The following is a 115,343-nucleotide window of genomic DNA, read 5'->3' as shown; positions in this document are numbered from 1 at the left end:
AGATATCGCTGGGACGCGAGGTGAACCTGCAGTAACCTTGGGGGAAGTTGCAAAATCCTTGCAGCGCCCGCTCTCGGATATTGAGGAAGAGTTCTCTTCCAGCTCAGAGATCCTTGATGCGATGCCCAATTTTCTGGATTGGCGTTTAACCAATTACATGGAAAAAGTGGTGGACCACCTTCCCGAAGGTGCGGGTGCCGCAGAGATTTTGAAGGCCTTGGGTGAAGGGTATTTCTTCTATTGCCAGGAACAGCCAGAGCTTTATGGCTATCTCTTTGAGAGATACCCGGCCTTGGACGATGTTCAGGTATGCAATATGGCCAAAGGTACGCATACTGGAAACTCGGGCGCAGATTTCGTAGTAAACGTGCTGAAGCAACTGGCTCAAGAACAGGGCGCCGTTGTGGGTGAAGATATTGCCCTTGGCGATATTGGTCGCATTGCTCTTGCAATCTGGTCAATTATTCATGGCCTAAGCCATCTCAGTACCAAGGGCGTAGTCCGTTTCCAGCATTCGGTCATTCGCATTGCCAACCTGAGGCAGACTGTCCAGTTGGTATTGGAAGCGATTATTGATTGGTTTGCCACCAAAGATATTCCAGAGCGTCGGCCAATTATGTATTCCGCGCGCGAAATTGTAGAGCAGGCAATGGGGCAGTGGGAAGCTCGTCCACTCGTTGCCCCTCAGAGCGTTGAGTCCTTGGAGTTTGAAAAGGCCAAGGATCTAATTATTGAAACGGCGCTCCACGTGGCGGCTCGAGAAGGCGTTAGTCGTTCCTTCTTCAAACAGGTGGCTCAAGAGCTGAATACCACTACGGATTTTCTCAACTCTGTGATAGACAATGACTTCGCGCTGCGGGAGTATGCCGAAGAGCGAGTGACCTTGGAAATGGCCGAGATGTTTGAAAAGGCAATCGGTTCTTTGCCGGCGGATACCGCCATTGTGGATCGCCTTCATATCGTGGCCTCTGTATATTTCAATTTTTCGATTCGCCATACTGAACGGTTCTGCGCGGTTATCGGCCTGGCTAATGGGTCGATCGTTCCGCATAGCGGTGACGGCAGCCCGCATGAAGGTATGACGGAAAATTTTGCCATCATGATGAAGCTTTTGCGCGAATTCATTATGGAGGCAGGAATTCAGCCGACAGATCAGCTGGTTTACTTGAGTGCCTTGGCCATGTGGGCGGGTGCTGACGGCGTATCCCATCTGTGCGCTTTGGGAGACTTCAGGGAGTACGAGGATGACCTGAAGTGGGGTCTCTTCTCCCAGGCGTTGACCTCTTCCTTCTTTGCGGTGGCGCATGGTCTGCAGTTGGTGGACAAAAACCTCCCATAGGTTGAGTGGAATAGACTCAACTTTGGGTGCGTTGTGCTAAGTGAAGCCCTACAGTGGGGTGAATAAAACTTAGAAGGAGCAACGCACACATGAACTCATTTAACCCGACCACTAAAACACAGGAAGCCCTGCAAGAGGCCCTGCAAACCGCCTCGTCTAATGGCAATCCGGATATCCGCCCCGCCCACCTGTTGGCGGCCATTCTTAGCCAAGAAGGCGGCATCGCCGCGCCAGTACTTAAAGCCACTGGCGTAGATCCGGATACCGTGCTCAAAGAAGCCCGCGAGCTCGTTGACTCGTATCCGCAGGCGGAGGGCGCCAATATGGCCAATCCGCAATTTAACCGCGATGGACTTAATGTCTTGACCAAGTCGCAGGAGTTGGCCGGTGAACTGGGCGATGAATTCGTCTCCACCGAGGTCCTGCTCGCCGCTATTGCTGGCTCCAAGACCGACGCCGCCGAGCTGCTTACCGGCCGCGGTGCTACTTATGACGCCATCAAGGGCGCCTTCCCCTCCGTCCGCGGTGCCGCCAAGGTGACCTCTGAGAACCCAGAGGACCAGTTCCAGGCGTTAGAAAAGTACGCCACGGACCTCACCGCGCGTGCCCGCGAGGGAAAGATTGACCCGGTCATCGGCCGTGATCAGGAAATTCGCCGCGTAGTCCAGGTGCTCAGCCGTCGCACGAAGAATAACCCGGTGCTCATTGGCGAGCCCGGCGTGGGCAAAACCGCCATCGTGGAGGGTCTAGCCCGCCGCATCGTGGCTGGCGACGTCCCCGAGTCCCTCAAGGGCAAGACCCTCATCAGCCTTGATCTAGGTTCCATGGTCGCCGGCGCGAAGTACCGCGGCGAATTCGAGGAGCGCTTGAAGGCCGTGCTTGATGAGATTAAGTCCTCCGAGGGCGAGATCATCACCTTCATCGATGAGCTGCACACCATCGTCGGCGCCGGCGCTACTGGCGACGGTTCCATGGACGCCGGCAACATGATCAAGCCCATGCTGGCCCGCGGCGAGCTGCGCCTGGTTGGCGCCACCACCTTGGACGAATATCGCAAGTACATCGAAAAGGACGCCGCCCTCGAGCGCCGCTTCCAGCAGGTTTACGCCGCCGAGCCTTCCGTGGAAGACACCATCGGCATCCTGCGTGGCTTGAAGGAGCGCTACGAGGTCCACCACGGCGTGCGCATCATGGACTCCGCGCTGGTCTCGGCCGCCGAGCTATCCAACCGCTACATCACCAACCGCTTCCTGCCGGATAAGGCCATCGACCTCGTCGATGAGGCAGGCTCCCGCCTGCGCATGGAGATCGATTCCTCCCCACAGGAAATCGACGAACTCGAGCGCATCGTTCGCCGCATGGAGATCGAAGAGCTGGCGCTGAAGAAGGAATCTGACGCCGCCTCCCAGGATCGCCTGGCCACCCTGCAGGGCGAGCTCGCGGACCAACGCGAGAAGCTCGGCGAGCTCAAGGCCCGCTGGGCTAACGAGAAGAAGGCCATCGACGATGTCCAAAACATCAAGGAAGAACTCGATGACCTGCGCCGCCAAGCTGAAATCGCCGAGCGCGACGGCGACCTCGCACTGGCCTCTGAGATCAACTACGGCAAGATCCCACCGCTGGAAAAGGATCTCGCGGCCGCGGAGGTCAAGGCCGCCGAGCAACGCAATACGATGCTCGATGAGGAGGTAAGCCCGGACACCATCGCGGAGGTCGTTTCCGCCTGGACCGGCATCCCAGCCGGCAAGATGCTACAGGGCGAGACCGAGAAGCTGCTCAACATGGAATCCGTGCTGGGCAACCGCGTGGTCGGCCAGAAGGAAGCCGTCACCGCGGTTTCGGACGCCGTGCGCCGCTCCCGCGCGGGCGTGGCCGACCCCAACCGCCCGACCGGTTCCTTCCTCTTCCTCGGCCCCACCGGTGTGGGCAAGACCGAGCTGGCGAAGGCATTGGCGGACTTCCTCTTCGACGATGAATCCGCCATGGTGCGCATCGATATGTCCGAGTACGGCGAGAAGCACTCCGTTTCCCGCCTCGTCGGTGCCCCTCCGGGATACGTCGGCCACGAAGCCGGCGGCCAACTCACCGAGGCCGTGCGCCGCCGCCCCTATACGCTCGTGCTTTTCGACGAGGTAGAAAAGGCCCACCCCGACGTCTTCGACGTCCTCCTGCAGGTCCTGGATGAAGGCCGGCTTACCGACGGCCAAGGACGCACCGTCGACTTCCGCAATACCGTCATCATCCTGACCTCCAACCTGGGCGCCGGCGGCACCCGCGAGGAGACCATGGACGCGGTGAAGAAGGCCTTCAAGCCCGAATTCATCAACCGCCTCGATGACGTAGTTATGTTCGAGCCCCTTTCTGAGGAGCTCCTGCGCGGCATCGTCGACATCCAACTGCGCGGCCTGTCCGAGCGCCTCGAAGCCCGCCGCCTGACCCTGCAGGTCTCGGATTCCGCCAAGTCCTGGCTGGCTGAGCGCGGCTACGACCCGGCCTATGGCGCCCGCCCGTTGCGCCGCACCATCCAGCAGGCCATTGGTGACAAGCTCGCCAAGAAGCTGCTGGCCGGCGATATCGTTGATGGCGACACCGTCCACGTGGACGTCGCCGATGGCGGCGCCGAACTAGACATCGCCGCCCGCTAGTCGTCCGCGCAGCGCCCGCCGCGCCAAATCCTGCTCATGCCCTTAGACTCGGGGGCATGAGCATTTTGGTCTCCCCGCAAGAACTCCGCGAATCCATTTATCACGGCGAGCGTTTCACCCTCTTGGCCACCCACTGGCAGCCGCAGCTGCGCCAGAGCTACAACGAATTTACCTCCCTGCACATCCCGACGGCGCTGTTTAGCGATACCGCCAATTCCTTCGCCGGCCTGCCCGGCTCCCAGGTAGGCCGCAACCCGCTGCCGGATCCGGATAAGCTGCAGGAGCACTTCCGCCAGTGGGGAATCCGTAAGGACCGCCCCGTCGTGGTCTATGACGAAGGCCGTGGCCTTTTCGCCGGCCGCGCGTGGTGGACCTTGCGCTGGGCCGGCCTAGAAAACGTCCGCATCCTCGACGGCGGCTTGGCCAATTGGCGACACCTGGGCTATACCACGCTGACCGGCCCCGGCAACTTCGCCGTCGGTGCCACCGCCGAGGTTAACCCGGGCCAGATGCCCGTGGCCACCATCGATGACGTGCGCAATCACGATGGCCTGCTCATCGATACCCGCACCCGCAACCGCTTCGCCGGCCGCCGCGAGAACCTCGACCTCAAGGCCGGCCACATCCCCGGCGCCGTCAACGTGCCAGAGCGCCTGTTCCACAACGATGGCCTGCGCACCTGGAAGTCCGCGGGCGAAATCCGCGAAGTGCTTTTCGACGCCGGCCTCACCCCCGACAACGTCCAAGGCGCCATCATCTACTCCGGTTCCGGCAACCACTCCGCCCTCGCCCTTGCCGCCATGGAAGACGCCGGCTTCACGGGCCTGCGCCACTATGTCGGCGGTTGGTCCCAGTGGTCCGCCAACCCCCACAACCCCGTAGAGCGCGGCGACCGCCTCACCGTCAACGGCTAATCGCCCCAGCCCGCCCCTCGCCTTCGCCCTCAGCCTCGCGCGTCCGCGCGCCGAGCGCTGAGGGCTTGCTCGTTCCTACTACTATCGTGGGGTGATGGCTTTTCTAATCCTTGCTCTCGCGGTTCTTCTCGGCATTGCCGGCGGTGCCTTGCTGCTTTACGACGGCAAACAGCGCACCTCCACCCCTACACCCTCCGCCGACGCAGACTCCAGCTCTGAGGACCCCAGCTCTGCGGATCCCACCCCCGCAGACCCCACTCCGACGGACTCTGCATCCTCCGACGCCGCACCCGAAAACACTGCCCCGGTCGAGCCTGCCGATTCGGCCTCGAGCGTGGCCCCCGAGCGCGCCCCTGCCGCTGACCCGGCCACCCCAGCCACCGAAGCAGCTGCGCCAGCTCCCGCGCCGGAACCCACACCCGAGCCCACGTCCGAGACCCCGCCCCAGCAAGAACCTGAGCCAACCGACGAACCCGAGCCGACCACCGAGCGTGAACTGGCCCCCGAACCGGATCACCAGCCGAGCCACGAGACCGCGAGCAAGCACCCCGCGCCTTCCAAGCCGCACGCCCGCCATCGGCCGGTTCTGCCAGGAACGATGCGCCGTGAGCGCCGCAATTGGGCGGAAGCCAAGGGCTTTGAATTCATGAAGGCCGACCCTTACCTCGTAGACGAATGGACCAGAGGAGTGGCCTCCACGGGCGCGGCGCCCAAAGACATTGTCGCCGGCAACGTCTACGGCCACGAGATGCTGTTGATGGATATCGATGGCGTCAACGTCATGGCCATGCGTACCGGAGCGGCCTCCGACATGGTCGTGGATTTCCGTCGCTTCGACCGCGACGACGCGAAGGCCTCCGAGGACCTGCTGTTGGCGATGACCATCGAGGGTTTCGATGTGTATTCCTCGGATAGCGCCGTGACCGAGCGCATGGTCGACGAGCGTGTGCATGTTGCCCTGCAGCAAATGCCAGAATCCGTTACCGCACTGTGGATGGAAACCGAGTGGGTCCTGGCGCAGACAACAAAGCAGGCGCGCTCCGCGGAATGGGACGCGATGCTGCCGCCTCTTGCCCTGCTTGCCGACGCCGCCCGCGTCCTCCCACCGCGTTCCTCGGCCACCCACGTGGTGCGCCTCGAGGAATTGGACCCAGCCCGCGAGATTCCCGCCCAGCCCATCGTCGAGGCCGTCGGCGGCACGCCGACCGCCGGCGCGCCCGAATTCGAACGACCCGTCATTCAACGGCCGGAGGAGCCGTTGCAGATGCCGTCTCGGGCCTACTCTGAAACCCGCGGTCCGGTCGAGCACAGCGCCCTCGGCGGCGACGAAGTAGACGCGATTGCCGACGGCCGCGAGCGCCCCACCCCCGATTCCCACACCGCCCGCCTGCCGCGCCAGCAGTTCCGCGCCGCCTCCATCTTCGACAGCCCCTCCGCCGACTCCACCACCGACGGCCCCCGCGCGGCCGACCCCAACCCAGTCGACCCCAACCCAGTCGACCCCAACCCGGCAAGCGAGTCCGCGGCCGAGGAATCGGACCCGCGCCGGGGAGAGTAGCCTAGAGTCCGATACGGGCGGCCGGCCGCCGCCCACGAATCACGACAAGGAGCAAATGACTGTGGATTCTCACACCACCAACGCCCAGAACACGCACGCCCAGAACCTGGACGCTGAGAAGAAGGCCCGCCTCGCTGAACTGGTCAAGGAACTGGCCGTCGTCCACGGCAAGGTGACCCTGTCCTCGGGCAAGGAAGCTGATTACTACGTGGATCTCCGCCGCGCTACCTTGCACCACGAGGCCTCCCGCCTCATCGGCGCCCTGCTGCGCGAGCTGACCGCAGATTGGGATTTCGCGGCCGTCGGTGGCCTGACTCTCGGCGCCGACCCGGTTGCTACCTCGATCATGCATGCCGAGGGCCGCGATATCGACGCCTTCGTCGTGCGCAAAGAAGCCAAGAAGCACGGCATGCAGCGCCGCATCGAGGGCGCCGACGTAGAAGGCAAGAAGGTCCTCGTCGTAGAGGACACCACGACCACCGGCAACTCCCCGATGACCGCCGTGGCCGCGCTGCGCGAGGCCGGCGCCGAGGTCGTGGGCGTGGCGACCGTCGTGGACCGCGAGACCGGTGCCGGCGACGTCATCGCCGCAGAAGGCCTCGAGTACCGCTCCCTGCTGGGCTTGGGCGACCTTGACCTCGCCTAACCCAGACCGCGCGGCCGACCAGGCCAAGCCGGACGAGGCCAAACCGGACGAGGCCAAGGGGCCGACCGAGTGGAACGAGGGTCGCCATGGCGTAGGCCCCTGGGAAGGTCCGCTGCCGCAAGGGCCGGAGGCCGCGAAATACGACCCAGAGCTGCTCGCCGAAGGCGACCGCCGCAACGTCGTCGACGCCTACCGTTACTGGAGTAGGGAAGCTATCAAAGAGGACATCGATAAGCGCCGGCATAGCCTGCACATCGCCATCGAGAACTTCGAAAACGATGCCAATATCGGCACCGTCGTGCGCACCGCCAACGCTTTCGCCGTCGATACCGTGCACATCGTCGGCCGCCGCCGGTGGAATCGCCGCGGGGCAATGGTCACGGATAGGTACCAGCACTTGATGCACCACGAGAGCGTCGAAAAGCTTATTGCGTGGGCGGCCGAGGAGGGCCTTACCGTCGTTGCCATCGACAACACCCCCGGTTGCGTGCCCCTGGAAACGGCCGAGCTGCCGGAGCGCAGCCTGCTGCTCTTCGGCCAGGAAGGCCCCGGCGTGACGCAAGCGGCCCAAGACGCCGCGGTGATGACCTGCTCCATCGCCCAATTTGGCTCCACCCGCTCCATCAACGCGGGTGTCGCGGCCGGCATTGCCATGCACGCCTGGATCCGCCAACACGCCGATCTGGCAAATTCCTGGTAGGAAGATCGTTACACTAGCTATATCTACCCGTGCGACTGAAGTGATTGAGGAACCGTGGAAGAAAAGTGGGCCCACCGCGCCGAACTCGCAGAGGCCGCCATCAACGAGCGCCACGCGCACTCCGTATGGGGCCTGCCGCGCACCAATCTTGCCGTGGTTAGCTGGCCGCCCACGACGAAGGAAAAGCTCTTTGTCCACTGGCACTACTGGTGGCAGGCCCACTACCTGGACTGCCTCGTTGATGCGGCGCTGCGCAATAACACCAAGGTGCGCCGCCACCGCATCTATGACACCTTGCGCGGCATTCGCATCCGCAACCTCGCGCAGCTGACCAAGAATAAGTACTACGACGACAAGGCCTGGCTCGCGCTGGCTTTCGGCCGCGTGGAGGGCCTGAAGAAGGCAAAGACGCCCAAGCGTCTCGCGGCCCTGCAGCGCAATATCCACGAAGGCCTCGATGAAACGCTTGGCGTGCTGCCGTGGCGCCTGGGCGAGAACTTCATGAACGTGCCCTCCAACGGCCCGGGCGCCATCATGCTCGCGCGGATGGGGCGCATTGAGGAAGCGCGCCGCATCGTTGACTGGATCTATGACCACCTGCTTGACGACGACGGCTACATCATGGACGGCGTCCGCATGCGCATGGACGGCCCTGAGGTGGTAAAAAACATTCACCCCTACTGCCAGGGCGTAGTGCTCGGCGCGTGCCTGGAAATCGTGCTAGCGCTGCGGGAAAAGGCTGGCGTGGGCGATTTGGAGCAGATCGACAGCGTGTACGAGGCCGAGATGGCTTCCGAGATGATGGATTACATCATCCGCATCCGGGGCTTGGTGCAGACCGTGGCTTCGGGCATGGCTACGCCTTCGGGCGTGGTGGACTGGGAGACCGGCGATGGTGACGGTGGCCTGTTTAAAGGTATTTTGATGCGCTATCTTGCCGACGTCGCGGTGCGCCTGCCCGGCGATTCCCCCGCCAACCGTGCGACGAAGAAGCTGGCCGCACGCATGGTGGTGGCCTCGGCCGAGTCGGTGTGGGAACACCGCCTCGAAGTCGACGGCCTGCCGATTTTCGGATCCGACTGGCTGTCCGATGCGCGCCTGCCGCATAACTACGGCTTCGGCCGGCGCACCATGAGTGAGAAGGTCGGCATCATTCGCGTAGATGAGCGCGATTTGTCCGTGCAGCTTTCCGGCTGGATGCTGATGGAGGCCTGCGCCCGCGTGGTGCGAAATATGGCTAAATAGCCCACGCTTGTCGGAGTGGATTGGTCCCGGAAATGACTGGGTTGAAAATGTCACATGGTTTTTGCGGCAGAAATTCCGTGAAACGGGCATACTTGGCTGTTAGAACGTGTTTGACCACAAACCCACTTTTTAAGGATGGAAACTCATGCCAATTGCAACCCCTGAGGTCTATAACGAGATGCTGGATACCGCGAAGAAGAACGGCTTCGCGTTCCCAGCAATCAACTGCACCTCATCTGAGACCATTAACGCAGCTCTGAAGGGCTTTGCTGAGGCCGAGTCCGACGGCATCATCCAGTTCTCCACCGGCGGTGCCGCTTTCGGTTCCGGCCTGGCACTGAAGGATAAGGTCAAGGGTGCTCAGGCACTGGCCGCATTCGCTCATGAGGCCGCCAAGCACTACGGCGTGAATATCGCGCTGCACACCGACCACTGCCAGAAGGAAGTACTCGATGAGTTCGTCCGCCCGCTGCTGGCCATCTCCCAGGAGCGCGTCGACCGCGGCGAGAACCCACTGTTCCAGTCCCACATGTGGGACGGCTCCGCTATTCCTATCGACGAGAACCTGGTCATCGCCCAGGAGCTGCTGGAAAAGGCTAAGAACGCGCACGTCATCCTCGAAGCCGAGATCGGCGTCGTCGGCGGCGAAGAGGACGGCGTCCAGGCCAAGGCGGGCGCTAACCTTTACACCTCCCCAGAGGACTTTGAAAAGACCATCGATGCCCTGGGCACCGGCGAGAAGGGCCGCTACCTGCTGGCCGCAACCTTCGGCAACGTTCACGGCGTCTACAAGCCAGGCAATGTGAAGCTGCGCCCAGAGGTCCTGCTCGAGGGCCAGAAGGTGGCACAGAAGAAGCTCGGCCTGGGTGAGGATGAGTACGCCTTCGACTTCGTCTTCCACGGTGGCTCCGGTTCCGAGAAGGAAAAGATCGAAGAGGCGCTGGGCTACGGCGTCATCAAGATGAACGTGGATACCGATACTCAGTACGCCTTCACCAACCCGATTGCTCGCCACATGATGACGAATTACGATGGCGTCTTCAAGATTGACGGCGAGGTTGGCAACAAGAAGGCCTACGACCCACGCTCCTACCTGAAGAAGGCAGAGCAGAGCATGTCCGAGCGCGTCATCGAGTCCTGCCAGGACCTGCACTCTGTGGGCAAGTCCATTTCCAAGTAATTGCCCTTAGCTGCTCCACACTGCTTTGAGTTGAGGCAGCCTCGTATATAGGCATGCCGAATGAGCCGCTTCCCCCGCGTGGGAGGCGGCTTTTTCGTACTTTCGGCCGGGGTGGTTCCGGGCGGGGGCTCGATGATCAGCCGGTGCAGTTAGGGGTTTTGTGTGGGGCTAGGGCTGGGGTTGTGGTTGGGGTTTGGCGGTCTAGCGGGGCTGGGGACGAAGCGTGGGGTGTTGCTCCACGGCGGTACCCAGGCGACGCGGCCATCGATGCGCACCATGCGGCCGCGCTCGGTGGGGCGGGAGGGGTCGTCTTGGTTGACGGCATTGTGGTGCGCGCACAAGGTGATCAGATTTTCTTGGTTGGTAGGCCCACCGGCGGACCAAGCAGTGAGGTGGTGGACTTGGGCGTCGTCGGCAGGCGTATTGCAGCCCGGCCACGCGCACACGGGGTGCTCGGCTGCGGCGAGCATGCGCTGTTTCCACGTGGCCATGCGCTCGGTGCGGTACAGGTTGACCGGGCCGTGCTCCGGGTGTACCAGGCTGACGTAGCCGCGCTGGGCTAAAGCGCGGGCGACGAGCTGCGCGCCGGTTATGCGGGCACCGTTGGTGAGCTGGAGGGTGATATCGGCGGCGTCGGCAGGCGCGGCGACGATGCGGTCGAGCTGGTCTAGGGTGAGGATGACGTTGGTATGCACGGCCGACAGCGCGCCGGGGTTGCCCTCGAGGAGGACCTTCTTGGCGGCGGCGAGGGGATCATCTTTGTTGACCGAGGAGAGCACGCCCTTGATATCGGCGATATCGGTGGGATCGGCCGTAATTGAGATGGTGTGGGGGCCGTCGGGGCGGCGGGTATAGCGCACGCCGGGCTCGGGGCGACGGGGCGGATTGAGCTGCTTGAGGAGCTTCTTGGCTACAGAAGGGATGAGGCGGGCCTCGGTGCGACACAGTTCTAGGCGCAAGTCCCAGGCACGGTTGGTATCGCGCACGCGGCGGGTATAGGACTCGATGCTATCGAGTGTGGCGAGGTCGTGAGCGCGGGTTCGGGCGGCGTCGCGGGCGAGGCGCTGCTTGCGGCTATTGGACGTGCGGCCGAAGTAGACGTGTTGCAGGTGGGCGAGCTGGGCAGCCAGAAGGGGGCTGGCTCCGGCCTCGAGGAGCGAGTCTTCGGAGCAGCCCTGAAATTCGGCGACGAGATCGACGCCGCGGCGGCATAACAAGAGAAATTCGGTGTTCACACGGCCGAAGCTAAAGGGGACTCGAGGGCCGAACAAGCGGTGCGCGGCCGGGGAGGGGAAAATTGTGGATAGGTGGGGGATAAGGGGGCGTCGGCAAGAGCTATCCACAAGCCAGCCGACGGCCGAGATGCGCGGGGCCGGCGGCGATGGTAAGGGCGGTCTTCTATGCTGGAGGGCATGTCGGAAGCGAAGGAAAGAGTCTCAACGCGGCAAAAGCTGCGGGTGATTGACCGCTCGGTGCTCTCGCGGGTCAACCGCATCCGCTCGCGGTTTGTCTACATCATCCAGGCGACCATTGGCGCGGCGCTCGCGTACTGGGTGGCCGGCGATGTGGTGGGGCACCCGCAGCCGTTCTTTGCGCCGATTTCTGCGGTCATCATTCTGGGGATGTCCGGTGGGGACAGGATGAAAAAGGCGCTGGAGATGTCGATTGGCGGCATCATTGGCGTGGCCGTGGGCGACCTGCTGTTCCAGATAGTGGGGCAGGGGCCGTTCCAGATTTTCTTCATTGTGGGCGCGGGCCTGGTGGTGGGCTCGTTTTTGACCAAGTCGCCGCTGGTGACCAACCAGATTGTCTTTGGCGCGATTTTGATCGCCACGATTTTCCCACCCACGGAGGGCCCGGGCGGCCTGCACCGCGCGATTGACGCGATGATTGGCTCGGGCATTGGCCTGATAACCATTGCGTTGATTCCCAATTCCCCGTTGGTGGAAGCGCGGCGCGAGGTGTCGAAGGTGCTTAAGGTTGCCTCGAGCATTCTTGCCGACGTCACTTATGGCATCCGCCACCAAGACCCCGCCGTTATCCGCGACGCACGCGAGGCGGTGCGCGGTACGCAAAATAGCGTCAATACCCTGCTGAGCGCAGCGCAATCGGGCAAGGAGGCCTCGGAGGTTTCGCCGCTGTTGTGGGCCTCACGGCGCAGCATTCGCTCGCTGGAGCGCATCCTGTTACCGGTGGATAACGCGGTCCGCGGCGTGCGCGTGCTCTCCCGCCAGGCGCTGGGCCTGACAGAGGACCGCGACAAGGTTTCGGACGAGCAGGTGGAGTTGCTCGATGAGCTTTCTGAAATCATGCTCGCGATTAGTGAGCTCTACGGCCAGGGCAAGAAGCATGGGCACGATGAGGCGATTGAAATTCCGGAACTTGTGCAGCGCCTGCGCATCGTGGGCGGGCGCGCCGGGCTGGACATCATTGACAGGGAAGGCACGCTATCGGCCTATATGATTCTGGGCCAGACGCGCTCCATCGTGGTGGACATGCTGATGGTGTGCGGGCTTTCGCGCGAGTCGGCCGTGGCGCACCTCGTGCCGACCTCGCAGCACCCGGCCTACCCGCCGGAGGTGTGGGGGCGCGAGGGCTAACGTCCTCGCGCGGAGGCAAGGGCGTCGCTTGGGGCTAAGGGCGGACGATCTGGAGATCGCGCAGGTGGCGGTAGAACGTTACGCGGGTTACCGGGCGCTTGTGGGGGACGGAATCGACGATGACGCGCAGCTGTGGGCCGCCGGCCTGGACTGCGCGGCCGGTGCTGACGGATTCGGGGTCGAGCTGGCCTGGCTTGCGCAGGAGCGAGCGCAGGCGGCCCTGCGACTCGACGGGGGAGGTGGCGCGGGCGGCGAGGATGCCGGGGGCGTCGGTCATCGGGACGAGGCGCGCGCCGAAGGTTTTGGGGGAAGTGGCGGCTAGGGTGTGGTCGTCGATGATGACTTCGCCGGTGAATGAGCCATTGGAGGCGTCGGAGATGGTGGCGGAGCCGGCGACGGCGAGGCCGGAGTCATTGCGAATGAGCGGGGCAGGGCGAACCGGAGCTGTGCGGGCGAAGTCGAGGGCCTCGGCCGAGTCGGTTGGAATCCCCCAGTTCTGCGCGGCCGCGGACGGGGCGGAGGCTGCGGCCGAGGGGACGGGGATGAAAGCGACCTCGGCCCAGAGGCGGTCGGAGCGCATGAGGCGGGTCAGCACGGCCGAAAGGGCGGCGTCGGAGCCGGCGACGACGATGCGGGCGGGCTCTACTAGGTGCGGGGCCTGTGGGGCGGGCTCGGGGGCGCCGAGGTGACGGACGTCGGGTTGCGCGGCAATGTCAACGAGCGAGGGAGTGGGGTCTGTGGGGAGGAGGGGGTTGAGGAAGGCGTCGATAAGCGCGAGCTCTTTGCGGGTAGGAATGGGGGAGAGGTCGTGGGCGTCGGCAGGCATGGCCACGCCCGGGGCGCCGCAACGGAGGAACAAAAAACGCATGCGGACAATGCTACGCGGGCTTTTTGCGGCGGGAAAGTGTAAAGTTGGAGAGTATTTTGGCTTCAATTATGAGGAAGTGACTAAACAATGGCAGCGATCGTCATTGTCGGCGCCCAGTGGGGCGACGAAGGCAAGGGCAAAGCGACCGACATCCTCGGCGGCAAGGTTGACTACGTGGTCAAGCCGAACGGCGGTAATAACGCCGGCCATACCGTCGTGGTAGGCGGCGAAAAATACGAGCTGAAGCTCCTGCCGGCCGGCATTTTGTCCGAGAACGCCACCCCGGTGCTGGGCAATGGCGTAGTGATTAACCTTGAGGCGCTCTTTGATGAGATTGATGGCCTTGAGGCCCGCGGTGCGAACGCCTCGCGCCTGAAGATTTCCGCCAATGCGCACCTGGTGGCGCCGTACCACCAGACCCTGGACCGCGTGCAGGAGCGCTTCCTGGGCAAGCGCGCTATCGGCACCACCGGCCGCGGCATTGGCCCGACCTACGCCGATAAGGTTGCGCGCATTGGCATCCGCGTGCAGGACATCTTTGATGAGTCCATCCTGCGCCAGAAGGTGGAATCCGCGCTGGATATTAAGAACCAGATGCTGGTGAAGATGTACAACCGCAAGGCCATCGAGGCGGACCAGATTGTGGAGTACTTCCTGAGCTACCGCGACCGCCTGCGCCCGATGGTTATCGACGCCGAGCTGGAGCTCAACCAGGCCCTCGAGGCCGGCAAGCACGTGCTCATGGAGGGCGGCCAGGCCACCATGCTCGACGTCGACCACGGCACCTACCCGTTCGTGACCTCGTCTAACCCGACGGCCGGTGGTGCTTCCGTGGGCTCCGGCATTGGCCCAACGCGCATCAAGACCTCGCTGGGCATCATCAAGGCTTATACCACCCGCGTGGGTGCCGGCCCGTTCCCCACCGAGCTCTTTGATAAGTGGGGCGAGTACCTGCAGACCACCGGTGGCGAGATTGGTGTGAACACCGGCCGCAAGCGCCGTTGTGGTTGGTACGACTCCGTTGTTGCGCGCTATGCCACCCGCGTTAACGGCTTTACCGATTACTTCTTGACCAAGCTGGACGTTCTTACCGGCATCGGCGAGATCCCGATCTGCGTGGCTTACGACGTCGACGGCAAGCGCTACGACGAGCTGCCGCTTACCCAGTCCGAATTCCACCACGCCGAACCCATCTTCGAGACCATGCCGGCCTGGGATGAGGACATCACGGAGTGCTCCACCTTTGAGGAGCTGCCGCAGAAGGCGCAGGATTACGTCCTGCGCTTGGAAGAGCTGTCTGGCTGCCGAATCTCCTATATCGGCGTTGGTCCGGGCCGCGACCAGACCATCATTCGTCATGATGTGATGGAAGACCAGTAAGGCCGTAGTCCTTATTAGTGTGGTGTGAGAGCCCCACTCTCTAGCACAGCTGAACTGGCTCTCTGAACGATGCTTCTTCTAGCCCTCCAAGCAGAAAACAAAGGTTGCTAACCCTATCCAGCTCTTGGTCCCTTTAAGGGCTTTAGCCCTAATTGAGCGAAAGCGCCCGTGACCCGTCATTGAGACGGAGCACGGGCGCTGCGGTGTTTCAGCGTACCTTAACCGCACACAAGGCCATGGCATGGTGAATTAAGGTGTTCTCTGTTGAATGTAACTAGACCCTAAGCTAAAGTTAAGATTGCTTTAAGTACAGAGAGTTTTCAGTTTTCGCGGGCCCTATTCCCGCGTATCACTACACAGGGAGTTACTTCAAGGATTATCAAGCTTTTGAGCGGCCTGCTAGCTACGATTATGGGCTTCTTCGGCCTGGGCGCCCCGGCGCAGGAGGCTGCGCCGGCACCTGAGCAGGAGCAGGTTGCTGTTGCTGAGCAGGGTAACAACGACGATGTGCAGGCTCTTATCGACGCCGCCCATGCCGAAGTCGGCTACGACTTCATCAGCGTCCGCTATGAAGGCGACACCGCCCATATTGCCCTGAACCCGGAGACCTACAACCCGGACAAGGATGGCGATACTTTTGAGGCAGTTTCCCAGCTTCTGCAGGAGAAGGGCTACGAGGTTACTGCCGTTCTCTAAGGCCTAATCTATTCCAGGATCCGCACTGCGGCCTCGGTAAAGCATCCGCTTGCCGACGCCCGTGCGGATTTTTCTTTGCTTAATTCTCCCTCAGTCCCTATTCGGGGCTCTAAGTGTGATTGTGGCCACCCTGGGTAGAGTTTTCGCTCACATATACCTTTTTGAAGGTGAATGGCAACAGCGTTAAGGATTGCGGCAGCTCCATCGAGTCGAATGTATGTGTATCCTGTCGAACTCTCTCCAGCCACTCCTGTAACACCATCTTTCTGTGGGTAATTCTGGAGTAATGCGATGAAATTGCATGCAAGCCGCCCTCTTAAATTTGCGTAAGATTAGATAAAACGCAGCGTACGGAAGTGTTTACATGAGTTTCGTTAAAACCAATCTTAGTATTGATTAAGCCATTGACGCAGCGCTCCGGCCTTAAGGGGTGCTTAGAATACATCGAACATATGTATTTAACACTGGCTTGTCCGTAAAAATAAGTACGTCTACCTGCGGTTAAAGAATTGGAAATTCTGCATAACGTGGGTTTTTATAAAGCTTTCTGGCTGGCGCCTTAAATTTTCCCGTGATATTATCCTGAGAGCACAATAAGAGTTAATCCTAATTCGGGTTCAAAACCCTGATTAACCGCAGTGTGTTCAAGTCTCAATTTCAGGTTCTGTTCAGTGAAAACACTCGCTGTACAGGAAAACGAATGTAAGTATTTGTACCGCTCGAAGAGGAAAGAATGAGTAGATTAAGAAATATATCCCGAGAGGGGTGGATGGTCTTTACCGCAGTGCTTGCTGCAATTGCGGTAATTGCGGCCATGGTCACCGTTCCGGGCGGCAAGGCGGAGGCCGCTGAGCCTACCGATTTCAAGCCGAACTATAATATCGGAGCCGAATCCCAAAAGGCTGCCGGCGATAATAGTTGGGGGCCACTTGTTTGGGCTGGTGTGCCGCCTAAAGGCGTAAATAACAAGCACGACGACAATGACGTTGGATGGGCTTGGTGTATCGACTTTAATATTGGCGACCCAATGTTGAAGGGTGGTAGCTACAAGAAGTCAACGGCCGGTTCGGTACAGTTCGATGATCCGAAATATCAGGATGCTGCCATTGGCTTGGCTATTAAGCTCCGTGATGCTACAGAGGCTGGCCAGCGAGATCTAACTGTTAAATACGCGGTGTACCTGAGCGCCATCCTCTCGGACAATACGGGCAGGGAAGCTGCAATCGAGATTATTCAGGGTCAGGGCCGATATGGTGATGCAAATACGGGCGACCGATTTGCAAACTTTTCGGGAAATCCGCAAGAGTTTACTGAGCTTACGGGCCTTCGTATCGTAAAGGCGAGTGGTACCAAGCTGGAAGACCAGTTTGAAGTAGACCCCACGGTCGAAATTCCGTCCCAGCCGAAGGATGCCTTTATCACCATTGTGGGTCCTAACGGTATTTATGACGTTCGTTCTGACGGTGGTCAGCGTGTAATCCCGGTTGACCAGCCTGGTTTGCCGGATACTCCGAACAACGGCGGAGGCTCTGAAGAGCCGACTACTTCTCCAGAGAATCCAGATACTGAGGAGAACACGACCGAAGAGACTACCTCTGAGAATCCGGGGGAAGAGACTTCTTCTACCGAGACGACTACGGATTCTGAGCCGTCTAACACTGATGAGACTACTCCGAAGGAGTCCACTACTGAACCGACCTCTCCCGACGAGACTACCAAGGTGACCGAGCCGACCGCTCCGGTTCCTGGTACTGAAGAGCAGGAGAAGGATCTTAATCCGGAGATTAAGACGGAGGCCAAGATCAAGGATGGCAACCGTGTAGAGAAGGGCGCCACGGTTATTGACACTGTGACGTATGAGGACCTTGTTCCGGGTAAGAAGTACACCCTGAAGGCAAAGCTGATCTCCAAGAAGGATGGCGAAACCGTACTGGGTGAAGGCTCTGCGGAACTGACTCCGAAGGAGCCCACCGGTGAACAGCAGGTTGAGATCACCGTCAACGAGAAGGCAGATCCTGCTGTTGACGCTGCGGTTGCCTTCGAGAAGCTTGTATCTACCGAGGTAGACAAGGATGGCAACGAGACCCCTGGCTCCACCGATGAGAACGAGATTGCTACTCACGAAGACATCAACGATGAGAAGCAGACCGTTAAGACCACTGACTGGAATCCGTCTATCCACACCAACGCTAAGTTTGACAACGCTAAGCAGGTAAAGGCTGGCGTTACCGTCAAGGACACCGTTACCTACACCGACTTGGTGCCGGGTAAGGAATACACCCTGAAGGCTGAGCTGCATAACAAGGCTCAGAATGACAAGGGTGAGCACGAGGTCGTCGGCAAGGGCGATGTAACCTTCACCCCGGAGAAGTCTGCCGGTGAGCAGGTCGTTGACATCAAGGTCAACGACGATGTTAAGGGCGTCATCAAGGCAGCCGTCGCATTCGAGGACCTCTACTCCAAGGAGGTCGATGAGAACGGTAAGGAAACTCCGAACTCTGATGAAGAGAAGAAGATTACCGATCACCGCGACATCGATGATGAGGATCAGACTGTAACCTCCGAGATGGAGCCATCCATCGGCACCAAGGCTGAGAAGGCTAAGGGCGATGAGATCAAGGCTGGCACCGTCATTACCGATAAGGTTAAGTACAACGACCTGGTTGCTGGCAAGAAATACACTCTGAATGCAGAGCTGCGTTCCAAGGTCAAGGACGAGACCACTGGTGACTACCCGGTAATCGGCCACGGTGAAAAGACCTTCGTACCTTCTGCTTCTAAGGGCGAGGTAGAGGTTGAGATCACCGTTGATGAGGGTGTTACCGAGGCCGTTGATGAGGCAGTTGCTTTCGAGTACCTGACCTCCACTGCTGTTAACAAGGACGGCGAGGATTCCACCACTGGTAAGAAGAATGACATCGCTGAGCACACCAATATCGAGGACAAGGCTCAGACTGTAAAGTCTGACAAGCCTTCCGAGACCACCACTCCGTCTACGACTACGACTGACGTCGTGCCGGGTGAGCCTGGTGACGGTGGCGAGGGCGAAACCTCTACGCCTTCTTCCTCTGAGGACTCTTCTACCCCGAAGACTAGCGAGACCTGCGAGTCTGAGGAGCCGGGTGACTCTGAGAGCGAGCAGCCTTCCGAGTCTGAGGAACCGTCTGAGTCTGAGTCCAGCGAGCCTTCTGAGTCCGAGTCTGTAGAGACCGAGTCTTCTGAGGCTTCCGAGACCTCTGAGTCTGACGAGCCTTCGGATTGTGGTTCGACTACTCCGGAGAAGCCGACCGAGCCTTCTGAGTCGACCGAGCCTAATGAGCCGGGTACCCCTGACACCCCTGGTGGCGACGACGAGAAGGACACTCCGAAGATCTCCACCAACGCTGACTTTGATAATGGTTCCAACGAGGTAATCGCTGGCGCTAAGGTCAACGACACTGTTGAGTTCCACAACTTGGTTCCGAATAAGGAATACACCCTGAATGCCGAGCTCATCTCCAAGGTGGATGGCAAGTCCGTCCTGGGCTCCGGTGAAAAGACTTTCACTGCGGAGACTGCTGACGGCGAGGTAGTTGTTGAGATCACCGTTTCTAATGACGTGAAGGAGCCGGTTCAGGCTGCGGTTGCGTTCGAGGAACTGACCTCTACCGATGTCAATGACAAGGGTGAGGACACTCCGGATGCAACTCCGGAGGAGCCGAACCACATTGCTGAGCACAAGCAAATCGAAGACAAGGACCAGACCGTAACCTCCAAGCCGCGCATTTCTACCAATGCGGACTTTGCAAACGGCTCCAAGGAAGTTGTTGCTGGTGCTACGGTCATCGACACTGTCGATTACTTCAACCTGATTCCGGGTAAGCAGTACAAGCTCAATGCTGAACTGATTTCCAAGGAAGACGGCAAGACCGTTCTGGGCAAGGGCGAGGCTACTGTTAAGCCTGAGTCCGCTAATGGTCAGGCCGAGGTTGAGATCACTGTTTCTGACGACGTGAAGGAGCCGGTTGAGGCTGCGGTTGCGTTCGAGGAACTGACCTCTACCGATGTCAATGACAAGGGTGAGGACACCCCTGACAATGACAAGCCGAACGACATCGCTGAGCACAAGGACATCAACGACAAGAACCAGACCGTAACCTCCCACAAGAACGCGATTGTTTCTACCAACGCGGACTTCGAGGGCGATCTGCGTGAGGTTGTTGCAGGTGCCGAGATTGTGGACCAGGTTTCCTACGAGGGTCTGGTTCCGGGTAAGGAATACTCCCTGGATGCCCAGCTGATTTCCAAGGAGGACGGCAAGACCGTTCTGGGTGAGACCAAGGGTCATACCTTCACCCCGGATGAGGCTGACGGTACCGAGGCTGTCACCATCACCGTCAACGATGATGTGACCGAGCCGGTTGAGGCTGCGGTTGCCTTCGAGACGCTGACTTCCAAGGTTGTCAACGACAAGGGTGAGGACACCCCTGACAATGACAAGCCGAACGATATCGGTGAGCACAAGGACATCGAAGACGAGGATCAGACCGTAACCTCCGAGGATGAGTCGGAGACCTCTACTCCGGAGACCACCACCACCCCGAAGGACGACGTCCCAGGTACGCCTGATGACGGCGACAAGACTTGTGAGTCTGAGGAGCCGGGTGACTCTGAGAGCGAGCAGCCTTCCGAGTCTGAGGAACCGTCTGAGTCTGAGTCCAGCGAGCCTTCTGAGTCCGAGTCTGTAGAGACCACGTCTTCTGAAGCTTCCGAGACCTCTGAGTCTGACGAGCCTTCGGATTGTGGTTCGACTACTCCGGAGAAGCCGACCGAGCCTTCTAAGTCGACTGAGCCTAACGAGCCGGGTACCCCGGGCACCCCTGGTGACAACAACGAGAAGGACACCCCGAAGGTTTCCACTAACGCGGACTTCGAGGGCGGCCTGCGTGAGGTTGTTGCTGGTGCCAAGGTTGTGGACCAGGTTTCCTACGAGGGTCTGGTTCCGGGCAAGGAATACACTCTGGATGCCCAGCTGATTTCCAAGGAGGACGGCAAGACCGTTCTTGGCGAGACCAAGGGTCACAAGTTCACCCCGGATGAGGCTGACGGTACTGAGGCTGTCACCATCGTTGTCGATGACAGCGTGACTGAGCCGGTTGAGGCTGCGGTTGCCTTCGAGACGCTGACTTCCACCCAGGTGGATAAGCATGGTGAGGACAACCCGACCGATGAGGACAACCCGAACCCGGTTGGTGAGCACAAGGACATCAATGACGATGACCAGACTGTGACCTCCGAGGATTCTGAGAAGACTCCGAAGATCACCACTAACGCGGACTTCGAGGGCGGCCTGCGTGAGGTTGTTGCTGGTGCCAAGGTTGTGGACCAGGTTTCCTACGAGGGTCTGGTTCCGGGCAAGGAATACACTCTGGATGCTCAGCTGATTTCCAAGGAGGACGGCAAGACCGTTCTTGGCGAGACCAAGGGTCACAAGTTCACCCCGGAGAGCGCTAATGGCACTGAGGCTGTCACCATCGTTGTCGATGACAGCGTGACTGAGCCGGTTGAGGCTGCGGTTGCCTTCGAGACGCTGACTTCCACCCAGGTGGATAAGCATGGTGAGGACAACCCGACCGATGAGGACAACCCGAACCCGGTTGGTGAGCACAAGGACATCAATGACGATGACCAGACTGTGACCACCGAGGATTCTGAGAAGACTCCGAAGATCACCACCAACGCTGACTTCGAGAAGGGTTCCCACGCTGTTGTTGCTGGTGCCAAGATTGTTGATGAGGTTTCCTACGAGGGTCTGGTTCCGGGTAAGGAATACACCCTGAAGGCTGAACTCATTAACAAGAAGGACGGCAAGTCTGTTCTGGGTACCGGTGAAGCTACCTTCACCCCGAAGAAGTCCAAGGGCATGGAGCCTGTCACCATCACCGTTAACGATGATGTGAAGGAGCCTGTCCAGGCTGCGGTTGCCTTCGAGGAGCTCACCTCCACTGAGGTCAACGACAAGGGTGAGGACACCCCGGATGTAACTCCGGAGAAGCCGAACCACATTGCTGAGCACAAGGACATCAACGATGAGGATCAGACCGTAATCTCCCACGAGGTTCACGATCAGGACACCCCAGGCGGTTCTTCGGATGGTTCCTCTAACGGTTCTTCCCATGGTTCCTCCAAGGGCAAGACTCCGTGGTGGCTCATCCTGATTCCGGGTATCGGCCTGGGCAAGATCATCAAGGATCACCACGACCACAATGACCACGGCAGCCACAACGGTGGCCACGGTGACAACACCGGTAACCACGATGGTGGCAACGGTAAGCACACCGACGGCCACAATGGCGGCAATGGTCACGAGGACAAGGGTCAGGATGTTCCTCAGGGCGGCAACTCTGACAATGGCCACGGCCGCAGCGTCGAGGTTCAGGGTCAGCAACCTGAAGAGACTGGCAACGCACTGCCATCCAACGCCGACCGCGTTGAGATTAAGTCCGTACCGTCCGGCGCAACCGAGCTTGAGCCGGGTATGCAGGATTACATCAAGTAGTCCATAAGCATCGGTGAGGCGGCCCGCGGGTCGCCCCACCGGGGTTGAGACTTAAACACCAAAAATCCCCTCCAGGGTGTGACTGCACACGCTGGAGGGGATTTGCATATAACCTGCACAAGGTAGACAAAACGAGGAAGTAGAGGAAGCTAGCTATGGGAAAGCACGCGCAACCACAGCAGCCGGAAGACAATGGAATGTCGCAGTATCCGGCGAGTGGGGAAGAAGGGGGCGTCGGCAAGCGGGGCATGGGCCGTGGCAAGCTGATCGCTATTATCGCGGCCATCATTGCGGTGGCGTTGGTCTTGCTGCAGGTAGTGCTGTACCTGGCGCGCGATGATGAGGATGAGGCGGGTTCGGCGCCGGAGACGGTGGCCAGCGAGAGCGCGCCGGAGGAATCCGGGCCGAAGTCCGATGCCTTCGTGGATGATTCGGGCCAGCAGGAACACGAGTATGAGGCCGCGCCTGGTGAGTTCAAGGGCTTTGAGGGCATGTCCGTGGGCATCGATGGCGAGTACGCGGCCGTGGACCCCGTGCAGGTCACGGACCAGGGCGTGCTGTTGCCGCCACACGACGTCACTCGCGTGGGGTGGTACTCCGCCTCCGCAGTGCCGGGTGAGCCGGGCAATGTGGGCTCGAGTGTGATTACCGGCCACATTAACTACCAGGGCCAGGGCACTGGTTATGCGGAGAAGTTCACGAAGCTGAAGAAGGACCAGGAATTTACCGTGGTCATCGACGGCCAGGAGCGCACCTTCCGCGTGACCGAGGCGCCGTACCGCCTGCCTAAGGGGTCCGGATTCCCGGATGTGGTCAACGATAAGGAAGGCGAGAACCGTCTGGTTCTCATTACCTGTGGCGGCCAGTTCGTTGGTGGCGCGCTGGGTTATGAGGACAACATCATTACCGTGGCGGAGCCGGTAGGCGAGCCAGAGCAGCCCGCCGAGCAGCCGGCAGGGGAGGCTCCGGCCGAAGCCCCAGCCGAGGCACCGGCTGAGGCACCTGCAGCCTAGGCTGAACCTTTTAAGGCGCCCTGTGGAATTGCCCACAGGGCGCCTTCGCCTATCCGGCTCACCTGGCATGTAGGTGGTGGGGTTGGGGCCTAAATATGAAATAATTTAAGGCAGTAAACGCCGCTGCCTGCGGCTTAGAAGGAGCATTTTCATGGATAATCCAGGCGAGATCGCCGGTCATATTGGCACGCCGCTGACCAGCAATGCCACCAAGGTATTGCTGCTGGGCTCGGGCGAGCTGGGCAAGCAGCTGGCCATGTCCTTCCAGAACCTGGGCTTGGAGGTCCACGCGGTGGACTCGTATGCGGGCGCGCCGGCGCACCAGGTGGCGCAGTATAGCTACGTCGCCGATATTAAGGACACCGGGCGCATCCTCCAGCTGGCACAGGAGATTCAGCCGCACTTTGTGGTTCCAGAGGTAGAAACCGTTGCGGTAGAAGCGCTGGAGGAGATGGAAGCGCATAGCGACGCCATCGTGGTCCCCTCCGCCCGCGCCTGCGCCATGACGCAGGACCGTCAGTGCGTGCGCGAGGTGGCGGAGAATATCGGGCTGCCGGTTTCCGCGTATCGCTTTGCTAGCTCCGTGGAGGAGCTGGAAGAAGCGGTGGGGGAGCTGGGCTTTCCGTGCATTATTAAGCCGGACGTGTCCACCTCCGGCAAGGGCCACATGATTGCCCGTGATGAAGAGGATGTGCGCACCGCATGGGAGACCGTGCGGCGCGTGTCCTCGGATTCGCAGCGCGTGGTGGCCGAGCGTTTCGTGGACTTCGACCTCGAGGTCACCCTGCTGGCCATCCGCTCCATCGATCCGGCCACGGGCAAGTTGGCTACGTGGTTTAGCGAGCCTATCGGTCACCGCCATGAGCGCGGTGACCTCGTGGAGGAGTGGCAGCCTACCGGCATGAGCGAGATCGCGCTGGAAAACGCACGCTCGGTGGCCGCGCGCATTTCTAATGAGTTGGGCGGGCGCGGCGTGTACTGCGTGGAGCTCTTCGTTGCGGGCGATGATGTGTACTTTTCCTCCGTCTCCCCGCGGCCCTCGGATACGGCGATGCTGACCTGCTACACGCAGCGTTTTTCCGCCTTTGACCTGCATGCGCGCGCGATTTTGGGCTACCCCATCGACGCCACCCTGGTCACCCCGGGTGCCAGCGTGGTCATTCACGCGGATGAGGAGCTAAATGAGGTGGCCTATACCGGCGTCGCCGCGGCCCTCAATTACGCAGAGACGGACGTGAAGCTCTTTGGCAAGCCCGGGGCCTACAAGGGCCGTCGCATGGGCTTGGTGTCTGCCACCGCGGAAAGCGCGGAGGAGGCACGCGACCGCGCAGCACTAGCTGCGCACAAGATCGAGGTGACCTCCACGCCGGGCCTTTTGGCCCAGGGTGGTGCGCGCGGCATCGAGCCGGAGGCGGATAACGTCCCCGATATCGAGGTCGTGGAATACGAGGGCGGCGTGGAGCTCGACCCGAAGCTCGCCTCCGGTGTGGACGACGCCGACTAGGAAGCGGGGCGCAGCATCGGCTGGTGAGGGACTCCCTCGTCGTCGAGTAGCTCGCCTACCGGAGTAAAGCCAAAGCCGGCGTAATAGTCCACGAGGCCGGCCTGCGCCTCCAAGTAGAGCGGCTGGCCCGGGTGCATGCGCTCGCCTAGGTCGACGGCCGCCTGGAAGAGTTCCCGGCCGAGGCCCGTGCCGCGCGCGGCGGGCGCGAGTGCGAAGCGGCCGATTTGGGCGCCGGCGGCGTCGGCAAGCGCGGCGTCAGTAGGCGCGGCCGGAAAGACGCGGGCCGTGCCCAGCAGCTCGTGGGTGTCCGCGTCCCAGGCCAGCAGGTGCACGGTCCGGGGATCGGCGTCGGTGGCGTCAATCTCGGCGTACGGGCAGCGCTGCTCGTGCACAAAGACGTCCACCCGCAGTTTGTAGAGCTGGTGGACGTCCAAGGCCGCCAGCTGCCCCAGGGGCGCGGCGGAAATGATATGCGGCACGGACTAGGCCTGCGGGCCGGCGTGCTTGACCATCTCGTCCCACTCGACGATCTTGATGCGCTCGCGGCCGTGGGCCTCGCCGGCGGCACGCTCAGCGGCATCCAGGCGGTGCCAGCCTTCCCAGGTGGTCACGGCGATATCGCGGGAAGCCAGGAAGTCCAGGATATCCTGCGGATCGCGCTTGGTGGCCGGCTCCAAGTCGCCGGCCTTGTAATCGGCGATGAGCATGGTGGTGGTGTCCTTGGCATCGGACTTGGTATTGCCAATCAGGCCCACCGGGCCGCGCTTAATCCAGCCGGTGGTGTAGAGGCCGGGGAGCTTTTCGCCGTCGACATTGGCCAGCACGTGGCCGCCGTCGTTAGGCATGGTGGCCTGGGTCTCGTCGAAAGGTACGCCGTCGACGGACTGCGGGTGGTAGCCCACCGCGCGGTAGACGGCCTGCACCGGCCACTCGGTGAACTTGCCGGTGCCGTGGACGGAGCCATCGCCATTGAGCTCGGTGCGCTCGGTCTTGATGGCGGTGACGTGGCCGTCCTCGCCCAATACCTCCACCGGGGACTCAAAGAAGTGGATGTAGAGCTTGTGCGGGGCATCGCCTGGCTCGCGCATGGCGTAGGACTCGAGGGTCTGGCACACCAGGTCGGTGGACTTGGCCGCGCGGCGGGCCTCTTCGGAGGCGGCGTCATACTCGATGTCCTCGGGGTTGACGATGACCTCGATGGTCGGGGACTCGTCCAGCTCCTTGAGCTCCTTCGGCGTGTACTTAGCCTGCGCCGGGCCGCGGCGGCCGAAGACGTGGACCTCCTTGGCGCGGTTCTTCTTCAGTGCCTCATAAACGTTATCCGGGATCTCCGTCACGAGCAGCTCGTCCGCGGTCTTAGCCAGGATGCGGGAGACGTCGAGGGAGACATTGCCCACACCAACCACGGCGACGGACTCTGCGGAGAGATCCCAATCGCGCTCGAAGTTGGGGTTGCCATCATAAAAGCCCACGAATTCGCCGGCGCCATGGTTGCCCTTGAGATCCTCGCCCGGGATGCCCATGCGCTTATCGGCGGTGGCGCCGGTGGCGAAGATGATGGCGTCATAATACTCGCGCATCTCCTCGACGGTGATGTCCTTGCCCACCTCGATATTGCCCAGGAAGCGGATCTCTTCCTTTTCCATAACGTTGTGCAGGGACTGCACGATGCCCTTAATACGCGGGTGATCCGGTGCCACGCCGTAGCGGATCAAACCGAACGGCGTCGGCATCTTTTCAAAAAGATCGATCTGCACATCGAGGTCGGATTTCACTAGAAGGTCAGAGGCGTAAATGCCTGCCGGGCCGGAGCCGACCACGGCGACGCGCACTGGGGTAGTCATGTGCTTAGGGTGTCCTTTCTTTCGTTGTGCTGCATATTCTACGCGGTCACTATGCGATAAAAACCACAGCATTACTAACCCCAGTTTAGGGAGGTCACGATGGGGCATAGGAGGGGGTAAATCGCGTACAGTGGAGTAGTCACCGCGCGCTGATAACTGTGATGACTGACATGAAGTTATGAAGCGCGTTAATTGTGTTCAAGTGACCGTGAATGAAAGGTAAATTGCATGTCTGCATCGCATTCCGCAGTTATTAGCGCTATCGGCCGTGGCTTCGATGGCCTCGATGTGCCCGCCTTGGCTAAAGACCTAGGCGCGGAGCTCATCCGCCTCGAAGACTTCGATGCCACCGTCGCCGCCGTACTGGCTGAGGCTCCCGCCGCTGAGAACATCGTGGCGCAGGGCACCGGCGATATCGCCTTCGATGCTGAGGTAGCCGCCGCCCTTGGCCTGCCGCTGGCCATCATTTCCGGCGCTCCGCAGCGCACCGGCGAGCTTGCCCAGCACAATGCGGAATCCCTGGGGGCTACCGTCGCTGGCATCTTCACCGATCTGGAAGCGGTTCCGGGCGCACTTGCTGCGCTTGGCGACGTCTCCCCGGTCATGTCTGCAGACCTCTTCCAGAAGCAGCTCATTGACCAGGCCCGCGCCGCCGGTTCGCACATCGTTCTGCCAGAGGGCGACGATGACCGCATCCTCGAGGCCGCCCACGTGGTACTGCGCGATAAGGTTGCCAAGCTGACCATCCTGGGCAACGAGGACGATATCAAGGCCCGCGCCGAAGAGCTCAAGCTCGACCTGGCTGGTGCCGAGATCATCAACCACCTCGAGTCCCCACTGGCAGAGGAATTCGCGGCCGACTTTGCCGAGCTGCGCAAGAAGAAGGGCGTTACCCTCGAGCAGGCTCGCGAGACGATGAAGGACATCTCCTACTTCGCCACCATGATGGTGCACAAGGGCTTGGCCGATGGCATGGTCTCCGGTGCTGCTCACACCACCGCCCACACCATCAAGCCTTCCTTCCAGATCATCAAGACCAAGCCGAACGCTTCCGTTGTCTCCTCCATCTTCCTGATGGTTATGCGCGGCCGCCTGTGGGCCTTCGGTGACTGCGCCGTCAACCCGAACCCTACTGCCGAGCAGCTGGGCGAGATCGCTATCGTTTCCGCACAGACCGCCTCCCAGTTCGGCATCGACCCACGCGTGGCCATGCTGTCCTACTCCTCCGGCACCTCCGGCTCCGGCCCGGACGTCGACCGTGCAGTGGCCGCCGTTGAAGCAGCCAAGAAGCTGGATTCCTCCGTCAAGGTGGATGGCCCGCTGCAGTTCGACGCCGCCTGCGACCCGGGAGTAGCGGCTAAGAAGATGCCGAATTCCGAGGTGGCCGGTCAGGCAAACGTCTTCGTCTTCCCGGACTTGGAGGCCGGCAATATTGGCTACAAGACGGCACAGCGTACCGGCGGCGCGCTCGCCGTGGGCCCGATCCTGCAGGGCCTGAACAAGCCGGTTAACGATCTGTCGCGTGGCGCGACCGTTCCGGACATCATCAACACCGTTGCAATCACCGCTATTCAGGCTGGAGAGAAATAAATGTCATACGTTCTGGTCCTTAACTCAGGTTCTTCCTCCGTTAAATTCCAGCTGGTCGATCCCGAGTCCAGCGCCACGGATACCCCGCTGGTTTCTGGCCTGGTCGAGCAGGTTGGCGAGCCCCTCGGCGCCGTCACCGTCAAGACCGGTGGCGAGAAGTACAAGGAAGAGCTGGAAATCCCTACTCACTCCTTCGGCCTTGAGCGCGCTTTTGCCATCATGAGCGAGCACAACGTTGGCCCAACCGACGTGGATGTCATCGCCGTTGGTCACCGTGTTGTTCACGGCGGCCGCCTCTTCTCCGAGCCACAGCTCATCGTGGACCAGATTGAGTCCATGATTGAAGACCTCATCCCGCTGGCTCCGCTGCACAACCCGGCCAACCTGGACGGCATCCGCGTGGCCCGCAAGATGCTGCCGGATATTCCGCACGTTGCCGTCTTCGATACCGCGTTCTTCAACACCCTGCCGCCGGCAGCTGCGCTTTATGCCATCAACAATGAGGTGGCATCCAAGTACGATATCCGCCGCTACGGCTTCCACGGCACCTCTCACGAGTTCGTCTCCCAGCAGGTGCCGGCCCTTTTGGGCCGCGACCCGATGCACACCCACCAAATCACCCTCCACCTGGGCAACGGTGCGTCCGCTGCAGCCATCCGCAATGGCCGCGCCATCGATACCTCGATGGGCCTGACCCCGCTGGCTGGTCTGGCTATGGGTACCCGTTCCGGTGACATTGACCCGGGCATCATCTTCCACCTCGTCCGCCAGGCGGGCATGAGCGTGGATGAGATTGATAACCTGCTCAACAAGCAGTCCGGTGTCAAGGGCATCTCTGGCGTTAACGACTTCCGTACGCTGCGCGAGCGCATCGACAACGAGGACCAGGACGCTTGGCTGGCTTATAACATCTACATCCACCAGCTGCGCCGCTTCATCGGTTCCTACATGATTGCCTTGGGCCGCGTGGACGCCATCACCTTTACCGCCGGTGTGGGCGAGAACGATACCGAGGTTCGTCAGGACTCCCTGTACAACCTGGATATGTACGGCATCCACTTTGATAAGGAGCGCAACCTGGTCCGTTCTGACCAGCCGCGCATGATCTCCACCGAGGATTCCCCGGTCAAGGTCTTTGTCGTACCGACCAACGAGGAGCTGGCTATCGCTCAGAAGTCCGCCGAAATCGCCGCAATGGCGCGTGAGGCTGGCCTCTACAAGTAAAGACTCTCACGGCCAGTTAGAAGCTGGAATGTGAACGAGAGGCGTGCGATCCATAAGGGATCGCGCGTCTCTTTTTATCTCTGAACCTAGTACAGCAAGCGTTTCGTTTATTTCGTTTATTCTGTAGGGTGAGGGTATGAAGGACTTACAAAATGGCGGGACAACTCGGGATACCAGCCCAGCGGAAGAAGCTTTATTAAGGCTCAATTCTGTGTTGGAGGCAAAAGATTCACCGGCACCAGTGGATATATTCGTGCAAGGAACCGAGCAAATAATCGCAATTCCGCGAGAGATCGCCGAAACCCTGCAGAAAGTTCTCGCCATCGAAGCGGCTGGGAAATCGGTCCGCGTAGTGCCCGAGGACTCCGAATTCACCACGCAACAGGCAGCAGACTTTCTCAATGTTTCGCGGCCACACGTTGTAAAGCTTATTGATGAAGGGAGCCTTCCCGGCTACAAAGTAGGTTCCCATCGCCGCGTGAGTCTTGCGAATCTGCAGAAATACAAGAATGAAAGAGATGCCAGTCAGCGCCGTGCCGTAGCTGAATTCACAGCCTTATCGGAGGACCTGGAGCTCTATTAGTGGGGCGGCTGTACGAGCCTGTGTAGCGATTAGAAGGTAGTGACGGGGCGGACCTGGTTGGCTAGGTCAACGAGCGCGTAGCGGTGGCGGCTAAACGGTGCTTGGCGCGCGAGGGCGCGGAGTGTCTCGGAGAGACCGGTGCGCAGGCCACGTTGGGTAAAGGCGTATTCGAAGAGGTCGTTGGGGGAGGCGGCGCGCGAGAGATCAGCATTGCGCAGGAAATTCAGGCCGGCGGAGATGACGGCGATCTTGATCTGGAGAAAGCGCGGTTCGTTGGTGGGGACCTCTTCGAGGCGGCGGGCGGCGCGGCGGATGCGGGACTCGGAGAGGTCGTGGACGATGAGCTGGAGGATCGTCGTCAAGCGGGCCATGCGGTAGTGGCGCGAGGCATTGGGGACCTTGTCGAGGACCACGACGGCTACCTCCACCTGGCCCTCGGAGCGCAGCTGGCGGGCGAGGCCAAAGGAAGAGGAAACGGTGGTGGGGTTGGTGGACCACACAATGCCGTAAAGGCGCATGGAGTTAAAGCGCAGCGCGGCCGGATCCTGGGTGACGTGGTTCCAGATTTCCGGCTGGCCCTCAAAGGCGGAGTTGGGGAGATCGGCCAGCGTGGAATGCATATTGGAGCAGGCGCGGGCCACGGTGGGGTCAATAAGCGCGGTATCGCTATAGTCCAGCTGCTGCAGGATGAGCTCGTTGATGGCGGCGATGGCAAGCTTGGGCGCCGCCTCGCCCGGCAGGAGATCGAGGACGGTGGAGAAGTATTTCTGGGCGTCGCGGTAGTCGTCGTGAAGCAGCTCGGTGATGCCGGCGTACCACTGGAAGCGCCAGTCGCGGCCGAGGCGGTCCTCGATGGAGCTTAGCCACTGGCGGGCTTGGCCGGTATAGCCCAGGTCGATCATGGAACGCACCACGCCCAAGGGAATTTCGGCCGAGTGCTCGTACTCGGGGGTCTGCATGGCCTGGCGGAGGGTCTCCAGGGCTTCCTGTGGCTCCGCATAGGATGCACCCTGCAGCAGGCCGGCGCCTACGTCATCGCGGTCCAGCAGCGGGGTAGGTAGGGCGGAGACGACCTCGGGGGCGGTGATTTGGACGGTGCGATCGATGCCGTCGATAAGCTGGTCCGTGCGGAAAACCAGGTGCTTGGTGCCAAAGGTGGTACGTTGCGGCGAGAAAAGCGAATGCTGGGAGGGGTACTGCAGGCCGTCGCGGATGGCAATGACCTCGCGCAGCACGCCGTAGAGCTGGGTGCGCAGCTCCTTGATGGAGGTAAAGCGGCGCTCCGGATCCGGGTCGGTGGCGCGCTGCAACAGGCGGTAGAGCGACAAGAAGCGGCGCAGCTCCGGCTCCTCGGTCGGGGTGGGAATGCCCGGCAGGTAGACGCCGTCCTCGGTAGGCAGCTTGAGGCAGAGCGAAGCCAGGGTGCGGCCGATGGTGTAAATATCGCTGGCGATGGAAGGGCCCTCGGTGGCCACTTCCGGGGCTTGGTAGCCCTTGGTGCCGTAGATATAGCCAAACGCGCCAATGCCGGAGACCGCGCCCAGGTCAATGAGCTTGACCTGGTCCTCGGTGACGATGATGTTATCCGGCTTTAAGTCGTTGTAGACCACCCCGCGCGAATGCAGGTACTCCAGGGCCGGCAGGACTTCTAGGATATAGGCGATGGCGATATCAACCGGCAGGAGCTTATCCGGTTGCTTTTTGCGCCTGCTTCTTAGCGACGGCCCGCCGACATACTCCATGACAATAAAGCCGCCGGGCACTCGGGCGTCATCGATGAAGTTGAAAATCTTGACGATGCCAGGGTGGGTAATGTCGGCGAGAAATTCGCGTTCTGCCACCGCAGCGGCGGTTTCATCGGCCGATTTTTGGGCCTGCATACCTTTGAGGACCACCACTCTTCCGGAGACAAAGTGATCATTGGCCAGGTAAATCCAGCCCATGCCGCCGTGGGCGATAACGCCCAGGATTTCGTACTGGCCGGCCACCATGTCACCGGGCTGTAGCTGTGGTGGCGGAATCTTCTTGCCGGAGGATTCCTCGGTGGGGTCAATGAGGGCATCGGTCGGCTCGGCCGGGGTGATAAACGGCAGGCGCACCATGCCATCGGCCACGCGGCGCTCGGAGCGGTGGGTGCCGCGGCGCTCGCGGAAGGTATCGAGCGCGCGGCGGCGCGAGCGTTGCGAGGAGTCCTCCTGGGCCTTTTGGGCGCGCTGTTGTTCGCGCTGGGCGCGGATATTGTCTAGGTCTGCTAACAGGGTGGAAATGTGGTCTGGGTCGATGGAACCATCGGCGTCCTCGTCTTCGTCCGCGAAGGGATCGAAGGCAACCGCGGAGGTCCCAGCGTCATCACCGGGCTCATCCTCATCGGCGAAGGGGTCAAAGGCCACGGCCGCAGTGCCCTCCTCGTCCTCGTCTGCAAAGGGGTCGAAAGCAACGGCGGCGGTGGCGGGGCCGTCGTCCACGGGGGCATCGTCTAGCGCATCCGGCTCCTGCGCGGAATTGGCGGCATTGGTGGGCTGGCGGAAGGCGCGCTGGGTATCGAGGTTCTCCGGCTCGATGTATTCGAGCTCGTCATCGCTGAAATTCGGGTTATGGCTCATGGCTTAGCGTCCTCCTCGATGTACGTACCGGCCGGCAGGGTGGGCTCTTCCAGGTAGGCGCCGAGCCACTCCTCAAAGATTGTGGACCAAGTGCCGTCGCGGCGGATGCGTTCGAGCGTGGAATTTATTTGGCGCAGCAGCGGGCGGGTGTCATGCTGCTTGCTGGGGCGGCGCACGGCCACGCCGTAGTTTTCGGTCTCGAGCGGTTCGCCCACGATGGAGGTATAGGAGTCTTGGGCGGCCATGCCGGAGAGCAGGGCATCATCGACGACGATGCCATCGGCCTGGTTAAGCTGCAGGGCCATTAGGCAATCGCCCCAGGAACGGGTGACCAAGATATCGGACTTGGGGGCGTGCTCGCGGATGGTTTCCAGCGCGGTGGACGCGCCCACACCGCATAGGGTCTTGCCGGCGGCGTCCTTGACGGACTTAATGCCGGAATTGGTAAGCACCAGCATGCGGGTTTGGGTGCTCATATAGGGAATGGAAAAGGCCACGTCGCGCTCGCGTTCCGGGCTAATGGTCATGGTGCGCACAATCATGTCCACCGCGCCGGAATTGAGGGCATCGACGCGGTCGGAGGATTCCACGAAGCGGAAGTCCACCTTATTGGGATCGCCAAAGATATCGCGGGCAATCTCGCGGGCGATATCCACCTCGAAGCCGCGCACGTCGCCGGAGGCGGCATCGCGGTAGCTCATCAAGTTATTGGAACGGTCCACGCCGACGATGAGACGGCCGCGCTTGACGATGTCCGGCACCCGCTCCTTCGCCTTCTTATCATCCGGGCGGTAGCTGCCCTTGATTTCCTCATCAGAGGCGCGCTGCGCGGCGGTGGAGCCGGCCTTTTCAACCTTCGCTCCTTCCGGCAGTGGCGGGCCCGGTTTTGAATCGAGGGCGTGCTTGGCGGGCGCCTCCAGCGGCGGGGTGGAGCGAACATCGCAGGAGGCGAGCGGCAGCGTGGCGCAGGCGCAGGTGAGCGCGGCGAGGACGAGGCGTGAGCGGCGCATTAGAGGTACTCCTGCAGTCGGGGACGGATGCCCAGCCACACGGCAATAATGGCGCACAAGGTCAGCAGGAACACGGCCGAGGACACCGCAGTCATGGCGGTCAGGCCGCGCTCCAAGTAGCTGCGCATGGCGATGCGCGCCTGGCCGATGAGATCCGAAAGCTCCGCGTCGAGCTCGTCATAGGAACGCGCCGCGGTCATCTCTCCGTTCTTGGGCTCGGTGGCCGTGGCCTGGTAGATGGCCTCGTCATAGTCGCCGTCCTTGAGCGCACCCATGAGTTTGTCGTGGGTGCCTCGCCACTGCTCGGCGGCCGCGCGGGCGCTGTGGATGAGTTCTGGGTCGGTGACCTCCACGTCCTCATCATTGAGCGCTTCCTCATAATCCTCCAGGGCCCCTTCGATGGAGTTGATGGAGCTGGAAAAGCGCACCATCGAATCCTCCTCGGAGGAGCGCAGCACCAGCGCCAGGGTCTCAGAGGTGCGCGCCTGCTGCGCCTCAATCCGCGAGGCCGTGAGCGAATCCCACGGGCGCGAGGCCGTCTCAAAGCCCTGGTGGCCGGTGGACCATGTAGCCAGGTTGGATAGCGCTACCCAGGAGATAGCCAAGAAAAGCAGCACGCTGGCCGTTAAGAAGCCGCGGTTAAAACGCCGGCGGGTCTGGCGCCACAGCCACCATTGGGCCACGGCGAGGAAGAAGAGCGCCGCCAAGAGGCCGGAGAGCGGCACCCACTGCGGTGAGGTGAGCTTTTGTTGTTGCTGATTCACCTTGGCGGTGGTCAGCTGGAATAGCTCGGAGGCAGCCGGCAGAATACGCTCGCGCATGAGCGCCGAGGCATTGGACATATAGGAATTGGCCACCGCATTGCCCGCCCGGTGATTGGCGCGGGCCTTTTCCACCATTGCGGTATAAACGGGCAGCTCCCGTTGGATAAAGGTCACCAGCTCGCGCACGCGACCATCCTCTTGGGTGGTGCCCAGCACGGATTCGGTGGCCGCTACGGAAGCGGCATCGATGGCCTCGTTATAGCTATCGCGGTTGCGCTCCGATTCCACGCCGGCCTGCACGAAGCCCGTGGTGGCCACGGTATCGGCCACCGAGAGCGAACTATAAAGGTGGTGCGCTGCGTTCGACATCGGCTCGGTGGTGCTCAGTAGCTCGTCTAGGTCGGAGTGGCGGGCGGCGGAAGACTGGGACATCGATAAGCCGGCGGCGCCTAGGGCAACGGTGAGAATGAGGGTGACCGTAAAAAGCTTGCCTGGGGTGGTGGAGGCGAAGTAGTAGAAGCGGCGGAGCAGGCGCGCCGGGCCCGCGAACCATTCCATGGCGCGGCTACTGAGCCCGTTGAAGGCCGGGCCGGTGGGTGCGGTGACCTCATCGAGCCAGTGATCGCTCGGGTGAGCGTGCTCGTCATGCACGCTTTCTGCCCGGACTGCCTGCTCGGTCATTCACTCAGAATAGCGCCCGCAGTGTGCTGGGCGCCACCATATACCCGCGTGTGTGGCTAGGATAGGCAGCATGCATAACCCTCACAGTGGAGACGGCTGGGCGGCAGGCCCCGGCGGCATTCGCGTCTGGGGAAAATTTGGTGCCGCCGGCCTCTTCCTCGTCGCCGGGCGCAAGGTGCTTCTCCAGCACCGCGCCGCGTGGACCAATCACGGCGATACCTGGGGGATCCCGGGTGGCGCCCGCGATTTTACGGAGACGCCCACCCAGGCCGCGCTGCGTGAAACCCATGAAGAATGCGCGATTGCACCCCGGGACGTGGAGGTGCTCGACGCGCGAGTAACGGCCGGGCCCTATCCCGCGGCGGGGGATCTGCCGGGGGAGTGGACCTACACCACCGTCCTAGCACGCACGCGCACCGGCGCACCCCTTCCTACTACAGCTAATGAAGAGTCCTATGAGCTGCGCTGGGTGCCTTTTGAAGAGGTAGAAAGCCTCCCCCTTCTGGCCGCCTTCCGCCACGCCTTTCCCACCCTGCGGGAGAGCGTGGAGGCATTGAACAGGTAAAGTTGCCGGATTTATGGCACGCTAGTGCCATGATCGAAGTAGAAGGACTGACTAAACAATATAAGTCTGTCCGCGCCGTTGACGATCTCACCTTTCAGGTAAAACCCGGCATGGTCACCGGGTTCCTGGGCCCCAATGGCGCGGGCAAATCCACCACCATGCGCATGATCCTGGGCTTGGACACGCCGACGGCCGGCAGGGCGCGCATCAACGGCAAGCACTACCACGAGTTGAAGCAGCCCCTGCGTGAGGTCGGCGCCTTGCTCGATGCCAAGGCGGTGCACCGCAACCGCAGCGCCGCCAACCACCTGAAATGGATTGCGCAGTCCAACGGCATTTCTACTTCCCGCGTTGATGAGGTCTTGGGGCTGGTAGGGCTTTCCGACGTCGCCGGTAAGAAGGTCGGCGGCTTCTCCCTCGGCATGGGCCAGCGCCTAGGCCTAGCCGGCGCGCTGCTCGGTGACCCGGGCATCCTCATCTTGGACGAGCCGGTCAACGGCCTCGACCCGGAGGGCATTCGCTGGGTCCGCCAGCTCGTGCGCGCCCTAGCCGATGAGGGCCGCACCATTTTGATTTCTTCCCACCTGCTCTCGGAGATGTCTCAGACCGCCGATCACCTGGTGGTCATTGGTAAGGGCCGCCTGGTGGCGGACCAGCCCACCTATGACTTTGTGAAGGACCACTCGCAGTCCTCCGTGCTGGTGCGCTCCGACCATCTCGATGCCTTTAGCTCCGCGCTGCGCGCCGAGGGAATCGCCTTTACCGAGTCCACCGACGAGGAAGGCCGCCCCCGCCTGGTGATTTCCAACCAGACCACGGACTTCGTGGGCCAGCTGGCCTACTCCACTGGGGTGCCGCTTAATGAACTCAGCCTCAAGCGCGCCTCCTTGGAGGACGCTTTTATGGAGCTTACTGGCGACGCCGTCCAGTACCACGGCTCCACCGGCGCCCCCAACCCGGGCATCGCTGGCACCGCTGGCGCCGCTGGCGCCGCCACTCCGTTCGCTCGACCCACCCAGCAGGAGGTTTAATTCGCCATGCTGAATACCTTGAAGTCCGAATGGACCAAGCTGCACACCACCCGCTCCTTCTGGTGGACCACCTTCATATTCCTCTTCTTTGTGTGGGGCTGGGCTATCTTGAATGCTCGCCTTACCCAACCGGCAGAAAACCCCGAGGATGCAGCGTTGGGCATGGATGTTATCACCCCGGATGGCGCGGTGTCTGTTCTTTTCGGCCTCGGCCTGCCCGTGCTCATGATCCAAGCCATCATGATCGTCACCACCGAGTACCGCTATGGCACGCAGACCATCACGTTTATGGCTACCCCGCGCCGCTGGTCGGTGGCCTTGGTTAAGCTGCTCATGTACGCCGTTATCGCGGCCGCGCTGACCTTTATCGCTGTGGCGGGCGCCTACCTACTTACCGAGCTTTTTGCCCACGATGAGGTAGCCGCGCAATTCCACCCTTGGGACGATGAGATGGGCCAAAAGCAGCTGTGGAAGTACCCGCTGGCTGCCGCGCTGCTCGTCCTTTTCTCGCAAGGCTTAGGGTTGCTGCTGCGTTCGACGGCTGGTGCCGTAGCTATCGGCCTCATCCTCTTCCTCGGCGTGGATAATCTTGTGGCCAGCATCCCCAAGGTTGGCAGCAAGCTGGTTAACTTCATGCCGTTCAAGTCTTTCCAGTCTTGGCTTTGGGAGATAGATCCGGTGGATGCTCCGTGGAAGGAATCCTGGGGATTCTGCCTGGTATTTATTGCCTGGGCCGTAATCCTCTGGGTTCTCGGTGTCCTCTTGTTGCAAAAGCGCGACGCTTAGGCAGCTCACCGCTTAAGCTCTTTACCGCCCCGGCGGGCAGTTCATGGGCTGCCTACCGGGGCGGTTTCTCGTCTCCGCAACAGCTTTCCTTTGAGGCTGGTGGCTAAGCCTAGAAATTTGTCTGGGTTATCTGCGGGACGTTGTTAAGAAAGTGCCCTCTGTGCTGCGCGCACGAGTCGGGCGAGCGTGGCGGCGTCTAGCGCGTACTCGTAGTCTCCACCGCCCCGTGGGCTTTGATAAACAGCGCGCAGGTGCGTGTCCTGGGCTTCATGAACAATGTCAGTCATTCCAACCCTTCTTATTCAATCCACCTTTGATTTGGCCCTTTGAGGCTTTCCGAGGCCCACCACGCAAGCAATAAGGTAGAAATCTGGAAGAAAATAATCCATCCAGTCGCTGCCCCTTGGAGGCTCGAAACGATTCCGGAAACGGTTAGGCCTAGTAGACATACGCCCGTTATAACGCCCCCAGCTGGGCTGATCGTCGTAGCCAAGAAAAAAATAACAAACCCCACTAGCGCTATTAGGAGACAAAGCCATATAACCCATTCCTTGCCCTCCAAGCGCTCATTAGTAGCAACTATTTGAAACAGAGAGAATAGCGCCCCTTGAATTAGCACTAGCGAGAAATTTCCCCAGGTCTGCGGATTCCATTTACCCCGAACTTGTCCATTGTCAGAAGCGCTTGGTTCACCCTGCCCCCTTTTTGCTTGTTTGTCCTGAAGTCCCGTTGGGGTCGTGGAGGGGTGCGGCTTTCGCCTATCGAAAATGGTGGTGATGGTGCACAGAATTATGAAAGCAAGGGCCCACCAACCACTTGTTCGCGAAGACTGTTCTTCTGTGTCCAGAACCGTCCTACCTTCTTTCCCCTGTTGGGGGCTGTTTTCACTTCGACTCATGGACCCAAGGCTACGGTACCCCTAGAACAAGATTCACCTCCCACATAGCAGTGTGGCATTAGGCGCTTTCGCCTTCGCCATTGCGAGGGTTGCGTAGCCGCGCCGACGCCCACCACCCACAAAGAAGCGACATGGCTTGAAACGTAATCGAAAGGGAAAACTCCCACCATCCGCTTAAGGAACTTACGGATAAAGTGGGCAAAGCGAACGCCGCTACTACTAGCCCCATAAGTGGACAAAAGTCCCGCTTATTTTTATTTCGCGCCCTCATTAGGAGAAGCCCACGTACGTAACCAGCGCCTCCCAAAAATAATGTCGCAACAAGCACCACCTGAGCTTTCCCCTCACCGTCACCTAGGTCATATGACGATGTACTAAGGAAGGCGAAAAGGGAAGTTTGAAAAAATACAAGCCCTAGGTTTCCTATTACATTCGGCCGCTTAATGAAGTCGATAATGCGTGTCATACTGTCAATCTAACTAAAGGGACACTTCCAAGGCCTTTTGTTTGCAGGCGGTTATCTTTCCTTCAGCGCTAAGTCCAACATTCGGGCTGTAGAGGATAATTCGCTTCCAGAAAATGGGGACACTTTCTGCCTCTTCTTGCTATCCATATTTGATTTGACAGCAATCTCGATCCCCAGTTCCTTCGCTGAGTTTTTGAAAAAATTCAACTTTCGCGGAGAGCGGCCATATTGGTCATTTACCAACTGTCGAAGGTCTCGATCACTCAGTTCTATCGAGTCTGGCTCTTTTCCCTTTATCTCAAGGACTCCTTCTTTAAGTTCATCTCCCTTTAGGGAAAGGATTTCTACAGGCAGCTCTTTCCATTGTGTGTCTTTTTTCGTTGCCCCTTCTGCCATAGCCCGAATGATTAGTTCTATCGAGGAAACGCGAGCTAGCGATCGTCCGTGGTTCTCCAAGACGATAGTTAGAGAAACGGACTCCTTTTCTCCAATATCCTCAACCATTTCCCCTCTATGAGAAAAGGAGAGCCGGGGAACCAGATCCACCCAGTCTTCTTTCCGATCCTTGCGCTCTATTAAGCGCTTTATTAGTTCAATAAGAATATTCATGTCACCCTTTTTACCCTTAATGACAGAAAGTGATACCAGAAACATTACGGTACCTCCATGTTTTCCGGCATTTGCTGGCGCGCAAGCTTTCGGCGCGTGATATTGGTGATTGCGCGCAGTCTCCCGATCTCAGCAGAGAGTGGGGAAGTATTCGGGATAGCTTTAGCAAGTTGGGCCAGATGCTGCATTGCGCGTTCGACAGCGTCTTTAGTCTCCGTTATATCTCTCGTCTTGGCGTGCGCGATTATAAAAGCAAAGCACAGGTTGGTATTGTCTGCCGATTGGCTTGCAGACTGTTCAAGTGTTGGCATTTAATTAGCATCCCTGGAGATAGGTGACACCTTGGGTAATGAATGCAGGACAATAAAAGAGGCCACCATTCCCCAAAATGGGTGACGGTGGACTCAATAACCTGCTCGATGTCAGGAATTTGATTAATGGACAGCCAATACTGCTATGCAACCTCAACAGATGGATCGTCTACATCTATAAAGATTTTGGTCATTATATCCATACGAGCATTGGCATCATCTGTCGCGAGAATTTCAGCTATTTTCTCATTGAACTGTATGGAATCTTTCTCAAAGTCCATTGACTCACACATTACATAGAAGGCTGTCAACAAACGAGGATCGGATTTAACAGTTTCAGCAACTTGCTCTACCTGATCGTTAGTAGCACGGCTGGCATGAATGCCGCATGCGCCCAGTGCTGACGAGAATGGAATCCAGTCTTGCATCTCGGATATTTCATCTTTGATGATATCGAATATGTCTTTATTGAACATGGACCTTAGAGTTCTTTAAGCGTGTGGCTGCGTCGATGTCAATTGTATATCCACCAGACCTGCTCTCAGAGGGCTGATCCCGTGTCGACCTTCCATGATGCTGCCCCTGCCTGCGTTATCACTGATCTGATGATGCCCGCATTCCGGCGAGATTGTCTTGGGAAAACCGATGCTTAAGAAGGGGTGGCTGCGTCGATTCCTGCAGGGGCATCTTACATTGCTGCGTTCAATGCTCTCATCGCAATCGGCTCGATTTCCGGGTCTGGCCAGGGGCTCACCACCGAGATAAACGCCCCTTGGCGGTTTTCTCGGTCCAGCACCATATGCGCGCCGAAGCCTGAGGCGTAACCGTTATGCCACACCAGATGCCGATCACGCTCGTCTTCAACAAACCATCCTGCCGCGATAGATTCAGTGTCATCGGTGAAGCGAACACGGAATGCATCAGAGTAAGGATCCTCATTGGAGAGAAGGGCTGACAAGATCGTGGCAAAGTCCCGGGCACTTCCCCGGATCGCTCCAGCAGGTCCGTAGCCTTGTCCAGTCCAAGGCCGCTGTTCGGTGCCCCACACTGTAAAAGCTTTAACGTCATACGGAAGGTTACGCTGTCCCGGTTGCTGAGCTCGTAGGCGTGGACATCCCAGCGGTATCGCCAGCCTGTTGCGCACAAGGTTGAAATAGTCTGTGCCGTTGGCGGCTGCCAAAGCATGCCCTAACGCCGAGGCTGCGAGGTTGGAATAGCTGAAACGGCCAGGATTACTAACACGCGATTTTCGAAGCTGATTTATCAATGCCTCGACGCTCTCCGGTTGCGGGTCACCACCTATCAGTACAGCGACTAAAGCCCTGGCTGCTGCACGAGTTGCCCCACCTGTGGCCGGCAGACCCGAGGTATGAGTCAGACAGGACTCCAAAGTTGCTTCACCGGCGGCTGTTCCTGCCAGTGGGAGGTAGTCAGCAAGCCGGTTATGCGGTGATATGAGCCCGGCATGGACCATCTCGGTGTAAATCAGGCCGTTGAGAGCTTTGCTGATTGAACCTATGTGGAACGTATCGTTCAGATCACATCCAATGGTAGCGATGCGAGCACCTTGCGGACCGACTGCCGCGAGACAAGCTGCATACACGGGGCGGTTTAGCGGCAAGGCTTCCAACAATAAAGCGGCGAGAGAAGTGTCACCATTTGACGCTGACACGTTTGTAAGACGGGCGGGCCTCTTCATACCTGGTCAGCATACCAGCGCCGAATCTCGCAACCGCCCACTCTCGTATGAGGGTAAAAATGCAAAGAAAAGCCCCCGGCTACAACCAGGAGCTTTCAAGTAACGTTTACATTCTTACCACTAGAATGGGGCAGCTCTTTTCTCGTTGAACCGATCAAGCAGGTAGTGGCACCAAAGAAGTGCAGACGATAGTGCTAAATTAGCCTGACTGTCGCTGGCAGCACGCAGCCCGGCCATGCCGTGTCCTTCATCTGTGTCCTCTCGTCGCATTTCTGAAGTGCCCTCAACGATTTTGTTCATGGCTTTGCGGATTCCTGTGAGTCCTTGGGAAATTTTTCCCGCACCGTTGTCAACAACGATTCCTACCTCGGACATTGCATTACTGCATCGTTCGGCAGCTTGCATCTTCCGCACTAATTCTTCCGGGTGTCCTAGTTCCTGCAGCACGGCATCGGCAGTTGCCTCCATCAAATCTTTAGAGAATCCGATTACCTCGAGGTTATCTCTGTCCCGGACCAGCGCCCTGTTGAGTTGCTTTATTTTACGATAAATTCCTTCCGTTGTTGATAGCCCATCAAGCTTCAGCTCATCCAGAGGAATGGCATCGCCGTGGGTTATTGTGTAGGGATCTTCTATGAACTCAAACCCGTCTTCTTGGCAGGCAGTGCGAATATCAGCAATTGTCAGATTGAATTCATACTCATCGGAAAAGCTATCAACGCTAGCCATTCGAATTATCTGAGATAGGGATCGCAGCCCCCTAGACGCCTGTTCCTGATCGCTCCAGTCAACCCGCTGAGACAGGCTAGAGAATATGCCCATTGAATCGTAAAGTCCTGGATTGCTTTTAATATCAGATGGATTCCTGTACTCAGGGTGAAAGAATCCATGACGGGCCCAGCTCATATACATATCGACTGGGGACACATACGGCGAGAGACTCAGAACAGCGCCTCGAATATTTGGGTTTACTAGATCCACTTTCCCTCTGACATCATTTTCCTCGATGCTTTGCTTCCTAGTAAGAGTTTATCTGGTTGCATTTTACAAACATTAATCTTGGATACATTCGACATTATTTTTTTGACCACTAGCCTTGCGATGGCTTATTCCGATGGGACAAACAGAAGGGCAAACCAGGGGTGCTTACATATGATGTTGATCACATATTGATAAAATGCATTGTTTATTCAATTCCTTGGTGGTATGATTTTTTTAAACAAAAATCATACCACCAAGGAATTGAAGATATTTCATAAGGGTTTCCGCCAGTCGAAACATTCTTGTCGGGGGGAATTTTATACCTTACCCTTTAGGTATTAGAAACCGATACCTAAAGGAGAATTGACATGAAGGTTTATTCGAACGAGATCACGAGCAATGAGGCGTCAGCGATTATGGCGGCACTTCCCGACGGTAGGAGAAATACCTACCTGGGGATTGCCCAGAAGAACTCTTCCTCAGACCTAACCATTGCAGCCGCTCGATTATATATTTGGAATGGCTATCTTGCTTCCGTTGTGGATAGGGTAACTGGCGAGGTTGAAGTTTTACTCAGAAACTGCATTGATGCAGGATTTTCCGAATGGAATTGCGCTCCGAAGCAAAAGGGCTCTCGCGAGTGGTTACTCTTTCCAGAAGGAGTGCTTTCGGAAATCGTAGCCCCAGTTGGAAATAAGCCGTTAACTGAATATGCCCACCTCGACACCGTACGGGGAGTTCCGGTGCACGATGATTATGTTGCTGGCCTAACTTTCGGCAATTGGGTCCACCTTTTGCCCAAGCCACACGCTCAGGGAAATAATTCCCGTGTCATTCTTTGGAACGAAGCATTAGAACCGAGGGTTCGGGGGCTGAACCGCGTAATTTTTCAGAAGCGCGCAATGTTTGTGAAAGATATGCGAAACCGCGCTACGCACCGACGCCCCTTGGTTAAAGATATTAGTGCGATCGAAAAAGTGCATCAGAGTTGCGTTGAACTTTCTAGAGCTATGAATCCTGAACTGGGCGAATGGATTCGTAACGAGCGATGGATTCCTGAAGCACTTGAGCAATCGCCGTTAAAATGAAGATGGCCCCATAAAATGGGGCCAGAGCTTAATTGCCTTTCGGCTTGATAACCCTAAGAATACGACTTTTTCTAGAAAAGTCAATTCCAACCCTCCGCGACGAAAGTCACCGTAAGCTTCCGTTTCGTAAAGTACACCCTATTGTTATGTGAGTTTATGCCGGTAAGTTACGTGTAAATAAGATAGATTCGGCCATTGTTTTACACCTGCATAGTGGGGTTTAGGCCTTAGTTATGCGGAAAGGGGCCTTACCTCTCTTTGGTGGACACCTGATATCCATCCCAGTCGGGCTGGGGGAAGGTAATCTACCAAACAGGGGCCAGGTCCCCCGCTTTGTGGCGCATAGCCTAACCCAAGAATCAGACAACGGTAGAAGCACTTTCGAACGAACGATCTAGAAGGACAGAAAAGGAACGAAAGTACCCACCTGTTTGAGGTCAATCATTAGGTGCCAGAATTTTACATTAGAGTCGACAACTCTATCGTTTCTGCGGCTGTTTTTTGAGTATTGAAAATTTTCCGGACATGAGATCTATTATCCCTGAGAATATTGCGATGATGCCTATCCAAGAACCTGTTACATAGATGAAAAGTGTGCCGAGGAGTATGGCTGAGCAGCTAACTACCTTCAACTGTTTAGCTCTTCTGTCATTGGATTCGTCAGGCTGATAGATCACGGCAATTATGAGATCAACAGCGGCAAAGGCTAGAAAAATATACGAGATGTTTGTGTAACCGAGTAAAGCAAAGACTCCCGAAATCACCAGCACGGCAATCCCAGCAAAGCCAATCAAACGGCTCATCAAAAAGCGCTCCAAAACATTGTTTGATAGTAAACGTCTCCTTAACTCTATTCGAAAGGCGAGGTCAATCCAATGAAAAAGAAGGTAACGGGATTTGTGCTCGCTCTGAGCATTGCGCTCGGAGGGGCTCATTCGGCTGGGGCTGCCGAATCGACAACGGGAACTACCGAAAAAGTCGGTGCGAATGTCGAAGAAACCACTATCACTACAGAGGGAGCGTGACAACAATCAGTGGCCCTGATGGTGTTACGACATTGGTAGAAGATGCTGTGGCGAACACGATCACCATTGATAGCCCAAATGGAGTGACTGTTTTGAATCGTAATGAGGTGCTCGGTTTTGAAGAACGGGGTGAATACGGGCCGGTTACGGCAGCCCGAGCACGTGGAATCGTTACCGACTGGAGAGTCTACCTGTGCAACGCTGCGACTGCGGCTGTTGTAAGCGGACATGAAGCCACTTGGGTAAAAGCACTGAAGGTGGCGATAAATGTGGCTAAGCTTCATCCAACAACCCGTGCTGCTCTTACTGTGGGGCATTTGGGGCAGGCGTGTTCGTCTCAACACAGTGCTTGTAACCGTAGGATTTAAACTCAGGGATGGCCCCCTGCATTTGTCTTGCAAAGGGTCATCCCTGAGTTTTTGTATTAGAGATGGTTATATAGTGTGGCCTTACCAACGCTGAGCCTGCGCGCCACCTCAGACATCGAAACGCCGGCATCCACCCACTCCGCGCTTGGACAAGCTTCTCATCTGTGAGTGATTTTGCCCGGCCTTTATAAACCCCGCGAGCTTTTCCTGAGCAATCCTTTCCGCCTGGCGCTCGCGAATAGTCGAGCGCTTAAACTCCACCACGCTGCCGAGGAAATTGGCATGGAACTCAAAGAATAGGTTTGCCCCTCTTTCAGAAACTTCACCGAAATATCCCGATTGGTCAGGGCATCGATCAATCGGTGCAAATCAATTAACGAATGAGCCAGCCGATCCATGCTAGTCACCACAAGTTGGCCACCAGGGCGCACATAATTCAACGCCCCATCAAGTCCCGGACGTTCGGTAGATGAACGGCCAACAGTATCGGTGAAGATGCGAAGGCACTTCTCTTTCTTCATTGCTGCGGTTTGTCGTTCAAAGTTCTGTGTCGTGGACTGGGCTGACCCCATACGTCTCATCAATACTTAACTAAGTAGAAACAATATGAGTTCATATAAAGACATCACGACCTTCTCTACCTCCATGCTCGTCAAGTCTCTGGATACGTTGGAGATTTCTGCGGGAGAGGACAACGGTGACTGGGGTGCCCAATTTCCGCAAGGTGTTGCCATCTTCGTTCCCGAGGGTGAGTATTTCACTGTTCGCATTGAGTCTTTTTGAACAATCCCGTCGGATAAGAAACTGGTGGCAATGAACGCTATTAATGCGACGAATGACAACCTGGCTTTCAGCAAGGGTGCCTGGCCCCGAGAGTACAAACCATAACCCACAAGATGACGGTTTTGCTGGTTGATCGGCTCGGGGTATAGATCTACAGCGATATAGTTATATGCCACCTGGGAAAATCGATAAACCCGCAGGTTGAAGTGACTTCGGATGGGTAAATATGCGCAGTATTCGCTGAAACCGTTGCAGCCAGTACCCGCTTTACTGCAGCGCAGAAGTTAGGCGCATGACATTATCCACGTAGCGGCGGATGAAGCCGCGCTCATTCCACTCCTCCAAAGTCAGCTCGTGGCATATGGCGCGGTAATTGGCCACGAGCTGGTTGAACTGGTCAATGAGGTCGCCCTTGGCCACCAACATGGTGGATTCGTAATTTAGGCCGAACGAGCGCGGGTCCATATTGGAGGAGCCGAACATGCACAGGGGATCGCGGCCGGGGTCATCCGGGTCGGTGATGATGAACTTGGAGTGCAGCACAAAGGGGTAGGGGAATTGGTAGATGTGCACGCCCGCCTCCAGCAGCGCCTGGTAGTAGGAGGATTGAGCGTGGTTGACCATAAACTGGTCCGCCTTTGCCGATACATAAAGCTCCACGTCCACGCCGCGGTAGCAGGCGGTGGTCACGGCCTCCAGTAGGGATTCATCCGGGACGAAGTAGGGCGAGCACAGCACCAGCCGGTCCTTGGCGTGGTGCACCAAGGAGTTGAACATGCGCAGGTTTGGCTCCGTGGTGTAACCAGGGCCGGAAGGGATTATCTGGAGGTGGTTGGCGTCGGCAGTCTGGGCGTCGTCATATGGCAGCTCATCCAGTGGCAGGTTCTCTTCTGCCTCGAGGTACCAATCCACGGCGAAGATTGCGGACATGGAGGTCACAATCGGGCCGGAAAGCTCCACCATGTAGTCAATCCAGTAGCGGTCCTTGGTCTTGTACTGGCGCTTAATCATATTCAGCGAGCCAATAAAGCCCACCTTGCCATCGATAATCACCAGCTTGCGGTGATTGCGCAGGTCAGGGCGGCGGAAGCGGCCCTTGTGCAGCTGGATGGGCAGCATGAGATGCCAGTCGACGCCAATCTCCGTTAGCCGCTTGCCCAGCTTGAAGTAGCCCTTGTACTTGAAGCTGCCGATCTGATCCAAGAGCAAGCGCACCTTTACACCTCGGGCGGTAGCCCTGCGCAGCGACTCAAAGAAGACGTCTGTGGTCTCATCCCAGGACTGGATGTAGATCTCGATGGATACATACTTCTCGGCGCGGTCAATAGCGGCGGCAATGGCGCGAATGGACTCGTCATAATCCGCGTGCAGGCCAAGGTTATGGCCCACCAATGCTGGGAACCCAGTCAGCTCGCGGTTAAGCCGAATAACCGACTCTACTTCCGCCGAAAGGAGGCCCTGCGGATGATCCGGGGTGCGGGCTGTGACGTTTTCAATCTTCTCATTGGCTTCTTGCTGGATGCGGTGGCGACGCCGGTTGATATACGGCGAGCCCATGAGCAAAAACAGCGGCAGGCCGATAAACGGCAGCACCAGAATTGCCAGCAGCCACGCGGTTGAACTGGAAGGTCGGCGGCCTTCGGGCACGAAGCCAACGGCAATGATCTTGATGCCGTAATCAAGGATCAGGAATACGAGCTGCCAGAAGCTGAGATCAAGAGACCAAGACATTTATCGCACGGAATTGAAATCGGGCAGATTGTAATCTGCGAGAAGCGGACAGTGATCGGAGGTTTTATCGCCGGCGCGCTCGACCATGTCTACTTGCGCGCCGGTCACGTGCTGGGCAAGCGGGGCTGAAGCCAACTGGAAGTCGATGCGCATGCCTTCGTTCTTTTGGAAGCGCATGCCCTTGTAATCGAAGTAGGTATAGCGCTGGTCCTCCGTGAACCGGCGAGTAACTTCCTCGAGGCCTGCTTCTTCCAGCATCTGGAACGCGGCGCGCTCTGGCTCGGTGACATGCGTCTTGCCACGGAAGGCCTCTATATCCCACACGTCCTCATCGCGCGGGGCAATATTGAAATCACCGCTCATAAGCAATTTGGACTGCGCATGATTTTCCGCATAGCGCGCCAAGTGATAGAGAAAGTCCAGCTTGTAGTCATAATGGCGATCCGTGATCTCGCGGCCGTTGGGCACGTAGAGTGACCAGATTTCTACGCCACGGATGCGAGCCCCTAGTGCTCGGGCCTCACGGTCTTGCGGCTTTTCTGGATCTTTGGCAAAGCCTGGCTGGCCCGGAAAGCCGATAAAGACGTCCTCGGGCTCTTCCTTGGACACAATGGCCACGCCGTTCCACTGGTTGAGCCCGTGGCAGGTGACATGGAGACCCGCATCCTCGAAGACCTCGCGTGGAAACTTATCGTCTTTCACCTTAGTTTCTTGCAGGCACAAAACGTCGATGTCGTGCTTGGAGATAAGGTTCAGCGCCCGCTGTGTGCGGGTACGGACGGAGTTAATATTCCACGTGGCGATGCGCATGCCACATAGGTTACCTGGGTAGTGAGTCAAGCTCACTACCCAGCCCACAAGGAGTCCCATAACGTTCACCGCCCAGACCGGAAGTCCGCAGCGCGGAGAGCTAGTCGCGCAGGCGGGCGTAGATGCGCCGGTGCTGCTCGATGAAGCCGAGCTTCTCCGCCAGCCGCACGCCGGCGATATTCGAGGTCGGCGCGGTGAGGTACGCGTGCTCAGCGCCGTTGTTGTGGCCCCAGTGCAGCAAATGTTGGAGCGCGAGCGCTCCGTATCCGCGGCGGCGGAAGTCCTCGGCCACTTCGATGGAAGAAAGACCCAGCCACGTGGTGCCATCGCCGGATTCGCTCAGGGTGCCGCGGGCGATGGCGACGGTCTCGCCATCGAGGACCAGGCGGCCAAAGCCGAGCGGTCCCTCGATGTGAGCGCCAAGGCTCTGCAACGCGTTGGCAGGAAGGGCATCGGTGCGGGATTGATACATCGCCAGCCACTCGTCGTCGGGCTGGGCGGTGAGGTGGAAGGTGGGGGAGGTAGAGGGGGCGTCGGCAAGCGTGGGCAGATCCCTCAGGACCATGGCGAGGATTTCTGGCTCGGTCTCCCAAGCTGGGTCGGCGAGCAGGCGCTCGGCCGGTTTGCCAATGCGCTCCGGAACCAATAGGCGCACCGGCAGATTGTGGCGGGCGTAGAAGGCCTTAATCTCCTCCAGTGGCACCGGAGTGAAGCCGGCCGAAGGTCCCACGGGCACGGCCGAGTTGGAGTGGCCGGAAACCCCGTCGCTCGCGCGCAACAGCCAGGAACCATCGCTGGTCCAGGCGTGGTCTGTGTCGGGGAAAGCCGCGGCCGCGGCAACCTCCACGGCGCGGATATCGGAATTGCGGACCATGCGCGGGGAGAGGCGCTTAATGATCTTCAGCTGCTCCGGCGGGATCTCCACCGCCTCCAGGTCGGAAGGGTAGCCGCCGACCTCTTGTGGGCGAATGACCAGCGGGTCGAGGCTCAGCACATGTCCAATGACATCGCTATGCACATCGCCGAAGTCGCGCCGGGCCACCACGCGCTCGCCTACCTGGACGGCATCGGAGCGGAAAATGCGTGACATTAGTCGTCGTGGCCGAAGGGATCGGCGTCCTCACCCGGTACCCAGGAATAGCCCGGCTCAGTCCAACCATTGCGCTTGATGGCTTTTTTGGCCTGGCGCTTATAGCGGCCGATGAGGGTATCGGTGTAGAGGAAGCCATCGAGGTGGCCGGTCTCGTGCTGCAGGCAGCGGGCGAAAAAGCCATAGCCCTCGACGGAAATGTCATTACCGTTCTCGTCCTTGCCGGTCACGCGCGCCCAGTCGGCGCGGCCGGTGGGAAAGCCCTCCCCCGGCACGGAGAGGCAGCCCTCGTCATCGGAGCCGTCATCGGCCGGCATGGTCTCTGGAATCTCGGAGGTCTCCAGCACGGGGTTAATAACGCAGCCCTTGCGCATGCCCGCCTCCTCGGACGGCAGCTCGGTGCCATTGGGGCCGTCCGTATCGGGGCAGTGGTAGACAAAGAGGCGCTTGCCAATTCCTACCTGGTTAGCGGCTAAACCTACGCCATTGGCGGCGTCCATGGTTTCATACATGTCTGCAATGAGCTGCTGCATTTCCGGGGTGGAAATCTCGGATTCTTCCACCGGTTGGGTGGGTTCATGAAGCACGGTCTCGCCGTGGATAACGATGGGGCGAATAGTCATGTCTTACAGTTTAGGCATGAACCCCTTGTCTGACCTAGACGCCGCCATTTTGGACTTCGAGGAAACCGCGCCGCGCAGCATCGGCCGCAAGGAAGAGGCTATCCGCGCGCAGCTGGACATCTCCCCGGTGCGCTACCACCAGCGCCTTAACCTGCTTCTCGACGCCCCCGCGGCCGCCCAATCACATCCCCTCCTGGTTGCACGGCTGCGTCGGCTGCGCGAAGAGCGGGAAAACACGCGGCGCGCCGCGCGGGGAAATCCCCCATCTAGTTAATGCTGGGTACTAGTGTTGCGTATGTGACTAATGTGAATCCGGAAAATTCAACCGACAAGGTATCCGACGAAACCCGCGCCGGCTCCGCTGCCGGTGCGTCTGCTTCCCGCGCAGCTAAGCGCCCCGCTGGTGGCGGCGCGCACGCCAAGAAGGGCGGGCTGCCGCTGCGTGGCCTGGCTATGGTCCTCATCGCCGTGGCCGTCATGCTTGGCCTTTGGGCTTTGTACTCCATGACCTCGGGAGACGATGACTCCACCGTTGCCTCCGAGAGCAAGCAGGAAAACTCCGCAGGTTCTACCATCGGTGCCGCGCCCGAAGGTTCTGCTGGCCCCGACGCCGCAGGCTCCCGTGCCCCTGGCGCGCCAGGCGCTTCCGAGGGCGCGAGCGCGCCGGCCCCCGCACCGGCGCCAGGTGAGGGCGAAGGCGACGGCGCAGGCGACCGAGCTGCCTCCGGCGCTGCCGATGAGCGAGCCGCGGCCGAGGGAGATGCCGCCGCAGGCGAGGAAAACGCCCACTCCGCCGCGCGCGACCGCAACGATATTAAGGTCAGCGTCCTCAATAACTCCGGCGAGGTAGACAAGGCCAAGAAGGAAGCCGATGCCCTCAAGGGCGGCGGCTTCAAGGTTGGTTACGTGGGCAACCTGCCGGGCGATGTCCTCACCGTTCCAAAGACCACCGTCTTCTTCCCCGAGGGTGACGCCTCTGCTGAGGCTCTGGCCAAGGAGGTCGCCGCCCGCTACCAGGCCGATATCGCTCCGATGAACCGCGACCTGCCTAAGGAAGCAACCGATGACGGCGCCGTCGTCGTCGCCCTGGCGGTACCGCAGGCCTAAGCAAGCCGCGCACCTAATTTAAAGTCCAAGGCCCTCCGGCCGAAGAGCAAGCACCATAGTTCCTCGGCCGGATGGCCTTGGACTTTTTGTGATCTGAACTTTTCCGCGCCCGCCCGTCCGCCGGTGCGAACAGGTTAAATAAAATTCACGTCTTAATACCTGTCACCCGTTAAGCTGAATGGGTGAAGATCCCGGCAGAACAATTCGCCCGCTCTCCCGAACCAACGCTCGGCGTGGAATGGGAGGTGGCGCTCGTGGACCGCGACACGCGCGACCTTGTCCCGCGCGGCGCAGAACTCATTGACCTCGCCACTGCAGCCCACCCCGAGATTCATCTGGAAAAGGAATTCCTCCAGAACACGGTGGAGCTGGTCACCGGCGTATGCCATACCGTGCCGGAAGCCATCGCTGACCTGAACACTTCCCTGAAAGCAGTGGAAGAAGCTGCCGATAAGCTGGGCGTAGATGTCTGGGCCTCTGGCGGCCACCCGTTTACGGACTTTCGGGAGAACCCGCTTTCGGATAAGCCCAGCTATCAAGAAATCATCGCGCGCACCCAGTACTGGGGCAAGCAGATGCTGCTTTGGGGCACGCACGTGCACGTGGGCGTTAGCCACGAGGACCGCGTATGGCCCATCATCAATGCGCTGATGACCAAGTACCCCCACCTGCTGGCCATTTCTGCGTGCTCGCCTGGGTGGGAGGGCCTAGATACCGGCTATGCCTCCAACCGCACCATGCTGTACCAGCAGCTGCCCACCGCAGGCATGCCGTATCAATTCCGCGATTGGGCCGAGTGGCAGTCCTATATGCGCGACCAAGCGATTTCCGGCGTTATTAACCACACCGGTTCCATGCACTTTGATATTCGGCCGGCGTCCAAGTGGGGCACGGTGGAGGTGCGCGTCTCTGATGCGACGTCCAACCTGCGCGAGCTCTCCGCCATCGTGGCGCTGACCCACTGCTTGGTGGTGTACTACGACCGGCTTATCGACGCCGCGGAGCCCCTTCCCACCCTGCAGCCCTGGCACGTCGCAGAAAATAAGTGGCGCGGTGCCCGCTATGGCATGGATGCGCTGGTGATTACCTCCCGCGAGACCGATGAGGCCTGGGTCAAGGATGAGCTAGCACAAATGGTAGAAGAGCTCGCCCCCATCGCCCGCGAGCTGGGATGCTTTAATGATCTGCAGCTTATCCACGAAATTATTGATGGCGGCGCCGGCTATGAGCGGCAGCGCCGTCTCTTCAAAGAGACCGGCAGCTGGCGCGAGGTGGTCGAGGAGACCTGCCGCGAGTTGCATACCTTCCGCCCGCTCTAAAGCGACAGGAAGGTTGGCCCGGGGCTAGTCCTCGGAGCGCGAGTGGCGACCGTAGGCCGGGGTATCGGGGATATCGGTGATGTCCTGAGCCGCCGGGAAGGCGCGCGTTTCCGGCCCTACCGCGGGCATTTCTGCCGTTTCATCGCTGACGGGTTGCGCTGCCCGTGGATGGCCCTGGCTCCTCCGGCTCGTAGCTGCCGTATTAAACGAGCGCGCCGGGAGTGCCTCGGCCTCCGCGGAAGCAGGTTGCGCGCCAGCGGTCTGCGCGGCATCGAGCTGCGCGCTAGCGGGCTGCGCAGGCAGGTGGTGGCGGCCTGGGGCGGGCGCTTCCTCTTCCGGCTGGGTGCCAGGGATAAAACCCCACACCGCGTAGAAGGCGATAAAGAGGACGCCGGCGCCGGTGAAGGCCAACATTCCCCACGGCTGCAGATCCCAGTGGTTGAGCGAGCGGCTAGCAGCAGACAGCCACACGGGGGCGGAGATGAACGGCAGGGTCACCGCACACATCGCCAGCACCGATACGAGGCCAGCGACCTGCGCGCCAAGGATGCCGGGCAGGCGCTTGCCCAGACCCTGGTTGACGGCAACCAGCACGACGATGGCCAGCGGCACCGTCCACACCCAATGGTGATACCAAGAGAAGGGGGAGACCAAGCAGGAGCTGATGCCAGCAAGCGCAAGTGCGGCGGAATTATTGCGGTGCTTCATCGCGGTGCGCAGCGCCAGGCAGGTCAAAATGAAGACCACGACCACGGCGGCGAGCCAGATCCAGCCGCCATCGATGCCCCACGCGCGGACCATCACCGAGCGAATGGACTGCGCACCTGGGTTGGTGTGCTCGCCCACGCGGGAGGACTTAAAGATAGCGTCGGTCCAGAAATCGGCGGCATCCGGAATGGTGACGAAACCAATGGCAACGGTCACTGCGAAGGTAAGGATGGCGATGATCGCTTGCCACCAGCGCTTCTGGAAGAGCAAGACCAGACCCATATAGGCCGGGGTGAGCTTCATACCCGCGGCCAAACCAATTCCGATGCCCGGCAAAGCGCGCTTGCGCGGGAGGATGTCCAAGGCCACCAGCAGCATCAAAAAGATGTTGATCTGGCCAAAGAATAAGGTGCCGTGCACCGGCTCATTCGCCGGGGTGCAGCACAGCAGCAAAAGGCCCAGCAGCCACATTGCCGGGGAGAGCTTGAGACCGCGCTCGCGCAGGACCAGCATAATAACCGTGAACAAGGCGAGGGCGGTGCCGCCCTGCCAGAGAAGGATCAAGGGGGCGTCGGCAAGCCTGGAAAGCCACGTGAAAAGAGTTCCGGAAAAGGGTGGATAGGTAAAAGGCAGGTCGCCTATGTAAGCGTTATCGTAGAGATCCGCGCCTTGGGCCACCTCTCCGCCGGCGAGCCAATAAATCTTCAGATCCAGGGGAACGCGCCACACAAAGGCGCTATTGCCGTCGAAGATACTGAAGCGGTAGACGATGACGCCGATAAGAGCGGCGAGCACAGTCACCACAGTGGGAAGCCCATAAAGCTTTTTCACGGTGAAAAGCGTCTCCTACTTGCGGCGCAGCGACTTCGCGGCGGGTCGGTCGTTGCGGGACATGGTTTCCTCGGTGCCGTACAGACCCTCGCGGCGTGCAATACGCGAGGTGCGCTGCGCGGTTACCGGGCTAGTGAACATGGCAAACAGTACCAGCAAAACGAGCATTCCTAAATCCCCCCGCTCGGCAACGCTGAAGGATTCCGCGCCCGTGATGCGGATGATTGCGCCAAGAATGGTGAGGATAAGACCGGTGGTCTGTGGTTTGCTCACCGCGTGTACGCGCGACATCGTGTCCTTGAACCGGGCGACGCCGATGGCTGCGGCCAAGGTGAGGACGCTGCCGCCAATAATGAGGATGAGCGAGAGTACATCTGCAATAAAGGACCAGCTCATTGGCTATCCCTCTTCCTAAACCTGGTGACGGATACGGTGGAGATGAATCCCAGCAGCGCAATGACCAGCATGGCTGAGACCACGGTCGTGTTAAGCGACCAGCACATATAGGTAGCCAGCGCGCACTGGAACATCGCGGTAAAACCATCCATACCCACTAAGCGGTCCAGCGAATTGGGGCCGGTGACAATGCGCCAGACGGTGATGAGGAAGGAGACCACCAGCAGCGCGGCGGCCACCAGCAAAATTGCGTTATAGATCTGGGGATCCATTAGGGGTGGCTCCTTTCAAAGATTTCGATGAATGAGGCCTCCAAACGGGCCACAGCATTGATTTCACGCTGGATTTGTTCCTCATCGTGGGCATCCAAGATATGGACGGTAATCATGCGGTTTGCAATATCGATATCGGTCACCGTGCCGCCTGGCTGCAGGTTATACAGCGTTACCGCCAAAGAGATAGCAAACTCATTATCCAAGCGCATGGGCAGCTCCAAGATGGCGGTCTTGGGCACCGGCTGCGGGCGCACGGCCAACCATCCCACCTTGAGCGAGGCGTAGAACAACTCCCAGAACCAGCGGATCATGAAGGCAATGAGCTTGCCCCAAGAGACGTCAATGCCGGCGATAGGCATGGCCGGCAGCGGCAGGGCAAAGACAATGACGACGCCGATGATCAGCCCGGCCACGAGGTTGCCCACGGTGACCTCGCCCATGAGCATGCACCACATGACTACCAGCCAGACGATGAACCACGGGCGGAAGCGGTGGCGCAGGCCGGAAAAGCGCGTGTTAGTCATCGCTAATATCCTTCCTCTTGGCGGCATCCGGGGACTTTACGTCGGTGGAATGCGCATCGCGCCCACCGGCTTCCGGGTCGGTGCGGGCATCCAAACCCGCTGAATCCGGCGGCTCCACCTCCGGGGAAGGGTTGCGGCGATTCTTATAGGAATCAGCGCCGCCGGTGTAGCGCTCCTTCTGGTTGAGGTGGCGGGTGGGGTCATCCGCGCGGTCGCCCAGTACCGCGTACTGGTAAATGGACGTATCCTGCGCGGATTCGGCCGCGCGTGAGGTGATACCGGAAATCGGTCCGGCCAAGAAGGTAATCGAGGTAGACGCTGCCACCAGCAGGGTCGTAGAGGCGATCATGCCAAAGGGCACCCTGCCTACATCCTGGCGAGAAGAAAATTCCACCTCATCGGTGATATCGGAAAGCGGGGCCGGGCGGGCGAGCGCCACGTTGCCTTCCGGGGCATCGGCGCGGTCGCGTTGAAAGCCCTTGGCCCACACCAACATCATGACGTAGAGGGTGAGCAGCGAGGTAACCACCGCACCGACGATGAGCACCCATGCCATCCAGGAGCCTTCATTCGCACCGGCTTGCAGCAGGATGACCTTGCCCAGGAAACCGGAGAACGGCGGGATGCCGCCCAGGTTAATGGCAGGGATGAAATACAAGATTCCGATGAGCGGGGCAGAATACATTAGCGAGCCCAAACGGCGCAGCGAAGACGTTCCGGCCTGGCGCTCGACCAGTCCGACCACGAGGAACAGCGCAGTCTGGACCAGAATGTGGTGTACGGCGTAGAAGATGGCGCCGGAAAGCCCTTGCGCGGTACCGAGCGAAACGCCGAAGATCATGTATCCAATGTGGCTGACCAGGGTAAAAGACAAAAGACGCTTAATATCGGATTGCGCGATGGCGCCCAAAATACCCACCAGCATCGTGGCGAGGGCTACCCACATGAGCACGGTATCGAGTCCCCCGGCAGTGAAAATGGAAGTGCGGGCGCGGATGATGGCGTAGACACCCACCTTGGTTAGCAGGCCGGCGAAGACGGCCGTGACTAGTGAAGGCGCCGTGGGATACGAGTCCGGCAGCCAAGCGTCCAGCGGAACGACGGCCGCCTTAATGCCAAAGGCAACGAGCAGCGTGGCAAAGATCGCGGTGCGGGTGCCTTCCGGGAGATCCTGCATGCGCTGGCCGATCTGGGCCATGTTCATCGTGCCCACGGAGGAATACACATAACCCAACGCGAGCAAGAAGATCATTGACGAAGCCATGGACACCATCACGTAGCCCACGCCGGCGCGAACTCGACCGGCCGAGGCACCTAGGGTCAACAGCACATAGGACGCCACGAGGAAGACCTCGAATCCCACGTAGAGGTTGAAGAGATCGCCGGCCAAAAAGGAGATATTAACGCCCATGGTCAGCAGCATGTAGGTGGGCAGGAATACGGCCACCGGCTCGTCCTTGGTGCCATCGCGCACGCCCTGGGAAATGGCGTACCAAATGACAGAAAACAGCACTACGGAGGAAGTAAAGAGCATGACCGCAGATAGGCGATCCGCCACGAGCGTGATGCCCACCGGGGCGTCCCAACCTCCTATCTGCAGGGTTTGGATGCCTTCAAAATCCGCGATGAGGATGAGGACGGCATTGACTACTGCGGTAAGGAGCAGCGAGAAAAACACGATCTGGCGCTGCGCATTGGGAATGCGGCCAAAAATCAATGCGAGGGCCGCGGCCATTGCAGGGATGATAATCGGCAGCGGAATGAGGTAGCCGATGTAGGGAAAGAGGACATCGACAAGCGGCTGTACGGTCTCACTCATCGTGGGCTCCCTTTACTGGTTCCTCGAAAGATGCGGGGCCGAAATTATCACCTTGCTTGGTGGCGCGGCCCGTAGTCGGATCATTGGACGCATCGTGGTCCGGGCTGGCGGCCGCATTGCCGGGGCGTGCGGCCTTGGCTGCAATTGCGGTATCTTCCGCGTCATCTTCAATGACATCGTCTGTACGGTAGCGGTACTGCCGGTATGCCAAGGTGAGGATGAAAGCCGTCAACGCCATGGAAATGACGATGGCGGTCAGAATCATTGCCTGCGCCAGTGGATCCGCAATCTCGGCGCCGTAAGGCTCCGACTCGCGGCCATCGATAGGCGGGGAACCGGCCGAACCGCCGGACTGCAGCAAGAAGAGGTTGGCGCCATTGCCCAAAAGCAACAGTCCAAGCAGCATTTTGGTCATGGCACGGTCCAGGAGTAGGTAGACGCCCGCGGCTACAAGCACACCGGCGGCCAAGAGGAGGAAGAGGTTGGCTTCCATTTATTTCTCCTTCCCTGTGGTGGCGGTTGTGCTTGCTGTAGCGGCTCGTTTCTTTTCCTTGCGCTGGGCCCGTTGCGCCTTTTGCTTGGCGGTGCGTTGGCGTTGCTGCCGGGCCAGCGAGCGGGCGCGATCGCGGGCACGTTGCTTACGCATATCCTCTTCCTCATCCAGCTTGGCGCCCAAGGAATTCAGGATGTAGAGCGTGAGCCCCACGACGATGAGGTAGACACCTGCGTCAAAGACCAACGCTGAAGGCAGTGAAACCTTGCCGATGAGCGGAATCTCCGGCGAGGTGTATCCGCTGGTAAGTGGCGGGTGTCCAAAGAACATCGGGGTCACCGTGGCCAGTGCGGACAGCAAGAGACCGGTGCCCATGGTGCGGCCGGCATCAATAGGCAGGGTTTCTTCCAGCTCTGCGCGCCCACCAGCCAGGTAGCGCAAGATGAGCGCTAGCGCTGCGACGAGGCCGCCGGCAAAGCCGCCGCCAGGGGCATTGTGGCCGGCGAAGAAGAAGTAGAAGGACAGTGCGACCATGGACGGAAAGAGCACGCGCGTGGAGACATCGATCATCAGCGAGCGGTTGAGCGCTTGCTCTGATTCCACCCCGGCGGCCAGCCACCGCCGGCCGGTAACCCGCAGGGTGGGACGGCGGCTTTCGCGGCCGAAGGATTGGGTGCGATAAATCAGAGAAACCACGCCCAGTGCGGCGATGATGATCACCGTGATTTCGCCAAAGGTATCCCAGGCGCGCAAGTCCACTAGCAAGACGTTGACAGCATTGGCGCCGTGTCCAATCTCTTTGGCCAGATCCGGCATGAACTCGGAGATGGGCTTAGACTGACGTGCGTTAATAGCAAACATCGCCACCACGGTGACGGTAAGGCCCGTGCCCACGGAAAGCCACGCGCGCAGGCGCCCCATCTTGGGGTCCTGCTTCCACTCGGTGGAGGCCGGCATGCGGCGCAGAACCAGCATGAAAAGAACCATCACGATGGTCTCAGTCAGCAGCTGCGTCAGCGCCAAGTCCGGCGCACCGTGCAGAGCGAAGATGAAGGCGAGGGTATAGCCAGTCACCCCGACGATGATCACGGCTGATAAACGATTATCGGTGACCGTGGCGGCTACGGCGGCCACCATGATGATGAAGGCGGCGACGATCTGCCAAGGATTTTCCGCCACAATCATGCGGATATCGGTGAGATCGCCCTTGATGATCATAGCCAGTGGCAGCAGCATCAATGTGGCAAAGATGACCGTCAAGTTCAGCTGCAGGGAGCCGCGCTGCGTGGTTGCCGTCGTGCGCAGCGAGAGCTGGCGCAAAAGAGCGATGACCGAATCATAGGCATCATCCGCATTGCCCAGCGCAGGATAGGCGAATTGCCACTTGACCAGGACCTGGCGTTGCCAGTGCATAATAATACCGCCCACGATAATGAGTGCGGAGAGGCCGAGTGCCACGGTAAGTCCATGCCACAGGGCTAGTTCGCTATGCTCCTTCGGGGCGAAGGTGGAGTCGAGATGCTGGTCAAAGGCCGCCGATAGGGGCTTGGGGAACACACCAAGTGCCACGGTTAGGGCAGTGAGCAGGGCAGGAGAGAGCCATAATCCCATAGTTACGGGATGCATCTTGGCGACGGCCTCTGTCGGCTCCGTTCCATTGACCTCCTTCTTGGTAGCAAAGGCACCCCACAAAAAGCGCAGCGTATAGGCCATCGTGAGGATAGAACCGAGGACATAGGCCACAAGCATCATATTGCGTGGCATGCCGACCAAGAGCTCCTCGTGCATGGTTGCTTCCAGCACGGCCTCTTTGGCCACGAAGCCAAATAGAGGTGGGACGCCGGCCATGGAGAACCCGGAAATGATCGCAATGCCGAAGAGGAATGGTTCTTTGCGCCCCAATCCGGATAGCTTGGTGATATCCCTTGTGCCTGAGCAGTGATCGATAGCGCCGACGACCATAAAAAGCGCCGCCTTAAATAGCGAGTGAGCAAAGGTCAGCGCGAGACCGGCCTGCATGGCTTCCCGCGAGCCTACGGCCATGATGGAGGTGATAAACCCTAGCTGGGAGACGGTGCCATAAGCCAAAATCAGCTTCAGGTCGCGCTGCTTGAGCGCCATCCAGCCGCCGAGCAGCATGGTAAATACGCCTAGGGAGATAACCACCACGTGCCAGGTGGCTACCTCATACATTGAGGGCGCCAGGCGCCCGATTAGATAGATGCCGGCCTTAACCATCGCGGCGGAGTGGAGATAAGCGGAGACTGGAGTCGGTGCCGCCATCGCGCCGGGGAGCCAAAAGTGCGCCGGTGCAATTGCAGACTTTGTCAGTGCGCCCGCCAAGATGAGCACGATGGCCACCGTGACATAGGGTGTCTGCGCAAAGTTTTCATAGGCGGAGATATCACTAAAGGTCCACGCCCCAGTTTGCCGTCCGAGCAAGATAATGCCCATGAGCATGGTTAGACCACCCAGAGCAGTGACCATCAGCGCCTGCTGTGCCGCGCGGCGGGAGGAGGCTCGTTCCGCATAGTAGCTAACCAAGAGATAAGACAGCAGGGAGGTAATCTCCCAGAACACGTACATAAGCAGGAAATTGTCCGCGGCCACTAGACCAAACATGGCGGTGGCAAAGCCCACCATTTGCGCCGCGAACATGGCCAAGCGGCGCCGCGTGCCGTCGAAATAGCCCCAGCAGTAGACCAATACCAACGCGCCCATGCCCAAGATGATGAGGCTAAATAGCGCGCCTAGTCCGTCTAAGCGGAGGTCAAAACTTAAGTTCGCGGACGGCATCCATTCCACAGTGTGCTTAACTGCGCCACCGTCTGCGAAGGTGCCGCGCAGAAAGTGCATGAGCGTCCACACAAAGCCTGCGCCGGGGACTAAGGCCAAAATTCCAAATGCCGGGCGACCCATTCGCATGATGAGCAGCGGTGCTACCAGGGTGGCGGCGATGAGAGTACCCAGGAGTATTAGCACGTTGGTTACTGCGCTCCTTTTGGTTGTGTCACGTTCTCTTGCCCCGCTGCCGCGAATACCACGAGCATCACAACTAATGAGGGACGAGAACATTCACGAGCCGCACGCCGCTGAGTACGCCGCGGTGGCATAGTGCAAGCAACATGGCCGAGCGCGGGGCCAACTTTTGCCATTTTACCGGCTTTTCTACGGCTTGGAAAGAATTATTTTTGGCACTGTGATTATATGCTGCTGTTTTGCGGCATAAAGAAACCCCGCTCCTTGGGGAACGGGGTACGCCGCAGTGCCGCGGCGGTAGGTAGGGCCCAGGCTGGGCTAGGGGGGGCGCAAGCCTTAGGAATAGCGCTGCAAGAAGAGTGCTTCCGCGGCGGCGATGTTTTCGATCTCGGTGGGGTCGACGGACTCATTGGCGGAATGGATGGTGCACTTTGGCTCCTCCACGCCGTAGAGAGCGATCTCCGCGTTGGGGTGAGCTTCCTGCAGCTCCGTGGTCAGCGGAATGGAGCCGCCCATGCCCTGTGCGGCCGTTTCCTTGCCATAAGCCTCAGACAGGCACTCGCCCAGCAGGGCAGCGGCTGGCTTTTCAGGATCGGTGGCAAAGCCGGCGTTGGATTCCAGCACCTCGGCCTTAACATGGGCGTCCCATGGGGTGTGGGCGCGGAGGTGATCACAGACGGCGTCGGCAATCGCGGCGGCATCGGCACCGGCCGGAACGCGCAAGTTGAGCTGCGCGGAAGAAGTGGCGGGCACGGCGTTGACGGCCTCAGACACAGGGGTCGAAGTAAAGCCGGTCACGGTAATGGCCGGGCGGGACCAGACCATGTTGGCCACCGGGGTGGCACCGGCCGGGTCGTCTTCGCCCATGATCTTGGTGCCCTCCAGCAGCTGCGCGTCGGCGCGGAAGGCCTCGGCCGGGTACTCCTGGCCGGACCACTCGGCGGTGGTATCCACGCCGTCGATAACGGTGCGGCCGTACTCATCGGACAGGGAGTCGATGGCGCGCATCAGCGCCTTGGCGGCATCCGGTGCCGCGCCGCCAAACTGGCCGGAGTGCACGGCGGAGGCCAAGGTATCGACCTGGACGCCAATCTGCGCGCCGCCGCGCAGGGACGTGGTCAAGGTCGGCTGGCCCACGGCGGCGTTGCCCGCATCGGCGATGAGGATGGCGTCGGCAGCAAAAAGCTCCGGGCGGTCCTTGATGAGCTGGGACAAGCCCTCGCCGCCGCGCTCCTCGGAGCCCTCGATGAGGTATTTCAGGTTTACCTTGGTGCCGCCGTTATTGTCCACCGCGCGCAGAGCGGCCAAGTGCATGGCCACATTGCCCTTGCAGTCGGCAGCGCCGCGGCCATACCAGCGGGTGGAGCCATCGGCAGCCTCGCGCTCGGTAAGGGTGAACGGATCGGATTCCCAAGCCTCGCGGTTGCCGGCCGGCACCACGTCATAGTGGGAGTAGAGCAGCACCGTCTTGGCGCCTTCATCGCCCTTGCGCTCACCCAAGATGGCGGTGGAGCCATCGGCCGTGGTGATGGTTTCCACGCTCACTCCGGCCTCTTCCAGTGCGGACTTAACCCACTGGCTCGCGCCCTTGGTCTGGTCCTCCAGGCCTTCCTCGTCATGGACGGAGTTAAAGGCCACGAGCTCGCTGAGCTGGCGGAAAATGGTCTCGCGATCGTTGCGAATGCTTTCATTAAGTGCAGTCATGTTCTCTACGGTACCCGCCCGCCCCAAGCTATAGAGCAACCGGAATAGGAAAACGCTGGGGTGGTGAACTAAAATTTTTTCATTCCACCCTATGCGGATTCTGTCCGTTCGGACCCTATTCCGGGAAGGAACCGGCGCCAAACAGGCAGAAACGGACGTGGCAGGCCGCGGTTTGCTACGCAGGGTGAAACGAGAAACTTTCATAGCCGAGAATAGAAAGGACCTGGCATGGCGAACGCATCATCCGCCGCAGGTTCCAAGGCCTCCCTGCCCGAGCTGACTCTGCGCGGCATTATCATCGGTGGCCTGATTACCCTCATCTTCACCGCTGCCAATGTGTACTTAGGCCTGAAGGTGGGCTTGACCTTTGCTACCTCCATCCCGGCCGCCGTGATTTCTATGGCGGTGCTGCGCCGGTTCAAGGGCCACAACATTAAAGAAAACAACATTGTGCAGACCATTGCCTCTGCTGCGGGCACTCTGTCCGCCATCATCTTCGTCCTCCCGGGCCTGGTCATGGTGGGCTACTGGCAGGGCTTTGGCTTCGTGCAGACGGCCGGCGTGTGCATCATCGGCGGCGTGCTGGGCGTGATGTATTCCATCCCGCTGCGTCGCGCTTTGGTCACCGGCTCCGATCTGCCCTACCCGGAGGGCGTGGCCGCGGCCGAGGTCCTCAAGGTGGGCGATGAAAATGCTTCCGGCACCAGCCACGAAGAAAATGCCAAGGGTTTGCGCGTCATCGTCGCCGGCGGTATCACCTCGGCCGTCATGGCGCTGCTGGCCGCAATGAAGGCCGCCGCCTCCGAGGTCACCGCCTATTTCAAGCTCGGCGCCGGCGCGACCACCCTGGGCACAAGCCTTTCTACTGCCCTTATCGGCGTCGGCCACTTGGTGGGCCTGCCGGTAGGCATTGCCATGCTGGTTGGCGTGGTGATTTCCTACTTCATCTTGCTGCCCATTTTCACCACTGGCGATGTTTCGGGTGCCACCGCGCTTGCCGACGTCGTCGATACCACCTTCTCCGATGACATCCGCTTCATCGGCGTGGGCACCATGGCCATTGCCGCCATATGGACCTTGCTGAAGATTGCCGCTCCCATTGCTGTGGGTATCCGCCAGTCCCTGGCCTCCTCGCGTGCGCGCAAGTCCGGTTCCGCCGTGGACGTCACCGAGCGCGATATTCCCTTCCCCTATGTCGCCACCACCATCGTGGCGTTCATGGTGCCTATCGCGTTGCTGTTGTGGGACTTTGTGCGCGGTACTGATATTCACGACCACATGGCCGTGCTCATTACCGTCTCCGTCCTCTTTACCCTGTTGGTAGGCCTCATTATCGCCTCTGTGTGCGGCTACATGGCCGGCCTGATTGGTGCGTCTAACTCGCCAATTTCCTCCATTGGCATCATCGCCGTGCTCGCTGCCTCGCTGCTCATCGCGGCCGTCACCCGCGGCAGCACTGCGGATCCTTTGTCTTTGGTGGCCTACACGCTCTTCACCGCGGCCATCGTTTTTGGCATTGCCACCATTTCTAATGACAACCTGCAGGACCTCAAGACCGGTCAGCTCGTCGGCGCTACTCCGTGGAAGCAGCAGGTAGCGCTCATTATCGGCGTGGTCTTCGGCTCTCTCGTTATCCCGCCGATTCTGCAGGTCATGCTCAATGGCTTCGGCTTCCAAGGTATGGAAGGCGCCGGCGAAGACGCCTTGGCTGCCCCGCAGGCCGCCCTGATGTCCTCCGTTGCCTCCGGCATCTTCGATAGCTCGTTGGATTGGAACCTCATCTTTATCGGGATGGCCATTGGCGCTGTCCTTATTATCATTGACGAGCTCCTGCGCAAGTTCACCGATAAGTACTCGCTGTCCCCACTGGCCGCCGGCATGGGCATGTACCTACCAGCCGCCCTGACCATCGTCATCCCCATCGGTGCCATCTTGGGCACCTTCTATGACAAGTGGGCTGCGAAGCAATCCCACCCGGAGTTTGCCAAGCGTATGGGTACCCTCCTGGCCACCGGTCTCATCGTGGGTGAGTCCCTGTTCGGCGTGGTCAACGCCGGCATCATCGCCGCTGCCGGTGGCGATAGCCCGCTGGAAATCTTCGAGGGCGGCACGGCTGCCACCATCGTCGGCGTGATTCTCTTTATTCTTGCGCTGACGTTTATCTACCGCTGGACCAAGCGCACGGTGAAGAGCTCCTAGTTTTTGATCCATTCCTTATATAATGGCGTCCCTTCGCGGGGGCGCCATTTTTTCTTGCAGTCACGGTAGGAGAGTGCCAGAATGGTCGTTAGCACTCGCACAGTATGAGTGCCAGATAAATCTACATCGTTGTGGTTGAGGTTGGTTCACACTCACCAGCCATGCCGTCGCGGGCGTCCGCAGCGAGAAAGACGTGAGTGTCGTCCTCAATAAACCAAGGAGCACAAACACAATGGCAAAGATTATCGCTTTTGATGAAGAGGCCCGCCGCGGCCTCGAGCGCGGCCTCAACACGCTTGCCGACGCCGTCAAGGTCACCCTCGGCCCCAAGGGCCGCAACGTCGTCCTGGAAAAGTCCTGGGGCGCCCCGACCATTACCAACGACGGTGTTTCCATCGCTCGCGAAATCGAGCTCGAGGATGCTTACGAGAAGATCGGCGCCGAGCTGGTCAAGGAAGTTGCCAAGAAGACTGACGACGTCGCAGGCGACGGCACCACCACCGCAACCGTGCTGGCACAGGCTCTGGTACGCGAGGGTCTGCGCAACGTAGCCGCAGGTTCCAATCCAATGGGCATCAAGCGCGGCATCGAGACCGCAACCAAGAAGGTTGTGGACTCCCTGCTGTCTTCCGCCAAGGAAGTAGAAACCCAGGAGCAGATTGCTACTACCGCTGGCATCTCCGCTGCTGACCCGGCTATCGGCGAGAAGATCGCCGAGGCTATGTACACCGTGGGCAACGGCTCCGTAAACAAGGACTCCGTTATTACCGTGGAAGAGTCCAACACCTTCGGCGTTGACCTCGAGGTAACCGAGGGCCTGCGCTTTGATAAGGGCTACATCTCCGGCTACTTCGCTACCGATATGGAGCGCCAGGAGGCAGTACTGGAGGATCCGTACATCCTGCTGGTTTCCTCCAAGATCTCCAACATCAAGGACCTGGTTCCGCTGCTGGAGAAGGTCATGCAGTCCGGCAAGCCGCTGCTGATTATCGCTGAGGACGTTGAGGGCGAGGCCCTGTCTACCCTCGTTGTGAACAAGATCCGCGGCACCTTCAAGTCCGTTGCGGTTAAGGCACCGGGCTTCGGCGACCGCCGCAAGGCCACCCTGCAGGACATGGCCATCCTCACTGGCGGCCAGGTCATCTCCGAGGAGGTCGGCCTCTCCCTCGAGACCGCCGAGCTCGAGTACCTGGGCCAGGCACGCAAGGTTGTTGTCACCAAGGACGAGACCACCATCGTTCAGGGTGCTGGCTCCCAGGAGCAGATCGACGGCCGCATCAAGCAGATCCGTGCCGAGATCGAAAGCTCCGACTCCGACTATGACCGCGAGAAGCTGCAGGAGCGCCTGGCTAAGCTCTCCGGCGGCGTTGCCGTCCTCAAGGTCGGTGCCGCTACCGAGGTCGAGCTCAAGGAGCGCAAGCACCGCATCGAGGACGCAGTCCGCAACGCAAAGGCTGCCGTGGAAGAAGGCATCGTTGCCGGCGGCGGCGTAGCACTGCTGCAGGCCGCTTCCGTCTTGGATTCCCTGGATGACCTCAAGGGCGACGAGGCTACCGGCGTCAAGATCGTCCGCGAGGCCCTGTCTGCACCGCTGAAGCAGATTGCACACAATGCTGGCCTCGAGCCAGGCGTTGTTGCTGACAAGGTTGCCTCCCTGCCAGCAGGTGAGGGTCTGAACGCTGCTACCGGCGAGTACGTCAACCTCATGGAAGCTGGCATCAATGACCCGGTTAAGGTCACCCGTTCCGCTCTGCAGAACGCTGCATCCATTGCAGCTCTGTTCCTGACCACCGAGGCTGTCGTTGCCGACAAGCCTGAGCCGGCCGGCGCCAACAACGGCATGCCGGACGCTGACGCTATGGGCGGCATGGGCTTCTAAACGCCCTAAAACGCCTATAGGCCGCCCACACAACAGACCTAGCGGAATAAGCTTGAGCGCCCCGCTTCTGTGCTTTAGAGCGCATGAGGCGGGGCGCTTCGGCGTGTCTGCAGTACTTTGCTTAACCAATGTGATACGGCGACACAGCGTCTTCGCGGATAGATTTTCCGAAATCGCTCGTCATAGACGGTTTCGATTTGGGCCAAAGTGCAAAGAAAACTCAGGCAATCCACTGTGGAAAAGTCTCAAGAACCTCCGTCACAGCGTTTCACACGCGAAACATGCACCCCATTGACCCCGTATAGGGGTAACTGGAGAGGTGGAATTCAAAAAAGTTTTTCGCTCGTAAAGGGCGAGTTTTGCGTCTATCTATCGTCCGTTACACCGGAAAGCGTTACAGTGTTAAGTCCTATTTGGTCCAACTAATTAAAGCGTAAGGCAAAAGCCCAGTTCAATGGACATTCAGTTAAGGTAAAAAGTTTTTAATGACTGCTATAAGGCATAAACTTATCCTTATCAAGTTGCCTGCGTGTTGGGACATCTATGCAAATTTGACTTGATTTCGTTCGAACTTGTGCGAAAATGTTTCTTGTGACGCCCACTGAGGGTGTCTGCAAACTGCAAACCCCTCCGGGGCAATAGCTTCGGATCTATATTTAGGAGTTCAAACATGGATCTCTCCACTATCCAGATGCACCTGGACAACTTCGTAACCACTTGGAACGGCTGGAAGACCATCGTTGATGGCATCACCGCATGGACCGGCTTCTCTAACGCTTTTGAGGCTGCTAAGGGCGCATTCGAGTTCACCGGTGAAGTTCTGCCGGCTCTGAGCTCCAAGTAATAAAAACACGCTAACTATCTGAGGAGATATTAAAATGGAGAACCTTTCTTCCACCCTGAACTTCGCATTCGACATCTTTGGTGGCCTGTTCAATTCCCTGTACGGCATCGTTAAGCCACTGGTTGACATTGCTGATGGCGCTTCCGACCTGATCGGCATGTTCGTATAAGAACACCCCCTCAGTTCTGAGCTCTTACGCTCACTGAAGCAAGAAGGCCTACCGTTTCGGTGGGCCTTCTTTTTGTTTTGTTGGTCTCCTGGGGGCAGGGGTAACTGCGAAAATTTAGCGCGCTAGATGTCTACATTCGGGTTACACTTAATGCATGGCTGATATTAAAGACGACGACCTTCCCGAGATTGACCTGGCAAAAACTGACGGCTACGTCGTCGATGGAACCGATGAGGATGATCCTTCGCTGATCATGCCGGATGGTTCCCCGGTTCAGACTTGGCGGGAAAATTACCCCTATGATGAGCGTATGACTCGCGATGAGTACGAGTCTGTGAAGCGTGCTCTCCAGATTGAGCTGCTGAAGTGGCAGAACTGGACCAAGGAGACTGGCCAGCGCCACATTATTATCTTTGAGGGTCGAGATGCGGCCGGCAAGGGTGGCACCATTAAGCGTTTTAACGAGCACCTGAACCCGCGTGGCGCTCGCACTGTGGCTCTGGAAAAGCCGTCGCCGCGTGAGTCCACCTCGTGGTACTTCCAGCGCTATATTGAACACTTCCCAGCCGGTGGCGAGATCGTCTTCTTTGACCGCTCTTGGTACAACCGCTCCGGTGTGGAGCGCGTTATGGGCTTTTGTACCGAAAGCCAGCACGCAGAGTTCCTCCGTGAGGTTCCGATGCTGGAGAATATGATTCTGGGCTCGGGAATCTCCCTTACCAAGTTGTGGTTCTCTGTTACCCGTAAGGAGCAGCGCACCCGCTTCGCTATCCGCCAGATCGACCCGGTGCGCCAGTGGAAGCTGTCCCCGATGGACTTGGCTTCGCTGGATAAGTGGGATGACTACACCCGGGCGAAGGAAGAGCAGTTCCGCTACACGGATACGGAAGAATCGCCGTGGATCACCATTAAGTCCAACGACAAAAAGCGTGCCCGTATTAACGCCATGCGCTATGTGCTGTCCAAGTTCGAGTACACGAACAAGGACCATGAGCTGGTGGGCGAGGTCGATGAGAACATCGTTAAGCGTGGTCGCGACCAGATTGGTGACTAGGTTGAGCTAAATTAGCCGCACATTAGGCGGGAAACTCGGTAAGCCCGGGTTTCCCGCTTTTTGTTTTAGGGGTATCAAAAGGGGGTAAATGGGGAGAAATAGTTTCGTGGAAATTTGGGGATTTTAAAGGGCTATTTCCGTGCGGTTATGTTACGGAACCGTAGGTAGCATTGTCGAAAACTATTTGTGGTAGCCGTCTCAAGATATTTAGCATCACTGTTATCTCCATCTCATCTAACGCAAGGATATGATCTACAGCACCACGAGGAGACAGTGATGATGAAGAAGCAAATAACCGCTTGGCTGACGGCGGCAGCAGTACTGGCGGCACCAGTTGCGGTATCTGGCACGCTCACGGCAGGGGCAATCGCCCAGGAAGCCCCGGCACCTGCGCCCGCGGCAGACCAGAAACCAGATGTATTGGGGCGCCCAACTGTCTCGGAAAAGCAGGTATCCGATGAGGAAGGCTACTTCGATAGCGCTCATGGCGAGGGTGTCAAGATCTACTACCGCAAGCAGAAGGTGGCCAACCCACGCGGTGCGGTGGTTCTTGCGCACGGTGTCTCTGAACACTCGGGGCGATACGATTACGTCGCCAAGCGCCTGCTGGATGCGGGCTACAACGTCTACCGTGTAGACCACCGCGGCCATGGAAAGTCCGCTGGCGGCAGCGTGCCTCTGGGGCACATCGATAATTTCCAGTACATTCTGGATGACTTTGATCATGTGGTGGACATAGCCAAGGAGGAAAACCAGGGAGTAAAGACCTTCCTGCTGGGCCACTCGATGGGCTCGCTGACCGTGGAGGCCTATGGCATCCGTGAGCCGGGCAAGGTGGATGGCATTATCACCAACGGTGGCGGCGCGCCGCTGAACCTCTCTGGCAAGAACGTGGCCGGAAAGAATATCACCCCGGATGATATTTCGGAGACCCAGAAGAAGCTGGATCCCACCATCTTTGAGCGCTTGCCGCTGGCCCAACTCACCAGCTTTAATGCGCACTATGCGCAGAACCTGATTCCGCACCGCACTGAAATCGGCGCACAATCGCCGGAGTGGAGCAAGGACATTCAGCTGTCTAATCCATTTACGGATGGTATCTCCACTAACCAAGCGGTGAAGGACGAGTATGCCTCTAGCCCGCTCATTGCGCAGAAGACCAGCGCTGGAACTGCCCTGCAGTTGGCGGCGATTGCGAATTATGACGCCGTCAATGCGGACCTCTTCACCGCGCCGACGCTCATCATGCACGGCACCAAGGACGGCATCGTACCGCCGTACTTCTCCCAGGATTGGTACAACTCCATCTCTTCCGAGGACGTGGAGTATGTGACCTGGGAAGGCCAGAAGCACGAGGTCTTCAATGAACCGGCTGCCGATCAGGCCCTCGATACCGTCGTGGACTGGCTCGACCGCCACGTCTAAATCCTCGCGGGACACAAAGCGAGAACTCTTGGCAGGCATACAGTGCTTGCCAAGAGTTTACGTATATGTAACCGCCTCGTTGCCCAGGCCGGATAGAAATTGAATTATGAAAAATAAACTCTGTGCTTTCTCCTCTGTCCTGGCGCTCACCGGAATGGTAGGCGCGCCCGTTGCGGTCGCTCAGTCCTCGCTTCCGGGTTCCTCCTTTGGTTCTTCTTTGGGATCATCGTTTGGCTCTTCCTGGGGGTCTTCCCAGGGCTCGTCCGAGGGTTCCTCCGCAAGCGGCGATGCGCAACCGGGAGAAGGCACTGAATCGCGGGTGCTGTGGCAGGAAAGCTTCGATGAGGTGGATACCCCGGCATGGTTTACCCACCGCGCGCCGGAGGGGTGGAGTACGGACGTGCACGGCGTGGACTCAGGCGAGGCGCGCTGGAAGGGTTGGACCTTTGGCGATATGCGCCATTGGACCTGGGCATCTGGTACCGATATGCGCCACTATTTCACCCAGGCGCATGACACTTTCGCCATCATCGATAACAAGCAGCAGCGATTGGCCGAGGGCGATTCCATGACCGCGGGTCTAAAGAGCCCGGTCATCCCGGTGGCGGGGCAGGAGCGAGTGAATGTGGAATTCGACCACCATTACCGCCAGGGCAAGGACGGGCAGAATGCCACGGTGACAGTCTCCTTCGATGGCGGGGAAGCTCAGGAAATCGCCGCCTTTGATAGGGACGTCTTCTCCAAGCACGAGTCCATCGGTGTGGACATACCGGCCGGCGCGAAGAATATGCAGGTTAGATTCAGCTACAACAACGGTAATGATGACTGGTGGTGGGCGGTGGACAATGTGGGCGTCGTCAAGCCGCTGGGTGAGCTTCAAGGCTCGCCGCAAGCCATCGTGGACGTGCTTTCCGACGTCCAGGGCGACCCCCAAGACTACAAAGACGCGGTCCGCCAGTTGAACGGTATGGAGGACAAGGCTGGAGCGCTGGTGCTCAACGGTGACCTCGTGGACGATGGCTCGCAGCAGCAGTGGGATGATTTCTTGGCCGCGCACAGCGAGGTACCGCACGATTCGGGAAAGGAATTGTGGACCATCGGCAACCACGAAATGTATGGCAAGGAAGGCTCTGAGACCTACCTGGATCGCTTCCTCAAATACTCCGGCCAGGACAAGCCGTGGAAGGAAGAAGTGGTGGATGGGGTGCCGCTCATTTCGGTGAATACCGAGTTTTATTCCGATATTCTGCGCCACGGCAAGGAGCCGTTCCAGCGCCTTAGCAAGGAGCAGCTCGACTGGCTAGATGAGCGTCTAGCGTATTGGGATGCTCAGGGCACACCGGCGCTAGTCTTTAGCCATCCGTTGCTGCCGCAGACGGTTTCGATGTCCCATTCGGCGTGGTACCAGAATGACTTTGAGGACCTCGAGGCGCTTTCCAATGTGGTCAATAAGTACAACAACATCGTGTGGTTTAGCAGCCACAGCCATTCCTCGCTGCACCAAAACAACTGGTGGGGAACCCGCCGCTACGACGGTACCGGCGAGGCCGGCCGCACCGGTTTCCCGGTAGTCAACACAGGCGCCATCCTCAATGAGTACCTGCCGGATGGCGATAATGACGAGACAATCGTCAAGGAAAAGGAAGAAGCCTCCACCGGACTGCGGGTCAAGGTCTTTGCAGACCGCGTCCGGGTGGAGGCCTGGGACTTCAAGTCCGGCGAGATGATTAAATACCAGGACTTCGCGCGGTAGGGCGCAGGTTACTGCCGGCGGCCTAGCGCTTCCAGGGCTCGATGGGGTTGCCCTGCCACACGGCGTTGGTGGGAACGCGGTCACCGCGCATGACCAGCGAGCCAGGGCCTACGGTGGAAGCCGTGCCGATGAGCGAGGCCGGCAGCGCCACCGAGTGGGCGGCCAGCGTGGAGCCGTCCTGGATGGTGACGGTATCCAGGCTCATCACGCGGTCCTGGAAAAGGTGGGTTTGCACCACGGTGCCAGGGCCCACGGTGGCGGCTTCACCGATGCGGATGAGGTCCGTTTCCGGGAACCAGTAGGAATCGATCCATGCGCCGCGGCCGATTTCCACTCCGAGGGCGCGCAGCCCCAGGTTGATCTCGCCGGAGCCGTAGGTGTGCTGGAAGAACCACGGCGCGGCGACGACCTCCACGAAGGTATCCTGCAGCTCATTGAGCCAGACAAAAGCGGACCACAGCGGGTGGTCAGCCGCGCGGTGCTTGCCCACGCAGATCCACTTCACCGCGACGGTGACGGCCATGGCCACCGCACCCATGCCCATGAGCACGAGGCCGGAGAGGAGCCAGGTGAGGGGGAAGCCGAGGGCGTCGAGAAGCGAGTCGTAGACGCTAAGGGTTGCCGCGAGCAGCATGGCAGAAAACATCGGTGCCAAAAGGCGCATGGTTTCCACCACGCCGCGGGCAGCCTTGACGGCAAAGCCCGGGTTATAGGTCAGCGCCTCACCCGAGTTGGCGGGGGAGTCCACCTCTACGGTCACGCGGCGCATGCGCTCTGGCGGCGCACCCCACCAGTTGGCGCCGGCCTTTGTCTTCTTTGGGGTAGAAGAAAGCACGGCAACCAGCGAGTTCTTGGATAGCTTGCGGCCGGGTGCGGTGATGCCGGAGTTGCCCACGAAGGAGCGCTTGCCCACCTTGGTCTCGCCGGTGCGCATCCAGCCGCCGCCGAGCTCGTAGCCACCGATCATGGTGTCATCGGCCAGGAAGGCACCCTCTTTGACCTCGGTAAGCTTGGGGATCATGACCGCGGTGGAGATTTCCACGTTGGTGCCAATCTCCGCGCCGAGCGAGCGCAGCCACGCTGGGGTCAGCTGGGAGGCATAGAGCGGGAAGAGCTTGGTGCGGGCCTCGTCCATGAGGCGCTCGATGGCCCACAGACGCCAGCCCTTGGCCGAGCGTACGGGTGCTACGCCTGGGCTGATACCCAGCGAGAGGATGCGCACGCCCAGCCAAGTCTGCAGCATATAGGTGGCAAAGGCCGCCAGCGCGCCGACGGGCGCGAAGAAGATCGCACCGACGAAGCTATCGCCACCCGTGGAATGCACGAAGGCCAAGACGATGGCCGCGCCTACCGCCAGCGCAACAACCGGCTGGATGGCCAGCAGGACGGAGGTGGCGTCATAAATGGCCACCCACCACGGCCGGCGCTTGGGCGTATGGGATGGGAAGCGGTGCTTGGAGCGGCCTACCTTCTTGGCAGGCGAGCCCGACCAGCGCTGGCCGTCCTTGATCTTCTTGCGGCCGGTGACGGTGGAGCCGGCCTCCACGTGGGCATCCTTGCCCACCACGGTGCCGGGCAGCAGCGTGGAGCGTGCGCCCACGCGAGCGCCTTCCTTGACGTCGATGGCACCGACATGCAGGATATCGCCGTCCAGCCAGTAACCGGAGAGATCCACTTCGGGCTCGATGGCGGCGTGCTTGCCCAGGGTGAGCAGGCCGGTCACCGGCGGCAGGGAGTGCAGGTCCACGCCGCGCTTGACCTTGACGCCAAGTGCGCGGGCGTAGTTATTCACGCGCGTGGCACCGGCCAGCGAGCTCGCGCCGGAGGCATTAGCCCAGCGCTCGGCCGCCCAGATGCGCAGGTGCGTCGAACCGCCGCGCGGGTAATCGCCCGGCTTAATGCCGGCCGTAATAAGACGCGCACCGTAGCCGCCAATGGGGATGCGGCCGACGGGGGTGACAAAGACCACGAGCATGGCAATGACCAGCCACCACGGATAGGCCGCGGCCCCCTCAAAGCCCAGCGATGCCGCCACGGTGGAACCCAGCATGAGCCAGGCCAGCCAGCTGGATGCGGCCAGCGTCATGACGGGGATCTGAATCAGGGTCTGGGCGAGGCGGGTGCCGAAGCCGACCTTGGTGACCTCGCGCATGGGGACGTCAGCAGCCGCGGGGCGCGGTTCGGCTCCCGCAATGAGCTCGGCCAGCGAGCCTAAGCGCGGGTGGTCGTAGAGGTCGCGCACGGCCACGGTGGGGTAGCGCTCCCTGATATGGCCCACGAGGGTCGCGGCCGCCAGCGAGGTGCCGCCGAGCGAGAAAAAGTCGGCGTTCTCGTCTTCCACGGACACGCCGAGGGTGTCCACCCACAGCTCCGCGAGCCACTTCTCGGTCTCGGTCAGCGTGGTCGATTCCACGCCCACCCCCGGCAGCGGCCACGGCAGGGCCTTCTTATCCACCTTGCCGGAGGTGCGCACCGGCAGCTCTTCCATGACGCAGATGCGCGGTACGAGCGCGGCCGGCATGGTTTCGGCTAAGCGGGCGTGCGCGGCCTCGTGGTTGAAGCCCTTGGCCTCATCCTCGAGGGAAACATAGCCCACCAGGACGGACTCGCCGCCGGGGGTCTTTTGCACGGCCACGGCCGAGTTATAAACATTATCCAGGGCCGCGACGTTGGCTTCGACCTCGCCGAGCTCGATGCGGCGCCCGCCAATTTTCACTTGGTCATCCACGCGGCCGACGAAGTACAGCCCGTCTTCCTCCAGGCGCACATGGTCGCCGGTGCGATACGCACGCTGCCAGCCCATCGACTCCAGCGGGGCGTACTTCTCCGCGTCCTTAGCCGGATCCAGGTAGGACGCCAGTCCCACGCCGCCGATCACCAGCTCGCCGACGCCGCCTAATTCCACAGGCATGCCCTGCTTATCGACGACCACCAGGTCCCACCCATTCAGCGGCAAGCCAATGGACACCGGCCGCCCCGGCAGCATTTGCTGCGCACAGGCGACGACGGTGGCCTCGGTGGGGCCGTAGGTATTCCACATCTCGCGGTCCTCGGTGGCCAGGCGGTCCACCAACTCCTGCGAGCAGGCTTCGCCGCCGACGATGAGCAGGCGGATATTATCCAGCGCCTCGGCCGGCCACAGGCCTGCCAAGGTAGGCACGGTGGACACGACGGTGATATCGCGGCGGATGAGCCACGGGCCCAAATCCATGCCGGAGCGCACCAGGGATCGCGGCGCCGGGACTAAGCAGCCACCGTGGCCCCAGGCCAGCCACATTTCCTCGCAAGAGGCATCGAAGGCGACGGACAGTCCGGCGAGCACGCGATCCTCCGGGCCGAGCGGCCCGTGCGGGTGATTGACCAAAAAGAGGCTGGCCTCGGCGTCCACGAAGGCAGCCGCGGAACGGTGGCTCACGGCCACGCCCTTGGGCTTGCCGGTAGAACCGGAGGTGAAAATGATCCACGCGGTGTCTTCTGGGCGCGGGGCATTGGGTTTCTCGGACGGCTCCTCGGCGGAGGTGTCGGGGGCGTCCGGGCGCGCGGAATCGCGCAGGAAGCGGAAGCCCTCATCGGTAAATACGCCATCGATATCGGCCTCGCCGAAGACCATCTCGGCGCGCTCGTCTGGGTCATCGGCGTCGACAGGCACGTAGGCCGCGCCCGCCGCCAAGGTCGCCAAAATGGCGAGGTAGAGCTCGCGCTTGCCGGAGGTCATCCGAATGCCGATGCGATCGCCCCGGCGCACGCCATTGGCGTGCAGCTCGGTGGCCCACAGCTCGACTTCGTGGATGAGCTCGGAGTAGGTGATGATTTCGCCGTCGTCAAGCGCGGCGGCGTCTGGGTGCATCTCCGCGGTGGTGGTGATGATGTCCCACAGCGTGCGCGGCCGCGGCGCCGCGCTACCTAGAAGGTACTGCTGCGGGACACGTGATTCGGGGCCCGCCATTTACGCCTCTTCTTCGTCCGCGGCAATGATGGACTTGGCCAACTTACGCAGGTGCTTGAGCTGCTTATTGGTGGACTCATCCAAGGCCTCGTCCTCGGCAGTGGCAACAAGCTCCGCCAAGTCCTTATGGACCTTCGCGCCCTTCTTGGTGGACGCGACGATCTGGCGGCGGCGATCCTTCGGATCGCGCTCGCGCTTGGCCCAGCCGCGGTCCTCGAGGGCGTCGATAAGACGCACCATGTCAGAGGCATCAATGGCCAGGGTCTCGGAGAGGTAGGACTGCGACGCAGCATCCGCGTCCACCAGGCAGGTAAGGACCCAGTACTCGCGCAGCGTCGTCTGCTTGGTTTGCAAGGCGGCCTCGACGCCATCGCGGGTGCGGCGGCGGAGGCGCTCCAGCTGGAACGACGGGGATTCGAGTAGGGCAGTTGGGATTACAGAATTATTCGTGGAAGCCATACCATCATCATAATACCAAAAGATTGGTTAAGGCCAATTAATCCGTTTCGATGGGAAGCCCGGCAGCCTTCCAGTTATCCGTGCCGCCATCGACGTTATGGGTATCCCAGCCCAGCGCATGCTCCAGATACTGGCAGACCTGCATACTGCGGCCGCCCGCGTGGCAGATGACGTAAATATCCTTGTCCGGGTCGATTTCCTGGATGCGACCCGTAATCTCACTCATCGGGATATGGGTCGCGCCCTTCGCGCGCTCCACCGCCCACTCGTCATTCTCGCGGACATCAATGAGCTGAGCGCCTTCTGGTACTTCAGTTGGTTGAACGTTTTTCATGCCTCATACCCTAGTCACGCATAGGACCTTGTGCTGCTCCGCGTGCCGCAGTGCTAGCGCTGGAACCGCCAGTAGTGGTGCCACTGCCACGGTGGCTGCACAAGGTCGCCTTTACCGTGGACTATCGCGAGGACTTGGCCAACAGCTATGTCGAGGTGGTGCTCGATTGTGGCGGCGGTGAAGTGGAGGGGTTTGTAGCCTCTGTGGACGGCGTCGTTAAGCTTTTGGCGGTCAATTTCGAACCGCTGCCGGTTCTCGCCCTGGTGGTAGGCGTAGCCGTCGACCTCGATGGCCAGCTTGTGCTCCTCCAAGAGTAAATCCCAGCGGTAAGGGCCAATGTATCTGTTGTTGTGCACGGTGACATGGGGCCGAAGCGCGCGGGTGAGGTTGCGTTCGGGGACGCTATCAGCGCCGAGGATGGTGTTTTCGAGCACGCGCCGGGTGTGCTGCGGGAAGCGCTGGAAATCAAGCATGTGGCCCTCCATCTGGGAGGCGCCGTACTGGCCGGCAAAGCAGGCCTCGAGGAAGGCGACGGCGTCTTCCTCCGCCATGATTTCTGTGGCCTGCAGCGGATTGCACACGTTAATGCCATTGAGCTGGCCAAGCGCTTTCGGTCGGGCGCGGCGGCTGCGGAAGTACGGGCTGGAGGCCATCATTCCCGCGCGCAGGAAGTGGAGTGGGAAACTTAAAGCGTGGCCGAGGTAGTGGTGGGCGCACGAGTAGCCGTCGAGTGCCGAATCGGGCCAGCGGTGGGAGACGATTTCCGCGAGTTCGCGCGGCGAGGGCTTCCTTTCGGTATAGAGGCCGTGGCAGATTTTCACGGCTTGGTTGTTGATAGCGCGGTGCGCGGCCTTGCGCGTGGTGAAGATTCTCATGCGCCCACCCCTAGGCGTTCATTTCGATCAATTAGGTCCCCCGAGGCCGGTGGTTTCGGCCTGCTATGTGATCGAATTGTACTGCGGGGACGGGGAAGGTGTCGCGGGGAGGGCCTTGCGGATGCGAAGAAGGGCGAAAAAAGGGGCGGAAAGGAACAAAAAGGGGCGTTTCGATCAAATACGGTCTTGAAAACCGCCGCTTTCGCGGTGCTATTTGATCGAAACGCCCGGGAGGGGGCCCAAGGGGCCCGAGCCCAGAAATCTTACTTGAAGCGAGCCTTAGCCTCTTCGAGGATCTTCTCTGCCTCGGCCTTGCCGCCCCAGCCGGAGCCGGTGACTTCCTTGTTCGGCTCCAGGTCCTTGTAGTGGACGAAGAAGTGCTCGATTTCGTCCTTGATGTGCTGCTCCACATCGTTGATGTCCTGGTAGCGCTCCCAGCGCGGGTCATCGATGACGGCGAGCAGCTTGTCGTCGCCGCCGGCCTCGTCGGTCATCTTGAAGACGCCGACGATGCGGGCCTCAACAACAACGCCCGGGAAGACCGGCTCCGGCAGGATGACCAGGGCGTCCAGCGGGTCGCCGTCCTCGCCCAGGGTGTGGTCGATGAAGCCGTAGTCAGCCGGGTAAGCCATCGGGGTGAACAGGTAACGGTCGAGGTAGACCTTGCCGGACTCGTGGTCAACCTCGTACTTGTTGCGGGAGCCCTTCGGGATTTCAATGGTTACTTCAACGCTCACAGCGATGTCCTCCATGGGGGATTGGGTATCAATTACTGCCCATAGTCTAGCGCGTTGCGGATTCGCGCTAGGGTTAAAGGCAATGAAAGCAAAGCATGTTTGGTGGTCAGCGACCGCGCTCGTGGTAGCGGCAGCGGTCGGAGGTACGGCTGCGCTGGGCGTTACCCTCCAGCGCGAATACGGCGATCTCTCGCACGGGGAGGCGCAGGCGGTCGAGGCTCCTGAGGAGCCGTTGAGCGCAGCAGAGCCGGGAGAGGCAGACCTGGATGCGCTGAGCGCGAAGCTGGATGAGCTCGCCAAGAATAAGGACCTTGCCACTTTTGGCGGCGAGGTGATCGATACCGAAACCGGTGACGTGGTGTGGCAGCGCGACGCGGATAAGCGGCTTACCCCGGCCTCGTCCACGAAGGTCCTTACCACTGCGGCGGCGACGTTGGCGCTGGATGAGAATGAGAAAATCACCACCAAGGTCTACCGTGGGTCGAACGAAAAGAACGTGGTCATTAAAGCCGCGGGCGATGTGTGGATGACGCACGAACAGCTCGATGATTTGGCCGAGCAGATTTCGAAGAACGTCGAGCAGGTCGATGGTGTCTACATCGATACCTCCGTATGGTCCGGCGCGGCGCAGGCCCCGGGCTGGGATCCGGAAAACGTGGACGGCGGCTTCGTCGCGCCAATGGAACCGGCCATGCTCTACGGTGGTCGCCTGGGCGCGACGACGGGGGACGTGCCGAGGAGCCATGAGCCGGCTTTGGATGTGGCTAAGCAGCTAGGCGATCGCCTCGGCACGGGCAAGGTAGGCATGGGCTCTGTGGCGGAGAACGCGCAGGAGGTGGCGAGCGTGGATTCGCCGCCGCTAGCGGACCGCGCCCGAGAAATGGTGCGTCATTCCGATAATGTCATGGCCGAGGCCATTGCGCGTGAGCTGGCGGTTTCTCGCGGTAAGGAGGCCAGTTTTGAGGGCGATACGCAGGCCACGCTTGAGGTGCTGCGGGAGCAAGGATTCGACGTCGAGGGCGTCGACATTAAGGATAATTCCGGGCTCTCGGTGGACAATCGGCTCACGCCCGGGCTGTTGACGCAGCTCATTAATGGCGCGGTCAAGGATCCGCGCCTGCGCCCGCTGGTGTCCTACCTGCCGGTGGCCGGCGGCGATGGCACGCTGTACGAGCGCTACGGCGATTCCGCGGCCAAAGGCTATGTGCGCGCCAAGACAGGCACGCTGACTGGGGTCTCGGCCTTGGCCGGCACCGCGCAGGGCAATTCCGGGCGCGTATATGCCTTTGCCTTCCTGGTGAATGACGGCGATATTTTGGCCGCCCGCAAGGCCCAAGACGCGTTGGCTTCCGCACTGCATGAGTTCTAATAAGCCCTTCTGGCCGCGAGTTTCGCCGTACTTTCTAGCGTGTCGGCGCGGCGTGCGTGCCGCCGCCCTCGACCACGCGGTGGCCGTTGGGCTATCCGGAGGCGCGGATTCGCTGGCGCTTATGGCGGCGCTCGTGGCGGAGGGACACGAGGTGCTCGCGCTGTGCGTGGACCACGGGTTGCAGGACGGCTCGCGGGCGCAGGCCGAGCGCGCGGCCGACCAGGCGCGAAAGCTAGGCGCGCGGGCGCGGGTGCTCAGCGTTGCGGCCGGTGTGAGCGCTGCCGCGGGGGCGGAGTCGATGGAGGCGGCCGCGCGGGTGGCGCGGTACCGAGCCCTAGCCGCCGCCTGTGCGGCTGAAGAGCTAGAAGTAGCCGTGGCACACACGGCCGATGACCAGGCGGAAACGCTGCTGCTCGGCGCGCTGCGCGGGCGGGTGACCGGCATGAGCGAGCGCAGCGAGGTGGAAGGCGCCCGCGTGGTGCGGCCGCTGCTGAACGTGCGCCGGGCCGATACCGAGGGCGCCTGCGCGGAGTTGGGCCTTTCGGCGTGGCAGGACCCACAGAACGCGGACACGAATTTCCGCCGCGTGGCGCTGCGCCGCGAAGTCATTCCGCAGTTGAGCCGCATCATCGGCGGGGACGCGGTGCCAGCGCTGGCGCAAGCCGCAGGCGATGCCGCGCTTGACGACGCCGCCCTGCGCACCCCACCCACCACGGACTGCGCCGAGCTGGCGGCGATGGCGGAGCCGCGGCGCCGGCGGGCGATCGCTGCGTGGCTGGTCAGCGAGGGGGTGGAGGTAACAAGGAGGGGAGTGGGGGACGTCGGCAAGCTGTGCACCCACTGGCACGGGCAAGGCCCGGTGGCCGTGCGATCGGCGCGGCAGGTGGGGCAGAGGTTGGAAGTAGCCCGTATAGGTGGCAAACTGGCACTATTGTCTGGTCATTAAAGGAGCGCACACGTGCACGACAAGAAAGACTTCGCCGTTCCCGCAAACCGCTACGGTGACGATGTAGAAGCAATCCTCATTGGAGAAGAGGAACTGCAAAACCGCGTCCAAGAACTCGCGGATATGGTCTCAGAAAAGTATGCCGACTCTGAGCAAGACCTGCTGTTGGTCTGTGTGCTCAAGGGCGCCGCATTCTTCCTCACGGACTTTGCGCGCAAGCTATCCATCCCCTCCGAGCTGGAGTTTATGGCCGTATCCTCCTACGGCACCTCCACCTCCTCTTCCGGCGTGGTGCGCATTTTGAAGGATTTGGACCGCGATATTGCCGGGCGCAACGTGCTCATCGTGGAAGACATCATCGATTCCGGCCTCACCCTGTCGTGGCTCATCCGCAACCTGGAAGGCCGCAACCCTGCCTCGCTGAATGTGGTCACCCTGCTGCGCAAGCCGGAGGTAGTCAAGGCCGATATTGACCTGCTGGATGTGGGATTTGATATCCCGAATGAATTCGTCATCGGCTACGGGCTGGACTTTGCGGAACGCTACCGCGATCTGCCTTACGTGGGCACCCTCCACCCTGATGTCTATACCACCAACTAAAATCGCGCAGTAATGAAAAACAACAAGATTCTTCGCTACGGCGGGATTGCGGCCCTCATCCTTATCGCGCTGTACGCTTTTACCTTCTTTAGCAACGACGCCCGCGGCTACGTGCAAGCGGATACCTCCGTTGCGCTGACCCAGCTCAAAGACAAAAACGTCGATGAGGTGGAAATCGATGACCGCGAGCAGCGCCTGCGCATCAAGCTCAAGGACGAAATCACGGTAGACGAGCGCGACGGCGTGCAGGAGATCGTGGCCAAGTACCCGGCCCGCGCCTCTGAGCAGGTCTTTAACGCCGTCAAGGATTCCGGTGCCGAGAAGTACCAGACCAATGTCACGCAGGAATCTTTCTTGGGCTCCATGCTTAGCATGCTGCTGCCGATGATCATCCTCTTCGGCGTGCTCTTCTGGCTCATGTCCCGCATGCAGCAGGGCGCTGGTGGCATGTTTGGAATCGGCGGTTCCAAGGCTAAGGAACTGACCAAGGATATGCCGACCAATACCTTTGCGGACGTGGCCGGTGCGGACGAGGCCGTGGACGAGCTGCAGGAGATCAAGGACTTCCTGGAAGACCCCACCCGCTACCACGAACTAGGCGCCAAGATCCCGCGCGGCGTGCTGCTCTACGGCCCTCCGGGTACTGGTAAAACCTTGCTTGCCCGCGCCGTGGCTGGCGAGGCCGGCGTGCCGTTCTATTCCATCTCCGGTTCTGACTTTGTGGAGATGTTCGTCGGCGTGGGTGCCTCCCGCGTGCGCGACCTGTTCAAGCAGGCGAAGGAAAATAGCCCCTGCATCATCTTCGTGGACGAGATTGACGCCGTGGGCCGCCAGCGCGGTTCCGGCACCGGCGGCGGCCACGATGAGCGCGAGCAGACCCTCAACCAGCTCCTGGTAGAAATGGACGGCTTTGGTGACCGCGAAGGCGTAATCCTCATCGCCGCCACCAACCGCCCGGACATCCTGGATCCGGCGCTGCTGCGCCCGGGCCGTTTCGACCGCCAGATTCCGGTCACCAACCCGGACTTGGCCGGCCGCGAGCAGATCCTGCGCGTGCATGCGAAGAATAAGCCGCTGGCAGAAGAGGTTGACGTAGCGCAGCTGGCCAAGCGCACCGCCGGCATGTCCGGCGCGGACCTGGCCAATGTGCTCAACGAGGCCGCATTGCTGACCGCCCGCATCGGCGGCAACGTCATTACCTATGACGCCTTGGAAGAGGCCACCGACCGCGTCGTGGGCGGCCCGCGCCGCCAGGGCAAGATCATCTCCGAGCATGAGAAGAAGGTCACTGCCTACCACGAGGGCGGACACACGCTTTCTGCGTGGGCACTCAAGGATATTGAGCGCGTGTACAAGGTCACCATCCTGGCCCGCGGCCGCACCGGCGGCCACGCCATGACCTCCCAGGAAGACGACAAGGGCATGTACACCCGCGACGAGCTCTTCTCCCGTTTGGTCTTTGCCATGGGTGGCCGCGCGGCCGAGGAGCTGGTCTTCGGTGCGCCGACTACCGGTGCGTCTTCCGATATTGAAAACGCCACCAAGATCGCTCGTTCCATGCTCACCGAGTACGGCTTCTCCCCAGACCTGGGCACCGTAAAGTACGGCAAGGAGCAGGGCGATCCCTTCAGCCAGATGGGTGGCGGCGGCTCCATCGATTACTCCGATGAGGTTGCCTCCAAGATCGATGAGCAGATGCGCTACCTGCTCGAGCGCGCGCACGAGCAGGCCTATGACATCCTGCGCAATAACCGCTACTACCTGGATAAGCTGGCCGAGGCCCTGCTGGAGAAGGAAACCCTGCGCCGCCCTGACCTGGAGCGCATCTTCGACGGCATCGAGCCGCGCGAGGCCTTCGACGTCTTCCCGGGTGAAGACGATCGCTTCCCGCGCCAGATTGGCTACGCCCCAGTGAAGACCCCGGTCGAGCTGGCAAAGGAGCGCGGCGAGGAGCTGCCAAAGCGCATGACGCTTCTCGACGCCTCCCGTGCCGCCCGTGAGCGCCGCCTCGCCGGCGAAGAGCCGAAGGGCGAGGTGGGCTTCAACTTTGGCCAGCACGCAGGCGATTACGTCGACCCAGACACCGCCCGCGAGCTGGGCAGCGGTCCCGCGAAGAAATCCGCGAACTCCTCGTCGGCCCAGTCGGCCCAGCCGACCCAGCAGGCTCGCGACGCCCAGTCTGCCCCGGCTTCCGAGCCAACCGCCCGTCCGGCCGCACGCCCCGCTGCCGGTGGCGGAAAGCACCACAAGCCGGACGCCGGCGCGAATGCCGATGCCGAGACCAGCCAGTGGTTTACCCCTGGCTGGGATGAAAAGGATCGCCGCAAGAACCCCTATGCGCGCGAGGACGACAAGCAAGAAGATAACTAATGCCTGATAATCACATTCCTGCTCGCGCGGCCTTTGACCAAGACCGGGCGGAGGCAGCGGTGCGTGAGCTGCTCCTTGCGGTAGGGGAGGACCCTGACCGCGAGGGCTTGCGCGAAACCCCGGCCCGCGTGGCCCGCGCCTACCGCGAAGTCTTCGCCGGACTGCACGAGGACCCGACCGAGGTCCTGCACAAGACCTTCGCCGAGGACCACCAAGAACTGGTTCTGGTGCGGGATATCCCCATTTATTCCACCTGCGAGCACCACCTAGTGCCGTTCTACGGCGTGGCGCATATTGGCTACATCCCGGGCAAAGACGGCCACGTCACCGGTTTGAGCAAGCTTGCTCGCCTCGCGGATATGTACGCCAAGCGCCCCCAAGTCCAAGAGCGCCTCACCCAGCAGGTAGCGGACGCCTTGGTGGAGGTCCTCGGTGCGCAGTCCGTCATCGTGGTCATTGAGTGCGAGCACCTGTGCATGGCCATGCGCGGCATCCGCAAGCCGGGGGCGACGACGACCACCTCCGCGGTGCGCGGCGGCTTCAAGAACAATGCCGCCTCCCGCGCCGAGGTGCTCAGCCTGATTCGCAGCTAAACCCCCGGTTCACCACGAAAGCGAGAAGGAGCACGCCATGCAGCAGGCAACCTCGGTATCGGATCTGAGCATCGCCAACCGCACGCTGGTGATGGGCATCGTCAACGTCACGGAGGATTCCTTCTCCGATGGCGGTAAGTGGTTGGACGTCGATGCTGCCATCAACCACGCCCGCGAACTCGTGGCGCAGGGCGCGGACATGATTGACGTCGGCGGTGAGTCCACCCGGCCGGGTGCGGTGCGGGTAGAGGCGGACGTCGAAAAGCGCCGCGTGGTTCCCGTCATTAAGGCGCTGAGTGAGCTGGGCATCCGCACCTCCGTGGATACGATGCGCGCCTCGGTGGCCCGTGCGGCCGCAGCGGCCGGCGTGGACATGATTAATGACGTCTCCGGTGGCCTGGCTGATCCGGAGATGTATCGCGCGATGGCAGAGTCCGGCGTACCCGTGTGCCTGATGCACTGGCGCACGCTGCAGGAAGGCGTCTTTGGTTCCGCGGCCGGTAGCGCCGACCACGGCGGCGATGTGGTGCGCGATGTGCATGAGACCCTCGAGCGCCTGGCGAATAACGCGCTGGCGGCCGGTGTACGCCGCGATAATATCGTGCTCGATCCGGGCCTAGGCTTCGCCAAGACCCCGCAGGATAACTGGGCGCTGCTCAAGGCCCTGCCGGAGTTCCTCGACGCCGAATTCCCCATGCTGGTGGGAGCCTCGCGCAAGCGCTTCCTCGCCGCCATCCGCGAGGACCGCGGCGTGGAGTCCAGCCCGCTGCTAGCCGATCCCGCGACTGCGGCCGTGACCGCCATTTCCGCCCAGATGGGCGCGTGGGGCGTGCGCGTGCACGAGGTCGCCGTCTCCCGCGATGCCGTCGATGTGGCCGCGGCTTGGAACGCCGGCGATGGCTACAAGGGTGGGGCCAATGCCAGCGGCAGCTATAGCAATGGCGCCGATGGCAATGGCACCATGAAATCCACCGCCCTACCGCGCAACCCTGAGGAGTAAAAACATGGCAGACCGCATCGAGCTCACCGGTCTAGAATGCTTTGGCTACCACGGCGTCTTTGAGGAAGAAAAGCGCACCGGCCAGCCCTTCATCGTGGACATCACCTGCTGGTCCGAGTTCGCAGAGGCCGCCGCCACCGATGATCTGACCAAGACCATCAATTACGCCGAGCTTGCCGACGTCGCCGCCACAATCATTGAAGGCCCCGCCCGCGACCTCATCGAGACCGTCGCCAGCGAGGTGGCCGATACCATCATGGAGACCTTCGAGGGCCTGCATGCTGTGGAGGTCACCCTGCACAAGCCGCAGGCGCCGATTCCGCGCACTTTTGCCGACGTCGCCGTGGTCGCCCGCCGCTCCCGCAAGCACGCGAGGACCCTCTAATGCGCGCGGTGCTGTCCATCGGCTCCAATATGGATGACCGCGTGGAGCTTTTGCGCACGGTATTCGACGAGTTTGCCGGCGAGATTGTTGCCGCCTCGCCCGTCTATGCCACCCCTCCGTGGGGCGTGACGGACCAAGACGAATTCCTCAACGCGGTGCTCATCGTGGACGTCGACGAGACTCCGAAGGAACTCCTGCGCCGCGGACAGAAATTGGAAGAGGCCGCCGAGCGCGTCCGCGTGCGCCACTGGGGTCCGCGCACGCTGGACGTGGATATCGTCGATATTGAAGGTTATACCTCCGACGACCCAGAGCTTATCGTCCCGCATCCTTATGCCCACGAGCGGGCTTTCGTGCTGATTCCGTGGTTGGCGGCCGATGGTGGTGCTAGGTTGAGTGGGGAGGGCGTCGCCAAGCGGGTAGCAGCACTTGACCCGCAGGAGCGCGCCGAGATGCGCCGGCTGGGCATGATGGAGGAGCTATGACACGGACCTCGCTGGGTGCCCTCATCGGCACCGGGGTCTTCTTCGCCGCCGCGGCGGCCATCCTCACCACGCGCTTTTATGGCTCCATGCTGCAGATCCCGGTAACGGTCTCGGCCACGCTGTGGCTCATGGCCGTCATCTGTGTGGCGCTGACCTGGAAGGTGGACCAAGCCACCGAGGACGAGCATGGCATTGGCCTGGATAATTCGCAGCTCAACCCCATGACCATCACGCAGTTCATGCTGGTAGGAAAGGCCTCGGCATGGACGGGTGCCATCGTGGGTGGCATTTATGCCGGCATTGCCGTTTATGTCATCCCCAATGCCGGCACGCTCGCGGCAGCTTCCGATGACCTCGTGGGGGTCATCGCCTCTGCGCTCGGTGGCCTCGCGATGGCCGCCGCTGGCCTGCGGCTAGAGCGACACTGCGAGACCCCGCCCCCACCAGATGGGGTACAACCGGTACATTAGTGAGCATGACTGAGCCGCGCTCTTCTTCTAGCAAAACTCCCGCCAAGACGACCAAGCCGGATCTGGGCCAGATCGGGCTCATCGTCCTCGTGGTGCTGGCCGTGGTAGCCAGCATCGTCATGCTGATTTCCGGTTCTGCCGCCGCGCTCAAGATCGCCCTCATTGCTGCCCTGTGGGCCGCCGTGCTCGGCTTCTTCTTGGTCATGCGCTATCGCCGCCAGGCCGAGGAGTCCGTAACCAAGCTGGAGCTGCAGGAGCGCGCTCACCGCGCCGAGCTCAAGCAGGCCCGCACAGCCGATGGCCAGCCCCTGCCGGATCAGGAGCTGCTCGATGAGATCCGCACCGAGCTGGCTTCCATCCGCAAGCAGATCGAGGATCTTTCCGGCCAGGACTTCACCTATGAGCCGGCCGCCCTGCACGCCGAGGCGCGCCGCATCATGCAGCTCGAGGCCCAGACCGCGGCTGCTACTCGCCCTGGCTCTGAGGAAGGCAATGTGGACTTCACCCAGTCCTCTTCCGGTGCCCCGTCTGCCGATGCCATTGCCGGCCGCCTGGGCAACCAGCCGTCCGCTGCACACGCCGAGTCCAACCCGCTTAATGACATCATCAGTGAAAAGACCCGTGCGCAGCGCACCTCCGGCAAGACTTCTGGTGCCTCCACCTTCAATACTGGTGGCTTCCAAGCCGTGCGCTGGGATACCGGCGGCGATGATTCCCTGAAGAATACCCGCACGTCCGCGGCCAGCGAGCACCACGGCAGCCACCGCAAGCCAGAGGCCGCCACCAAGGCCAATGATGAAACCCAGGACATTCCGCAGCAGGCGGCGCCGCAGCGCGATGAGCGTGCGGAGTACCCGGGCTCCGGTCAGCACGTGGCCCCAGAGAAGTCCGAGCCGGTACGCCAGAAGGCAGCCCGCTCCCATCACCGCGCGGCCGCCGAAGAGCCCGATTCCCGCGGCCGCCGCCGCAGCGACGATAAGCGCGAAGGCGCGGTTTCCGTGGCTGAGCTGCTGGCCCAGGCGAAGAAGAAGGATAAATAAATGCGCCCGCCACGCATGCGGGTAGCCCTTTTTGGCCGGAGCCTGGCCGGCTTTACCTTGGCCAATGCCATGGAACGCGCCGGCCATGAGGTGCAGATGCTCTCGGACCCGGCCGAACTTGCCTCTTTTGAGGCCCTCATCATCGCCGTGGGCGATGCCCGCTTAGAAGCCACCGTGGAACTTCTTGAACCCCATGTCCACCACGGGCTTATCGTGTTCCACACCTGCCTCTCGCGCGGTGTCCAAGTGCTAGATCCGCTAGAAACCCGCGGGTGCGTCGTTGCGGCACTCGCCCCATTTGCACTGATGCGCTGGGCCGTGACCACCCTGGACGAGCTGGGCGAGACTGTAGTGGAGCTCAATATCGCCGAGTTCCGCGGCGAAGCCGTCGCGCTTTCCGATGCCGAACGTCCTTCCTTTGCCGCCCGCGCCTACTACGCCGAGATGCTGCGTCGCTTGCATATCTCTGCTGCGGTTGATGCTCGTTTCCTCTCGCCCTCAGAAGAGCCACCCCTGGTGGGTGAGGACATGGACACCGAAGAAATTATCGCCGCCTACCGTGGCGCCACCGACCCCGGCCTGCGCCGCAGTTATGTGGAGGTTGCCCGCCGCCTAGGTGAGGTAGACGGCCGCGAGGAGTTAGAAATGTGGGCCCTACAAGAGGAGAGCCGATGAGCCTAGAGCTGGGAAACGCCACCGTCATCAGTGAGATTGAGCGCATCCGCATGGTTGGCAGCGCCTTTCATAAGACTGGCCGCCCGGTGGCCTTTGTGCCGCTGACCAACGGCGTGCACGCCGGCCATATCGCGTTGGTGCGCGCGGCCAAGCACATTCGCGGCGCGGTTACCGTCGTGGCCTTGCAGTCCCCGCGCGAGGAGGACCTTGAACTCCTGCGCGCCGAGGGCGTGGATATTGTCTGGGATTACTCGCCAGAAACCTTGTGGCCGCACGGCCGCCGCATCGCCGTGGCTCCGGCCGACGCCGCGACCGCCCTCGAGCCGGATCTCAGCGAGGATCTCTCGCTGTACCTTGCGCTCATCCTGACGCTTTCGCCTACCGACGTCCTCCTCGGCGAAAAAGACTACGAGCTCCTCCTCGCCATCCACCACGCGGTTCAGGACTTCCACCTGGGCATTCGCGTGCAGGGCGTGCCCGCCGTACGCATGCCCGATGGCGTGGTGATGAGCCTGCGCAATACCAACGTCCCGGCCGAATCCCGTGACCAAGCCGCGGCCCTATCCGCCGCGCTGACCGCCGGCGCGCATGCCGCCGAAGCCGGTGCGGAGAAGGTCCGCGAGGTTGCCGCGGAAGTCTTGCGCGCCGCAGGCGTCGAGCCCGACTACCTAGAGGTGCGCGGTCGCGACCTCGGCATGCCTCCCGAGGAAGGTGATGCCCGCTTGCTCGTCGCCGCGACCATCGGTGGCGTCCGGCTCATCGATAATGTGGGCCTGCCGCTGGGCATCGGCTTTAATAATATTGAAGAACACGAAGCCAAGGCCGAGCTCGAGCGTGAGCAACAACGCGCGCAACAGCGCGCGCAGGGTACCGCTTCCCAGCAGCCATCGGAGGACTAATGACCGATATCCAGATCCGCGACCTTGACCCGCGCGATGAGCCCAAAGCCATTTCTTTTGCCATCGAGGGCATGCACCTACATTGGTTTGTGAAGAACCCGCGCTTTGAGCGCGCCTACGGCCGCTACTTTTGGGATTTAGAGCGCGCCAAAGCCACCGATATCTTGGCCGCCTACGATGGCGACCGTTTCCTCGGCGTGCTTTTGGCCTCCATGAAAGGCAAGCCCGCGCTGCCGTATCCGTGGTGGCGCAAGGCCTATGTCCGCGCGGTGGAAATCTTTAATAACCTGCGCCCGGGCGGGCACCGCGATGATTACGATGCCGCCAATCAGGATATGCTGCTCAAATACTTGGGTAAGCATCCCATTGATGGCGAAATCGGTTTCCTTGTCGCGGATCCCAATTCCGGCGTGAGCGGAGTGGGCACGGCGCTGCTTGAGGCCTTCGAAGCCCGCCATGAGGGAAAGACGGTCTACTTGTTTACCGATGACGGCTGCACGTATCAGTTTTATGACAGCCGCGGCTTCACTCAGGTGGGCGAGCGCACCATCGCGGTCAATGAGGACCGCGACTTGGAGTGCATGCTCTATGTGCGCCGCCTTGGCGCGCCGCAGTCTTAGAGTTGCGCAGGCTTAACGCGCCAACGCGCCCATCGGATCCCAGGCCGGCAGGGTGGTCACGGACTCAGACTGCAACGCCGCTTGGTATTGTTCCGGCAGGCGGGAGGGGTGCACGGCGATTTCGAAGACGAACTCGTCGAACCAATCATCGGCCATGGTCCAAAAGCCCTTATCGGCCTTCTTCGGGCCCCAGGAATTTTCCACGCGCCAGCGATTGACGGTGCCGTCGTCTGCGATATCGGCGCCGGTAAAGACCATCGCGTGGGTCATGAGGGACTCGTGCAGGCGCAAACGCTGCGCCTTGTCCAGGTCCATCTCCACGCCGTAGAAGGCATCATAATCGTGCAGGTGCTTGGCCCACACGCCGTGCTCATCATCAGATTGCTGGTCGGTATCGCAGCCGAACCAAACCGGCTGACCGTCTTCGATGGAGGCACGCGCGGCATCGCGCAGCACCTCCACAGGCGCGTTCAAATAGGTCACGCGCTTTCCGGCCACGTTGCCCAGGTACTCCACGGTGTATAGCTCGCCATAGGCATTGCGCGGGTCGTTGACCACGCACACGTATTTGCTTAGGTCCGCCGGAAGGTATTCCCGGGCAAACTCCTGCGGGGTATAGGTGCCTGCGCGGTGGAACTCATCGTCCTTATCGCGGTACTGCCACACAAAGTCCTCGGGTGGCAGGCCAAGGTTGGCGGTGAGGATACGGTAGACGTCGGCAAGCGCCTGCTCATGCGCGCCCTCTTCGCCGCTGCGGATGCGGTGGGCGGCGCGGCGCAGCACGGTCTGCAGATTGCGGTTAAGCATCGCTGTGGCCTCGGAAGAGGCGGTCTCCGGCATGGCGTACTGCGGCACCACGCCGTACTTTTCCACTAGGGCGACGAACATGGACCACTGGCCGCCGTCATCGATGGGATCATCCATGAGCTTGGTCACCGTGCGGTCCGTAATCTCGCGGTCCTTCAGCTCGGCCATGGCGGTGAGGAACCAATTGGCCTTTTCCAGCTTGTCAAAGAAATAAATATAGGTCTGGGAAAGCTCAAAATCCTTGAGCTTGGCCTTGTCCATAAGTCCGCCACGCAGGGAATTGAGGCCGGCAAAAATCCAGCAGCGGCCCGAAGCTTTCTGGTCGGCCACGCCCCAGGAATCTAGCTTATGGCTGGTTACCGGGGTAAGGCTGCGCAGCTGCTCACGGTCGAGGCTGAGCTTGTCGGCGCTTTCCTGGGCCACCCCATTGCGTACCAGGCGCAGCGTGGCATCGCTGGTGAGCTCGGCGGTGGCGGCATGAACCTCGTTCGGTTTAATCTCTGTCATTTCTCGATTCTCCTTAGTTCATCCGGTCCCAGAGGGGAAGCTCAATCGGTTCGGTGGCAAGGGCCTGGGCAAGCGTGTCGCTCAGGTGCTCCTTGCGGACGGCGATGTGGAAGACGTTCTGGTCAAACCAGGCATCGGCCATCGTGGCAAAGCCCTTGCCGGGCACATCCTCGCCATCGTCCTTGCGCGGCGGCTTAGAACCCCAGGAGTTTTCCACGCGCCAAGCTCGGTCGCCATCGACGCCGGTGAGCACCATCGCGTGGGTGGGCGCGGTCTCGCCGGAGGTAAAACGCTCCTCCTTGCTCATGGAGGAATCGATGCCGTAAAGGCCATCGGTATCTACCAATCCCTCGTCCCATACGCCGTTGAGGAAGGAGAATTGGCGGTTGACATCGCAGCTAAACCACACCGGCTCGCCGGCCGCCAGGCTGCGCTTGGCAGTTTCCTTCAGCTCGTCCGCGCTGACGTTGAGGTACTCCTGCGGTGCGCCGCCCAGCACATTGGTCTCCTCGGCGCTGCTAAACACGCGATGCTTGGGGTTGGTGGAGCGGGGGTCATCGGCCAACACCACGTACTCGTCCAGATTCGGCAGGTACTTATCCGCAAACTCGCGCGGGGTGGAGTGCAGCCGCACGAATTGCTCGTCCTTGGTGCGATACGCCCAGGTAAAATCCTCCGGCGGGGTGCCCAGGTGGATGGCCAGGATGCGGTGGATGTCCTTGCGCGCTTGGGCGAGGATGTCTTCGCGCGGGCCGTCCTGGGCGGCGGCGCGGCGCACCACCGTGGCAAGATCGCGGTTCATCTCTGCGGTATTTCCAGACGAGCGCACCTCCGGCATGGCCTCGGCAGGGACGGCACCGTACTTGGCTACCAGGTTGCTAAAGAAGCACCACCAGCCGCCATCGGCCCCCGCGTGGTCTAGCACCGCTGCGACGGTGCGCTCGTCCCAGCCGGCGTCCTTCTTATCCAGCAGCTGGTTGAGCACCAAGTTGGCGCGTTCCAGCTTGTCAAAGTACTGCAGGTAGGTGAAGGAAAACTCGAAGTTATCTACATTGAGCTCCTTGGCCGCGCGGTGACGGAAGACGTTCAGCGCCGCAAACATCCAGCAGCGGCCCGAGCGCTTCTGGTCCGATACGCCCAAGCTATCCAGCTTGACCTCGGTGGTGGGGTAGAGCGCCGTAATGCGGTCGCGGTCCAGGGCCGCCTTGGCCGCCCCGACATTGGTGATAGCGTTGCGCGCGATGCGCAGCCGGGAATCGGCCGCGGCCTCCTCGCGCAACTGGGATAGGTATTCGTTGGTGAGCAAAGTCATAGTTTCGGTTTTAGCAGACCCAAGCCCACAGCGGCGCGGGCGGGTGGAGCTAGAGATGGGCCGCCAGCTTGCCGACGGCCCCCGGAGTCCCCACTTCCTCCGGCAACCACGGAACCTCGCGCACCGGGGTATCAGGCAGCTGGGCGCGTAGGAGTGCGAGTGCCTCATCCTCGGCGGCGCGCCGGGCGGCAAGGAACTCGCCTTGGTTCTCCGGGGTGCGCCGGTTAACCAGCATGGATCCCACCCGCACACCGTTGCTCGTGAGGTCCGCATGAAACTCGGCAGATTCCAGCACGGGCAGGCGCTCGGCGGTGAGCACGATGTGGAACACGGTGCGCGGGGAGGTAAGCGCGGTGCGCAGCTGTGCAAAGCGCTCGCGGCGCTGGAAAAGCGTGGCGCGAATTTCCTGATTGCGCCGGTCCACCGGGTCATTATCCGCGCCGCTGCCGTTAGACATCCCGCGCACCAACGAGCCGAATTTATCGGACTTCTCGCGCCGGGATAGCAGGCCATCGGTATAGGCGGCCATGATCTCCGGCAGGGCCATGAGCCGCGAGGTATGCCCTGAGGGGGCGGTATCGACGATGAGGTAGTCGAAGTCCGACTCCTCCACGACGAGCGCCGCGATGCGCTCCAATAGCGCCGCCTCCTGTGTGCCGGGCGATTGCCGGGCTAGGTCGAGGTGCTTCTTCACCTCGCCATGGAGGTGTTCCGGCATAAAGCGGCGCATCGAGTTCCCTACCTGCGCTAGGTGTTGCTCGGTCGCGCGCGCAGGATTGATCTCGATGGCGGACAGGGTAGGGGTGAGGTCTACGGGGGCGTCGCCAAGCGAGGCACCAAAAATATGCCCCAGGTTATGCGCCGGGTCCGTGGAGACCAAGCAGACGCGGTGCTTGCGGGACAGGCGCAGCGCGGTAGCGGTGGCCAGGGTGGTTTTACCCACCCCGCCCTTGCCGCCAAAGAACATGATGGGTGCGGTCTCTAACAACATTGAATATTCTCCAGCGGGGATCTATCCATTCCCATGCGCGTATGCCAGGCGTGGAAATCCTCATAGACCAGCGGCAAAAGCTCCAGGGTGTAGTAGCTGGCCGGGTTGGGGATGCCGAGCGCCTCCGAGGCGACCAGCATCAGGAAGAGATCATCTTCTTGCTGCTGGGCCTTGGCAAAGCTGGCGCGATACGGGGCCTGGTAGTACTCATTGAGCCCAGCCGCAAGTGCCTTAAGCTTGTCGAGCATGCTCGGGCAGCGGGGCGTCAAGGTCATCATCGGTCCACTCCAGCGGGGCCTCCTTGCGGGCGTGGGAAATGGCGCCGGCGGCCTCTACAATCACCCAGATGGCGGCGACCACGATGATGATGTCCATGCAGAATAGCAGCCAGTTCTGACTGGTAAATAGGGACTTCAGCTGGAGGAGTGCGGCCCACAGTGACATGGCGGTTACGAAGATGAGCGGGATGACCACCGGCCACGTCGGTCGGCGCAGGTGGGTCAGGATGACCACCACGATGGCCAAGGAAAGGCCCGCCATGAGCTGGTTGGTGGTGCCAAACAGCGGCCAGATGGTCATGCCGCCGGAGCCATCCGAGCCGGCGGAGAAGGTCAGGCCGAAGGCCAAGCCCACCGCGATGACGGTGGCGGCCAGGGCCTTGATGCGCACACCCATGATCTCGCCAATTTCTTGCACCACTAGGCGCTGCAGGCGCACGCCCGAGTCCATGGTGGTGGCGGCGAAGAGGACGGCCATAGTGGCCAAGATGGTGCCCGAGAGGGACGTGGGAATCCCCATGCCCTCATTCATGAGCGCACCGCCGCCTTGCACGAAGGCCTCCACGCCGCCGGCATTCCACTCGGAGTAAATCTCTTCCCACTGCTGCAGGGACTTAAAGCCCGCGGTGGTGGCGATGATGGTGCCCAGCGCGAGCAAACCCTCGCCCACGGCGCCGAAGTACCCCACAAAGCGCACGTCGGTTTCCTTATCCACCTGCTTGGACGAGGTGCCGGAAGCCACCACGCCGTGGAAGCCGGAAATAGCGCCGCAGGCGATGGTGACAAAGAGCAGCGGGAAGATGCCCGGGGTGCCCTCCAGCACGTTGTCGCGCAGCGCCGGTGCGGCCAGCGAAGGGCGGGTAATGAGGAAGGAGCCGTACAAGATGGCCAGGCCCACAAAGAGCTGGAGGCCGTTGATGTAGTCGCGCGGCTGCAGCAACACCCATACCGGCAGCATCGAAGCGATGAAGGCGTAGATAAATAACAAGATGATCCACACGCCGTTGGCGGGAATGCCCAGGACTGTATCTGGTAGGACCACAGGCACGCGGTCACCGATGATCATCAACGCGTAGAGCGCGACAACGCCCACGATGGAAACCAGCGGCAGGTTCCAATTCAGGCGGTAGATGGCCTGGCCGATAAGCAGCGCGACGACGATGGCGCCCCACGTGGGGATTACGGCCGTAGGGGTGGAGACCAGCAGGTTCGAAATGACCACGGCGAAGGCCGCATTCACCATCAATAGCAGCAGGAAGATGACGATGAGGAAGAGGTTGCGCCCGCGCTTGCCAATGTAGCGACCAGACAAAGTGCCAATGGACTGGCCCTTGTGGCGCTGCGACGCCCACAGCGCACCTAAATCGTGCATGCCGGCGAAGAAGATGGTGCCGAGGGTGACCCAGAGAAACGCCGGAACCCAGCCCCAGATGACGGCTACGGCCGGACCAATGATGGGCGCGGCGCCCGCCACGGAAGTGAAGTGGTGGCCCCACAGGACGTATTTATTGGTGGGCACATAGTCCACGCCGTCTTCCATGGTGTGGGCCGGGGTGGAGTAGTTCGGGGATAGCCGGAAAATGCTCTTTCCTAGGACCTTGGAATAGAGCAGATAGCCGGCGCCCATCATCGCGATGCCGATAATGGCGAGGACAAGAGAGTTCATAGTGTGCGTCTCCTCATGGACGATAGGGTGGCGTGTCTCACACGTGCGGATAGTATGCCATAACTCACATAGGTATTAGCCCGTGGGGGAGACCGGCGGGTGGATTTATATTTGGAAGGCGTTTGGGGCGCAGTGCTCCATGCAGCCGGCAGGGAAAACGACTGCGCGGCCCCAGTTCCAGTGGAGGAACGAGGGCCGCGCGGTGGGTGCTTAAACCAGGTGGTGCTTACTTCTTATCGACGCCGATGTTGCCGTCCTTCTTCCACACCACAACCACTGCCGGGCGAGGGGTGGACTTGCCACCCTCTGGCCAGTGGGAGGTCTGCTTTTCAAAGGTGGCGTCATCGGTCTCGCCTGGGTGCTGAACGTTGACCATCACGCGCTCATCGGTGACGATGGGGCCACAGGTCTCGGCGCCTGCCGGAACCGTCAGGAAGCACTTGAGCTCACCGCGGGTATCGCCCTCAGTGGTCACGGCGTAGAGGCCATCGTTGGACTCAAGGGCGTTGCCGTCGGTGGAGATCCACAGATTGCCGTGGCTGTCGAAGGCCAGGTTATCCGGGCAGGAAATTGGGGAGACCTTCTCCTTGTCAAAGCCACCAAAGTAGGTATTTGCTTCCTTCGGGTCGCCACAGACCAGGAAGAGGTTCCAGGTGAACTTCTCGCCAGCATGGTCATCTTCAATCTCCATGACCAGGCCGTTCTTGTTCTCCTTGACAGGAGCCCACTCCATCGGCTCTTCCTTGTTCTTCTTGGCATTCTCGCCGGTAGCGCCGCGGTACTTATTGTTGGTCAGGGCCACGTAGACCTTCTCGGAGTCTGGGTGAACCTGCATATCCTCAGGGCGGTCCATCTTGGTGGCGCCCACCTTATCGGCGGCCTCACGGGTGTAGACGGCAACCTCTTCGGCAGACATGCCATCAACGTGGGACTCGAACTTGTTGTTCTCCGTATCGGAGGTCAGCAGCTTGATCCATTCGCCCTTGCCATCAAAGGCACCATCCTCTGGCAGCACGCCGGAGCCGTCAATTTCATCCTCTGGGGAGTTGCCCTCTACCTTGGCCACGTACAGGGTGCCGTGGTCCAGGATGGTGAGGTTGTGTTCGATGTCGCCCTCTTTGTACTTCTTGGTGGAGATGAACTTGTAGATGTACTCGAAGCGGGAGTCATCGCCGGAGTAGCACACGACGGTGCCGTCGGATGCGATGTGGATGTTGCCTGCCTCGTGCTTGAAGCGACCCAGCGCGGTGTGCTTGACCGGGGTGGACTTCGGGTCCAGCGGGTTGATTTCTACGATCCAGCCAAAGCGGTTCGGCTCGTTCGGCTCCTTGGAGACGTCGAAGCGCTTATCAAAGCGCTCCCACTTGCGCTGGGATTCGCCGTCTTCCATGCCGAAGCGCTCCAGGGACTCCTGCGCCTTCTTGTCATCCAGCTTGGCGTGGGCGAAGTACTGGTCAAAGTTCTCTTCGCCAGAGACCATAGTGTTCCATGGGGTGATGCCGCCGGAACAGTTATTCAGGGTGCCCTTGACCTTCTTGCCGGTCTTGTCGGCGGAGGTCTTGACGTAATTGGAGCCGGCAGCTGGGCCCACCAGGGTGAATTCGGTGGTGGCGGTGATGCGGCGGTTGAGCGGGCCGAACTCGCGCTTGAGCTCGCCGGTCTTGCCTACCTTGGAAACCTCCACGATGGAGTGGCCGTGGCCAGCCCAGCCGATCTTGGCCTGCTCCTCGGTGGGGTTATCCGCATCGTAGTTGGGGAACATCTGCGGCTCGGTGGTGTACTCGTGGGAGCAGACGTAGATAAGGCGGTTGTCATCGTCCGGGTGCTCGATAAGGCCAGCGAAGTCATTGTTGAAACCGAACTGCTTCTCGGCTGCCTCGGCGGTCTGGTTCTTATCATCGAATTCCGGCGCGTCCTCAAACAGTGGGTCGCCCCAGGCGATGAGAACGGACTGCTCGTAGCCATCCGGGATGACCACTTCGTCCTTCTCGTTTGGCTGTACTGGGTCGAACTTCATGCCCTCTGCGGAGGTGAGCTCAACGTTCGCCTCAGAGGTCTTGCCGCCCTTGCCCTCGGAAGAAGAAGCCTCGTTAGACGCATCATCCGGGTTGGAGCAGGCCGCCAGGGCAGCGCCGCCGCCAACGGTTACGACGGACAGGCTGCCCGCACGCAGCGCAGTACGGCGGGAGAACTGGTCAGCAAAGTACGGGTTATTGGACTTGTTCTCGCAATCGCCAAAGCAAGCATTACCGCACTTGTAGGTGCAGGTCAGGCTGGAACGAGAGGATGCAAAGAGACTAGAGAGAAGGTTGCGGCCTTTAAGCGCCATTATTACTGCTCCAAAAAAGGTCGAAAATATTGTTTAGACACGGGGACAGCCATTTATATAAGGGGATATCAGTAACTGTGCGTTGGCGCTGAGGTGACGGTGAAGTGAATTATGCGTAAATCTTTTCCGGGGTGAGGGTGGCGTGGGCTAAATCGCGTGCTGCGGTGGGGATCGACTACCCTAGGCTAACGTGAGCGAGCAGAAGAATAATGAAGTAAACGATGTCCCTGAGCAGCTGCGTATCCGCCGCGAGAAGCGTGATCGCCTGCTGGAATCCGGCGTAGAGGCCTACCCGGTAACCGTTGAGCGCACCATCTCTTTGAAGGATTTGCGCCACGATTTCCGCGTAGTGGCCGAGGGTGAAGAGCCGGGCACGGAAGAAGGCGTGACCTACCTGGCCCCAGGCGAGGAAACCGAGGTAACCCACGCCATCGCCGGCCGCCTTATCTTTATGCGCAATACCGGCAAGCTGTGCTTTGCCACCCTGCAAGATGGCGACGGCACCCAGGTGCAGGCCATGCTTTCTTTGGCCGAGGTAGGCAAGGAGCGCCTCGACGCCTGGAAGTCCGATGTTGACTTGGGCGATTTCATCTCCGTACGCGGCCGCGTGATTTCCTCCCGCCGCGGCGAGCTGTCCATCATGGTCTCCGAGTGGACCATGGCCGCTAAGTCCCTGCGCCCGCTGCCGGTGTCCTTTGCCGATATGGCAGAAGATACCCGTGTGCGCCAGCGCTATAACGACCTCATTATCCGCGAAGAGGCCCGTAAGAACGCCATGATCCGCGTGAAGGTCATGCGCGCGCTGCGTAACTACCTGGAAAGCCAGGACTTCGTCGAAATCGAGACCCCGATGCTGCAGACCCTGCACGGTGGCGCGGCCGCTCGCCCGTTTATCACCCACTCCAATGCGCTGGATATTGACCTCTACCTACGCATTGCGCCGGAGCTGTACTTGAAGCGTGCCGTCGTCGGCGGCATTGACCGCGTCTTCGAAATCAACCGTAACTTCCGCAATGAGGGCGTGGACCGCTCCCACTCGCCGGAGTTCGCCATGCTCGAGACCTACGCCGCATGGGGCGACTACGACGATTGTGCCCGCATGACGCGCGAGTCCATCCAGGCCGTAGCGCGCGACGTCTTTGGCTCCACCACCGTCACCCTGGCGGATGGCACCGAGTTTGACTTCGGCGGCGAAGAGTGGCCCGAAATCGAGATGTACCCCTCCCTCAATGAGGCCCTGCAGCGCAAGTTCCCGGGCCAGCCGGAGGTCACCATCGATACCGATGTCGAGACGCTCAAGGGCATTGCAGACGTTATCGGCCTTGACGTCCCTAAGGACGGCGGCTGGGGCCACGGCAAGCTGGTGGAGGAAATCTGGGAGGTCCTGTGCGAGGACCAGCTGGAAGGCCCCATCTTTGTCAAGAACTTCCCGGTTGAGACCTCCCCGCTGACCCGTCAGCACCGTTCCAAGCCGGGCGTGACCGAGAAGTGGGATCTCTACGTCCGCGGCTTCGAGCTGGCAACCGGTTACTCCGAGCTGGTGGATCCGGTTATTCAGCGCGAGCGCTTTGAGGATCAAGCTCGCCTGGCCGCCGGTGGCGATGACGAGGCCATGGTGCTGGATGAGGACTTCCTTGCCGCAATGGAGCAGGGCATGCCGCCTACGGCCGGTACCGGCATGGGCATGGACCGCCTGCTGATGGCCCTGACCGGCCTGGGCATCCGCGAAACCGTGCTCTTCCCACTGGTTAAGCCAGAGCAGAAGTAGCCGCCCAGCGGCCCATCATTAGCCGTCAGCCCCGCGTGGCTGGCGGCTTTTGTCGTGCCTGGGCTAATGCGAGAGCGGCCCGGCGGAGGTATCACCACGCAGGCGCTTAATAATGTTCTCGGCCGAAATCAGGCACATGGGCACGCCCACGCCCGGCACGGTGGTGGCTCCTGCGTAGTAGAGCCCGCTGACCTTGCGTGAGGCATTGCGCCCGCGCAAAAACGCCGATTGCCGTAGCGTGTGCGCGGGCCCAATAGAACCGGCCGACCAAGCATGGTAGCGCTCGGCAAAATCGGCAGGGCCGAGCGTGCGCTTGACGACGACCCTGTCTACCAAATCCGGCACCCCAGCCGTGGCTGCGACGTGGTTAAGGGCGGCGTCGGCAATCGCGGCAATGCGCTCGGATTCCTCTGCGTGGTAGGCATTGCCGAACCCGGGCGCCTCCGCGGCCGGCACCGGTACCAGAATGAACAGGTTTTCGTGGCCCGCGGGCGCTACGTTTGGGTCGGTGGCTGAGGTCTTGGACACGTAGATGGATTCCGAGGCACCCAACGGCCGGGAAGGCTCCGGGCCGGAATAGACGGCGCGGAAATCCGGATCCCAATCCTGACTAAAAAGCAGAGTATGGTGCGCTAGTTCTGGCAGCTCGCCCTTCACCCCGGCCAAAATGAGCACGGTGCCCAGACCGGGATTGCGCCGGCCCCAGTAGCGCTCCGGGTAGGTACGCAGTTGGGGCGGCAAAAGCTGGGTCTCGGTGTGGTGCACGTCCGCCGCCGAGACCACGATATCGGCATGGATGGCGCCCTTATTCGTGCACACGCCCGTGACCTGACGGTTGGCCACTTTGATGGAGGTCACCTCCTCGCCCAAGCGGAAGGTGGCGCCAAACTTCTGAGCCTGCCGGTAGATGGCCTGGACCACGGCGGCGAAGCCACCCTGCGGGTAGCGCACGCCCTCCACCAGGTCGGTGTGGCTCATCAGGGAATACAGGGCCGGAGCGGCCGCCGGCTCGGAGGACAAAAAGACCGCCGGGTAGCTTAAGATTTGGCGCAGGCGGGCATCAGCAAACGTTCGGCCCACGTACTGCTTTAGGTTCACCGTCAGCAGAGCCATGAGGCGCGAAATCCGAGTGCGGATATCGCGGTGCACCAGGTTCAGCGGCGCGGAGAAGGTGGTGTAAAGGAAGTGCTTAAGCGCCATGTCATAGGTATCGCTGGCCTGCGCTAAGTACGCGCGGACTTTATCGCCCGCGCCGGGCTCCAGCGACTCGAAAAGCGCGGTGACTTCCTCGGTGCCGGAGTGCACGTCCACCGGTGCATCGCCATGAAAGACGCGGTAGGCGGGGGAGAGATCCACCAAATCCAGCTCCGCCTCGGTGGAGGTGCCACACAGCGCAAAGAAGTGATCGAAAGCCTCGGGCATGAGGTACCACGACGGGCCGGTATCCCAGCGGAAGCCGGCCTCCGCAAAGCTGCCGGCGCGCCCGCCTACCTCATCCAGCGAGTCCACGACGGTGACCTCGTAGCCCTCGCGGCCGAGCAAAGCGGCGGTGGCGAGGCCGGCAATGCCGGCTCCAATGACGACGGCGTGCATGATGTTCTCCTTAGTTTTCGCCAGTGGGCGAGGTCTGGCTGCTGTGGCCGCGACGGCGCACCGCGCGGGCCGCGAGCCAAGCCTTGGTGTGGTTCGGCACGGATACCCGCGTGGTGGCAAGCGCTGTAGCCGGGGTGGCGGCGAGGCGATTGGTGAGCTCGGTAAAGATATCCGCCGCCGCGCTCACACCGACACGCGCGGAAGCCGGCAGCAAGTCGATGGTGAGCGCGGCGGTGGCGAGCTCCCGGCGGATCTCTGCGATGAGCGCGGATTTGGCGGCCTCATCAATCCGCCCCGATGGGGCCTGCTGAAAATAGGTGCGGCCCAAAGTGGAGCTATCATCGCGCAGGTCACGCAGGAAATTAATCTTCTGAAAGGCTGACCCTAGCGCGCGGGCGCCGCGCTCCATGGCGGCGCGGTCGGCAGGGGAGACGTCCTCTTCGGCCAAGAAAATTTGCAGGCACAATAACCCAATGACTTCCGCTGAGCCGTAGATATAGTCTTGCAGCTCCGATGGGGAGTACTCGCGCTGGGTGAGATCCGCACGCATGGAGTTAAAGAAGGCAGCAAGGTATTCGCGGTGGAAGCCGCAGCGGCGAGCGGTGATGGCATAAGCGTGCACAATCGGGTCGGTGTGCAGTCGCTGCTGCGGTGCGGCCAGGATGGTCTGCTCATAGGCATCCAGCGCGGCGGCGGGGTCGGTGTGGGCTTGGGCTGCGGCGCCGTCGACAAGCTCGTCTGCAATGCGCACCACCGCGTACAGGTGGCGGATATCGGCGCGCACCCGCCCGCGCAAAAGCCGCGTGGCCAGGGAGAAACTGGTGGAGTACTGCCCCATAACCTGCGCGGCCGCGCGGGAGGCCGCTTGGTCATAGCGAGTCAACATATCTGTCAACGTAGCATGCAGCCTGTTAGCGGTTCGTGGCGCGTGGCTGCCCCTCGGCAAAGCCGGCGGCGGACTGCACGCCCACGGTGGCGCGCTCGCGGAAGGCGGCCAGGGAATCGGCGCCGGCGTAGGTACACGAGGAACGCACGCCAGAGACAATCCGGTCCACTAGGTGCTCCACGCCGCCGTGCTCGGGGTCGAGGTAGATGCGGGAGGTAGAAATGCCCTCTTCGAACATCTCACGGCGGGCACGCTCAAAGGCCTCGGTATCGGAATTGCGGCCGCGCACCGCCCGGCGCGACGCCATACCGAAGGACTCCTTATAGAAGGCACCGTCGGCATCCTTGTGCAGGTCACCTGGGGACTCGAAGGTGCCGGCGAACCAAGAGCCAATCATGACATTGGAGGCACCCGCAGCAAGTGCGAGGGCAACGTCGCGCGGGTCGCGCACGCCGCCATCGGCCCAAACATGGGCGCCTACCTCGCGGGCGGCCGCAGCACACTCTAAGACGGCCGAGAATTGCGGGCGGCCCACGCCAGTCTGCATGCGGGTGGTGCACATCGCGCCCGGGCCCACACCGACCTTGATAATGTCCGCGCCGGCCGCGGCTAGCTCGCGCACGCCCTCGGCCGTCACGATATTGCCGGCGGCAATGGGAAGTCCCAGATCCAGCGCCTTTACCTTGCGCAGCGCGGTGAGCATGCTTTCCTGGTGGCCGTGTGCGGTATCAATAACGAGGACGTCAGCACCGGCCTCCGCCAGGGCGCGGGCGCGGCCTTCCACATCGCCGTTAATGCCCACCGCAGCACCAATGTGCAAGCGGCCTTGCTTGTCGACGCCCGGCCTATACATCTTCGCCCTTACCGCACCCTTCCTCGTGAGGATGCCGGCCAGGGTGCCATCCGGGTTGACCACCGGGGCTAGCTTGCGGGAGGTCTTGCGCAGCTTGGTAAAAGCCTCCTGCGGGTCAATGCCTACCGGCAGCGTGACCAAGTCGGTGGTCATCAGCTGGCCGACGGCGGTGAAGTTATCCTGCCCGCGCAGGTCCTTTGGGGTGATGATGCCGATGGGCATGTCCCCCTCGACCACGATGGCGGCGCCATGGGCGCGCTTGTGCAAAAGGTTGCTGGTATAGCCCACGGTGTGGTGCGGCTTGACAGTAATTGGGGTGTCATAGACCAAGTCCGCCGCCTTCACAGAGGCGATGGTTTCTGCGGCCGCTTCTAAGGAGAGATCCTGTGGCAGGATGGTCAGCCCGCCGCGCCGGGCGATGGTCTCGGCCATGCGACGCCCAGCCACGGCGGTCATATTGGCCACGATGAGCGGGATGGTATTTCCGGTGCCGTCCTCAGTGGTGAGGTCTACCGACTGGCGCGAGCCCACCTCGGAATGGCTCGGGACCATAAATACGTCGGAGTAGGTCAATTCGTACGGTGGATGGGAATCGTTGAGAAAACGCACTGGGGTGTACCTCGCTTTAGGCTCGGGTGGCGCGGTCTCACCGCGCGGATGAAGACACTAAAACTATACTCCTCGACTTTTCCCGCACCCGCGGCCTCAGTATCCTGTCTGGGTGTCTCAGAAACCAGATCCCCACATTTCCGCAGAGGTAAAAATCAACCTCACCATCCTCGTCCTCGGCGCGATGGTGATGATCCTGAACGAGACTGCCCTGTCGGTGGCGCTGCCCACCATCATGGCGGACTTTGGCATCCCCGCGACCTCCGCCCAGTGGCTGCTTACCGGTTTCCTCCTCACCATGGGCGTGGTCATCCCGACCACCGGCTTTCTCATGGATAAATTCTCCACCCGGCAGATCTTCTTGGCATCGTCGGGCGTATTCCTCGCCGGTACGGTGCTGGCGGCGCTCGCCCCGGCCTTCGGCGTGCTGCTGGTGGGCCGCGTATTCCAGGCGGCCGGCACCGCCTTGATGATCCCCACCCTGATGACGGTGGCGATGACCCTAGTCCCGCCGCAGCGCCGCGGCAGCGTGATGGGCATTATTTCCGTGGTCATTTCCGTCGCCCCGGCGCTCGGCCCCACGGTGGGTGGCTTCGTGTTGAGCATGTCTAGCTGGCACGTCATCTTCTGGACCATGGTGCCGCTGCTCGGCCTCATCTGCGCGGCCGGCTATTTCCGCCTGGTCAACGTGGGAGATAGGCGCGATACCCCGCTGGATTTCCCCTCCGTCGTCTTGTCCGTCATCGCCTTTGGCGGATTGGTCTACGCCGTATCGTCCCTGGAAAACATGCTGGAGGGCGATGGCCTCGTAGACATCGTCGTTCTCATCGTCGGCCTCGTGGCTTTGGCGCTTTTCACCCGCCGCCAGCTGCGCCTGGCCAAGGACAATCGCGCCCTTTTGGACATGCGCCCGTTTACGGTTCCCAACTTCACCGTGGCGGTACTGGGCATGCTGCTCATGTTTGGGCTATTGCTCGGCGTGGTCAATATCCTGCCCATCTACCTGCAGACCTCCCTGGCGGTAAGCTCGCTGGTCACCGGGCTCGTCGTCATGCCTGGCGGCTTGCTCCAAGGCGGCATCTCGCCGATGGTCGGCCGCCTTTATGACGTCCACGGGCCCCGCCCTCTCATGATCCCTGGCGCCCTGCTCCTAGCCGCAGGCACGTGGCTGATGACCCTGCTCAACGAGGACAGCGCGGTATGGATGGTCATTGGCATGCACATCCTTTTTGCCCTGGGCATTGCGCTCATGATGACGCCGCTGATGACGACGTCCCTGGCTTCCCTGCCAGACGAGCTCTACTCGCACGGCTCCGCCATCCTCAATACCCTGCAGCAGCTGGCGGGCGCGGCCGGCACTGCCTTCCTGATGACCTTCCTGACCCGTGGCACCAAGTCTGGCGCGGCCCAAGGCATGAACGAGGCCGCCGCCACGGCTCACGGCGCGCACTGGGCCTTCCTTTTTGCCGGCGTGCTTTCGCTGGTGGTCGTTGTGCTCGCTCCGTTCCTCAAGCGCGTACCCTCCGCGGAATAGGAACAAGGACAAATTAAGAGGCGCACAGCGGCAGGTTCAGCCGCTCCTCTTCAGCCTCATCGCCCCACACCAGGAATGCGGACTGGGTGCCTTCCACGGCCATCACGTAGGTCGGAACATCCGCGGTGGTCTCAAAGCTTTGGATGGTGCATTGGTCATTGGAAAGCTCCACCGGTTCGGCGTCGGGAAGCATGGCATCGCGCTCCTCCACGCTGGGGTAGTAGGTCACGATGTAGTTGAACCCATCGCCCACGCAGGAAATCTTGGCCTCCTGGCCGGGCTCCGGCTCGCGCGAAGAACACTTCGCCCCATCGAAGCCGTCCTGGCCGCTGCGGGAGCCGACCAAGTCCGGATACGCATCTGCGAGGTTTTGCTCCTTATCATTCCAGCTGGGGTAGGACAGGAAGAACCACAGCGCGGCCGCAGCAGCAATCGCGGCCACCGCCAGCACCGTGATCAGCGCAATGAGCCCGCCCTTGCCCTTCTTCTTCGGCGCGGGCGCCAGCGGTTGCTGCGGCTGGGCCATAGGCTGGGCCATCGGTTGCGGCTGTTGCGGCGGGGCAAACTGCTGCTGAGGGCGTGGCTCCGGCTCCTGCACGCGGGGAATCTGCGCGGTATCGTATTCGCGCTGCGGGCGCAGCTGAGCCACTACATCCTTGGCACTCTCTGCCGTGCCAGTGGGCTTAAATTCTGGGCATTTGCGGGCAATGAGCTCTTCAAACGCCGCCACCGCATCGCCGTGCTCTTCGCCGGACGGACCGGCCGCAGCCAGCACCGAAACCTGGCGTTGCTTATCGACGCCCACCCGGGCCTCCCTTAGCCCATGCACCGCAAAGTCTGCCCGCCCGTGGGAAATTAGGAAGTCCACCGCACCCGCCAGCGGACCGAAGACGTCGGCGGCCTCGTCGCGGCTGAGATTAGTGGGCAGCTCAGAAAGCTGGGTTCCGGAAACCCCTTCGCGCACGATGAATTCCTGCCCATCCGCGGTAGTGCCCGTGCCTACCAGCGGCGCGATGGCTGGGTGGTGCAAGCCATGCAGTGCCACGGACTTGTCCACCACTCCGGTAATTTCCGGTGCGAAGATTTCCACGCTTAGCTGTTGGTGCGTGTTTCCATCTTCGACCGCAAAGAGGGTAGACGATGGAGCCTCATCCAACACGGCCACTTCGTGCAGGTTGTGCTGGGTGGCAAAGAACTCAGGAAGCTGGGGCACGGTCGCGACGTCCTTAAATAGTGGGGAGGGGCAGGGAACGATAAAACGATTCTAGATTACATGCCCATGCCCCCTGTTCGCTACCGGCGTACACCCGCGTGAGCTGCGGATATGGTGGATTCTGACCCTATTGCGGGCATCTGGGGACAAAACCGGAAATTATCGGCGGACTGCCGCGTTAGAGTGGGTATCACATTAGAAGCGAAAGTATAGGGGAATCATGTTCGAGAGGTTTACCGATCGTGCTCGCCGCGTCATCGTTTTGGCGCAGGAAGAGGCACGCATGCTTAACCACAATTACATCGGCACCGAGCACATCCTGCTCGGCCTTATCCATGAGGGCGAAGGCGTGGCCGCCAAGGCGCTGGAATCCATGGGTATCTCCCTGGAGGATGTCCGCCGCGAGGTCGAGGAAATCATTGGCCAGGGTAGCCAGCCACACACCGGCCACATCCCCTTTACCCCACGCGCCAAGAAGGTCTTGGAGCTTTCCCTGCGCGAAGGCCTGCAGATGGGACACAAGTACATCGGTACTGAGTTCTTGCTATTGGGTCTCATTCGCGAGGGTGACGGCGTTGCCGCCCAGGTGCTGACCAAGCTCGGCGCCGACCTGCCGCGCGTGCGCCAGCAGGTTATCCAGCTGCTGTCCGGTTATGAGGGCGGCCAGCAGGAGGGCGGTTCCTCCAACGGCCAGGGCTCCGGTCCGGTCGGCGCAGGCGCAGGTGCCGGCGCGGGCGGCCGTGGTGGCTCCGGCGGTTCCGGCGAGCGTTCCAATTCCCTGGTGCTTGACCAGTTCGGCCGCAACCTCACCCAGGCCGCTAAGGACGGCAAGCTCGATCCGGTCGTCGGCCGTGAGTCCGAGGTAGAGCGCATCATGCAGGTGCTGTCTCGCCGTACGAAGAACAACCCGGTCCTTATCGGTGAGCCGGGTGTTGGTAAGACCGCCGTCGTCGAGGGCCTGGCGCTCGACATCGTCAACGGCAAGGTTCCGGAGACCCTCAAGGATAAGCAGCTTTACTCGCTCGACTTGGGCTCCCTGGTTGCCGGCTCCCGTTACCGCGGTGACTTTGAGGAACGCCTGAAGAAGGTGCTCAAGGAGATTAACCAGCGCGGCGACATCATCTTGTTCATCGATGAGATCCACACCCTGGTTGGTGCTGGTGCTGCTGAGGGCGCCATCGATGCAGCCTCGCTGCTCAAGCCGAAGCTGGCTCGTGGCGAGCTGCAGACCATCGGTGCTACGACCCTTGAGGAATACCGCAAGCACATCGAAAAGGATGCCGCCTTGGAGCGCCGCTTCCAGCCGGTCAAGGTGGAGGAGCCTTCCCTGGATGACACCTTCTTGATTCTGAAGGGTCTGCGCGATAAGTATGAGGCGCACCACCGCGTGTCCTACACCGATGAGGCGCTGCATGCTGCAGCTTCCCTCTCGGATCGCTACATCAATGATCGTTTCTTGCCGGATAAGGCCGTTGACCTCCTCGATGAGGCTGGTGCTCGCATGCGCATCAAGCGCATGACCGCGCCGAAGGGCCTGCGCGAGGTCGATGACCGCATCGCTGAGGTCCGCAAGGAAAAGGAAGCGGCCATCGATGCCCAGGACTTTGAGAAGGCAGCCGGCCTGCGCGATAAGGAGCGCAAGCTGGGCGAGGAGCGCGCAGAGAAGGAAAAGCAGTGGCGCTCTGGCGACCTTGAGGAAATCGCCGAGGTAGGCGAGGACCAGATCGCCGAGGTTCTGGCGCACTGGACCGGTATCCCTGTGCTGAAGCTGACGGAGAAGGAATCCAACCGTCTGCTCAACATGGAAGAGGAGCTGCACAAGCGCATCATTGGCCAGGACGAGGCGGTCAAGTCCGTCTCCCGCGCCATCCGCCGCACCCGTGCAGGCCTCAAGGATCCGCGCCGCCCGTCCGGTTCCTTCATATTCGCCGGCCCGTCCGGTGTGGGTAAGACCGAGCTGTCGAAGTCCCTGGCTAACTTCCTCTTCGGTTCGGATGATGACCTCATCCAGATCGACATGGGTGAGTTCCACGATCGCTTCACCGCTTCCCGTCTCTTTGGTGCCCCTCCGGGATACGTTGGCTACGAAGAGGGTGGCCAGCTGACCGAGAAGGTTCGCCGCAAGCCGTTCTCTGTCGTGCTTTTCGATGAGATCGAAAAGGCCCACAAGGAGATTTACAACACCCTCCTGCAGGTGCTGGAAGATGGCCGCCTTACTGACGGCCAGGGTCGCGTCGTCGACTTCAAGAACACCGTTCTCATCTTCACCTCGAACCTGGGCACCCAGGACATCTCGAAGCCGGTGGGCTTGGGCTTTACTGGTTCCTCCGAAAACGATGCGGATGCCCAGTACGACCGGATGAAGCAGAAGGTCAACGACGAGCTGAAGAAGCACTTCCGCCCAGAGTTCTTGAACCGTATCGATGACATCGTCGTCTTCCACCAGCTCACCCAGGAGCAGATTGTGGAGATGGTCGAGCTGCTCATCGGCCGCGTGGCCAAGCAGCTAGATGAGCGCGATATGGGCATTGAGCTCACGCAGAAGGCAAAGGACCTGCTGGCTAAGCGTGGCTTCGACCCGGTCTTGGGCGCCCGCCCACTGCGCCGCACCATTCAGCGCGAGATTGAGGACCAGCTCTCTGAGAAGATCCTCTTCGGCGAAATCGGCGCCGGCGAAATCATCACCGTCGACGTCGAGGGCTGGGACGGCGAGTCCAAGGACAACACGGGAGCGAAGTTCACCTTCAGCCCGCGCCCAAAGCCTTTGCCGGAGGACACCGAGGAGCCGCAGCTTGACGACGCCGAGGTGCGCGAAAACGACGCCGACTCCACCGAGGCCGGCGAGCCCGACACCATCACCCCGGATGTTCCGGGCGATGGCGGCTCCACCGCCGCCGGAAACGACCTAGAGTCCGGCTCTGGTTCCGACTCCGATGACGACGGCCACAACCCGCCGCCAGCAGGCGCCGGCCAGCCGATGTAATTCGGTCCAACGGTTAAAGCCACCCAGTACTTCGCTTTCTGCGAGGCTGGGTGGCTTTTTATGTGTAGTTCCGTAGGGTCGGGCGCCATTTAAGGGTTAAGTAGCAGAATGTGTGTCCGTTCGGCGTGTTGCGGGGCGGGTACACGGTTAGTTACTTCATGGGGCCTTTTCTGATTCCTATCGAGTGTTCGTACTCGGTTGGGATAGCGTTGTCGTAGAAGGCTGGTCGGCCTGTTTCTTGGTCGGCTTTGTTGTGGTCTTCTTCGGCAAGATCGTTGACTTTGGCGAGTTGATCTTGGCCATAATTGCACTGCCTGGCGATATTTAGCGGATCGTCAGGCAGTTGCTTTTTGGTGTGGAGGTACCACTCAAGCATTTTTCGTTGACGTTCCCCAGACCTGCCTCGGTGCGCATCGGCGATGCGTTTGAGCTGGGCGTTTATGCCGCCTTCAAGACTGTTTGTCGTTGAAGCCCAGCGGTTAGGATCAAGCGCATTCGGTGGTGGCTTAAGGTAGGTAAACAGCCAATTGTTGCGCGAGAGGTGCAGCAGTGAGTTGTAGGCTTTGCGTACCCGTAGATGAGTCCATTCCCACTGGTTATTGGGTGTTCGGCGTTCTTTTGGCACGGGTGTTTTCTCGTTGAGGAATGCTTTGAATACCTGACCGAAGTCGTGCAGGCGTAGCGTCCACTCCCGTGCCTGGTCGAGCGTGGTGACACGGGTTAGTTTCAGCGCCAGTGCGTAGATGGTTTTGCCAGCGTCGGTGCGCGGCCGTGAGGTGGTGTAGCGGCGGATGACGCGTTGTGCGTGAACGAGACAACGCTGAATCATCACGTTTGGCCAGCAGGCTTTAATCGCGGTGAGTGCGCCTTGTCCGCCGTCGAGGACGACGCAGAGTGGCTCGGCGATTTTGCGAAGTAGCTGCGTGTATGCGTGGGCTGTTTCGTGTTTGGTCCAGTGCCACGCAATGACGTGGTCGCGGCTGGCTGCCACAAGTAGGCAGCCAGCCGCGGTGTAGGTGCCGTCGATGAAGATCTGATCGTAGACGCGCTGCGGGGCACCGTCGTTGGGGACGTCGATGAGCCAAAACGGTTCGAATCGGCGATCAAGTGTCCAACGACTCACCCTTTGTTGCCCGGCGAGTTCAGACAACGTCGCTGTGGAGGTGACATAAGAGACGAAGGCTTTAAAGTTGCGGGCCTGCGTGAGATCGGTGCGAGTTCGTGTCGTGGAGCTGCCGCAGTTCGGGTCTTTGCACCGCCACCTGGTTGTGCCTTTGGATGTGGTTCCGTTTTTCTTCATTTGCCCAGCACATACCGGGCATCGTGGTCTGTTTTTACTCACCCGGAAAGCACACCAACCCCCGGCTAGCACATGCGGGTGCCATTCCGATGGATTGAACACGAAACGGGCGGATATAAGCATAAAGACCTTATATCCGCCCGATTTACCCAGCCTGAGCAGCAAGATCGCTGTAACTCAGACACACTTTTTGCTACTTAACCCCCATTTAAACAGCACAATTAGATGGTGCCGGTTTTCCGTTGAAGCGGTCAAAGAGGTACTTCAAACCCACCGGGATATTGACGTATAGCGGCAGCGCGTGGTCGGCGCCAGCGCCCGGAATGGTTGCGGTGCCGGGCGCGGCCATGAAGTCTACGGTTCCGCCCATGCGGCAGTAGGCTCCTGCGACGGCGCGGACCTGCTCGTGCGGGATGAGGTCATCGTGCGGCGAGCTGGCGATCATCGCCGGGCCCTTGAGCGGGTGCTTGCCCTGATTCTGCCGCAGCAAGGTTTCCTTGATGACGGGCTTGCGCTCGACGAGCTCGGATAGTGATTCCCCGGTGCGGGTGAGTTGGCGGGTATTGCTAAAGCCCCACATGAGGATGGAGTCACCCGTGCAGCTGGTGGCCGCGGAGCGCAGGAAGTCGATGCCGCGGGGATTGAGCTCCTCTAGGACCGCATCGCGGAATTTGGGGTCGCGCTCAGCAAAGCCGTTGATGGCGTAGCCCAGCACGTGGACGATGGAAGAGCCGTCGATGGCCTTCATGACCTTGGGCAGGTCAGCCGGCGGGGCGCCGGAGTAGGTTCCGGCCACGTTCAATTCGGGTGCATAAGAGTCGGCGAATTCCGCAGCGGCCAGCGAAGCGCCGCCGCCCTGCGAGTAGCCCGCAAACCCAATAGGGGCGTCCTGTGGAGCGTGGGCCAGCTCCAGGCCGGAGCGGGCGGCATCAAGCATGGCGTGTGCTTCTTCAATGTGATTGACGTAGGTGTGGTGCCCTGGCATGCCGAGCCCGATAAGGTCCGCGACGATGACGCGAGCGCCATGCTGGAGCGCGCCCATATAGAAGCCGTATTCGTAGTTCGCATTGATGGTTGGGGAGCCGACCTTGCTTAGTCCCACTGAACCTAGGCCCATGCCGGCGCGCGATGGTGCACACTGGTCTCCTGCGCCGCGAGTGCCGGGCGCAAAGATGATGGTGGGCCGCTCGCCCTTGCCGCGCCACGGCGCATTTGGCTCGTACAAGGTGGCCGAGGCCTGAACTGGCTTGCCGCCATCCGTGGTGGTGTCGTAGGTGAACACCTGGCCGCGGCCGACGCCATCGAGCACGTGCGACGAAGGCCGAGTCGAGGTTACCGTCGCATTTGCGGCCGGCGGCAGCAGTAGGGAGCCGAGGATTAGTGAACAAACTGTGAGGAGTCTCATACAAATCTTTTCCATGCCCAAAACCTACTGCGCAGTAGGAACGGTGGAAGTGGAATTGCTAAAATAAATGCTCATGGGACTTCAGTATCGTTCAAGAAAGAAGACCGGCAAGAATAGCTGGATCAACGTCTCCGGATCCGGCGCGTCGATGTCTACCAAGGTAGGACCGGTCACCTTCAATTCCCGCGGCGGCATGTGGGTGAACCTGCCGGGCGGATTCAATTTCCGCGGCCGCTGGCGTTAAACAGATCACACCCTCCGGGTCGCGACCTGCGATTATAGCCGGCCATTATTAACCCCCTAAATGGGTAGGTGGAATAGGCCGGCGTCGTTTTGTTCGGCGAGGCCGTCGGCAAGCAGCGAAGCCAACGCCCGGGAACGCTGCGCCGCATCGGGCCAGACCACGTCAATCTCGGACTGCGGCACCGGCCGCTCCGCCGCGCGCAGCACGTCCAGAATCTTGCCGCGCACCTGCCGGTCCGTGCCGACGAATTTTTGCACGCGCTTTTTCGCCCGTGCCTGCTCCTCCGCACTCGGCTGCGGCCGGCCAGCGAGCTGCCACGCACAGCTCGCGCGCAGCGGACACTGCTCGCAGGAAGGATTCTTCGCCGTGCACACCAGCGCTCCCAATTCCATGAGCGCGGCCGAAAAACGCGGCCCATTCTCCGCCGGCAATAGCTCCGCCACGGCCGTCAACTCTCGCTTCGACGGTTGCGGCGCCAAGAACCTACCGTCCTCCGCGCGCGCATACACCCGGCGCACATTGGTATCGACCACCGGCACGTTGACCCCATAGTGGAAGCAGGCCACGGCGCGCGCGGTGTAGTCACCGATGCCCGGCAGGCGCAGCAGCTTATCGACGTCCGCCGGTACCTCGCCCTCGCCAATGGCCGCCGCGCACTCCCACAGGCGCAGCGCACGCCGTGGATAGCCCAGTTTGCCCCAGGCGCGCAGCACCTCCGCCCGGGTGGCCTGAACAAAGTCCGCCGGGGTGGGCCAGCGCCGCATCCATTCCTCCCACACCGGAGCCACGCGCGCGACCGGCGTCTGCTGGCTCATAACCTCGCTGAGCAGCACGCCCCACGCGCTTGTGCCAGGCCGGCGCCACGGCAGGTCGCGTTCATTGGCATCAAACCAGGAAAGAAGAGCTTGCGAATCCATCGTGGGAGATAGTCTAGGGCATTAGAATGTGGCCTATGCCTTTACGTAATGTTGCCCACGAACCGCAGGCCGTTTGGGAGGCCCTTAAGGCGGGAAATCAGCGCGTGCTGGACGGTGAGACCGTCGCCGTGCGCGAGATTTATAACCGCGAGGGCCTAACTCACGGCCAGGATCCCCGCGTGGTGGTCATTTCCTGTTCCGATTCCCGCGCCCCTATCGAGCACGTATTCAACATCGGCTTCGGCGATGCCTTCGTCATCCGCACCGCGGGCCACATTCTTGACGACGCCGTCGTAGCCTCCCTCGACTACGCCCTCGCCGCCCTCAAGCCCAACCTGCTGGTGGTCCTCGGCCATCAATCTTGTGGCGCGGTCGGCGCGGCTACCGGTTTCGTGGCCGGCGGCGAACTGCCCACCGGCCTGCAGCGACCCATTATCGAGAAGGTCGCCGCCTCCGCGCTGGTGGCGGGACCGAATGCCACGACTGACGACGTCGAGCGGGAACACACCCGCCAGACCGTCGCCCAGCTGGTGGCCAGCGTTCCCAACGTGCGCCGCCTGCTGGACGAGGGCGCCTTGGGCGTTATCGGCGCGCGCTACCTGCTGGAAGACTCCAGCGTCGAAACCCTGCAGACCCTCGGTGTGAAGTAGCACAGCCTGACACGCGGCGCGGGCTTAGCGCACCGGCCCGCACCCACCGCTTAAAATTGACAGCGTGACGCAGAAAAAGCCCCTACCTGAAGAGATCTACAAGCGCCGCCGCGTGGCGGCGCTCATCATCGTGCTCGTGCTGGCCGTGGTGCTGATCTGGGCGGCCGTGGCCGCCTTCGGGGGCAGCAGCGATGAGCCGGCCGATACCGCCGCCCCTGCGCCTACGCCGGAGCAGACCTCGTCTTCTGCCGCCCCGGAGACCTCTGAAGCTGCCTCGGAGACGGCTGCGGAGGCGTCGGCCGAGGGGGCGTCGGAAAGCAAGGCGGCCGAAAGCGAGCCGTCGAGCGCTGCGCCTGCAAGCTCCGAGGCGGCCAAGAAGACCTGCGACCTCGCGGACCTCGAGGTGCGCACCTCCATGCTGAACTACTCCGTTCCGGAAGGCGAGCTGCCGAAGTTCTTCATGACGGTCACCAACCCCACGGCCGCGGACTGCAAGATCGACCTGGACAAGAACCTGCTGCGCTTCGAGGTCTACAAGATGGCCGATAACCAGCGCGTGTGGTCCGATACGGATTGCTACGCTTCTGTGCAGACCGGCTCGCAAACCTTCCCGGCCGGCAAGGACGTGAAATTCGAGGCCGAATGGTCCCGCCAGGCCTCCAAGCCGGGCGAGTGCACCGACCGCCCCGCGGCCGAACCTGGGGCCTACTTCGCCCACACCGTCATCGGCGATAACTCCTCCCCGCCGCAGGACTTCACCCTGCGCTAGGCTCTACCCCGACACCGCGGCGATGGCCTGCCCCAGCGTCCCGGCCTGGTGCACGCGCATGCCCTCTACCGGCTCGATATCCCCGCGTGGGACAATCGCGTTCTTATAGCCCAGCCGCGCGGCCTCCAGCAAGCGCCGCTCCACATTGGGCACCGGCCGCAACTCGCCGGCCAGGCCCACCTCGCCGATGACCACCGTCTTGGCCGGCAGCGGCTGCTCGTGCAGCGAGGACCACGTTGCCAGCGCCACCGCCAGATCCGTGGCGGTTTCCGTAATTCGCATGCCGCCCACCGTGGCGACATAAGCATCCTTATCGTTGGTGCGTTGGCCGGCGCGCGCCTGCAGCACCGCGAGCACCATCGGTACGCGGTTGGAGTCCAGCCCGGTCACCACGCGCCGCGGATTCTTTGCTACCGGGTCCACCGTCAGCGCCTGCACCTCCGCGAGGATCGGCCGCACGCCGTCCATCGCGACCGTCACGGCCGAGCCATCCGGGGTCGTGCCGCGGTGCGAGAGAAAGAGCCCGGAGGGGTCCGCGACTTCCCGAATGCCGCCGGCCGTCTGCTCGAAGCAGCCCACCTCGTCGGTGGCGCCAAAGCGATTCTTGATGCCGCGCAGCATACGCAGGCTGGATTGGCGGTCGCCCTCGAAGTTTAAGACGACGTCGACAAGATGCTCTAGCACGCGCGGGCCGGCCACGTTGCCGTCTTTGGTCACGTGGCCGACCAGCAGCACCGGGATACCGGTGGACTTGGCCAGTGAGGTCAGCGCGGCCGTCACCGCGCGCGATTGCGCCACGCCGCCCGATACGCCCTCCACGCCCACGGCGTGCATGGTCTGCACCGAATCGACGATGATGAGGCTCGGCTTAAGCTTATCCACGTGCCCAAAGACCGCATCCAAGTTGGACTCGGCCGCCAAGTACAGCGATTCCTGCAGGGCGCCGGTGCGTTCGGCGCGGGAGCGGACCTGGCCGGCGGATTCCTCGGCCGTCGCATAGAGCACGGTGCGTCCGAGCTGGGCCCACCGCGAGGCTACTTCTAGCAGCAGCGTGGATTTGCCCACGCCCGGCTCGCCGGCCATGAGCACCACTGAGCCGGGCACAATGCCGGTTCCTAGCACGCGGTCGAGTTCGCCGATGCCGGTGCGCACCGTCTTGGTCGCCTGCGCCCCAATCTTGGTTATCGGCTGCGCCGGGCTCGACGGCGCTACGCCCTTGCTTGCCGACGCCCCCGCTGTCCCAGGCCCCGCCACCACCGGCGCCCTTTCCTCCAACGTGCCCCAGGACCCGCAGTCGGGGCAGCGGCCGAGCCACTTCGGCGAGACGTAGCCGCATTCGGAACAGGTATGGATGGGGCGAGATTTCTTGGCCATGGCTTCTAGGCGGATTCTAGGGGTCGTTGCAACGATGATGGTTAGTTTGGTTTGATGCTACCGGTTTGTGTGAGGGCGTTGGTCA

97 protein-coding genes (1 of these 97 running past the window's edge) are annotated in these 115,343 nt (G+C 60.8%); 51 read left to right on the top strand and 46 right to left on the bottom strand.

From position 1 onward, the window contains the following. The 8 genes from QP884_RS07165 to fbaA all read left to right on the top strand — a co-directional run. On the top strand, positions 1-1,339 hold the 3' portion of the coding sequence (locus QP884_RS07165) for a TetR family transcriptional regulator (protein WP_284821510.1). Its footprint begins 53 nt before the window's first position; 1,339 of the gene's 1,392 nt are visible here — the last part of the coding sequence; the start codon falls outside the window, past its left edge; its stop codon occupies positions 1,337-1,339. 89 nt (positions 1,340-1,428) lie between these two features. Beyond that, positions 1,429-3,984, top strand: a complete 2,556-nt coding sequence (gene clpB, locus QP884_RS07160; RefSeq protein WP_284821509.1) for an ATP-dependent chaperone ClpB — start codon at positions 1,429-1,431, stop codon at positions 3,982-3,984. A 56-nt stretch (positions 3,985-4,040) separates the two neighbouring features. Next, the gene (locus tag QP884_RS07155) at positions 4,041-4,898 is read left to right on the top strand and encodes a sulfurtransferase (protein WP_284821508.1); all 858 of its coding nucleotides are present in this window, start codon (positions 4,041-4,043) and stop codon (positions 4,896-4,898) included. 94 nt (positions 4,899-4,992) lie between these two features. Beyond that, on the top strand, positions 4,993-6,456 hold the full coding sequence (locus QP884_RS07150; protein WP_284821507.1) for a hypothetical protein: 1,464 nt from the start codon (positions 4,993-4,995) through the stop codon (positions 6,454-6,456). A gap of 55 nt (positions 6,457-6,511) precedes the next feature. Beyond that, positions 6,512-7,102: an orotate phosphoribosyltransferase gene (gene pyrE / locus QP884_RS07145; RefSeq protein ID WP_284821506.1), complete on the top strand. Its 591-nt coding sequence runs from the start codon at positions 6,512-6,514 to the stop codon at positions 7,100-7,102. Continuing rightward, positions 7,089-7,802 carry a TrmH family RNA methyltransferase gene (locus tag QP884_RS07140; protein ID WP_284821505.1) on the top strand — a complete coding sequence of 238 codons (714 nt, stop codon included), beginning with the start codon at positions 7,089-7,091 and terminating at the stop codon, positions 7,800-7,802. Before pyrE ends, QP884_RS07140 begins: the two co-directional genes overlap by 14 nt. A gap of 54 nt (positions 7,803-7,856) precedes the next feature. Beyond that, positions 7,857-9,047: a glycoside hydrolase family 76 protein gene (locus tag QP884_RS07135; RefSeq protein WP_239283216.1), complete on the top strand. Its 1,191-nt coding sequence runs from the start codon at positions 7,857-7,859 to the stop codon at positions 9,045-9,047. A 145-nt stretch (positions 9,048-9,192) separates the two neighbouring features. Beyond that, on the top strand, positions 9,193-10,227 hold the full coding sequence (fbaA, locus tag QP884_RS07130) for a class II fructose-bisphosphate aldolase (RefSeq protein WP_005329326.1): 1,035 nt from the start codon (positions 9,193-9,195) through the stop codon (positions 10,225-10,227). A 149-nt stretch (positions 10,228-10,376) separates the two neighbouring features. Here the strand turns inward: fbaA and QP884_RS07125 are convergent, their stop codons facing one another. Then, complete coding sequence (locus QP884_RS07125; RefSeq protein ID WP_284821504.1) at positions 10,377-11,462, bottom strand: HNH endonuclease signature motif containing protein; 1,086 nt, start codon at positions 11,460-11,462, stop codon at positions 10,377-10,379. A 165-nt stretch (positions 11,463-11,627) separates the two neighbouring features. Here QP884_RS07125 and QP884_RS07120 point away from each other — a divergent pair, with 165 nt between their 5' ends. After that, positions 11,628-12,827 (top strand): FUSC family protein, encoded by a 1,200-nt coding sequence (locus QP884_RS07120; RefSeq protein ID WP_284821503.1) that lies wholly within the window; start codon positions 11,628-11,630, stop codon positions 12,825-12,827. Positions 12,828-12,861: 34 nt separating this feature from the next. Here QP884_RS07120 and QP884_RS07115 read toward each other — a convergent pair whose 3' ends face one another. After that, entirely contained in the window at positions 12,862-13,695 is an 834-nt protein-coding gene (locus QP884_RS07115) for a hypothetical protein (RefSeq protein ID WP_284821502.1), read from the bottom strand. A gap of 87 nt (positions 13,696-13,782) precedes the next feature. Here QP884_RS07115 and QP884_RS07110 point away from each other — a divergent pair, with 87 nt between their 5' ends. From QP884_RS07110 to purT, 5 genes are all read left to right on the top strand, one after another. After that, positions 13,783-15,075: an adenylosuccinate synthase gene (locus tag QP884_RS07110; protein WP_005325555.1), complete on the top strand. Its 1,293-nt coding sequence runs from the start codon at positions 13,783-13,785 to the stop codon at positions 15,073-15,075. A gap of 387 nt (positions 15,076-15,462) precedes the next feature. After that, positions 15,463-15,771 carry a malonyl-CoA-ACP transacylase gene (locus QP884_RS07105; protein ID WP_284821501.1) on the top strand — a complete coding sequence of 103 codons (309 nt, stop codon included), beginning with the start codon at positions 15,463-15,465 and terminating at the stop codon, positions 15,769-15,771. Positions 15,772-16,540: 769 nt separating this feature from the next. Further along, positions 16,541-22,309 (top strand): VaFE repeat-containing surface-anchored protein, encoded by a 5,769-nt coding sequence (locus tag QP884_RS07100; RefSeq protein ID WP_284821500.1) that lies wholly within the window; start codon positions 16,541-16,543, stop codon positions 22,307-22,309. 155 nt (positions 22,310-22,464) lie between these two features. Further along, the gene (locus QP884_RS07095; protein WP_284821499.1) at positions 22,465-23,322 is read left to right on the top strand and encodes a class F sortase; all 858 of its coding nucleotides are present in this window, start codon (positions 22,465-22,467) and stop codon (positions 23,320-23,322) included. A 151-nt stretch (positions 23,323-23,473) separates the two neighbouring features. Beyond that, positions 23,474-24,826 (top strand): formate-dependent phosphoribosylglycinamide formyltransferase, encoded by a 1,353-nt coding sequence (gene purT, locus QP884_RS07090; RefSeq protein ID WP_284821498.1) that lies wholly within the window; start codon positions 23,474-23,476, stop codon positions 24,824-24,826. Here purT and QP884_RS07085 read toward each other — a convergent pair. Together QP884_RS07085 and QP884_RS07080 are read right to left on the bottom strand one after the other, a co-directional pair. Next, entirely contained in the window at positions 24,823-25,305 is a 483-nt protein-coding gene (locus QP884_RS07085; RefSeq protein WP_284821497.1) for a GNAT family N-acetyltransferase, read from the bottom strand. The genes purT and QP884_RS07085 overlap by 4 nt on opposite strands. Before the next feature lie 3 nt (positions 25,306-25,308). Beyond that, a complete protein-coding gene (locus QP884_RS07080) occupies positions 25,309-26,670 on the bottom strand; it encodes an FAD-dependent oxidoreductase (RefSeq protein ID WP_284821496.1) in 1,362 nt (453 codons plus the stop codon). A gap of 228 nt (positions 26,671-26,898) precedes the next feature. Here QP884_RS07080 and pta point away from each other — a divergent pair, with 228 nt between their 5' ends. The 3 genes from pta (at position 26,899) to QP884_RS07065 (ending at position 30,067) form a co-directional block, all read left to right on the top strand. Continuing rightward, positions 26,899-28,260 carry a phosphate acetyltransferase gene (gene pta, locus QP884_RS07075; protein WP_284821495.1) on the top strand — a complete coding sequence of 454 codons (1,362 nt, stop codon included), beginning with the start codon at positions 26,899-26,901 and terminating at the stop codon, positions 28,258-28,260. Further along, positions 28,261-29,484 carry an acetate kinase gene (locus tag QP884_RS07070; RefSeq protein WP_005329836.1) on the top strand — a complete coding sequence of 408 codons (1,224 nt, stop codon included), beginning with the start codon at positions 28,261-28,263 and terminating at the stop codon, positions 29,482-29,484. 136 nt (positions 29,485-29,620) lie between these two features. Then, entirely contained in the window at positions 29,621-30,067 is a 447-nt protein-coding gene (locus QP884_RS07065; protein ID WP_284821494.1) for a helix-turn-helix domain-containing protein, read from the top strand. A 29-nt stretch (positions 30,068-30,096) separates the two neighbouring features. Here QP884_RS07065 and QP884_RS07060 read toward each other — a convergent pair whose 3' ends face one another. Genes QP884_RS07060 through QP884_RS07050 form a run of 3 tightly spaced genes read right to left on the bottom strand, consistent with a single transcriptional unit; the run spans position 30,097 to position 35,125 of the window. Then, a complete protein-coding gene (locus QP884_RS07060; RefSeq protein ID WP_284821493.1) occupies positions 30,097-32,670 on the bottom strand; it encodes a serine/threonine protein kinase in 2,574 nt (857 codons plus the stop codon). Continuing rightward, a complete protein-coding gene (locus QP884_RS07055; RefSeq protein WP_284821492.1) occupies positions 32,667-33,680 on the bottom strand; it encodes a glutamate ABC transporter substrate-binding protein in 1,014 nt (337 codons plus the stop codon). The genes QP884_RS07060 and QP884_RS07055 overlap by 4 nt, the downstream gene beginning before the upstream one ends. Then, a complete protein-coding gene (locus QP884_RS07050; RefSeq protein ID WP_284821491.1) occupies positions 33,680-35,125 on the bottom strand; it encodes a hypothetical protein in 1,446 nt (481 codons plus the stop codon). The genes QP884_RS07055 and QP884_RS07050 overlap by 1 nt, the downstream gene beginning before the upstream one ends. Before the next feature lie 70 nt (positions 35,126-35,195). Here QP884_RS07050 and QP884_RS07045 point away from each other — a divergent pair, with 70 nt between their 5' ends. Genes QP884_RS07045 through QP884_RS07035 form a run of 3 tightly spaced genes read left to right on the top strand, consistent with a single transcriptional unit; the run spans position 35,196 to position 37,507 of the window. Further along, complete coding sequence (locus QP884_RS07045; protein ID WP_284821490.1) at positions 35,196-35,690, top strand: NUDIX hydrolase; 495 nt, start codon at positions 35,196-35,198, stop codon at positions 35,688-35,690. Between the two features lie 29 nt (positions 35,691-35,719). Next, on the top strand, positions 35,720-36,721 hold the full coding sequence (locus tag QP884_RS07040; RefSeq protein ID WP_284821489.1) for an ABC transporter ATP-binding protein: 1,002 nt from the start codon (positions 35,720-35,722) through the stop codon (positions 36,719-36,721). Between the two features lie 6 nt (positions 36,722-36,727). Next, complete coding sequence (locus QP884_RS07035; RefSeq protein ID WP_284821488.1) at positions 36,728-37,507, top strand: ABC transporter permease subunit; 780 nt, start codon at positions 36,728-36,730, stop codon at positions 37,505-37,507. Positions 37,508-37,650: 143 nt separating this feature from the next. On the opposite strand, the gene QP884_RS07030 is transcribed toward QP884_RS07035, so the two are convergent. From QP884_RS07030 to QP884_RS07005, 6 genes are all read right to left on the bottom strand, one after another. Next, the gene (locus QP884_RS07030) at positions 37,651-37,794 is read right to left on the bottom strand and encodes a hypothetical protein (RefSeq protein WP_284821487.1); all 144 of its coding nucleotides are present in this window, start codon (positions 37,792-37,794) and stop codon (positions 37,651-37,653) included. Positions 37,795-38,922: 1,128 nt separating this feature from the next. After that, complete coding sequence (locus QP884_RS07025; protein WP_284821486.1) at positions 38,923-39,480, bottom strand: hypothetical protein; 558 nt, start codon at positions 39,478-39,480, stop codon at positions 38,923-38,925. A 44-nt stretch (positions 39,481-39,524) separates the two neighbouring features. Then, the gene (locus QP884_RS07020) at positions 39,525-39,791 is read right to left on the bottom strand and encodes a hypothetical protein (protein ID WP_284821485.1); all 267 of its coding nucleotides are present in this window, start codon (positions 39,789-39,791) and stop codon (positions 39,525-39,527) included. 143 nt (positions 39,792-39,934) lie between these two features. Further along, the gene (locus QP884_RS07015) at positions 39,935-40,267 is read right to left on the bottom strand and encodes a hypothetical protein (protein WP_284821484.1); all 333 of its coding nucleotides are present in this window, start codon (positions 40,265-40,267) and stop codon (positions 39,935-39,937) included. Positions 40,268-40,479: 212 nt separating this feature from the next. Further along, positions 40,480-41,490, bottom strand: a complete 1,011-nt coding sequence (locus QP884_RS07010; RefSeq protein ID WP_239230716.1) for a serine hydrolase domain-containing protein — start codon at positions 41,488-41,490, stop codon at positions 40,480-40,482. Between the two features lie 120 nt (positions 41,491-41,610). Further along, positions 41,611-42,219: an abortive infection family protein gene (locus tag QP884_RS07005; protein WP_284821483.1), complete on the bottom strand. Its 609-nt coding sequence runs from the start codon at positions 42,217-42,219 to the stop codon at positions 41,611-41,613. Positions 42,220-42,839: 620 nt separating this feature from the next. On the opposite strand from QP884_RS07005, the gene QP884_RS07000 reads away from it, so the two are divergent. Next, on the top strand, positions 42,840-43,559 hold the full coding sequence (locus QP884_RS07000; protein ID WP_284821482.1) for a hypothetical protein: 720 nt from the start codon (positions 42,840-42,842) through the stop codon (positions 43,557-43,559). Between the two features lie 479 nt (positions 43,560-44,038). Here QP884_RS07000 and QP884_RS06995 read toward each other — a convergent pair whose 3' ends face one another. Both QP884_RS06995 and QP884_RS06985 read right to left on the bottom strand, forming a co-directional pair. Next, on the bottom strand, positions 44,039-44,362 hold the full coding sequence (locus QP884_RS06995) for a hypothetical protein (protein ID WP_284821481.1): 324 nt from the start codon (positions 44,360-44,362) through the stop codon (positions 44,039-44,041). A gap of 775 nt (positions 44,363-45,137) precedes the next feature. After that, entirely contained in the window at positions 45,138-45,524 is a 387-nt protein-coding gene (locus tag QP884_RS06985) for a recombinase family protein (RefSeq protein ID WP_434736455.1), read from the bottom strand. A 34-nt stretch (positions 45,525-45,558) separates the two neighbouring features. Here QP884_RS06985 and QP884_RS06980 point away from each other — a divergent pair, with 34 nt between their 5' ends. Then, positions 45,559-45,735 (top strand): hypothetical protein, encoded by a 177-nt coding sequence (locus QP884_RS06980; RefSeq protein WP_239228640.1) that lies wholly within the window; start codon positions 45,559-45,561, stop codon positions 45,733-45,735. A gap of 267 nt (positions 45,736-46,002) precedes the next feature. On the opposite strand, the gene cls is transcribed toward QP884_RS06980, so the two are convergent. The 4 genes from cls to QP884_RS06960 form a co-directional block, all read right to left on the bottom strand. Further along, the gene (gene cls, locus QP884_RS06975) at positions 46,003-47,466 is read right to left on the bottom strand and encodes a cardiolipin synthase (RefSeq protein ID WP_284821479.1); all 1,464 of its coding nucleotides are present in this window, start codon (positions 47,464-47,466) and stop codon (positions 46,003-46,005) included. After that, a complete protein-coding gene (locus tag QP884_RS06970) occupies positions 47,467-48,276 on the bottom strand; it encodes an exodeoxyribonuclease III (protein WP_005325598.1) in 810 nt (269 codons plus the stop codon). A 100-nt stretch (positions 48,277-48,376) separates the two neighbouring features. Beyond that, complete coding sequence (locus QP884_RS06965; protein ID WP_005325607.1) at positions 48,377-49,366, bottom strand: N-acetylglutamate synthase, CG3035 family; 990 nt, start codon at positions 49,364-49,366, stop codon at positions 48,377-48,379. After that, the gene (locus QP884_RS06960) at positions 49,366-49,989 is read right to left on the bottom strand and encodes a peptide deformylase (protein WP_239278272.1); all 624 of its coding nucleotides are present in this window, start codon (positions 49,987-49,989) and stop codon (positions 49,366-49,368) included. The genes QP884_RS06965 and QP884_RS06960 overlap by 1 nt, the downstream gene beginning before the upstream one ends. Here QP884_RS06960 and QP884_RS06955 point away from each other — a divergent pair. The 3 genes from QP884_RS06955 to QP884_RS06945 all read left to right on the top strand — a co-directional run bounded on the left by QP884_RS06955 (position 49,988) and on the right by QP884_RS06945 (position 52,415). Beyond that, positions 49,988-50,263, top strand: coding sequence for a DUF3263 domain-containing protein (locus QP884_RS06955; RefSeq protein WP_284814485.1), 276 nt, complete (start codon positions 49,988-49,990; stop codon positions 50,261-50,263). The genes QP884_RS06960 and QP884_RS06955 overlap by 2 nt on opposite strands. 23 nt (positions 50,264-50,286) lie before the next feature. Then, positions 50,287-51,096, top strand: coding sequence for a LytR C-terminal domain-containing protein (locus QP884_RS06950; protein ID WP_284821478.1), 810 nt, complete (start codon positions 50,287-50,289; stop codon positions 51,094-51,096). Between the two features lie 182 nt (positions 51,097-51,278). Continuing rightward, positions 51,279-52,415 (top strand): glutamate--cysteine ligase, encoded by a 1,137-nt coding sequence (locus QP884_RS06945; protein ID WP_284821477.1) that lies wholly within the window; start codon positions 51,279-51,281, stop codon positions 52,413-52,415. Positions 52,416-52,439: 24 nt separating this feature from the next. Here the strand turns inward: QP884_RS06945 and QP884_RS06940 are convergent, their stop codons facing one another. From QP884_RS06940 to QP884_RS06905, 8 genes are all read right to left on the bottom strand, one after another. Continuing rightward, entirely contained in the window at positions 52,440-53,954 is a 1,515-nt protein-coding gene (locus tag QP884_RS06940; RefSeq protein WP_239273378.1) for a glycosyltransferase 87 family protein, read from the bottom strand. A gap of 15 nt (positions 53,955-53,969) precedes the next feature. Further along, complete coding sequence (locus tag QP884_RS06935; RefSeq protein ID WP_239273377.1) at positions 53,970-54,350, bottom strand: monovalent cation/H(+) antiporter subunit G; 381 nt, start codon at positions 54,348-54,350, stop codon at positions 53,970-53,972. Beyond that, the gene (locus QP884_RS06930; RefSeq protein WP_005325614.1) at positions 54,347-54,622 is read right to left on the bottom strand and encodes a monovalent cation/H+ antiporter complex subunit F; all 276 of its coding nucleotides are present in this window, start codon (positions 54,620-54,622) and stop codon (positions 54,347-54,349) included. The genes QP884_RS06935 and QP884_RS06930 overlap by 4 nt, the downstream gene beginning before the upstream one ends. Further along, positions 54,622-55,149 (bottom strand): Na+/H+ antiporter subunit E, encoded by a 528-nt coding sequence (locus QP884_RS06925; RefSeq protein WP_239273376.1) that lies wholly within the window; start codon positions 55,147-55,149, stop codon positions 54,622-54,624. Before QP884_RS06925 ends, QP884_RS06930 begins: the two co-directional genes overlap by 1 nt. Continuing rightward, complete coding sequence (locus tag QP884_RS06920; protein ID WP_239273375.1) at positions 55,142-56,968, bottom strand: Na+/H+ antiporter subunit D; 1,827 nt, start codon at positions 56,966-56,968, stop codon at positions 55,142-55,144. Before QP884_RS06920 ends, QP884_RS06925 begins: the two co-directional genes overlap by 8 nt. Beyond that, positions 56,961-57,461, bottom strand: a complete 501-nt coding sequence (locus QP884_RS06915) for a Na(+)/H(+) antiporter subunit C (RefSeq protein WP_198492095.1) — start codon at positions 57,459-57,461, stop codon at positions 56,961-56,963. The genes QP884_RS06920 and QP884_RS06915 overlap by 8 nt, the downstream gene beginning before the upstream one ends. After that, positions 57,462-60,443: a Na+/H+ antiporter subunit A gene (locus tag QP884_RS06910; RefSeq protein WP_225746392.1), complete on the bottom strand. Its 2,982-nt coding sequence runs from the start codon at positions 60,441-60,443 to the stop codon at positions 57,462-57,464. A gap of 333 nt (positions 60,444-60,776) precedes the next feature. Further along, on the bottom strand, positions 60,777-62,144 hold the full coding sequence (locus QP884_RS06905) for a M20/M25/M40 family metallo-hydrolase (RefSeq protein ID WP_284821476.1): 1,368 nt from the start codon (positions 62,142-62,144) through the stop codon (positions 60,777-60,779). 228 nt (positions 62,145-62,372) lie between these two features. Between QP884_RS06905 and QP884_RS06900 the strand changes: the two genes are divergently transcribed. From QP884_RS06900 to QP884_RS06870, 7 genes are all read left to right on the top strand, one after another. Next, complete coding sequence (locus QP884_RS06900; protein WP_284821475.1) at positions 62,373-64,343, top strand: OPT family oligopeptide transporter; 1,971 nt, start codon at positions 62,373-62,375, stop codon at positions 64,341-64,343. Positions 64,344-64,575: 232 nt separating this feature from the next. Then, positions 64,576-66,222 (top strand): chaperonin GroEL, encoded by a 1,647-nt coding sequence (gene groL, locus QP884_RS06895; RefSeq protein WP_200435714.1) that lies wholly within the window; start codon positions 64,576-64,578, stop codon positions 66,220-66,222. 670 nt (positions 66,223-66,892) lie between these two features. Continuing rightward, a complete protein-coding gene (locus tag QP884_RS06890; RefSeq protein ID WP_284821474.1) occupies positions 66,893-67,066 on the top strand; it encodes a hypothetical protein in 174 nt (57 codons plus the stop codon). A 34-nt stretch (positions 67,067-67,100) separates the two neighbouring features. Next, a complete protein-coding gene (locus QP884_RS06885; protein ID WP_284821473.1) occupies positions 67,101-67,235 on the top strand; it encodes a hypothetical protein in 135 nt (44 codons plus the stop codon). Positions 67,236-67,389: 154 nt separating this feature from the next. Further along, positions 67,390-68,289 carry a polyphosphate kinase 2 gene (ppk2, locus tag QP884_RS06880; protein ID WP_023019951.1) on the top strand — a complete coding sequence of 300 codons (900 nt, stop codon included), beginning with the start codon at positions 67,390-67,392 and terminating at the stop codon, positions 68,287-68,289. Positions 68,290-68,565: 276 nt separating this feature from the next. Continuing rightward, complete coding sequence (locus QP884_RS06875; RefSeq protein WP_284821472.1) at positions 68,566-69,714, top strand: alpha/beta hydrolase; 1,149 nt, start codon at positions 68,566-68,568, stop codon at positions 69,712-69,714. Positions 69,715-69,820: 106 nt separating this feature from the next. Further along, positions 69,821-71,467: a metallophosphoesterase family protein gene (locus QP884_RS06870; RefSeq protein WP_284821471.1), complete on the top strand. Its 1,647-nt coding sequence runs from the start codon at positions 69,821-69,823 to the stop codon at positions 71,465-71,467. 22 nt (positions 71,468-71,489) lie between these two features. Here QP884_RS06870 and QP884_RS06865 read toward each other — a convergent pair whose 3' ends face one another. From QP884_RS06865 to QP884_RS06845, 5 genes are all read right to left on the bottom strand, one after another. Beyond that, on the bottom strand, positions 71,490-75,413 hold the full coding sequence (locus tag QP884_RS06865; RefSeq protein ID WP_284821470.1) for a Pls/PosA family non-ribosomal peptide synthetase: 3,924 nt from the start codon (positions 75,411-75,413) through the stop codon (positions 71,490-71,492). Next, positions 75,414-75,872, bottom strand: a complete 459-nt coding sequence (locus QP884_RS06860) for a MarR family winged helix-turn-helix transcriptional regulator (RefSeq protein ID WP_284821469.1) — start codon at positions 75,870-75,872, stop codon at positions 75,414-75,416. Between the two features lie 37 nt (positions 75,873-75,909). Further along, complete coding sequence (locus tag QP884_RS06855) at positions 75,910-76,206, bottom strand: rhodanese-like domain-containing protein (RefSeq protein ID WP_284821468.1); 297 nt, start codon at positions 76,204-76,206, stop codon at positions 75,910-75,912. A gap of 53 nt (positions 76,207-76,259) precedes the next feature. Continuing rightward, positions 76,260-77,081: an endonuclease domain-containing protein gene (locus QP884_RS06850; protein WP_284821467.1), complete on the bottom strand. Its 822-nt coding sequence runs from the start codon at positions 77,079-77,081 to the stop codon at positions 76,260-76,262. A 263-nt stretch (positions 77,082-77,344) separates the two neighbouring features. Beyond that, complete coding sequence (locus tag QP884_RS06845; RefSeq protein ID WP_284821466.1) at positions 77,345-77,833, bottom strand: inorganic diphosphatase; 489 nt, start codon at positions 77,831-77,833, stop codon at positions 77,345-77,347. Between the two features lie 67 nt (positions 77,834-77,900). Here QP884_RS06845 and dacB point away from each other — a divergent pair, with 67 nt between their 5' ends. From dacB to QP884_RS06780, 13 genes are read left to right on the top strand one after another with little or no spacing between them, the layout of a single operon-like run. Next, positions 77,901-79,187, top strand: a complete 1,287-nt coding sequence (dacB, locus tag QP884_RS06840) for a D-alanyl-D-alanine carboxypeptidase/D-alanyl-D-alanine endopeptidase (protein ID WP_284821465.1) — start codon at positions 77,901-77,903, stop codon at positions 79,185-79,187. Continuing rightward, entirely contained in the window at positions 79,177-80,133 is a 957-nt protein-coding gene (gene tilS / locus QP884_RS06835) for a tRNA lysidine(34) synthetase TilS (protein ID WP_284821464.1), read from the top strand. Before dacB ends, tilS begins: the two co-directional genes overlap by 11 nt. A 12-nt stretch (positions 80,134-80,145) precedes the next feature. Next, positions 80,146-80,733, top strand: a complete 588-nt coding sequence (gene hpt / locus QP884_RS06830; protein WP_284821463.1) for a hypoxanthine phosphoribosyltransferase — start codon at positions 80,146-80,148, stop codon at positions 80,731-80,733. A 12-nt stretch (positions 80,734-80,745) separates the two neighbouring features. After that, positions 80,746-83,103: an ATP-dependent zinc metalloprotease FtsH gene (ftsH, locus tag QP884_RS06825; RefSeq protein ID WP_284821462.1), complete on the top strand. Its 2,358-nt coding sequence runs from the start codon at positions 80,746-80,748 to the stop codon at positions 83,101-83,103. Beyond that, on the top strand, positions 83,103-83,696 hold the full coding sequence (folE, locus tag QP884_RS06820) for a GTP cyclohydrolase I FolE (RefSeq protein WP_005325658.1): 594 nt from the start codon (positions 83,103-83,105) through the stop codon (positions 83,694-83,696). Before ftsH ends, folE begins: the two co-directional genes overlap by 1 nt. A 37-nt stretch (positions 83,697-83,733) precedes the next feature. Then, positions 83,734-84,696 carry a dihydropteroate synthase gene (gene folP, locus QP884_RS06815; RefSeq protein WP_284821461.1) on the top strand — a complete coding sequence of 321 codons (963 nt, stop codon included), beginning with the start codon at positions 83,734-83,736 and terminating at the stop codon, positions 84,694-84,696. Positions 84,697-84,700: 4 nt separating this feature from the next. After that, on the top strand, positions 84,701-85,081 hold the full coding sequence (folB, locus tag QP884_RS06810) for a dihydroneopterin aldolase (RefSeq protein ID WP_225746403.1): 381 nt from the start codon (positions 84,701-84,703) through the stop codon (positions 85,079-85,081). Continuing rightward, positions 85,081-85,566, top strand: a complete 486-nt coding sequence (folK, locus tag QP884_RS06805; RefSeq protein ID WP_284821460.1) for a 2-amino-4-hydroxy-6-hydroxymethyldihydropteridine diphosphokinase — start codon at positions 85,081-85,083, stop codon at positions 85,564-85,566. Before folB ends, folK begins: the two co-directional genes overlap by 1 nt. Next, positions 85,563-86,036, top strand: a complete 474-nt coding sequence (locus QP884_RS06800; protein ID WP_284821459.1) for a DUF3180 domain-containing protein — start codon at positions 85,563-85,565, stop codon at positions 86,034-86,036. Before folK ends, QP884_RS06800 begins: the two co-directional genes overlap by 4 nt. Before the next feature lie 5 nt (positions 86,037-86,041). After that, a complete protein-coding gene (locus QP884_RS06795; RefSeq protein WP_284821458.1) occupies positions 86,042-87,076 on the top strand; it encodes a DUF6779 domain-containing protein in 1,035 nt (344 codons plus the stop codon). Further along, positions 87,077-87,751, top strand: a complete 675-nt coding sequence (locus QP884_RS06790) for a 6PGD fold domain-containing protein (RefSeq protein WP_284821457.1) — start codon at positions 87,077-87,079, stop codon at positions 87,749-87,751. Further along, a complete protein-coding gene (locus tag QP884_RS06785; RefSeq protein ID WP_284821456.1) occupies positions 87,748-88,650 on the top strand; it encodes a pantoate--beta-alanine ligase in 903 nt (300 codons plus the stop codon). The genes QP884_RS06790 and QP884_RS06785 overlap by 4 nt, the downstream gene beginning before the upstream one ends. After that, on the top strand, positions 88,650-89,270 hold the full coding sequence (locus QP884_RS06780; protein WP_284821455.1) for a GNAT family N-acetyltransferase: 621 nt from the start codon (positions 88,650-88,652) through the stop codon (positions 89,268-89,270). The genes QP884_RS06785 and QP884_RS06780 overlap by 1 nt, the downstream gene beginning before the upstream one ends. Before the next feature lie 12 nt (positions 89,271-89,282). Here QP884_RS06780 and QP884_RS06775 read toward each other — a convergent pair whose 3' ends face one another. The 6 genes from QP884_RS06775 to QP884_RS06750 all read right to left on the bottom strand — a co-directional run bounded on the left by QP884_RS06775 (position 89,283) and on the right by QP884_RS06750 (position 97,160). Then, entirely contained in the window at positions 89,283-90,584 is a 1,302-nt protein-coding gene (locus QP884_RS06775) for an aminopeptidase C (protein WP_284821454.1), read from the bottom strand. A 13-nt stretch (positions 90,585-90,597) separates the two neighbouring features. Then, positions 90,598-91,896 (bottom strand): aminopeptidase C, encoded by a 1,299-nt coding sequence (locus QP884_RS06770; RefSeq protein WP_284821453.1) that lies wholly within the window; start codon positions 91,894-91,896, stop codon positions 90,598-90,600. 49 nt (positions 91,897-91,945) lie between these two features. Next, positions 91,946-92,887: an ArsA family ATPase gene (locus QP884_RS06765; protein ID WP_284821452.1), complete on the bottom strand. Its 942-nt coding sequence runs from the start codon at positions 92,885-92,887 to the stop codon at positions 91,946-91,948. After that, a complete protein-coding gene (locus tag QP884_RS06760; RefSeq protein ID WP_005329921.1) occupies positions 92,878-93,135 on the bottom strand; it encodes a cory-CC-star protein in 258 nt (85 codons plus the stop codon). The genes QP884_RS06765 and QP884_RS06760 overlap by 10 nt, the downstream gene beginning before the upstream one ends. Continuing rightward, positions 93,119-94,831 carry a carbon starvation CstA family protein gene (locus QP884_RS06755; RefSeq protein WP_284821451.1) on the bottom strand — a complete coding sequence of 571 codons (1,713 nt, stop codon included), beginning with the start codon at positions 94,829-94,831 and terminating at the stop codon, positions 93,119-93,121. Before QP884_RS06755 ends, QP884_RS06760 begins: the two co-directional genes overlap by 17 nt. Positions 94,832-95,057: 226 nt before the next feature. Further along, on the bottom strand, positions 95,058-97,160 hold the full coding sequence (locus QP884_RS06750; protein ID WP_284821450.1) for a PhoX family protein: 2,103 nt from the start codon (positions 97,158-97,160) through the stop codon (positions 95,058-95,060). Positions 97,161-97,350: 190 nt separating this feature from the next. Between QP884_RS06750 and lysS the strand changes: the two genes are divergently transcribed. Next, positions 97,351-98,928 carry a lysine--tRNA ligase gene (gene lysS, locus QP884_RS06745; RefSeq protein ID WP_005325682.1) on the top strand — a complete coding sequence of 526 codons (1,578 nt, stop codon included), beginning with the start codon at positions 97,351-97,353 and terminating at the stop codon, positions 98,926-98,928. A 63-nt stretch (positions 98,929-98,991) separates the two neighbouring features. On the opposite strand, the gene crtI is transcribed toward lysS, so the two are convergent. Genes crtI through QP884_RS06730 form a run of 3 tightly spaced genes read right to left on the bottom strand, consistent with a single transcriptional unit; the run spans position 98,992 to position 102,869 of the window. Then, positions 98,992-100,521, bottom strand: a complete 1,530-nt coding sequence (crtI, locus tag QP884_RS06740; RefSeq protein ID WP_284821448.1) for a phytoene desaturase family protein — start codon at positions 100,519-100,521, stop codon at positions 98,992-98,994. A gap of 10 nt (positions 100,522-100,531) precedes the next feature. Next, positions 100,532-101,407: a phytoene/squalene synthase family protein gene (locus QP884_RS06735; RefSeq protein WP_284821446.1), complete on the bottom strand. Its 876-nt coding sequence runs from the start codon at positions 101,405-101,407 to the stop codon at positions 100,532-100,534. A 25-nt stretch (positions 101,408-101,432) separates the two neighbouring features. Beyond that, positions 101,433-102,869, bottom strand: a complete 1,437-nt coding sequence (locus QP884_RS06730) for a GuaB1 family IMP dehydrogenase-related protein (protein ID WP_284821444.1) — start codon at positions 102,867-102,869, stop codon at positions 101,433-101,435. Positions 102,870-102,981: 112 nt separating this feature from the next. Here QP884_RS06730 and QP884_RS06725 point away from each other — a divergent pair, with 112 nt between their 5' ends. Further along, the gene (locus QP884_RS06725) at positions 102,982-104,403 is read left to right on the top strand and encodes an MDR family MFS transporter (protein ID WP_284821442.1); all 1,422 of its coding nucleotides are present in this window, start codon (positions 102,982-102,984) and stop codon (positions 104,401-104,403) included. Between the two features lie 13 nt (positions 104,404-104,416). On the opposite strand, the gene QP884_RS06720 is transcribed toward QP884_RS06725, so the two are convergent. Beyond that, entirely contained in the window at positions 104,417-105,616 is a 1,200-nt protein-coding gene (locus tag QP884_RS06720; RefSeq protein WP_284821441.1) for a serine/threonine protein kinase, read from the bottom strand. 220 nt (positions 105,617-105,836) lie between these two features. On the opposite strand from QP884_RS06720, the gene QP884_RS06715 reads away from it, so the two are divergent. Next, a complete protein-coding gene (locus QP884_RS06715) occupies positions 105,837-108,599 on the top strand; it encodes an ATP-dependent Clp protease ATP-binding subunit (RefSeq protein WP_284821439.1) in 2,763 nt (920 codons plus the stop codon). A 151-nt stretch (positions 108,600-108,750) separates the two neighbouring features. On the opposite strand, the gene QP884_RS06710 is transcribed toward QP884_RS06715, so the two are convergent. Further along, complete coding sequence (locus QP884_RS06710) at positions 108,751-109,941, bottom strand: IS1249 family transposase (protein ID WP_165764378.1); 1,191 nt, start codon at positions 109,939-109,941, stop codon at positions 108,751-108,753. Positions 109,942-110,107: 166 nt separating this feature from the next. Beyond that, positions 110,108-111,304 (bottom strand): lipase family protein, encoded by a 1,197-nt coding sequence (locus tag QP884_RS06705; protein ID WP_284821437.1) that lies wholly within the window; start codon positions 111,302-111,304, stop codon positions 110,108-110,110. A 73-nt stretch (positions 111,305-111,377) separates the two neighbouring features. Here QP884_RS06705 and QP884_RS06700 point away from each other — a divergent pair, with 73 nt between their 5' ends. Further along, positions 111,378-111,548, top strand: coding sequence for a DUF4236 domain-containing protein (locus QP884_RS06700; protein WP_080970400.1), 171 nt, complete (start codon positions 111,378-111,380; stop codon positions 111,546-111,548). A 56-nt stretch (positions 111,549-111,604) separates the two neighbouring features. Here QP884_RS06700 and QP884_RS06695 read toward each other — a convergent pair whose 3' ends face one another. Next, on the bottom strand, positions 111,605-112,465 hold the full coding sequence (locus QP884_RS06695; protein ID WP_284821435.1) for an A/G-specific adenine glycosylase: 861 nt from the start codon (positions 112,463-112,465) through the stop codon (positions 111,605-111,607). A gap of 35 nt (positions 112,466-112,500) precedes the next feature. Between QP884_RS06695 and QP884_RS06690 the strand changes: the two genes are divergently transcribed. Next, complete coding sequence (locus QP884_RS06690; protein WP_284821433.1) at positions 112,501-113,115, top strand: carbonic anhydrase; 615 nt, start codon at positions 112,501-112,503, stop codon at positions 113,113-113,115. Between the two features lie 64 nt (positions 113,116-113,179). Continuing rightward, positions 113,180-113,884: a hypothetical protein gene (locus QP884_RS06685; protein WP_284821431.1), complete on the top strand. Its 705-nt coding sequence runs from the start codon at positions 113,180-113,182 to the stop codon at positions 113,882-113,884. 3 nt (positions 113,885-113,887) lie between these two features. Here the strand turns inward: QP884_RS06685 and radA are convergent, their stop codons facing one another. Beyond that, positions 113,888-115,258: a DNA repair protein RadA gene (gene radA, locus QP884_RS06680; RefSeq protein WP_284821429.1), complete on the bottom strand. Its 1,371-nt coding sequence runs from the start codon at positions 115,256-115,258 to the stop codon at positions 113,888-113,890. Between the last annotated feature and the right edge of the window lie 85 nt (positions 115,259-115,343).

Source organism: Corynebacterium tuberculostearicum (assembly GCF_030229345.1).
GTDB lineage: Bacteria > Actinomycetota > Actinomycetes > Mycobacteriales > Mycobacteriaceae > Corynebacterium > Corynebacterium tuberculostearicum_G.
This window is presented reverse-complemented; position numbering and strand designations above follow the sequence as displayed.

What these genes read in the sequence shown, in the direction of transcription:
- clpB (WP_284821509.1), top strand. Translation starts at nt 1,429, where the DNA reads ATGAACTCATTTAACCCGACCACTAAAACACAGGAAGCCCTGCAAGAG.
- QP884_RS07155 (WP_284821508.1), top strand. Translation starts at nt 4,041, where the DNA reads ATGAGCATTTTGGTCTCCCCGCAAGAACTCCGCGAATCCATTTATCAC.
- QP884_RS07150 (WP_284821507.1), top strand. Translation starts at nt 4,993, where the DNA reads ATGGCTTTTCTAATCCTTGCTCTCGCGGTTCTTCTCGGCATTGCCGGC.
- pyrE (WP_284821506.1), top strand. Translation starts at nt 6,512, where the DNA reads ATGACTGTGGATTCTCACACCACCAACGCCCAGAACACGCACGCCCAG.
- fbaA (WP_005329326.1), top strand. Translation starts at nt 9,193, where the DNA reads ATGCCAATTGCAACCCCTGAGGTCTATAACGAGATGCTGGATACCGCG.
- QP884_RS07120 (WP_284821503.1), top strand. Translation starts at nt 11,628, where the DNA reads ATGCTGGAGGGCATGTCGGAAGCGAAGGAAAGAGTCTCAACGCGGCAA.
- QP884_RS07115 (WP_284821502.1), bottom strand. Translation starts at nt 13,695, where the DNA reads ATGCGTTTTTTGTTCCTCCGTTGCGGCGCCCCGGGCGTGGCCATGCCT.
- QP884_RS07110 (WP_005325555.1), top strand. Translation starts at nt 13,783, where the DNA reads ATGGCAGCGATCGTCATTGTCGGCGCCCAGTGGGGCGACGAAGGCAAG.
- QP884_RS07100 (WP_284821500.1), top strand. Translation starts at nt 16,541, where the DNA reads ATGGTCTTTACCGCAGTGCTTGCTGCAATTGCGGTAATTGCGGCCATG.
- QP884_RS07095 (WP_284821499.1), top strand. Translation starts at nt 22,465, where the DNA reads ATGGGAAAGCACGCGCAACCACAGCAGCCGGAAGACAATGGAATGTCG.
- purT (WP_284821498.1), top strand. Translation starts at nt 23,474, where the DNA reads ATGGATAATCCAGGCGAGATCGCCGGTCATATTGGCACGCCGCTGACC.
- QP884_RS07080 (WP_284821496.1), bottom strand. Translation starts at nt 26,670, where the DNA reads ATGACTACCCCAGTGCGCGTCGCCGTGGTCGGCTCCGGCCCGGCAGGC.
- pta (WP_284821495.1), top strand. Translation starts at nt 26,899, where the DNA reads ATGTCTGCATCGCATTCCGCAGTTATTAGCGCTATCGGCCGTGGCTTC.
- QP884_RS07070 (WP_005329836.1), top strand. Translation starts at nt 28,261, where the DNA reads ATGTCATACGTTCTGGTCCTTAACTCAGGTTCTTCCTCCGTTAAATTC.
- QP884_RS07065 (WP_284821494.1), top strand. Translation starts at nt 29,621, where the DNA reads ATGAAGGACTTACAAAATGGCGGGACAACTCGGGATACCAGCCCAGCG.
- QP884_RS07060 (WP_284821493.1), bottom strand. Translation starts at nt 32,670, where the DNA reads ATGAGCCATAACCCGAATTTCAGCGATGACGAGCTCGAATACATCGAG.
- QP884_RS07055 (WP_284821492.1), bottom strand. Translation starts at nt 33,680, where the DNA reads ATGCGCCGCTCACGCCTCGTCCTCGCCGCGCTCACCTGCGCCTGCGCC.
- QP884_RS07050 (WP_284821491.1), bottom strand. Translation starts at nt 35,125, where the DNA reads ATGACCGAGCAGGCAGTCCGGGCAGAAAGCGTGCATGACGAGCACGCT.
- QP884_RS07045 (WP_284821490.1), top strand. Translation starts at nt 35,196, where the DNA reads ATGCATAACCCTCACAGTGGAGACGGCTGGGCGGCAGGCCCCGGCGGC.
- QP884_RS07040 (WP_284821489.1), top strand. Translation starts at nt 35,720, where the DNA reads ATGATCGAAGTAGAAGGACTGACTAAACAATATAAGTCTGTCCGCGCC.
- QP884_RS07035 (WP_284821488.1), top strand. Translation starts at nt 36,728, where the DNA reads ATGCTGAATACCTTGAAGTCCGAATGGACCAAGCTGCACACCACCCGC.
- QP884_RS07030 (WP_284821487.1), bottom strand. Translation starts at nt 37,794, where the DNA reads ATGACTGACATTGTTCATGAAGCCCAGGACACGCACCTGCGCGCTGTT.
- QP884_RS07025 (WP_284821486.1), bottom strand. Translation starts at nt 39,480, where the DNA reads ATGAATATTCTTATTGAACTAATAAAGCGCTTAATAGAGCGCAAGGAT.
- QP884_RS07020 (WP_284821485.1), bottom strand. Translation starts at nt 39,791, where the DNA reads ATGCCAACACTTGAACAGTCTGCAAGCCAATCGGCAGACAATACCAAC.
- QP884_RS07015 (WP_284821484.1), bottom strand. Translation starts at nt 40,267, where the DNA reads ATGTTCAATAAAGACATATTCGATATCATCAAAGATGAAATATCCGAG.
- QP884_RS07010 (WP_239230716.1), bottom strand. Translation starts at nt 41,490, where the DNA reads ATGAAGAGGCCCGCCCGTCTTACAAACGTGTCAGCGTCAAATGGTGAC.
- QP884_RS07005 (WP_284821483.1), bottom strand. Translation starts at nt 42,219, where the DNA reads ATGGCTAGCGTTGATAGCTTTTCCGATGAGTATGAATTCAATCTGACA.
- QP884_RS07000 (WP_284821482.1), top strand. Translation starts at nt 42,840, where the DNA reads ATGAAGGTTTATTCGAACGAGATCACGAGCAATGAGGCGTCAGCGATT.
- QP884_RS06995 (WP_284821481.1), bottom strand. Translation starts at nt 44,362, where the DNA reads ATGAGCCGTTTGATTGGCTTTGCTGGGATTGCCGTGCTGGTGATTTCG.
- QP884_RS06985 (WP_434736455.1), bottom strand. Translation starts at nt 45,524, where the DNA reads ATGGGGTCAGCCCAGTCCACGACACAGAACTTTGAACGACAAACCGCA.
- QP884_RS06980 (WP_239228640.1), top strand. Translation starts at nt 45,559, where the DNA reads ATGAGTTCATATAAAGACATCACGACCTTCTCTACCTCCATGCTCGTC.
- cls (WP_284821479.1), bottom strand. Translation starts at nt 47,466, where the DNA reads ATGTCTTGGTCTCTTGATCTCAGCTTCTGGCAGCTCGTATTCCTGATC.
- QP884_RS06970 (WP_005325598.1), bottom strand. Translation starts at nt 48,276, where the DNA reads ATGCGCATCGCCACGTGGAATATTAACTCCGTCCGTACCCGCACACAG.
- QP884_RS06965 (WP_005325607.1), bottom strand. Translation starts at nt 49,366, where the DNA reads ATGTCACGCATTTTCCGCTCCGATGCCGTCCAGGTAGGCGAGCGCGTG.
- QP884_RS06955 (WP_284814485.1), top strand. Translation starts at nt 49,988, where the DNA reads ATGTCTTACAGTTTAGGCATGAACCCCTTGTCTGACCTAGACGCCGCC.
- QP884_RS06960 (WP_239278272.1), bottom strand. Translation starts at nt 49,989, where the DNA reads ATGACTATTCGCCCCATCGTTATCCACGGCGAGACCGTGCTTCATGAA.
- QP884_RS06935 (WP_239273377.1), bottom strand. Translation starts at nt 54,350, where the DNA reads ATGAGCTGGTCCTTTATTGCAGATGTACTCTCGCTCATCCTCATTATT.
- QP884_RS06930 (WP_005325614.1), bottom strand. Translation starts at nt 54,622, where the DNA reads ATGGATCCCCAGATCTATAACGCAATTTTGCTGGTGGCCGCCGCGCTG.
- QP884_RS06925 (WP_239273376.1), bottom strand. Translation starts at nt 55,149, where the DNA reads ATGACTAACACGCGCTTTTCCGGCCTGCGCCACCGCTTCCGCCCGTGG.
- QP884_RS06920 (WP_239273375.1), bottom strand. Translation starts at nt 56,968, where the DNA reads ATGAGTGAGACCGTACAGCCGCTTGTCGATGTCCTCTTTCCCTACATC.
- QP884_RS06915 (WP_198492095.1), bottom strand. Translation starts at nt 57,461, where the DNA reads ATGGAAGCCAACCTCTTCCTCCTCTTGGCCGCCGGTGTGCTTGTAGCC.
- QP884_RS06905 (WP_284821476.1), bottom strand. Translation starts at nt 62,144, where the DNA reads ATGACTGCACTTAATGAAAGCATTCGCAACGATCGCGAGACCATTTTC.
- QP884_RS06900 (WP_284821475.1), top strand. Translation starts at nt 62,373, where the DNA reads ATGGCGAACGCATCATCCGCCGCAGGTTCCAAGGCCTCCCTGCCCGAG.
- groL (WP_200435714.1), top strand. Translation starts at nt 64,576, where the DNA reads ATGGCAAAGATTATCGCTTTTGATGAAGAGGCCCGCCGCGGCCTCGAG.
- QP884_RS06890 (WP_284821474.1), top strand. Translation starts at nt 66,893, where the DNA reads ATGGATCTCTCCACTATCCAGATGCACCTGGACAACTTCGTAACCACT.
- QP884_RS06885 (WP_284821473.1), top strand. Translation starts at nt 67,101, where the DNA reads ATGGAGAACCTTTCTTCCACCCTGAACTTCGCATTCGACATCTTTGGT.
- ppk2 (WP_023019951.1), top strand. Translation starts at nt 67,390, where the DNA reads ATGGCTGATATTAAAGACGACGACCTTCCCGAGATTGACCTGGCAAAA.
- QP884_RS06875 (WP_284821472.1), top strand. Translation starts at nt 68,566, where the DNA reads ATGATGAAGAAGCAAATAACCGCTTGGCTGACGGCGGCAGCAGTACTG.
- QP884_RS06870 (WP_284821471.1), top strand. Translation starts at nt 69,821, where the DNA reads ATGAAAAATAAACTCTGTGCTTTCTCCTCTGTCCTGGCGCTCACCGGA.
- QP884_RS06865 (WP_284821470.1), bottom strand. Translation starts at nt 75,413, where the DNA reads ATGGCGGGCCCCGAATCACGTGTCCCGCAGCAGTACCTTCTAGGTAGC.
- QP884_RS06860 (WP_284821469.1), bottom strand. Translation starts at nt 75,872, where the DNA reads ATGGCTTCCACGAATAATTCTGTAATCCCAACTGCCCTACTCGAATCC.
- QP884_RS06855 (WP_284821468.1), bottom strand. Translation starts at nt 76,206, where the DNA reads ATGAAAAACGTTCAACCAACTGAAGTACCAGAAGGCGCTCAGCTCATT.
- QP884_RS06850 (WP_284821467.1), bottom strand. Translation starts at nt 77,081, where the DNA reads ATGAGAATCTTCACCACGCGCAAGGCCGCGCACCGCGCTATCAACAAC.
- QP884_RS06845 (WP_284821466.1), bottom strand. Translation starts at nt 77,833, where the DNA reads ATGGAGGACATCGCTGTGAGCGTTGAAGTAACCATTGAAATCCCGAAG.
- dacB (WP_284821465.1), top strand. Translation starts at nt 77,901, where the DNA reads ATGAAAGCAAAGCATGTTTGGTGGTCAGCGACCGCGCTCGTGGTAGCG.
- tilS (WP_284821464.1), top strand. Translation starts at nt 79,177, where the DNA reads ATGAGTTCTAATAAGCCCTTCTGGCCGCGAGTTTCGCCGTACTTTCTA.
- ftsH (WP_284821462.1), top strand. Translation starts at nt 80,746, where the DNA reads ATGAAAAACAACAAGATTCTTCGCTACGGCGGGATTGCGGCCCTCATC.
- folE (WP_005325658.1), top strand. Translation starts at nt 83,103, where the DNA reads ATGCCTGATAATCACATTCCTGCTCGCGCGGCCTTTGACCAAGACCGG.
- folP (WP_284821461.1), top strand. Translation starts at nt 83,734, where the DNA reads ATGCAGCAGGCAACCTCGGTATCGGATCTGAGCATCGCCAACCGCACG.
- folB (WP_225746403.1), top strand. Translation starts at nt 84,701, where the DNA reads ATGGCAGACCGCATCGAGCTCACCGGTCTAGAATGCTTTGGCTACCAC.
- folK (WP_284821460.1), top strand. Translation starts at nt 85,081, where the DNA reads ATGCGCGCGGTGCTGTCCATCGGCTCCAATATGGATGACCGCGTGGAG.
- QP884_RS06800 (WP_284821459.1), top strand. Translation starts at nt 85,563, where the DNA reads ATGACACGGACCTCGCTGGGTGCCCTCATCGGCACCGGGGTCTTCTTC.
- QP884_RS06795 (WP_284821458.1), top strand. Translation starts at nt 86,042, where the DNA reads ATGACTGAGCCGCGCTCTTCTTCTAGCAAAACTCCCGCCAAGACGACC.
- QP884_RS06790 (WP_284821457.1), top strand. Translation starts at nt 87,077, where the DNA reads ATGCGCCCGCCACGCATGCGGGTAGCCCTTTTTGGCCGGAGCCTGGCC.
- QP884_RS06785 (WP_284821456.1), top strand. Translation starts at nt 87,748, where the DNA reads ATGAGCCTAGAGCTGGGAAACGCCACCGTCATCAGTGAGATTGAGCGC.
- QP884_RS06780 (WP_284821455.1), top strand. Translation starts at nt 88,650, where the DNA reads ATGACCGATATCCAGATCCGCGACCTTGACCCGCGCGATGAGCCCAAA.
- QP884_RS06775 (WP_284821454.1), bottom strand. Translation starts at nt 90,584, where the DNA reads ATGACAGAGATTAAACCGAACGAGGTTCATGCCGCCACCGCCGAGCTC.
- QP884_RS06770 (WP_284821453.1), bottom strand. Translation starts at nt 91,896, where the DNA reads ATGACTTTGCTCACCAACGAATACCTATCCCAGTTGCGCGAGGAGGCC.
- QP884_RS06765 (WP_284821452.1), bottom strand. Translation starts at nt 92,887, where the DNA reads ATGTTGTTAGAGACCGCACCCATCATGTTCTTTGGCGGCAAGGGCGGG.
- QP884_RS06760 (WP_005329921.1), bottom strand. Translation starts at nt 93,135, where the DNA reads ATGCTCGACAAGCTTAAGGCACTTGCGGCTGGGCTCAATGAGTACTAC.
- QP884_RS06755 (WP_284821451.1), bottom strand. Translation starts at nt 94,831, where the DNA reads ATGAACTCTCTTGTCCTCGCCATTATCGGCATCGCGATGATGGGCGCC.
- QP884_RS06750 (WP_284821450.1), bottom strand. Translation starts at nt 97,160, where the DNA reads ATGGCGCTTAAAGGCCGCAACCTTCTCTCTAGTCTCTTTGCATCCTCT.
- crtI (WP_284821448.1), bottom strand. Translation starts at nt 100,521, where the DNA reads ATGCACGCCGTCGTCATTGGAGCCGGCATTGCCGGCCTCGCCACCGCC.
- QP884_RS06735 (WP_284821446.1), bottom strand. Translation starts at nt 101,407, where the DNA reads ATGTTGACTCGCTATGACCAAGCGGCCTCCCGCGCGGCCGCGCAGGTT.
- QP884_RS06715 (WP_284821439.1), top strand. Translation starts at nt 105,837, where the DNA reads ATGTTCGAGAGGTTTACCGATCGTGCTCGCCGCGTCATCGTTTTGGCG.
- QP884_RS06705 (WP_284821437.1), bottom strand. Translation starts at nt 111,304, where the DNA reads ATGAGACTCCTCACAGTTTGTTCACTAATCCTCGGCTCCCTACTGCTG.
- QP884_RS06700 (WP_080970400.1), top strand. Translation starts at nt 111,378, where the DNA reads ATGGGACTTCAGTATCGTTCAAGAAAGAAGACCGGCAAGAATAGCTGG.
- QP884_RS06695 (WP_284821435.1), bottom strand. Translation starts at nt 112,465, where the DNA reads ATGGATTCGCAAGCTCTTCTTTCCTGGTTTGATGCCAATGAACGCGAC.
- QP884_RS06690 (WP_284821433.1), top strand. Translation starts at nt 112,501, where the DNA reads ATGCCTTTACGTAATGTTGCCCACGAACCGCAGGCCGTTTGGGAGGCC.
- radA (WP_284821429.1), bottom strand. Translation starts at nt 115,258, where the DNA reads ATGGCCAAGAAATCTCGCCCCATCCATACCTGTTCCGAATGCGGCTAC.